Below are 115,343 nucleotides of genomic sequence, written 5' to 3'. Positions count from 1 at the left end.
CCGTCGCCGGCCTTGGAGCCGCACTGCAGCACGCCGAACGTCTCGCCGGTGGTGAGCCGGTGGCAGTTGAGCCCGTCGTAGAACTTCTGGTCCGCGAGGGACTTGAAGACCGCCGCGGCCTGGGGCGCCGCCGTGCCGTCGAGCTCGACGCCGAGCGTGCCGCTGTTGAGCTTGAGCTCGCCGGTGAAAGTCTTGCCGGCCGCCGTTGCAGGCTTCGGGATGTTCGCGGCGTTGCTCGTGGGTGCGGCCGAGGGTGTGGCGGACGGTGAGGTTAGCCCGGCCTGCGCGGCGGCGTATTCATCTTCCGTCGGATTGGACGAGAAAACCGTCAGCTGCAGCACCAGCGCGACGAGGAGCGCGGCCGTACCCGCGCCAATGGCGAGGACGTTGTCGCGCTTGCGGCGCTTGTCCTGCTCCTTGCGCAGCTCACGCTTCGCCTCCATCTGCTGGACGCGCCGCTTGGCTTCGCGGGCGCTCCGTGAACTGGCCGCCAAAAGTCCTCCTGGTGTCAGGCTGAAACCGCGGTGGCGCCAGGGCGCCGTCGAGTGTTCAGCGGTAAAGCTGCCGGCAGTCCGGCGGTTCCCGTCCGCATTAGAAGTTGCGGGCGCGGAAAGCATAAACTGACTGCCGCACACAGTTTATGCATGACCGGCCTGTCTGCCGCCCATCTGATCGCCGTTTCGGACAGCCCGTTTCGGCCGCAGCGCGGGGCAGGAGGCTCCGGCCGGTTTTACCTGAGGAGAAAATCCACCATGGCACGCACCGCCTCCCTGTCCGGATTCCCCGAGTGGCTTCCCGAGGAGCGGCTGGTGGAGCTGCATGTGCTGGATACGTTGCGCCGGGTCTTCGAACTCCATGGGTTCTCCTCGATTGAGACCCGCGCCGTGGAAACGGTCGGACAGCTGCTCCGCAAGGGTGAGATCGACAAAGAGGTGTACGGGCTCAGCCGGTTGCAGGAAGACGACGGCAACGCCTCAGCGGACACGGGCAACGCCGCATCAACCGGCAAGAGCGATCCGCACGCCCTCGCCCTGCACTTCGACCTCACCGTGCCGTTCGCCCGGTACGTCGTGGAGAACGCCGGCTACCTGGCGTTCCCGTTCCGCCGCTACCAGATCCAGAAAGTCTGGCGCGGCGAGCGTCCGCAGGAGGGCCGTGCCCGCGAGTTCACCCAGGCGGACATCGACATTGTGGGCGACGGCGACCTGCCGTTCCGGTACGACGTCGAGATTGCGCTGGTCATCGCCGAGGCCCTGAGCGCACTGCCGATCCCCGCGTTCCTGCTCCGGATCAACAACCGTAAGCTGGCCGAGGGCTTCTACAACGGCATCGGACTCACGGACACCGCCGGGGTGCTGCGCAGCATCGACAAGCTCGAAAAGATCGGCCCGGCCAAGGTGGCCGAACTGCTCAAGTCCGAGCTCGGCGCCACGGACGAGCAGGCCCAGTCCGCCCTCAAACTGGCCTCCATCCGCACCGAGGACACCTCGTTCGTGGAGCAGGTCCGCGCACTCGGCGTCAGCAACGAACTCTCGGAGGAGGGCCTGACCGAACTGGAGCAGGTCATCGCCGCGGCCGTCCAGCGGGCGCCCGGCAAGGTGGTCGCGGACCTCAGCATTGCCCGCGGCCTGGACTACTACACCGGCACCGTGGTGGAAACGGTCCTGGTGGGCCACGAACAGCTCGGTTCCATCTGCTCCGGCGGACGCTACGACGCCCTCGCGAGCAAGGGCAACCGCAAGTTCCCCGGCGTCGGACTCTCCATTGGCGTGACCCGTCTGGTCTCCCGGATCCTCAGCCAGGACCTCGCCAAGGCAACACGCTCCGTACCCACTGCCGTACTGGTCGCGCTTACTAACGATGACAGTTGGGGCGCCGCGCAGGACGTCGCCGCGGCGCTGCGCGGCCGCGGGATCGCCACCGAGGTGGCGGCAAAGGCCGAAAAGTTCGGCAAGCAGATCAAATTCGCGGACCGCCGCGGCATCCCCTTCGTCTGGTTCACCGACGACGACGGCAAGCACCAGGTCAAGGACATCCGCACCGGGGAACAGGTCGACGCCGATCCCGCCACGTGGGCTCCGGCCACGGAGGACCTGCATGTCCGGGTCCTCAAAGCCTAGGCGGCCCGAACGCCGGCAAAGCGTACGCGCCGGCTAAGCGGCGGCTTTCCGGAGCCGCAGCACGAGGAAGCGCCCGGCCACCCCGACGGCCAGCACCGCCGCCATCACCAGGACCGAGGCGGGCGGCAGGGTGACGGCCAGGACCAGGCAGCCGAGGAAGCCCAGCACGTTGAGCCAGCGCGGCGCATGCCAGGGGCGCGCGGACAAGGTGAAGGCGGCGGCATTGGTCACCGAGTAGTAGATCAGCACCCCGAAGCTGGAGAAGCCTACAACCGTCATCACGTTCGTGCTCAGCAGCAGGACAATGACGACGGCGGCGACGGCCAGTTCTGCGACGAAGGGGACGGTGTGGGCGCCGCCCACCCGCGCCAGCGGGGACGGCAGGTCACGTTCCCGCGCCATCGCCAGGGAGGTCCGGCCCACGCCCGTAATGAGGGCCAGGAGCGCGCCGAGGCACGCGGCCGCCGCCCCGGCCTGGACGAAGGGGACCCCGGCGCTGAGCTGCGAGACGGCCACCGCGTCCAGCAGCGGCGCCGTCGAGGTGGCCAGCTGCTGCGGCGGGAGGTGCCACTGCAGCAGCAGGGCCAGCCCGAGGTAGATCACGAAGGCCCCGGCCAGCGCCGCGAGGATGGCGCGGGGGATGGTGCGGGTGGGGTCCTTGACCTCTTCGCCCAGGGTGGCGATCCGGGCATAGCCGGCGAAGGCGAAAAACATCAGCCCGGCCGCCGGAAGGACGCCCCAGCCGCCGCCGGACACCGACAGTGATGCCTGGGCCGCTGATGCCCCCGCAGCGCCGGGGGCGCCGTCCGGGTGCGGTCCCAGCAGCGACGCCACGGCGACGAACACGATCGTGGCGAGCACCGCGGCCAGCAGGATCCGGGTCAGCAGTGCGGTCCGGGTGATGCCGAGCAGGTTGACCCCGGTGAGGACCACAACGGCGGCCACCGCCAGGGGTGTGGCGTAGGCCGGTGCAACGTAGTGCCCGAACGTGAGCGCCATCGCCGCGCACGACGCCGTCTTGCCCGTCACGAAACCCCAGCCGGCAAGGAACCCCGGCCACTCGCCCAGCCGTTGCCGCCCGTAGATGTAGGTGCCACCGCTGGACGGGTATTTGGCGGCCAGCTGGGCGGAGGCCACGGCGTTGCAGTACGCGATCACGCCGGCCACGGCCACCGCGACAGCCAGCAGGGGCCCGGCCAGGGCCGCGGCCGGTGCGAAGACCACAAAGACGCCGGCGCCCAGCATCGAGCCCAGCCCGATCGCGGTGGAATCCAGGACGCCCAGCCGGCGCTGCAACTGCTGATGGTGGTGCTGGTCCGGAGACGGACTGGCGGGACGGCGGCTTGCCATGGAGGGAGGTGCCTTTCCAACGGGTAAACTCGTACGGGATCGTTCCTGTAGCGATCCTATTGAACATGAGTTCTGATTTCCCTCTGTCTTCTTCAGAAAGGCGTGCTGTGCTGCGCACACATGACCTCGGATCCCTTCGTTCCGAGCACATTGGACAAACCGTAACCCTCGCCGGCTGGGTCGGCCGGCGTCGTGACCACGGTGGTGTCGCCTTCGTTGACCTGCGCGATGCCTCGGGCGTGTCCCAGGTGGTCGTCCGTGAAGAGGAAGTGTTCCACGGACTGCGCAACGAGTACGTGCTGCAGATCATCGGCACCGTCTCCCGGCGCCCCGAAGGCAACGAGAACCCCGCGCTGCCCAGCGGCGAGATCGAGGTCATGGCCGAGAAGGTCACCATCCTCAACACCTCCGATCCGCTGCCGTTCCAGATCGACGAACATGTGGAAGTTGGCGAGGAAGCCCGCCTCAAGCACCGGTACCTGGACCTGCGCCGCCCCGGCCCCGCCCGCAACCTGCGCCTGCGCTCCGAGGCCAACCGCGTGGCCCGCGAGCTGCTGCACCAGGACGGCTACGTCGAGATCGAAACCCCGACGCTGACCCGTTCGACGCCGGAAGGCGCCCGCGACTTTGTGGTCCCCGCGCGCCTTGCCCCGGGTTCCTGGTACGCGCTGCCGCAGTCCCCGCAGCTGTTCAAGCAGCTTCTGCAGGTGGGCGGCTTCGAGAAGTACTACCAGATCGCCCGCTGCTACCGCGATGAGGACTTCCGCGCGGACCGCCAGCCGGAATTCACGCAGCTCGATATCGAAGCCAGCTTCGTCGAGCAGGACGACATCATCCGTCTCGGCGAGAACATCGTCAAGGCACTGTGGAAGCTGATCGACGTCGAGATCCCGACGCCGATCCAGCGCATCACGTACCACGACGCCATGGCCCGCTACGGCTCGGACAAGCCGGACCTGCGCTTCGGCCAGGAGCTCACCGAGCTGACCGAATTCTTCAAGGACACCAACTTCGGCGTCTTCAAGGCCCCCTACGTCGGTGCAGTGGTTATGCCCGGCGGCGCCTCCCAGGCCCGCCGCGCCCTCGACGCCTGGCAGGAATGGGCGAAGCAGCGCGGCGCCAAGGGCCTGGCGTACGTCCTGTACAAGGAAGACGGCGAACTCGCCGGTCCGGTCGCCAAGAACCTCACCGACACTGAGCGTGCGGGTCTCGCCGACGCCGTCGGCGCCAAGCCCGGCGACTGCATCTTCTTCGCCGCCGGCGAGAAGACCCCGTCCCGCGCCCTCCTCGGCGCAGCCCGCGTGGAGATCGGCCACCGCACCGGCCTGATCAACCCCGCTGACTGGGCCTTCTGCTGGGTCGTGGACGCACCGATGTTCGAACCCGCCGCAGCCGCCGTGGCGTCCGGTGACGTCGCCGTCGGCGCCGGCAAGTGGACCGCCGTGCACCACGCGTTCACCTCACCCAAGCCCGAGTTCATGGACAGCTTCGACCAGGATCCCGAGTCGGCGCTTTCCTACGCCTACGACATCGTCTGCAACGGCAACGAAATCGGCGGCGGCTCCATCCGTATCCACGAGCGCGACGTGCAGGAACGGGTCTTCGAGCTCATGGGCCTGGACAAGGAAGACGCCCAGACCAAGTTCGGCTTCCTGCTGGAGGGCTTCAAGTTCGGCGCGCCGCCGCACGGCGGCATCGCCTTCGGCTGGGACCGCGTGGTGGCGCTGCTGGCCGGCGTCGAGTCCATCCGCGACGTCATCGCATTCCCCAAGTCCGGCGGCGGCTTCGACCCGCTGACCCAGGCGCCCGCGCCGATCACGGCGCAGCAGCGCAAGGAAGCGGGCGTGGATTTCAAGCCCGAGGCCAAAAAGGCCGCGCCGCCGAAGGCTGACGACGCCAAGTAACCTGGCGTGTTGACCAGCAAAGGCTCTCCGGGACACCGGGGAGCCTTTGCTGTCGGAGCAACTGCTGTCCCGGAAGCACCGGAGCGAGGGGGTCTCATGGAACCGGAACCGATTACCGGGCTTGAAGCGCTGATGGACGCCGCGTGGCCCGCCGCAGAGGCGGAAGTGTCCGGCGGCTGGGTGCTCCGCGCCGCCTCCGGGGTGACCCAGCGGGCCAACTCCGTCTGGCCGCGGGAACCCGGCCTCGATCCCCACGAGTTGCTCGCGCGGCTCCGGGAGGCACGTCTCTGGTACCGGAAGCGCCGGCTGCCGCTGATCTTCCAGGTGTTTGAGGACCCGCGCCATGCGCCGCTGAACGCTGTACTGGACGCGGAAGGGTTCACCCGGCAGTCCGAAACCCTGGTGCTGGCCCGCGGCGGCGGCACGGACTCGGCGCCGGCCGACCCCGGCGTCGAGATTTCGGCCGCGCCCTCCGCGGAGTGGCTGCGGCTGTGGTGGAGCGTGGAAGGCCGCGGTGATGATACCGCCCTCGCCGTCGCCCGCGGGATTCTGGAACGCTGCCCCGCGCTGTACGCACTCGTGCGCGACGACGACGGCCTGCCGGCCGCCGTCGGACGCCTTGCTATTCCTCAGGGCGTTTCCGGCGGCACCAGCGGGGGAGCTGGCGCGGGCGGGGGAGCCGGCGGGCTGTCCGGCGGGCTGTACTGCATGGCGACTCGCCCGGACGCGCGACGGCGAGGGTATGCCTCCCGGATCCTGCAGGCGCTGCTGCGTGCGGGTGATGCCAGGGGCGTCGGCAGGTACTGGCTGCTGGTCATGGCCTCCAATGCCGGAGCCCGGGAACTGTACAACCGCGCCGGGTTCCATGCCGTGGGCCGGTACCTGTACCGGCAGGAACGGCCGAAGCGGCATCTGACCGGCTGCTGACGCCGTGCTCTCATTCTCCCGGCGCGGCTGATTCCCGGGACTCCCGGTAACGCAGGAGCCGGTAACTAATGGCGGACGCCAGCAGGAACGAGACGAACGCATAGGCTGCACCGGCTGCGAGGGTGGCCACCGGGTCCGCTCCGGTCAGGAAAAGCGTGGCACCGGCGAGCAGGACGGAGGCCGATCCGGCACCCCAGGCGGCGGCCCGTGCCTGACTCTTGAGCGACGGAAACGGTGTATTCCACGCCTGCACGAACAATCCCGCAATGGCGCCGGTGGCCGGCGCCAACGCCATCCCGGCTCCGACCGGCAGTCCGATCAGGACCGGCATGATCCCGATTCCGCCGGGTCCCCAGCCCGCGAAGAGCTCGGGCTGGATGGCCCGCTGGATCGCCGAAACCGCGCTGAGGACAGCGCCCGCTCCTGCACCGGCCGCCATCCCGGCAAGGACCGCCAGCAGGTACAGCGGAAGCAGCAACGATCCGAGCTTCTGTCCCGCGGTCTGCCTCATGGAACCACGATATCGGCCGGTCGCAACGGGTGCCCGCCGTTGCCGGCTGGATTGGGCCGCCGGGACTGGCCATAGGGCGCCGTGGCTGGCCTATGGCCCCGGTTGCCGGACTATGCCCCGGTGACTGAACGGCGGGCGAGAAAAACTGCCTGGGGCGTTGTTTCATAAGTCCGCGGCGGGCGGGTCATCCGGGCGACCACGCTGAAACCGGCGCCCGCCAGATATTCGGTGATGATCTCCGGTGTGAAGAGCTGGGCCTCCATCGACACGTCATACCCGTAGGCGCGTGAGAGATGCCGGTGACCCTCGCCGACCTGGAAACTGAGCAGTGCATGGCCCCCGGGTACCAGAACGCGGAAGAACTCGGCAAATATCCGGGGGAGATCCTTGGGCGGCGAATGGATGATCGAGTACCAGGCGAAGACCCCGCCCAGCTGCATATCCGCGAAGGGAAGCTCCGCCAGTTCGCCGACCTCAAAGTTGAGCTCTGGACTGGACCGACGGGCCACGTCGATCATGCCGCCGGACACATCGATTCCTGTCACGTCCACTCCCAGCGTCGCCAGTAACCGGGTCATGCGGCCCGACCCGCAGCCGGCATCGACTACTGAACGGGCGCTCCCCTCAGCCACGTGGGTGACGAACGCTTCGATCATGCCGCGGTCCACCGGCGCTTCGAAGCTGGCGTCGGGCAGCAGGCTTGCGTAGCTCTCTGCCACCAGATCGTACGTGGACCGGACGTTGGCAAGGCGATCATCAGCGTTCATCTGGACAGGCTACCGGGGCGGCTGGGAACGGCGTGCTCTGTATCCGCCGCCGTGCCTCGCGCGGGCAATACCACTGCAGGGGATACCGCCGCCGTTCCCATAAGGGGCGTTGTCAGCGTTTACCGGGTCGTGCATAGTGATACGCACCGAGTGTTCCCGCCCGAAGGGATGGACGACCAATGGAATCCAAGCCAGCCTCCGCGGCGATCCGTGCAGCCCATCGAAAATTGTCGGAGGCGCTCCCGTTCAGTGACCGGGCCGACTTTGGCGATGCCGACAGGGGGTTCATCGCAGCTCTGGACCCGGGAGTGGTGAGTGCATCGGACGGCCGGGTTGTCTGGGACAGCGACAGCTACGCGTTCCTCTCAGGAGAGGCCCCGCCGTCGGTCAACCCCAGTCTCTGGCGCCAGTCCACCCTGGTCGCCAAACAGGGTCTGTATGAGGTGGTTGAGGGCATTTACCAGGTGCGCGGAGTGGATCTTTCGAACGTCACGTTCGTAGAGGGCGACACGGGAGTGATCGTGATCGACCCGCTCATCTCGACGGAGACGGCGGCCGCGGCACTCGCCCTCTACCGTATGCATCGGGGCGAGAGGCAGGTTGTCGCCGTCATTTATACGCACAGCCACGTGGACCATTTCGGCGGTGTTTTCGGTGTTGCGTCGGGGGAGGCGGTGAACGCCGGCCACATTGAAGTGATCGCACCGGTTGGTTTCGTCGAACACGCGGTGTCCGAAAACGTCTATGCCGGGACCGCCATGGCCCGCCGGGCCGGCTATATGTACGGCGCGGCCCTGGATCGGGGACCTCTTGGTCAGGTTGGCGCAGGTCTCGGCCAGACGACGTCGACCGGAGAAGTCGGACTCATCGTACCGACCCTTGACATCAGTGAGACTGGCCAGACACACACGGTGGACGGCGTCGAGATCGAGTTCCAGATGGCGCCGGGGACTGAGGCGCCGGCGGAGATGCACTTCTACTTTCCCCGGTACCGGGCACTGTGCATGGCCGAAAACGCGACCCACACCCTGCACAACCTGCTGACCCTGCGCGGGGCACTCGTCCGCGACCCCCACGTGTGGGCAGGCTACTTGACCGAAGCCATCGAAACTTTCGGCGCTCGAACTGACGTCGCTTTCGCATCCCACCATTGGCCCACCTGGGGATCAGATCGCATCGTGGACTACCTGGCCACGCAACGGGACCTATACGCCTACTTGCATGATCAGACCCTGCGGTACATCAACCAGGGGTACACAGGATCGGAGATCGCCGAGATCATCGAACTGCCGCCGGCGTTGGCGCGTGCCTGGAGCACCCGTGGCTACTACGGCTCCGTCAGCCACAACGTCAAGGCCATTTACCAGCGGTACATGGGCTGGTTCGATGCCAACCCCGGGCGACTCTGGCCGCATCCCCCCGCCGAACTCGCGAACCGGTACGTCGAGGCGATGGGCGGGCTCGATCAAGTCGTCAAAATCGCCCAAACAGCCTTCGAGTCGGGAGACTTCCGTTGGGCGGCGACCCTACTGGATCACGCCGTCTTCGCCGACCCCGACCACATTGCAGCCCGCTCCCTCTATGCCAACACCCTGGAACAGCTTGGGTATGGCAGCGAGAATGGAACCTGGCGGAACTTCTTCCTGTCGAACGCCACCGAACTCCGCGGGGGCAACTTTGGCACCCCGGCAGTGACGGCAGCGCCAGCGATTCTCGCCCAACTCACTGCTGCACAGATCTTCGACTCACTTGCGATCTCGGTCAACGGACCCAAGGCATGGGATCTCGATCTGACACTGAACGTGACGTTTACAGATCTCGAGACGAACTACCGGGTCACCCTGCGCAACGGGGTGCTCATGAGCACCCCACGGGCCGCCGATGCGACGGCCCCGGTGAAACTCTCGCTCACCAAAAGCCGGATGCTCGCGCTCCTCGGCGGGGACATGGACTCTGCCGGCATCGACATCGACGGTGACGCCACCGTCCTCCAAGCCCTGCTCGGCGTACTCGAGAAGGGCGATCCGTCGTTCAACGTCGTGACCCCGTAGCTGGCCTGTTCCCAGGCATGCCACGTACGAAATTCTCGATCTGATCAAGTGCGGACGATTGGGCGGCGACGGACGCACGCCAGTCGCCGCGGACTTGCAGTCCATGATCGGCACCGGGAATGTCGACGAAAGTCCCGTTCCTCTCATCTCGGCGGCCACCGTCCCACAGCTCGTCCTTCGTGCCGCCCAGCAAAAGGTCGGACTTCGAGGTGGTGGCCAGCGTGTCCCGGATATGTGGGTCGGTGAGTATTGGGGTGAGCCACAGGCCCGGCACGCCCGCCCGCTCGGCCCAGGGGAGGCACAGCGTGCCAAATGACTTGGCTACGATCAGCCGGGATGCTGCTGGGGGAGCGTCGGCAAAAGCCATTTCCGCAGCGATGGCCGTATAGGCGTACGGGTCCCTGCGCGCCGCGTCGTCCAGCGTCCATCGGACCGCCTGGACATGCCAGCCAAGGTCCACGAGCATCTGTGCCGTCCAGAACAGCAGCGGCGCTTCCACCGGATAGTTAGCGCCGGGAAGGATGACCGCCACTTTCGTCTTCTCCGTCGTGGCGCGGAGTCCGGGCCAGGGGAACGATTCCATGGCTGAATGGTATCTACGAGTTCCTCTGTTACGGTCAGCGTCGCTCCGCGGCGTCGTTGGAAAGCACCCGAGTACTGGAGCTACAGTGGCGGCATGCCCGAGCTGATCGAACCAACCCGAGGTCTGCGCGCTGCGTGGCTTGAGGCGCGTGCCGAGTGGGGTCCTGGCGTCCATGAAGACGGTTTCGGGCTGTTGACCGCCGACGACGTCGATTCGCCAGCCGGGTTCGCAGCCTGGCTGGAGCGGCTGGCTGGGGAGTCGGACCGCTGTATGTACCGCTGGATTGTTGAGGACGACCAAGTGCTCGGCGGGATAGCGCTGCGTCACGGAGGAAGCGACATTGTGCCGTGGGCCGGACACATCGGCTACGGCATACGGCCGTCGGCCCGCCGGGGCGGACTGGCAACTTGGGCGCTCGGCCGCATGGTCTGCGAGGCGCGGGGACTCGGCATGGAACGCTTGCTGGTTATCTGCGAGGCTGGAAACCTCGCCTCGGCGAAGACTATCGAACGACTCGGCGGCCTACGCGAGGATGGCGCCAGGCACGGACCCGTACTGCGTTACTGGATCAGAACCGGTGAGCCAGGCACGTGAGCCAGCTGCGGTGGCGCACGACAGATCTCGGCGTCGCATTTCGGCGACTGCGGCCGGATTGGTCTGAGCAGGGTGTTCATCGAGAGGCCTGAAAGCGTTCCCATGCTGATTGCCTGGTCATTCCCAGCGACGCGCCGATGCGCGCCCAGCTGATCCTTCGTTCACGCGCGGTTCCTACCCAGACACCCAAACGCTCCTCGACCTGCGAGGCGACGGCGGCGATCTCCGGCAGGTGCGCCAGCAGCTCGTCGTCGGTCATTCCTGACCAGGGAGCCCTTACAGGTTATCCTTCCTTGCGGCTGAACGGTTCCATGGCCGCCGCGGCACAGTCCCTGCAGATGGCAGCTCCGGGCTTGCCAGAGCCCTTCGAGAACCCGTACCCGCAATACCTCCTGCTCCAGTCCGCCTGAACCACTTGTCGCGTGCCCTTTCAGCGAGTTCGTTCGAACAGGAAGTGCACCGTCTTGGGCCGGGAAGTCAGCCCGCATCCACGATCGGGGAAGCGGTTCGTTGATCTTTGTCGTCGCCAAGGGACGTGGCAGCACCCGTGGTGATTCCGCTCAGGATCTCAATGTAATCCAGAGTTTTAGGAGTGACATGCCGCACGGCCGCCAGCTCTTCCCGGAGAACGCCTCTCGTGGCGTCCTCACCGAGCGTCGCCCGGAGGTCCATTACCGTTTCGATGCCCTGCCGCTCGAACACGTACGTGATGTCCTCGACCTGGGCCAAGCGGCCAGGCGACGGCCAATCGATGACATCCGAGAGCGTTCCCGTATCGAGGCGACTGCGGAACCCGCTGGTCGTGGCGGCATCCGGCCATGCCTCAATCAGGGCGACAACGCGAGGCATTACGGTCGCGTGATAGTTCTGCCGTCGCTGCAAGGTTGCATCGACGATTATGGCCCCGATATGGTCCCAGCCACGGCGGCTTCCGGTCGAGGCGTCCGTGCCCTGTGGGCCCACTACCGCCGGAAGGTTGGAATCATCACTATCGATAGTCATAAGTGAATACTTCCATGTCCCGCCGCTGAGGACGGGCCGACGGGCGTAAGTCCGTGCCGGCGCTAATGACGCCAACGTGATACGACCCCAGGGATCCGTCTGCTTCCCGGTGATGGAACGTGGCCTCGGAGACGTGTCGCCGGGGACTATCGACAAGGCTGGCCTGACGGGACAGGGCCTTTCAGCACTTAGGGCCCCGGTCGCGGACGGAGAATAATCGGGGCGGGGGAATATGCCGTTCCCGCGCCCAGGATGCCCGACCAGGCATCCGTGGCCACACTCATGGAGGCATCTCATGAAAGTTGTTATCGCGGAATCCGTAGCAATGATGGCCATCGGTGACGGTGTCCTCGGAGTGTTGTTTCCGGTGCAGCACTCGACCCGGTGGGAATTCGGCCCCGTGCCGTGGCGTAAGTGCATGCGCATGTGGGCTGACCACCCTGAACTGACGCGGGCTGTGAGTCTTCTACAGATCGCCGCGGGCATCGCCTTGGCGTCGCGCCTTCCGTCTACTTCGGCGGGTAAGCCCTAAAGGACATCAGGCGGATACGACGGATCCGTCACCAGGACCCGCACCGCGCACAGGTCCGCGGCCGCCTTCTTCAGCACGGCGGCGCGCGGGTCCGGGACGTCCAGGAACGCCAGCCTGGGGCGGGCCGCGTACTGCTTCAGCACCGGCTCGGCGAGGACCTGCCCGGCCAGCGTCCGGTCGCCGCCGGGCGCCACGTACTCGATCCGGTGATCCGCGAAAATCCGGGCGGCATGCTCAGCAACGGCCTCCACCAGTGCGTCGGCCTGGTTGGCCCGGCGCCGGGCAAAACGCTGCTGGGACCAGCCGCCGGCAGCCGTCCGGGACTGGACATGCCGCGTGCCCGTCTTGGACGCCAGCACAGCGCCGCCGCTGACCACGGCCACCGAGTAGCCGCCGCGGCGCACCAGCACCGCCCCGATGCCCCGCTGCTGGGAGGCCAGCGAGGCCAGGCGCGTGACGGCGTCGCTGCCGCGCCCGGGACGCCCGTCCGCCGGCCACGGCGCCTGCAGCAGGGCCACAGCTCCGTCCGCGGCACTGAGCTGCAGCCCGCCGTCGAGCTCCTCCTCGGTGAGCCCGCCGTGGCTCGCCGCGAAGCGCTCCACCCACCCCAACAGCCGTGCGCCGGAGACGAACGCCACACGGGTGCTGGAGGTTGTCATGGCGCGGGTCTCCGATATGAGGGTGTCTGGGCGGGCGGGAACTAGAAGTAGCCTATCTATGTGGATGATCTCTTTGGCGCAGGGCGGGACAGCGGCGCCGCAATCGAGGATGACGGCGACGTCGAGGAATCCGGCGAAAGCCGCAGAGTCTCCCCGCGCAGCCCGCTCGCCGTCAGGATGCGGCCGCGGACGCTCGATGACGTAGTGGGCCAGCAGCACCTCCTTGGCCAGGGCTCGCCGCTGCGCCAGCTCGCCGCCGGCACCGACGCCACCGGCCCCGCGGGCCCCAGTTCACTGATTCTCTGGGGGCCTCCCGGAACCGGCAAAACCACGCTCGCGCACGTCATCGCCAAGGGCCCGGGGCGCAAATTCGTTGAGCTCTCCGCCATCACCGCCGGCGTCAAAGACGTCCGTCGCGTTATGGACGAGGCCCTCACCGCCCGGGACCTCTTCAAGACCACCACTGTGCTGTTCCTGGACGAGATCCACCGCTTCAACAAGGCCCAGCAGGACGCGCTGCTGCCCGGCGTCGAAAACCGCTGGGTGGTCCTGGTCGCCGCGACCACCGAAAACCCGTCCTTCTCCGTCGTCTCCCCGCTGCTCTCGCGGTCTCTCCTGCTGACCCTCAAACCGCTCACGGACGCCGACGTCGAGGGCCTGCTCCTGCGGGCCGCGACGGATGCCCGCGGACTCGGCGGCAAGGTAGAACTCACCGACGACGCCCTGGCCCACCTCGTCCGGCTCTCCGGCGGGGACGCCCGCCGTGCGCTGACCGCGCTCGAGGCGGCCGCCGGCGTCGCGTTCGGGGACGCGGACGACGCCGACGGGATCGAAGGGACCGGCGGGGCGTCCGTCGCCGCCCCGGTGAAGATCGACCTCAAGCACACGGAACGCGCCCTCGACGTCGCGTCCGTGCGCTACGACCGCGCCGGCGACCAGCACTACGACGTCGCCAGTGCCTTCATCAAATCCATCCGCGGCTCCGACGTCGACGCCGCCCTGCACTACCTCGCCCGGATGCTCGAGGCGGGGGAGGACCCCCGGTTCGTGGCCCGCCGCATCGTCATCTCCGCGGCCGAGGACGTCGGCATGGCCGATCCCACGGCGCTGCAGACCGCCGTCGCCGCTGCCCAGGCCGTCCAGCTGATCGGTATGCCCGAAGGCCGCATCATCCTGGCCGAGGCCGTGGTCCACCTCGCCACCGCACCCAAATCCAACGCCGCCTATATGGGAATCAACCAGGCGATCGCCGACGTCCGCGCCGGCCTCGGCAACGGCATCCCCGCCCACCTGCGGGATGCCCACTACCCGGGGTCCAAGCAGCTGGGCAACGGGCAGGGCTACAAATACGCCCACGACGCTCCGCACTCCGTGGCCACCCAGCAGTACCCGCCGGACGACCTCGTGGGCCGCAACTACTACGAGCCCACCGCCAACGGCGCCGAACGGGACATCGCCACCCGGCTGGACCGGCTGCGCAGGATCATCCGGGGAAAGTGACCGCCTGCCCTTTCGAAATCGTGGCCCGCATGATCCTCGGTCCCGGCTGGCGGTGGTCCGAGTCCATCAGACCCTTGGAAGAGACCGAACTCTGCGAGCACCACCACCTCGGGTTCTGCATTGCGGGGGTCATGGAAGTGGAATCGTCCGGCGGGGTGCGCTCCACGATCCGTGCCAACGATACGTACGCGATTCCGCCCGGCCATGACGAATGGGTTGCAGGAAGTGAGCCGTTCGTGGCGGTGGAGTTCCTGGGTGCAGCATCCTTCGGACGGCGCAGCGGCCGGGGCGTGCACGCCAGGATCTGACGGCCGACCCTGCCGGCCGGCCGTCGCTGTCAGTGGATCCTGACGGGCGCTGACAGACGGCCCCGCCGGGCCGCCGGCGCCGACAGCGGGCTCCAACATGGTAAGGTTGTTCGTTGTCTGGCAAGGCACAGACGCACAATCCACCCGATTCCAGCATTGCACGCTGGTGCGATGTCCAGCGGATGGGTTTGCCCTGTGCCCAGTAGCAAAAGGCAGCGGTTGGCCGATGCTCTCCATCGTGGAGGCCAGTAACACTGACACACCGCAGATATTGGAAGGACACAAGTGGCTAACAACACTCGTGCTCGCCGTACCGCACGCCTTTCGCGTGCACTCGGCATTGCTCTGACCCCCAAGGCCGCCAAGTACATGGAGCGCCGCCCGTACGGCCCCGGTGAGCATGGCCGTGCCCGCAAGAAGCAGGACTCCGACTACGCCGTACGTCTGCGCGAAAAGCAGCGTCTGCGCGCCCAGTACGGCATCCGCGAAGCCCAGATGACCCGTGCCTTCGAAGAAGCACGCCGCACCAAGGGCCTGACCGGTGAAAACCTGATCGAACTGCTCGAAATGCGTCTCGACGCCCTCGTGCTGCGTGCCGGCTTCGCCCGCACCATCGCCCAGGCCCGCCAGCTGGTTGTCCACCGCCACATCCTGGTCGACGGCATCCGCGTTGACCGCCCGTCTTTCCGCGTCTCTGAGGGCCAGCTGGTCCACGTTCACAGCCGCAGCGAGTCCATGCCTCCGTTCCAGGTTGCAGCAGCCGGCGCTCACCGCGACGTCCTGCCGATGGTTCCGGCATACCTGGACGTCAAGCTTGACGCCCTGCAGGCACGCCTGGTCCGTCGCCCCAAGCGCTCCGAGGTCCCCGTGACCTGCGAAGAGCAGCTCGTCGTGGAATTCTACGCACGCTAGATCCAGCGCGACACCTTACAAAGAAGCCCGTGGCACGCGCCACGGGCTTCTTTGTATGTAAGGTACTTGGGGGAGTTCTGCGGTTGCCGGCTGACTCAGCCGGAGATGCCCGCAGCTACACAACGCAACAAGGAGATGAACGACTATGACTGGTGGCGATATTGCCGGCCTGATCGCGGCCGGAGTGTTTGCACTGCTGGTCCTGCTGCTTGCCGTACCGATTCTGAAGCTCGGGGGAGTGTTCGACGAAGTGCGGACGTCCATCCGGTCCATCAGCGACGGCGCCACCCCGCTCATGGACGAAGTCACCGCCACCGTCACCACCACCAACGAGCAACTGAAGAAAGTCGACGGGATCGCGAACAACGTCTCCGACGCGTCCGCCAACATCTCGGCGCTGTCCTCGCTCATGGCCGCCACCATTGGTTCACCGCTGATCAAGGTCGCGTCCTTCAGCTACGGCGTGCGCTCGGCCTTTTCCGCCCGCAAAAAGCCCGCCACCGGCCGCCGCAGCCGCTAATCCCAGCTGGAGAACCTGACATGAACAGAATCATCTGGATGGGAATCGGTGTCGCCATCGGCGTCATCGCCTTCCGCAAAATCAACGAAGCCCAGTCCAACCTGGGCCCCGAGGGCCTCAACCGGGCCGTGGGCCGGCTGGCCGACGGCCTGTACGATTTCGCCGACGCCGTCCGCGACGGCATGAACGAGCGCGAGACCGAACTCCGGAGTGCGCTCGGCATCGACGCGGGCCTGGAGAAGGCCGTCAGCAAGAGCTCCGCCGGCAAGGATGCAGTCCGGCGCTAGCCGGGAGAGAATGGGAAAAACGGCGTGACCCCCTCTAAGGGCCGCCTGCACGGCCACTGGCCGGAACCACACCGTTCCGCGGACCACGCCCGTGAGCAGGAACGCAGTGGACAGAAAACACAGTGAACGAAAAACACAGTGAACATAAACGCTGTGAACGAAAAACACAGTGAACATAAACGCTGTGAACGAAAAACACAGTGAACATCAACGCAGTGAATATTGAAGGGTAAGTAATCAGCTCATGAAGTCGCAGGAGATCACTAAGCGCTGGATCGACTTTTTTGTCAGTAAGGGCCACACGGCGGTTCCCTCCGCCTCCCTGGTCTCCAGCGACCCCTCCCTGCTGTTCACAGTGGCCGGCATGGTCCCGTTCATCCCTTACCTGACCGCCAGGGAGGAAGCACCCTACAAGCGCGCCACGAGCGTGCAGAAGTGCATCCGGACCGGCGACATCGAGGAAGTCGGCAAGACGGCCCGCCACGGCACCTTCTTCCAGATGTGCGGCAACTTTTCCTTCGGCGACTACTTCAAGGAAGACGCCATCAAGTTCGCCTGGGAACTGCTCACCACAAGCGTTGACGACGGCGGCTACGGACTGCCGCCGGAGCGCCTCTGGGTGACGGTCTACGAAGAGGACGACGAGGCCGAGCAGCTCTGGCTCAAGAACACCGGCATGCCCGCCGAGCGGATCCAGCGGATGGGCAAGGCGGACAACTACTGGTCCACCGGCCAGCCCGGCCCTGCCGGCCCCTGCTCCGAGATCTACTACGACCGAGGCCCGGCGTACGGCGTCGAGGGTGGTCCCATCGCGGACGAGAACCGCTACGTGGAAATCTGGAACCTCGTGTTCATGCAGTACCAGATCGACAACGTGCGCTCCAAGGTGGACTTCGACATCACCGGCGAACTGCCCAAGAAGAACATCGACACCGGCCTGGGCATGGAACGCCTCGCGATGATCCTCCAGGACGTCGAGAACATGTACGAAACGGACCAGGTCCGCCCCGTCATCGACAAGGCAGCGGAACTTTCCGGCCGGGAATACACCTCCGCCGAGTCCGCCGAGGACCCGCACCACACCGACGACGTCCGGATGCGCGTCGTGGCCGACCACATCCGTTCCTCGCTGATGCTGATCGCCGACGGCGTCACCCCCTCCAACGAAGGCCGCGGCTACGTGCTGCGCCGCCTGATCCGCCGGGCCGTGCGCTCCATGCGCCTGCTCGGCGTCGAAAAGGCCTGCCTCCCGGAACTCCTGCCCGCCTCCCGCGACGCCATGAAGGGCGTCTACCCGATCGTGGAGACGGACTTCGACCGGATCAGCAGGATCGCCTACGCCGAGGAGAAGGCGTTCCTGCGCACCATCGCTTCGGGCACCGCCCGTCTCGAGGACGCCGTCAAGGACTCCAAGGCCGCCGGCCAGCCGCTCTCCGGAGCCGACGCCTTCGCCCTGCACGACACCTACGGCTTCCCGATCGACCTCACGCTCGAAATGGCGGAAGAAGCCGGACTCAAGGTGGACGAGCCCGAGTTCCGCAAGCTCATGCTGGAACAGCGCCAGCGCGCCCAGGCCGACGCCAAGGGCAAGAAGGGCTCCCACGCCGACCTCAGCGCCTTCCAGGAACTGCTGTCCGCCGGCGAGACCGTCTTCACCGGCTACACCGAACTCACCGGCGAGTCCAAGGTTCGCGGCATCCTGACCGGCGGCCGCAAGGTCTCCCAGGCCTCCACGGGCGAGGAAATCGAGCTGGTCCTGGCCGAGACGCCGTTCTACGCCGAAGCCGGCGGCCAGGCCGCCGACACCGGCCTGATCACCGGCGACGGCTTCGTCGTCGAGGTCCTGGACGTCCAGCGCCCCATCAAGGGCCTGAGCGTGCACAAGGCAATCGTCCGTGAAGGCGAAATCGGTGCCGACTCCCTCGTGCAGGCCGCCGTGGACCGGGAACGCCGGCACGCGGCCGAGCAGGCCCACACCGGCACGCACATCGTGCACGCAGCCCTGCACCAGATCCTCGGCCCGGAAGCGCTGCAGCGCGGTTCCTTCAACAAGGCCGGCTACCTGCGGTTCGACTTCGCCTGGGGTGAGGGCCTGAGCCCGGCCACACGCTCGGAGATCGAGGAAGTCTCCAACATCGCCATCCGCAACAACTACCGGGTGGAGACCAAGGTCATGGGCCTCGCCGAGGCCAAGGCCCTCGGCGCCATGGCACTGTTCGGCGAGAACTACGGCAACGAGGTCCGCGTTGTGGAGATCGACGGCGCCTGGTCCCGTGAGCTCTGCGGCGGCACACACGTCGAGAACACCTCGCTGATCGGCAGCCTGTCCCTGCTCGGGGAACAGTCCGTCGGATCGGGAAACCGCCGCGTCGAGGCCTTCGTCGGTATGGACGCCTTCCGGCACCTCGCCGCCGAACGCGCCCTCGTCACCGAACTCACCGAGATGCTCAAGGTTCCCTCCGGGCTGCTCGCGGACCGGATCGCCACCACGCTGACCAAACTCAAGACGGCAGAAAAGGAACTGGAGCGCCTGCGCAAGGAACAGCTCACGGCAGCAGCAGCACAGCTTGTGGGCACCGCCAAAGACGCGGCCGGAGTCAAGGTCATCGCGCACGACGCCGGGCAGGTCAGCGGCGCCGACGACCTGCGCGGCCTGGCCCTGGACCTGCGGACCCGCCTCGGCTCCGAGCCTGCCGCCGTCGCGGTCGCCGGGGTCAGCAACGACCGCCCGGTCATCCTGATCGCCACCAACGAGGCCGCCCGCGCGGCCGGCGTCAAAGCAGGTGCCCTGGTGCGCCTCGCCGCCGGAATCCTCGGCGGCGGCGGCGGCGGCAAGGACGACGTTGCCCAGGGCGGCGGCACCGACGCCACGAAGGTCGGCGCGGCCCTTACCGCCGTCGTGGACGCCATTACCCGGCGATAACGGACGAGCCGTGAACGAAGCTGCTGTGCCCGGCGACTATCCCCGGGGCGTGAAACTCGGGGTAGACGTCGGCACCGTCAGGGTGGGCGTGGCGGTCTGCGACCGCGACGGCATCCTGGCCACCCCGCTGCGCACCCTGGAACGGAACGCGAAGAAGAACACCGACGTGCGGATCCTTGCTTCCCTTGCCGTCGAGCTGGGTGTGGTGGAGATCTTCGTGGGCCTTCCGCGGACGATGAAGGGCGAGGAGCATGCCTCGGCTCGGATGGCCTCGGACTACGCGGTGCTACTGGCGGGTAAACTGGTAGAGCTAGGTTCCGAGGTGCCGGTACGGCTGGTCGATGAGCGGCTGAGCACGGTGACGGCCCACCGGAACCTGCATGAGGCTGGCATGAGCAGTCGAAATCACCGTAAGGTAGTTGATCAGGTTGCGGCCGCAGGTATCCTGCAGCATGCAATCGATATGCAAAAGGCCAGGGGGACGGAGGTCGGAAGCCGCGTATACGCGGACTCCGCGCCGGGGCCAACCGGGGATGGCGCTCAGGCCGCTCCGGCATTAGACACGCATTCTGCACAACGCATTCTGCCCAAAATGGAAGGCTACAGTGAGCCCGGTCAATAGTGACGACCCCTCCGGTGATGCTTTCGGCGGCGCCGGCCGACCGCTGACGCGCAAAGAAATCAGGGCCCAGGAGAAGTCCCAGGTGACGCAGGGTCACGATGTCATCCCGCCGCAGGCTTTCGAGACGGGCGAGGACACCCCGCCCGACGCCGACGCCGGGCGCGGCAGTGCCCCCGACGCCGACGCCGTGTCCCGGCCGGAGCCGATCGCGCCCGCCGACGCGCCCGTCCTGCCTCCCGCAGCGCCCACCGTGCATGAAGAGCCGCTCCCCGCAGAGCCCGTGTACGAAAAGCCCATGCATGAACAGCCGGTCCATGAAGAGGCTGACCGCTCGCCCGTGCATGAAGAGCCGGCCCCTGAGCAGCCCGTCCATGAAGATCCCGTCCGCGAAGAACCCCGGTACGAACAACCCGCCCACGAGTACGCCGGCGCAGCTGCCCGTGAGGACACCGCACCCCACTACGGCGACATCCCGGCCGGTTACGACGCCCGGCGCGACGCCGATTTCCACGCCGTCGACCCTGCCGACGAGGCAGAGTACGGCTACAACGACGCGGACGCTGCTGACTACCCCCACGAGGAAAACGGCCATGCTGCGATGGCCGGAGGTGCCCCCATCCGCACGTCCAAAGGCCCGTCCAAAAAGGTCCGCCGCCGGCGTCGCTTCCTTGCCCTGCTGCTGACCCTCTCGGTCTTCGTGATCGCGGTGGCCGTCGGCGCCCAGTTCCTGAAACCCCTCCTCGGCGCAGACAAGCTGGAGGACTACCCGGGCCCCGGAACGGGCGAGGTGGTCATCACCGTGCCGGAGGGTGCCGGACCGAGGTCCGTGGCCGTCCAGCTCCAGGAAAAGAACGTTGTGGCGAACGCCGACACGTTCCTCCGGGATTTTCTGGCGTCCGGCGGCGCGCTGGCCCCCGGCGAGTTCAGCATGCGTAACGAAATGAAGAATTCAGACGCCGTGGACGTGCTGCTGAACAAGGGCCAGGACAAGGTCATGTACGTGGCGCTGAGCGCCGGGCTCAGGATCGGCGAATCGCTCCAGGCCATCTCCGAGGGCACCGGCGTCCCGGTGGCCGAACTCCAGTCGCTCAATGAATCGCCCGCGCAGTTCGGGGTACCGGCCAAGGCCAAGAACCTCGAAGGTTTCCTCGCCCCCGGCGAATACCGGTTCCCGCTCGGCACACCGGCCAAGGAGGTGCTGCAGAAGCTGGTGACCACCACGCTGGACGAACTCAAGGCCCAGGGCGTCACGGACCCCGCGAAGCAGTACGACGTGGTCACGGTCGCCAGCATCGTCCAGGCCGAGGGCGGCCAGGCCGAGTACGGCGACGTGGCGGGCGCGATCTACAACCGCCTCAAGCCGACGAACACCGAGACGAACGGGCTCATCCAGTCCGACGCCACGGTGACGTACGGGCTCGGCATCAAGAGCTTCCACATTGACGAGGAACAGAAGGCGGACAAGTCCAACCCTTACAACACCTACGCCAATCAGGGACTCCCGGTGGGACCGATCGGCTCGCCGGGCAAGACGGCCATCGACGCGGCGGCCAAGCCGAAGAAGAACGAATACCTCTACTGGGTGACCATCAACCTGGACACCAAGGAGACCTTGTTCTCCAAGACCCTGGCGGAGCACAACGTCTACGTGGCCAAGTACAACGCGTGGTGTGAGGCCAACCCCGGACGCTGCGTATGACGCACCGGGCCGCCGTGCTCGGGCACCCGATCAGCCATTCGAAGTCCCCGGCGCTGCACCGCGCGGCCTACGCCCACCTGGGGGTGGAACTGGACTACGAGGCCATCGACGTGACCGAGGAAGCGCTGCCGGCGTTTATGGCACGGGTCCGGGAGGACCTGCGGCAGGGGCGCGGCTGGCGCGGGCTGTCGGTGACCATGCCGCTGAAGTCCGGCATGGTCCGTGAGGTGGACGAGGTCCGCGGCGTTGCCCGCAGCCTCGGAGTGGTGAACACCGTCGCTTTCGAGGCCCCGCCGCCGGGGGAGGACCCCGGCACCACCCGCCTGGTCGGCTACAACACCGACGTGGCAGGAATCGTCAACGCGCTGCGCCACGCCGGCGCGGCATCGGCGCCCTCCGCCGTCGTCCTGGGCGGCGGCGGCACCGCGGCGGCCGCCGTCGCGGCCCTCAAGGAACTGGGCGCGCCCGACGCCGAAATCTACGTCCGCGACGTCAGCCGCGCGACGGAGGCGAAGACGGCCGCCGCCGCCGTCGGACTGGCCATCCGGGTCCTCCCGCTCAGCGGGGCAGCCGCCGCGCTGGCCAGGGCCGACGTCGTGATTTCCACACTGCCACCCCGCGCCGCGGACCCGCTGGCGGAAGAGCTGGCGGGAGTGCTCGCGCAGCGCGCCGGCGGGTCGTCCGCTCGCCCTGCCCCGGCCCGGCCCGGTGTGCTGCTGGACGTCGCCTACGATCCCTGGCCCAGCCGGATTGCCGCCGCCTGGCAGGACGCCGGCGGCACCGTGGTCCCCGGGCTGGAGATGCTGATTTACCAGGCCGTGGAACAGGTCCGCCACTTCAGCGGCCTGGGCGAGGCCATGCCGGCCGACGTCATAGATGTGATGTGTGACGCAGCCGGGGCGCCCCGGCGGGTGTTCTAACCGCCTTACATGGCAGGATGGATTTTATGTTGCGTTGGTTGACTGCCGGAGAATCCCATGGCCCGGCCCTGGTCGGAATTATTGAAGGCGTGCCCGCCGGTGTTGAACTCACCAGCGCGCAGATCGCCGATTCGCTGGCCCGCCGCCGGCTCGGCTACGGCCGCGGCGCCCGGATGAAGTTCGAGCAGGACGTGGTCACCATCCTCGGCGGCGTCCGCCACGGCATCACCCAGGGCGGCCCCGTCGCCATCCAGGTCGGCAACACCGAGTGGCCCAAGTGGGAGCAGATCATGTCTGCCGATCCCGTGGCCCCGGAAACCCTCGCGGACCAGGCCCGAAACGCCCCGCTGACCCGCCCCCGGCCCGGCCACGCGGACTTCACCGGGATGCAGAAGTACGGCTTTGACGAGGCCCGCCCCGTGCTGGAGCGAGCCAGCGCCCGCGAAACGGCCACGCGCGTGGCCCTCGGAACCGTCGCTTCCGCCTTCCTCAAGCAGCTCGGCATCGAGCTCGTCTCCCACACGGTCTCGATCGCCAGCACCGCGGTCCCGGAAGGCCGCCCGCTGCCGGTGCCGGCCAATGTCCTGGCCCTCGACGCCGATCCGTTGCGCTGTTTCGACCGGGAAACCTCCGACGCCATGGTCGCCGAGGTGGATGTCGCGCACAAGGAAGGCGAAACCCTGGGCGGTGTGGTCGAGGTTCTTGCCTACGGCCTTCCGCCGGGACTCGGCAGCTACGTCCACTGGGACCGCCGCCTCGATTCACGGCTGGCGGCCGCCCTGATGGGTATCCAGGCCATCAAGGGCGTCGAGGTGGGCGACGGCTTCCTCACCGCGTCCCGCCGCGGCTCGGCAGCTCATGACGAGATCGTCAAGGACGCCGACGGCAGGATCATCCGCACATCCAACCGCGCCGGCGGCATCGAAGGCGGCATGAGCATCGGCGACGTGCTCCGCGTCCGCGCCGCGATGAAGCCGATCGCCACCGTGCCCCGCGCTCTCAAGACGGTCGATGTCAGCACCGGAGAGGCCGCCAAGGCCCACCACCAGCGCTCCGACGTCTGTGCGGTTCCTGCCGCCGGAGTGGTCGCCGAGGCCATGGTGGCACTGGTCCTGGCCGAGGCTGTTACGGAAAAGTTCGGCGGCGATTCCGTGCAGGAAACCGTCCGCAACATCAAGGGTTATCTGGACAACATTCCGGCGTCCCTGGACTCGATCGGCCAGTAGTGCCGGCCGAAACTCCTGCGGTGCCGGCCACGGACGCTGCCCGGTCCGCCGCGTTAGCCCGTCCCATTGCGTTGATCGGGCCGATGGCGGTGGGAAAATCGGCCATCGGCCAGCAGCTCGCGCACCAGCTGGGGGCTACGTTCGTGGACACCGACGTGGTGGTTGTTGCGAACCACGGATCCATCGCGGAGATCTTCGCCAGCCGGGGGGAGCGCGCCTTCCGCGAGCTTGAGGCCAGGGCTGTCGCGCGGGCTGTTGAAGACGCGCAGGGCACAAATACGGTAATCTCGCTGGGCGGCGGCGCTGTGCTGGACTCCGGCACGCAGCAACTGCTGGAGCGCTGCACCGTGGTCTACCTGGAATGTGATGCGGACACGGTGGCGGAACGCATCGCCAGGAATTCGGGCCGGCCGTTGCTGGCCGGAGACGCCATGGAACGATGGAAGACACTGTTCGCCACCCGGCGGCCGGTCTACGAGCGGCTCGCCGACCTCGTGCTGGACGTGCGGGCCGGATCCGTTCCGGACCTCGCCCACCGGCTTGTAGATGCGCTGCACGGGTACACCCCGGGGACAACCCCGGACGTATCCGAACCAGCGGGGACAAAGGAAGTTAATAAGTGATCACCGAATCAACCGTCATCAAAGTCACCGGGCAGACGCCCGGTGAGAATTACGACGTCGTTGTGGGCCGCGGCCTGCTGGCCAGCCTCCCCGGGCTGTTGGGGGAGCGGGTCAAGCGTGTCCTGGTCATTCACCCCCGGGCGCTGCGCCTGACCGGCGATACCGTCAGGGAGGAGCTTGCCGCGGCGGGCTTCACCGCGCTCACGGCCGAGATTCCCGACGCCGAAGAGGGCAAGCACATTGAGGTGGCCTCCTTCTGCTGGCAGGTACTGGGGCAGAACGACTTCACCCGTTCGGACGCCGTGGTCGCCGTCGGCGGCGGTGCCGTGACCGACCTCGCCGGATTCGTTGCCGCCACCTGGCTGCGCGGCGTCAAGGTCATCCACATGCCCACCAGCCTGCTCGGGATGGTGGACGCCTCCGTCGGTGGCAAGACCGGCATCAACACCGCCGAGGGCAAGAACCTCGTTGGGTCCTTCCACCCGCCGGCCGGTGTCCTCGTGGACCTCGACACCCTGGACACCCTGCCCAAGAACGAGATGATCTCCGGCATGGCAGAGGTCATCAAGTGCGGCTTCATCGCTGACCCGGCCATCCTCGATCTGATCGAGAAGGATCCGGCAGCCGTCTCCGATCCCCGATCGGACACTGTCCGCGAACTCATCGAACGCGCCATCACGGTCAAGGCCCGCGTGGTGTCCGAGGACCTGAAGGAAACCGGGCAGCGGGAGATCCTCAACTACGGCCACACCCTGGGCCACGCGATCGAACTCGCCGAACGCTACTCCTGGCGCCACGGCGCCGCCGTCGCCGTCGGCATGATGTTCGCCGCTGAACTGGCGCGCAGCGTCGGCCGCCTAAGCGACGCCGACGCCGACCGGCACCGCAGCATCCTGGAAAGCCTCGGGCTCCCCATCACCTACCGGCGCGACCGCTGGCAGTCCCTCCTCGACGGCATGCGCCGGGACAAGAAGTCCCGCGGGGACCTGCTGCGCTTCGTTGTACTCGACGGCGTGGGCCGCCCCGGCATCCTCGACGTCCCGGACACCTCGCTGCTGTTCGCCGCGTACCAGGAGATCGCCTCCTGATGCCTTTCGTCACAGGTACCAGCGATTGGCCGGATGCGGGCTTTCCAGGGATCAAGATCAACCCGGACAGCCTGGTACCCCAGATCGTCAACGAGGAGACCTGCGCCGCGGCGCTGGCTGCCTCGACCGACCCCGGTGACCTGATCTTCGTCCGGCTCGTTGAGGGGCATGCCGCCGAGGCCGCCGAGCTGCTCGCCGAGGCCCGGTACAGCGACCCCTCCTCGCTGCGCCTGCGCATCTTTGAAGCGGACATCCTGCGGGTCTCCAACCGGCTGGACCGGGCGGTTGAACTGTTCCGCCAACTGCTCGCGGAAACGCATGGCACGTTGGACGAAGCCGCCGTCCGCCAGCACCTCGGCCGGTCCTACTTCGCCAGCGGCAACCTTGCCGCCGCCGTCGAATCCTTCGCGAAAGCCCTTGACCTCAGGGTCGCCGGCTCCGCAGACGCGGCACTGATCTACGCCTCCACCGTGGCGCTGCAGCGCGCCCGGGACGTGCTGGATCTCGCCTCCTGAATCCGGGCCGCCCGGGCGGCGGCGGCGGTTCCGGACCGGTGCGTCCGGCAGGTGGGGCGCAAACCCGGTAGAATGGTTTTTGGATTTTTGATAAATACGCGCTGGCAGCCATTCGGCCTGCTTGCCTGGCATAACCGGCTGGCAGACCTAGGCAGCTAAAAACGAAACCAAGAGGATACAGTGGCAACCACTAACGACATCAAGAACGGAACCGTCCTTAAGCTTGAGGGCCAGCTCTGGAACATCATCGAGTTCCAGCACGTCAAGCCCGGCAAGGGAGGCGCGTTCGTGCGCACCAAGATGCGCAACGTGATGTCCGGCAAGGTGGTCGACAAGACCTTCAACGCCGGACTCAAGATCGAGACCGCCACGGTTGACCGCCGCGACTACCAGTACCTGTACCAGGACGGCGCGGACTTCGTGTTCATGGACACCACCGACTTCGACCAGCTGACCGTTCCGGGTGCAACCGTCGGCGACGCCACCAACTTCATGCTCGAAAACCAGATGGTCAACATCGCCATCCACGAGGGCAACCCCCTTTACATCGAGCTCCCGCCGAGCGTTGTGCTCGAGATCACCTACACCGAGCCGGGCCTGCAGGGCGACCGCTCCTCGGCCGGCACCAAGCCCGCCACGCTTGAAACCGGCTATGAGATCCAGGTGCCGCTGTTCGTCGAGAACAACACCAAGGTCAAGGTCGACACCCGCGACGGCAGCTACCTCGGCCGGGTCAACGACTAGTGAGTGCACGCGGTAAGGCCCGTAACCGGGCCCTTGAGGTTCTCTTCGAGGCGGAGCAGCGTTCCGTCTCGGCGTTCGATGTACTGAAGTCCCGCCGCGAGCAGACGGACCAGATCGTCAACCCGTACACCCTCGAGATCGTGGAGGGCGTCGTCTCCCACCAGGTGGCGATTGACGAGTTCCTGGAAACCTACTCGCAGGGCTGGACGCTGGAGCGGATGCCGTCCGTGGACCGCATCATCCTGCGGATCGGCACCTGGGAACTGCTCTACAACGACGACGTCCCCGACGGCGTAGCCGTCAGTGAGGCCGTGGCGCTTGCCAAGACCCTCTCCACGGACGAATCGCCGCAGTTCATCAACGGCCTGCTGGGCCGCCTGCAGCAGCTGAAGCCTTCGCTGCTCGCCTGACCTGCCACGTTTCTGCGAAGAACCCCGCCCGGGTTGTCCCGGGCGGGGTTTTTTGTGTCTCCGGTCAGACCCTCGGCCGGCACCTCGACCGGGCCCTATCACCGGCGCGTCCACCCGGGCTTCCACCGGGGCCGGGCGTTGGCGCCGGCCCTTCCGCCGGCCCTTCCACCGGCGCTGGCGCCGCGGATATTGTAGGCGGGTGGACACCAACCCCGCGCTCGAGGCGACACTCCGTACCCGGCTGGGGCCCAGGCATCCACGGTTCGCCGCGGCCGCCATTGCCGGCGGGGAGACGGCGGTGGCGCTTGGCGGCGTCCCCCCGCACTCCGACTTCGAAATTGGCTCGATCTCCAAGGGAATCACCGGCCTGCTCTATGCGGACGCGTGCGGGCGGCGCGAACTTTCCCCGGCCACGCCGCTCGGAGACCTGCTTCCGCTGGGCGATTGCCCCGCGGCGGGCGTCAGCCTAGGCTCCTTGAGCCTGCATGCTTCCGGGCTGCCCCGGCTGGCGCCGGCACTACCCGGGTCCGCCTCTCAGACCAGGCGCACGGCGTCGTTCCTCTTGCACGGGGAGAACCCGTACGGAGAGAGCCTGGCGGAACTGCTGGCGCAGGCCCGCGCGGCCCGGCTGCGCCGGCCCCGGCCCCGGTACTCCAATCTCGGCTTCGAACTCCTGGGCCACGCGGTCGCGGCCGGTGCGGGGATGAGTTACCGGGACCTCGTTGCCGCACGCCTTTCCGGGCCGCTGGCACTCGACTCCTTCTACATGCCGGCGACCCCCGGCGAATTAGGCCCGGACGCCCTGATCGGTACCAGCCGGCGGGGCCGGCCACGGAAGCCCTGGACCGGCGAGGCCCTGGCCCCGGCGGGCGGGATCCGCGCGGCCATCCAGGACCTTGCCCGGCTCGCCGGGGCGCTCCTGGACGGCTCCGCCCCGGGCCGCTCCGCCCTTGACCCGGTGGCCACCTTCGCCGGGCCGGCCCTGCGCATCGGCGCCGCCTGGCTGACTCTGGAGGCCAACGGGCGCCGGATCACCTGGCACAACGGCGGCACGGGCGGATTCAGCAGCTGGATCGGCCTGGACCGGGAGGCGGGGGCCGGGGTCGTGCTGCTCTCCGCCACGGCAGCATCTGTCGATCGTCAGGGGTTCGGGCTGCTGCGGGAACTGGCAGCGCGTTAATGCGCACGTGGCGGTGAGCTGCTCAGGGCCGCCAGCTCAGTACGGCCGGCGCAGGACGGATAGCGCAGTACGGCCGGCGCAGAACCGCCGGCGCAGGACGGCTAGCGCAGAACAGCCGGCGCAGGACGGCCAGCGCAGAACCACCGGCGCAGGACGGCTAGCGCAGGACGGCGGACCGGAGGGCGGCGATCCCGGCAAGCTGGTGGCGCTCCTCGAGCTGGTGTTCCGGCACGTCGCGGCCGCTGAGGATCCGCTGCCTGGTGAAGGCGAGCTGGGTGGCGGCATGGAGGAAGGCCTTCATCTGCGGGCCCCGGCCGATCGATTGGGCCCAGCGCAGGGCCGAGCGACGGCCGGCGCTGGTGGCCAGCATTTCCACCTCGGCGGCGGTGAACCAGCCCGCCGCCGCGTATTCCTTGAGCCGCTGGCGGGTGAGCCGGCGCTCCGCGACCCGCAGCAGCACGATCACGAGTACCGCCAGCAGGAAGATCGGCACCTGCACCAGAACGTACTGGGCCAGGAAGTCCGCCCCCATGCTGTTCCAGGCGCTGTGCAGCAGCATCGCGGGGACCAGGCCCACGAAGAACGCCAGCACGGACAGCCCGTTGTGCCAGCGGCGTGCGGCGAGGCCCATGATCAGCCCGGTGGTGCCCGTGAAGATGGCGTGCGCGAACGGTGACATCACGCCGCGGAGGAAGAACACCACCGCCAGTTCCGTGCCGGGGTCGCTGGACTCGGCGATCGCGCGGCCGAAATAGAGGATGTTCTCGGTGAACGCGAAGCCGGCCGCGATGGTGAACGCGAACACTACCCCGTCGACCGGCCCGTCGAAGTGTTTCCGGGCGAAGAGCAGGAGCAACAGCAGCCCCAGCGCCTTGGCGAATTCCTCCACCACCGGCGCCTGGACCGTGACGGCAAACGTTGTATAGTCCAGCCCCGAGGCGGGCCCCGCGATGAGCGAGAAATAGGGCTGCAGGAGCATGGTTACGGCAATGGAGACCACGGCTCCCCAGATGAAGGCGAACAGCAGCAGCGACCGCGGCTCGGGTTCCCAGCGGTCGATGAACCGCACCGTCAGCAGCACCGTCCCCAGGGGAATGAGCGAGGCGATGAAACCAATGACGAAGCCGGGGATTCCGGTGCTGCCCAAGAGGAAGGGGAGGACCAGGAAGAGGCTGAGGAACGCAAGGAAACCGCCGACCAGCAGCAGCCCCGATGCGCCCGCCGAACTGCGGCCGCGACGGGCCGCGGGAGGGGCCGGCGGTGCGACCGGCTGGAACCGGCCCGCGTCGTTCGGCGGCGCCTGCCGGTAGTACTCCGGCTGGACATGCCCCAGCCACGTCGGGTTGGCCTGCTGGGGCAGCGGCCGCTGGCCGGGGGAGTAGCCGAGGTGGTCTTGTCCCGGCCGCGGCTCGTTCGTCGTCATGGACTCGAGCCTATGTCCGTGTGAGCTTAAACGCATGCCGGCGCCGCCGGGGCGCCGATGCCGCTGTGGTAATTTGAGAGGGCAAACAATCCTTTTTTAATTCCGTCCCGTGAGGCGGGGAAAGGGGAGACGAGCGTTGACTTCTGTTCCAGAAGCACCGGTTCCGGCCAAGGTTGTACTCACCCGAGTGGTACTCAGCCAGGCGGACATCGACCGTGCACTCACTCGTATCGCCCATGAGATCCTCGAGTCCAACAAGGGCTCCCAGGACCTGGTCCTGTTGGGCATCCCGCGCAGGGGCTACCCCCTCGCCGTCCGGCTCGCCGCGAAAATTGCCGCCGCCGATCCCACCGTGGACCCCGCAGCGATCGTCGGCCAGCTGGATGTGACCATGTTCCGCGACGATCTCTCGCACCAGGCCATGCGCCCGCCGTACCCCACCCAGCTGCCGCGCACCGGCATCGACAACAAAGTCGTGGTGTTGATCGATGATGTCCTGTATTCGGGCCGGACCATCCGGGCCGCCCTGGACGCGATCATCGACCTGGGCCGGCCGCGCATTGTCCGCCTCGCGGTGCTGATCGACCGCGGCCACCGGGAACTGCCCATCCGCGCTGACCACGTCGGCAAGAACCTCCCCACATCCTCCGCCGAGAAAGTCCGGGTCCGGCTTGCCGAAACCGACGCGGTGGACGGCGTGCCCGTCAATGAAGTGGTCATTGAGGCCACCGCATGAGGCACCTGCTCTCCACGGAAGACCTGAGCCTGTCCGATGCCGTCCGCATCCTCGACACCGCCGAGGAAATGGCGGCCGTGGGGGAGCGTGAGGTCAAGAAACTTCCCACGCTGCGCGGCCGCACGGTGGTCAACCTGTTCTTCGAGGACTCCACGCGCACCCGCATCTCCTTCGAGGCGGCCGCCAAACGGCTCTCCGCCGACGTCATCAACTTCGCGGCGAAGGGCTCCTCGGTCTCCAAGGGCGAATCCCTGAAAGACACGGCCCAGACGCTCTCCGCGATGGGCGCCGACGCCGTGGTCATCCGGCACTGGGCCTCCGGCGCCCCGCACCGGCTCGCCGCCACGGACTGGATCGACGCCGCCGTCATCAACGCCGGCGACGGCACGCACGAACACCCCACCCAGGCGCTGCTGGATGCCTTCACGATGCGCCGGCACTGGTCCAAGCTGGCCGGTACCCCGTCCGCGGGCGCGGACCTCACGGGGATGCGGGTCGCGATCGCCGGGGACGTGCTGCACTCCCGGGTGGCCCGCTCCAACGTGTGGCTGCTGCGCACCCTCGGTGCCGAGGTCACCCTGGTGGCCCCGCCGACGCTGCTGCCGATCGGCGTCGAAAAGTGGCCGTGCACCGTCAGCTACGACCTCGACGAGACCCTCGCCAAGGGCGTCGACGCGATGATGATGCTGCGCGTCCAGGGCGAACGGATGAACGCCTCCTTCTTCCCGACCACCCGCGAATACTCACGCCGCTGGGGCTTCGATGACAACAGGCTCCGTGCCCTGGACGGTCTGGGCCTGAAGGACACGATCATCATGCACCCCGGGCCGATGAACCGCGGCCTGGAGATCTCGTCCGCCGCGGCCGATTCGCCGCGCTCCACGGTGCTGGCACAGGTCCGCAACGGCGTGTCCATCCGGATGGCGGCCCTCTATCTGCTGCTCTCCGGCGACACCCGCGAGCCGGCGGCCCACGCCGGCACCACCCGATTCCACTCCGCAGAGAACACCTCCGCCCATGCCCCCAAGGAGAGCCACTAATGGCATCACAGCAACAGGACGCAGGCACCGGCGCCTACCTGATCCGCGGCGCCGCCATCCTCGGCGGAGCCCCCGAGGACCTTCTGATCCGCGACGGGATCATCGCCGCACGCGGACAGAACCTGTCCGCCGACGGCTCCGGGGTGAGGAACGCAACAGTAATTGAGGCCGCCGGACTCGTCGCCCTGCCCGGCATGGTGGACATCCACACCCACCTGCGCGAACCCGGCCGCGAAGACGCCGAAACGGTCGAAACCGGAACGCGTGCCGCGGCCCTGGGCGGCTACACGGCCGTGCACGCGATGGCCAACAGCACACCGGTGGCGGACACCGCCGGCGTCGTCGAACAGGTCCTCACCCTGGGCCGCACCGCCGGCTGGGTGGACGTCCGCCCGGTGGGCGCCGTCACCGTCGGCCTGGCGGGGGAGCAGCTGGCCGAACTCGGTGCGATGGCGGACTCCCGCGCCCACGTGCGGGTGTTCTCCGACGACGGCATCTGCGTCCACGACCCCGTGCTCATGCGCCGCGCGCTGGAATACGTCAAAGCGTTCGACGGCGTGGTGGCCCAGCACGCGCAGGAACCCCGGCTCACCGCCGGCGCGCAGATGAACGAAGGCGAAGTCTCCGCCGTCCTCGGCCTCACGGGCTGGCCCGCCGTTGCCGAGGAAAGCATCATTGCCCGCGACGTGCTGCTCGCCCAGCACGTCGGATCGCGGCTGCACGTCTGCCACGTCTCCACCGCAGGATCTGTCGAGATCATCCGCTGGGCCAAATCCCGCGGCGTCAACGTCACGGCCGAGGTCACGCCGCACCACCTCTGGCTGACCGACGAACTCGCCCGCAGCTACGACCCCGTCTACAAGGTCAACCCGCCGCTGCGCACCGACGCCGATGTCCAGGCCCTGCGCGCCGCGCTGGCCGACGGCACCATCGACGTCGTCGGCACCGACCACGCACCGCACCCCAGCGAGCACAAGGAATGCGAGTGGGCCCAGGCCGCCATGGGCATGACCGGGCTGGAAACCGCCCTGTCCGTGGTGCAGCACACCATGATCGAAACCGGGCTGATGGGGTGGGCCGACTTTGCCCGCGTCACCTCCACCGCCCCGGCCGCGATCGGCCGGCTGGAGGACCAGGGCCGCCCGCTCGACGCCGGCGAACCCGCCAACGTCACACTCGTGGACCCGGCTGCGCGCTGGACCGTGGACCCTTCTAAGATGGCAACCATGGGACGTAACTCTCCGTTTGCCGGCCGGGAACTGCCCGGCAAGGTGGTGGCCACGTTCTTCAAGGGCCACCCCACTGTCCTCGACGGCAAGCTCAACACCCCCTACCGCTGGCTCCCGGAGACATCCGACCCCGCCGGGAACACCGGCACCGCAGCGGCGGGCCGCAGCTGATGGTCAAGGAACTCTCCCTGATCTTCACGCTGGTCCTGATCGGCGTCGCCCTGGCCCTGATCTGGTTCGGCTGGCGGAACCGGCTGCGCCGCCAGTCCGACGTCGACCCTCTGCCCCCGATCCCCGCGGAACTGGGCACCGCGGTGGCCGTCGCGGACGGGCAGTACGTCGCCTCCACCACCGCCGGTGACTGGCTGGACCGCATCGCCGTCCACAACCTAGGCATCCGAACCAACGCCGAGCTCAGCGTGCACCCCGAGGGCGTGCTGTTCGACCGGTCCGGCGCCGGCCCGGTCTTCATCCCGGCCGCCAGCCTCACCGGGGTGCGGCAGGAAAGCGGCATGGCCGGCAAATTCGTCGAAAAAGACGGACTGCTGGTGGTCAGCTGGATGCTGGGCAGCCGTGAACTGGATTCCGGCTTCCGCACCCGCCACGCCGACGACAAAACCACCCTCCTCAACGCCCTGCAAGATTTGATCCCCGCGGCCCCTCAGGCCAATGCCGATAGTGGAAAGTAACAACGTGACGGACCCCAACCAAATGACATCTTCCGCAGCAGCCTCCACCCCGGCGGCCCTCGTCCTCGAGGACGGCCGCATCTTCCGCGGGACCAGCTACGGCGCCACCGGAACCGCGCTCGGCGAAGCCGTGTTCGCGACCGGCATGACCGGCTACCAGGAAACCATCACGGACCCTTCCTACGCCCGGCAGCTGGTGGTACAGACCGCCCCGCACATCGGCAACACCGGTGTCAACAAGGACGACGCCGAGTCCCGGCGGATCTGGGTGGCCGGCTACATCGTCCGCGACGCCGCCCGCCGGCCCTCCAACTGGCGCTCCGAACGTCCCCTGGACGACGAACTGCTGGAACAGGGAATCGTCGGCATCCAGGGTGTGGACACCCGCGCCATCACCCGGCACCTGCGCGAACACAAAACCATGCGCGCCGGCATCTTCTCCGGCGACGCGGTCCGCGCCACGGACAAGGAACTCGTGGACACCGTCCTGGCGAGTGCCCCGATGGAAGGCTCACGCCTGGCCGAGGAAGTCAGCGTGGACGAGGCCTACACCGTGGAACCCAAGGACTGGGGCTGGGACGGCGAGCCGCGCTTCAGCATCGCCGCCATCGATCTGGGCATCAAGCGGATGACCCCCATCCGGTTCGCCGAGCGCGGCGTCCGCGTGCACGTGCTGCCGGCCACCGCCACCCTGGCCGATGTCCAGGCGGTCAACCCCGACGGCTTCTTTATGTCCAACGGCCCCGGCGACCCCGCCACCGCCGACAACCAGGTCAAGCTGCTCCGTTCAGTCCTGGACGAGAAGATCCCGTACTTCGGGATCTGCTTCGGCAACCAGATCCTGGGCCGCGCCCTGGGCTTCGGCACCTACAAACTGCGCTACGGCCACCGCGGCATCAACCAGCCCGTCATGGACCGCCGCACCGGCAAAGTGGAGATCACCTCGCAGAACCACGGCTTCGCCGTCGACGCCCCGCTCGACGGCGCCACGCAGGCCCCCGAGGAGCGCTTCGGCCGCGTCGAGGTCAGCCATGTAAGCCTCAACGACGACGTCGTCGAGGGCCTGTCCTGCCTGGACATCCCGGCCTTCTCGGTCCAGTACCACCCCGAGGCCGCCTCCGGGCCGCACGACGCCGCCTACCTCTTCGACCGTTTCATCCAGCTGATGGCGGACACTGCTTCGTCAAAGACAAAGACTGCCACCGAATCCAAGACTGAGGACAAGAAGTAATGCCCAAGAGAACTGACCTTAAGAGCGTCCTGGTCATCGGGTCCGGTCCGATCGTGATCGGCCAGGCCGCCGAATTCGACTACTCCGGCACGCAGGCACTGCGCGTCCTCAAGGAGGAGGGCCTGCGCGTCATCCTCGTCAACTCCAACCCGGCCACCATCATGACCGACCCGGAGTTCGCCGACGCCACTTACATCGAGCCGATCACCCCCGAGGTGGTCGAGAAGATCATCGCGAAGGAACGCCCGGACGCGGTCCTGCCCACCCTGGGCGGCCAGACTGCGCTCAACACGGCCATCGCGCTGGACAAGAACGGTGTGCTGGAGAAGTACAACGTCGAACTGATCGGCGCCAACATCGCCGCGATCGAGCTTGGCGAGGACCGCGAGAAGTTCAAGGGCGTGGTGGAGCGCTGCGGCGCGGAATCGGCCCGCAGCCACATCATCCACACCATCGATGAGGCCCTCGCCGCCGCCGAGGACCTCGGCTACCCGATGGTGGTCCGGCCCTCCTTCACCATGGGCGGCCTCGGCTCCGGCCTCGCCTACGACGAGAGCGACCTCCGCCGGATCGTCGGCCAGGGGCTGCAGTACAGCCCCACCAGCGAAGTGCTGCTCGAAGAGAGCATCCTCGGCTGGAAGGAATACGAGCTCGAGATGATGCGCGACAAGAACGACAACGTCGTGGTGGTCTGCTCCATCGAGAACTTCGACCCGGTGGGCGTGCACACCGGCGACTCGATCACGGTCGCTCCGGCCCTGACCCTGACGGACCGCGAATACCAGCGCCTGCGCGACATCTCCATCGCCGTCATCCGCGAAGTCGGCGTCGACACCGGCGGCTGCAACATCCAGTTCGCCGTCGAACCCGACACGGGACGCGTCGTCGTGATCGAAATGAACCCGCGCGTTTCCCGCTCCTCCGCGCTGGCGTCCAAGGCCACGGGTTTCGCGATCGCCAAGATCGCCACCAAGCTCTCCCTCGGCTACACCCTGGACGAGATCCCGAACGACATCACCCAGAAGACTCCGGCGTCCTTCGAGCCCACCCTGGACTACGTCGTCGTGAAGGTCCCGCGCTTCGCCTTCGAGAAGTTCCCGGCCGCGGACCCCACGCTCACCACCACCATGAAGTCGGTGGGCGAGGCCATGGCCATGGGCCGCAACTTCACCGAGGCCCTGCAGAAGGCCCTGCGCTCCCTCGAGCAGAAGGGCTCCCAGCTCGACTTCAGCCACGTCCCGGAATGGGAAGTCGCGGAGCTGATCGAGAAATCCAAGCGGCCCACCACGGACCGCCTGCACCAGGTCCAGCGGGCCCTGCTGGGCGGCGCCACCGTGGAGCAGCTCTTCGAGGCGACCAAGATCGACCCCTGGTACCTGGACCAGCTCCAGCTGCTGAATGAAATCTCGGTCGAAATCCGCAAGGCCTCCGCCCTGACCCCGGAGATGCTGACCCGCGCCAAGCGCCACGGCTTCTCCGACGAGCAGATCGGCGCCCTGACGCACAACTCCGAGGACGTCGTCCGCGGCGTCCGGCAGGCCCTCGGCATCCGCCCGGTGTACAAGACTGTGGACACGTGTGCCGCCGAGTTTGCCGCGTACACGCCGTACCACTACTCGTCCTACGACGAGGAGGACGAGGTGGCGCTGCACGCCAAACCGTCCATCATCATCCTCGGTTCCGGCCCCAACCGGATCGGCCAGGGCATCGAGTTCGACTACTCCTGCGTGCACGCCTCCATGGCGCTGCGCAAGGCCGGGTACGAGACCGTGATGGTCAACTGCAACCCCGAGACCGTCTCCACCGACTATGACGTCTCCACCCGGCTGTACTTCGAGCCGCTCACGCTGGAGGACGTGCTCGAGGTCATCGCGGCCGAGGAACGCACCGGCGGCGTGATGGGCGTCTTTGTCCAGCTCGGCGGCCAGACCCCGCTCAAGCTCGCCCAGCAGCTCGCCGACGCCGGCGTGCCGATCCTTGGCACCTCGCCGGAAGCGATCGACCTCGCCGAGCACCGCGGCGCGTTCTCGCGGGTCCTCGACAAGGCCGGGCTCATCTCGCCGAAGAACGGCACCGCCGTGTCCTTCGACGACGCGAAGAAGATCGCCGACGAAATCGGCTATCCGGTCCTGGTCCGCCCGTCCTACGTGCTCGGCGGCCGCGGCATGGAGATCGTCTACGACGAGCCCAACCTCTCGCGCTACATCGCCAACGCCACGGAGATCACCCCGGACCACCCCGTGCTGATCGACCGCTTCCTGGAGGACGCCGTCGAAATCGACGTCGACGCCCTCTACGACGGTACCGAGATGTACCTGGGCGGCATCATGGAGCACATCGAAGAGGCCGGCATCCACTCCGGCGACTCCGCATGTGTGCTGCCGCCCATCACCCTGGGCAACAACGTGCTGGAGCGCGTCCGGACCGCCACGCTGGCGATCGCCGAGGGCGTCGGTGTCCGCGGCCTTATCAACATCCAGTTCGCCCTGGCCTCCGATGTGCTCTACGTCCTGGAAGCCAACCCGCGGGCCTCCCGCACCGTGCCGTTCGTCTCCAAGGCGACCGGTGTGCAGATGGCGAAGGCCGCCGCCCTGATCGGCACCGGCGTCACCATCAACCAGCTCCGCACGGCGTACAAGATGCTTCCGGAAACCGGCGACGGCTCCACCCTGCCGCTGGACGCGCCGGTCTCGGTCAAGGAAGCCGTGCTGCCGTTCAGCCGCTTCCGCACCCTTGAGGGCAAGGTGGTCGACTCCCTGCTCGGCCCGGAAATGCGCTCCACGGGCGAGGTCATGGGCATCGACAAGCACTTCGACACCGCGTTCGCCAAGAGCCAGGCGGCCGCCAACAACGCGCTGCCCACCGAAGGCAAGATCTTCGTCTCCGTAGCCAACCGGGACAAGCGCTCGGTCATCATGGGCGTCAAGCGGCTCTCCGACCTGGGCTTCGAGATCGTTTCCACCGGCGGGACCGCCGATGTGCTGCGCCGCAACGGCATCCAGGCCACCCCGGTCCGGAAGGTGGCGGAAGGTTCCAGCGCCGAAGGGGAGGGCACCATCGCGGACCTCGTCGTCGCCGGGGAGATCGACATGGTCTTCAACACCCCCTCGGGCGGCGAAGCCCGCAGCGACGGCTACGAACTGCGCGCCGCCGCGACTTCCATCGGCATTCCGTGCATCACGACGGTGGCCGAGTTCAACGCCGCCGTCCAGGCCATCGAGGCGCTGCGCACCTACGAGTGGTCCGTGACAAGCCTGCAGGAGCACGCCGCGGCCCTCTTTGCCTCGCAATCGCAGCAGGCCGCAGCCCAGCAGGGCACGGCCCAGCAGACCGCAGCCCAGCAGAACACAGGCACGAACGCAGTAGCGCAGAATGCCTGAGGCCGTCACCGCGGATACGGCCGGCCGGGAGTCTTTCGGCTCCCGGCTGGGCCGGGCCATGGCGGACCGCGGACCGTTGTGCGTCGGAATCGACCCGCACCCGGCGCTGCTCCACAGCTGGGGACTGAATGACGACGTCGCCGGCCTGGAACGCTTTTCCCTCACCGCGCTGGAGGCCGTGGCTTCGCTCGCTGCCGCGGTGAAACCCCAGGTGGCGCTGTATGAGCGCCACGGCTCTGCCGGCATGGCTGTGCTGGAGCGGGTCCTCGCCGCGGCCGCGGAGGCGTCGGTCCTGACCATTGCCGACGCCAAGCGTGGCGACATCGGCTCCACCATGGCCGCTTACGCCGATGCCTGGCTGCGGGACGGCTCCGCCCTGGCCGCCGACTCGGTCACGCTGAGCCCGTACCTGGGCTTCGAATCACTCCGGCCTGCCCTGGACCTCGCGGCGCAGAGCGGGCGCGGTGTGTTCGTCCTGGCGCTGACGTCCAATCCGGAAGGCGCATCCGTGCAGCACGTTGGCGGAGCGGACTCCGTGGCCCGCCGGATCGTCCGGGCTGCAGCCGCGGAGAACCAGCGGTATGCCGTCGGTCAAGACGGCGAGGCTCTGGGCTCCACGGGCCTCGTCGTTGGCGCAACCGTCGGCTCCGCGCTCACGGACCTGGACCTGGACCTCGCAGCCGTGCGCGGCCCGATCCTGGCCCCGGGCCTCGGTGCGCAGGGCGCGACGGCGGCGGACCTGCGCCGCACCTTCGGCAGCGCGTACGGCCAGGTGCTCGGGACCTCCAGCCGGGACATCCTTGGCGCCGGCCCGCGGATCCAGGACCTGAGCGACGCCGCGCAGCGGACCCTCGAGGAGCTCCGCTCGGTCTAAGGGCGCAATCCGGGGGCCCGGCCGCCAGCACCCGACCTTTGGACAAGCTGGGACCGGGCCATTCGTCCATTGATTTCCTTGGTATCCAGACGGTAGGTTCAGGACAAGTCCGCGGTACCGGCCGGGGCGATGTCAGGCCCCGTCCGGCCGGGCCGTTTGTGCGGTCCGTCTGACAATGCAGGGAGGCATTCAGTGAGTTTGCGACCCCTCACTCCGCAGGAGCGTGCCGACGCCTTGAACAAGGCCGCCGCCGCCAGAACCACCCGGGCCGACGCCAAGGACCGGTTGAAGTCGGGGAAGCTGTCCATCGCGGAGTTGCTCAAGGCCGGTGAGAGCGACGACGCGATCGCCCGGATGAGGATTGTGGAACTGCTGGAGGCGCTGCCTGGCATCGGTCGGGTGCGTGCCGCGGCGATCATGGACCAGTTGGGGATTGCCGCATCACGCCGGGTCCGGGGCCTGGGAATTCACCAGCGCCGCGCGCTGGTAGATTTTATAGACGACAAACAGCCCGGTCCGCCGCGCTGACCCCAACCCCGCCCGAAGGAATATGTGAGCAACAAACCGGGACTGACAGTCCTCGCCGGCCCGACGGCTGTTGGTAAAGGCACCGTGTCCACCTACATCCGGGACAACTATCCCGGCGTCTGGCTTTCCGTCTCGGCGACCACCCGCCCGGCGCGCCCGGGCGAGATCGACGGCGTCCACTACTTTTTCAAGTCGGCCGAGGAATTCGACGCCCTGGTCGACAATGGCGAACTCCTGGAGTGGGCCGTGGTCCACGGCCGCAACCGCTACGGCACGCTGCGCAGCACCGTGGACGCCGCGATCGCCGACGGCCGTTCGGTGCTCCTGGAGATTGACCTGCAGGGTGCCCGGCAGGTCAAGCAGGCCGTGCCGGACGCCCAGTTCGTGTTCCTGGCGCCGCCCAGCTGGGATGAAATGGTCCGCCGCCTGGTGGGCCGCGGCACGGAAACAGCGGAAGAACAGCAGCAGAGGCTGGAAACCGCTAAACTAGAACTTGCCGCTGAACCGGAGTTTGACCACACCGTCATCAATGATGACGTTCGTCGGGCAGCGGACGAGCTTGTTTCACTCATGGGGCTGACCCCGAACCCACGCTAGGCGCCGGGACGTATCGGCCCGTTAGAATTTGGAGAATTCGTGTCCACGAACCTTGAAGGCATCATCAACCCGCCGATCGACGAGCTGCTGAAGGCTGCCGACTCGAAGTACGGACTGGTGATTTTCGGCGCCAAGCGCGCACGTCAGATCAACGCCTACTACGCGCAGCTGCACGAGGGCCTGTTCGAGTACGTCGGCCCGCTGGTCGACACCAAGCTGAACGAGAAGTCGCTCTCCATCGCGCTGCGCGAAATCAACGAAGGCAAGCTCGTCTCCACGCCGATCGAACCTGCAGAGTAACTTCGCAGACGCAGACGGAGGTCACGTGCGCATAGTCCTCGGAGTCGGGGGAGGGATAGCCGCCTACAAGGTGGCGTCGCTCCTCCGGCTTTTTACTGAAGCCGGCCATGACGTCACCGTCATCCCCACGGAGGCCGCGACCCGCTTCGTCGGCGTAGCCACCTGGGAAGCGCTGTCCGGGCATCCGGTCAGCAACAGCGTCTTCGACGACGTGCACACTGTCAACCACGTCCGCCTCGGCCACGAAGCCGAGCTGATCGTGGTGGCCCCTGCCACGGCCGACCTTCTGTCGCGCGCCGCCACCGGCCAAGCCAACGACCTCCTGAGCAACACCCTGCTGATGGCCGGCGACTGTCCGGTGCTGATGGCCCCGGCCATGCACAGCGAAATGTGGCAGCACCCGGCAACCCAGGCCAATGTCGAGACTCTCCGCAGCAGGGGAGTCACCGTGCTGGAGCCCGCCTCCGGCCGGTTGACCGGATCCGACTCCGGGCCGGGCCGGCTGCCCGAGCCGGAGGCGATTTTCGAAGCGGCCCTCGCCCTCGCCGGTGCGCCGTCGGTCCCCAACTCACCGGACATTACGGCCCCCGACGCCGCACCCTCCCCGCCCGCTGCCGGCCGTCCGCTGGCCGGGCTCACCGTCACGATCAGCGCCGGAGGCACCCGCGAGCCACTGGACCCCGTCCGGTTCCTCGGAAACCGCTCCTCCGGCAAGCAGGGCGTGGCGCTGGCCGCCGCCGCCCGCGACGCCGGTGCCAGGGTCCGGCTGCTGGCCGGCCACATGGATGTCCCGCCGCCGGCCGGCGTCGACGTGATCAGGGTGGAGACCGCCCTGGAGCTTCGTAAGGCCGCCCTGCACGCCGCCGCCGATTCCGACGTCATCATCATGGCCGCCGCCGTCGCGGACTTCCGCCCGGCGGATGTCGCCGGGACGAAGATCAAGAAGCGCGACGACGTCGCCGATCCCGTCATCACACTCGTTCGGAACCCGGACATCCTGCGGGAGCTCGTCGAGGTCCGGGATGCGGCCTCCCGCACCCAGCTGGTGGTGGGCTTCGCGGCCGAGACCGGCGACGCCGACGGCGACGTTCTGGACTATGCCGCGGCCAAGCTGCGGCGCAAGGCGTGCGACCTGCTGGTGGTCAACCATGTGGGCCAGGACAAGGTCTTCGGCGAGGACACGAATTCCGTAGTCATCCTTTCCCGCACCGGCTCCGAACCCCAAGAGGCGTCGGGTTCCAAATCCGATGTCGCGGCTGCCGTGATAGACCGCATCAGCGCCGAGCTGAGCCGGGTTGTCCCGCCGGCCTGAGCCTGGCGTAAGCAACGTCTCCTTAGCACGGGGACACACGCCGCCGGACGTCCGTTTTCCAACCAGTAAGGTAGTTGAGTGACTTTACCGCTGCACATCCCTGACTTCCACGGGTCCACGCCCGCCTCGCTCCGGCTGTTCACGTCCGAGTCGGTGACCGAAGGGCATCCCGACAAAATCTGTGACCAGATCAGCGATTCCATCCTCGACGCCCTGCTGGCCAAGGACCCCGAGTCCCGCGTCGCGGTGGAGACGCTGGCCACCACCGGGCTGGTCCACGTCGCGGGCGAGGTCACCACTGACGCGTACGTAGAAATCCCGCAGATTGTGCGGGAGACCATCCTGGGCATCGGCTACGACTCCTCGGCAAACGGCTTCGACGGCGCCCGCTGCGGCGTCTCGGTCTCCATCGGCCAGCAGTCCAACGACATCGCCGGGGGCGTCTTCAACTCGCTCGAAGCCCGCGAAGGCCGCCAGGAGGACGATTACGACCTCCAGGGCGCCGGCGACCAAGGCCTGATGTTCGGCTATGCCAGCGATGAAACCCCCTCCTACATGCCGGTCCCGATCTGGCTTGCGCACCGGCTCTCCGAGCGGCTGACTGAAGTCCGCAAGAACGGCGAGCTCGCCTACCTGCGCCCCGACGGCAAAACCCAGGTCACCGTAGGCTACGACGGCGACCGGCCCGTCTCGGTCGAGACGGTCGTGATTTCCAGCCAGCACGCCGAGGGCGCCAGCCTGGACCAGCTCCGTGCCGACCTCGCCGCGCACGTGGTGGACCCGGTCATGGCGCTGTCCAACCTGGACATCTCGCGGACCAGGAACATCCTCAACCCGGCCGGTGCCTTCGTCATTGGCGGCCCGGTGGGCGATGCCGGCCTCACCGGCCGCAAGATCATCGTGGATACCTACGGCGGCATGGCCCGGCACGGCGGCGGCGCCTTCTCGGGCAAGGATCCGTCCAAGGTGGACCGTTCGGCGGCTTACGCGATGCGCTGGGTGGCCAAGAACGTGGTGGCGGCCGGTCTCGCGAAGCGCGCTGAAATCCAGATCGCCTATGCGATCGGCCAGGCCCGCCCGGTGGGAACCTATGTCGAGACCTTCGGCACCGAGACCGTGGATCCGGCCAGGATCAGCGCCGCGATCGCCGAGATCTTCGACCTGCGCCCGCGCGCGATTATCGATGCCCTTGACCTCAAGCGCCCGATTTACGCCAAGACGGCGGCCCACGGCCACTTCGGCCGCGAGGATCCCGACTTCACGTGGGAGCGCCTCGACCGCGTGGACGCGCTGAAGGCCTTCTTCAACGCCTAAGACGTCCCTGTTTTCACATGCAGTCCTGACATGCACTCAATGTCATTGCCCTGTGATGTGCTGTAGCCAGGCCGCCGGTACCGGCGGCCTGGCTACTCTCAATTGGGCCGGAAATTCTTTGGCCGGCATCGACCCGCTGTTGAAGGGAGGACCCGCGCGATGAGCCAGCGCCATGGCGCCGCGGCGTCGGACGAGCCCCTGCAGCTGTCGCTGCTCCAGGGCTTTCCCTCCTCCTCCGCACCAGCAGCCGGCCCCGCCCTGGCTGCCCGGCTCCCGGTGGCCCGGGTGCGCCTGGAGTCCTCGCTCCCGCACCTTGACCGGCCCTTTGACTACAGTGTGCCCGCCGCGCTTGATGCCGCGGCGCAGCCCGGTGTCCGGGTGAAAGTGAAGTTCAACGGTCAGGAACTTGCCGGATACCTTATGGACCGGGTGGCGGAGTCCGACGCCGGCCACCCCCTGGTGCCGCTGCACAAGGTGGTTTCTCCCGTTCCGGTGCTGGTGCCGGCTGTCGCCGACCTCGCCGTACGTGTGGCCGCGCGGTATGCCGGCAGCGTCAGCGACGTGCTGCGCGTCGCCGTGCCGCCGCGGATGGCGAAACTGGAGAAGGACCTTGCCCCTGAGGGTGTCCTCGATCCGTCTCTCTTCGCTGATGCCGGCGCCGAGGCCGGAACGTCCATCCTTGCCGGCCTGGAAGCCTCCGGCTGGACCTCCTACCGCAACGGCCGGGCCTTCCTGCAGCACCTCAATGCAGGTGAGTCGCCGCGGGCGGTGCTTAACGCGCTCCAGGGTTACGGACCCGGAGGCTGGCCCCGGCTGATCGCCGAGGCCGTGGCCGCCGTCCGTCTGTCCGGCCGCGGCGCCGTCGTCGTGGTGCCTGACTACCGGGACCTGGACCGGGTGGAAGAGGCCCTCCTGCAGCTCCTGCCCGCAGGGGACATCGCCCGGCTCACCGCCGACGACGGCCAGACTCCGCGCTACCGCAGCTTCCTGCGGATCCTCAGCGGCGCGGCCGGGGTGGCCGTCGGCACCCGGTCCGCGGCCTACGCACCCGTTCACAACCTCGGCCTCGTGGTCTGCTGGGACGACGGCGACGATCTGCACATCGAGCAGCGCTCACCGTACGCCCACTCCCGCGAAGTCCTGCTGCTGCGCGCCGAACAGGAGGGTGCCGCCTGCCTGCTCGCCGGGCACACCCGGAGCACCGAGACGCAGCGCCTCGTCGAGGCGGGGTGGGCTCGGCCGGTGGAGGCGGACCGCCCGGTGGTCCGCAGGATCGTTCCGCGGGTGCTCAACACCGCTGACAGCTACGAACTTGAACACGACCCGCTGGCCAGGATCGCCCGGCTGCCGGGTGCCGCCTGGCGTGCCGCGAAGGACGGTCTGGAACGCGGCCCGGTCCTGGTCCAGGTGGCCCGGGCGGGCTACGCGCCGTCGCTTGCCTGCGAGAACTGCCGCGAACCGGCGCGTTGCCCCGCCTGCAGCGGTCCCCTCGCCATCGCCGGGGCCACGGGGAGCTCGGCCGTGCCGCAGTGCCGCTGGTGTTCGACGCCGGCCGCCGCCTGGCGCTGCACCACCTGCAACGGGGTCCGGCTCCGCCGCGGCGCCACGGGGGCCCTGCGCACGGCCGAGGAGCTGGGCCGCGCCTTCCCGGGCAAGCCGGTGATCACCTCGTCCGGGGACCGGGTGCTCGCCACGGTTCCTGATTCGAAGGCCTTGGTGGTGGCCACCGTCGGCGCGGAACCGGTCGCCGCCGGCGGTTACGCGGCCGCACTGCTGCTCGACGGCGATTCACTGCTGCGGCGCGAAAACCTGCGGGCGGGGGAGGACGCCGTCCGGCGCTGGTTCAACGCGGCGGCCTTGGTCCGCCCGGCGGGCGACGGCGGCCTGGTGGTCATCACCGCGGACGACGCCGCCGGCGTGGGCGCCCTGCTGCGCTGGGACCCCGCCGGGTACGCCCAGCGTGAACTCTCCCTGCGCCAGGAACTGCAGCTGCCCCCGTCCGTCCGGGTCGCCTCCATTACCGGTGGCCGGACCGCCGTCGGGCATTTCAGCCAGGCCGTTGAGCAGCAGCTGGCTGCGCAGGGCATCGTGTTGCGGACTGCCGGTCCGGCCCCCCTGGTGATGGCCGGTGCCCCCGGCCCGGCAGGAAGCCAGGGGAAAGTAGCGGCTACCGCCGAGGAGGATGTCCGGACGCTGCTGTTCATCCCGTACGGCCAGGCCGCACACGTCACGAAAGTGCTGCGGGCGGTCAAGGTCGCCGCAGCCGCCAAACGTACCGACGATCCGGTGCAGCTGCGGCTCGACGGTGTGGACGTGCTCTAGGCGTTCGGCCGGAGGCGGTGCCGGCGCGGAGGAGGTCCGCGGCGGCTACTTCCGGCCGCGTCCCGTCGGCTTGCCCGGGCGGCGTGCGCGCAGCGCTACGGCCTCTTCTGCGACGGCCAGCAGCCGGCGGGCGGACTCATCCCAGCTGAAGTCCGCGGCGCGCTCCACCGAACGGCGGGAACGGGCTTTCCACAGGTCCGGGTCCTCCAGCGTCCGGACCGCCGCGGCGAACTCTGTTGGCGAATCCGGATGGACGTAGCTGACGGCGTCGCCGCCCACCTCGCGGAAGATCGGGATGTCGCTGGCGATCACGGGGGTGCCGTGGGACATGGCTTCCACGAGGGGCAGGCCATAGCCCTCCGCTTTGGACAGGCTGATCAGGGCTGTCGTGCGTCCCAGCATGGCCTCGTACTCGGCGTCGGTCACGCCGTTGTGGAAGACGATGTCCGCGCCCGCCGGCGCCAGTGCTTCGAGTTCCGCCTGGCGTTCCGGGGTGATCCGGCTGAGCAGGTGGAGGGTCATGTCGGGGAGTTCCGCCATGCCCCGGATCATGGTCTCAACGTTTTTGTACGGCATAAACGAACCCATGTAGAGCAGCGTATTGTCCGCACCCGCCCCGGGGTCCCGGGGCGTGTGGCCGTGCTGCGGCGCGTTGCCCACGATCCGGACGGGACGCCGGGTGAGCCGGTACTTCGAGATCAGTGAGGCGGTGGTGGAGCTGATGGTGGCGACGACGTCGGCCCGGTTCAGCAGGAGCCGCTGCGGCCAGAACGCCTTGTGGTACAGGCGCCAGAGGACCCGGACCGGGGCCGGCAGGAAGCCGGGAGGGGCCGGGTGCTCGTAATAGATGAGGTCGTGAAGGGTCAGTACCAGGGCGTACTTCCGGCCCCAGCTGCCCATGGTCTGCATGGGGCACACCACCACATCGGCGCCGAGTTTGTTGACCTTCCCGGCGACGAACAGTTCGGCCGGGGAGAGCGGGCTGTTGACCAGGGTGTACGGCACATCCGGCAGCATGGCGAGCTGGCGGATATCGCTGATCAACATGGACACGTCGGCGATTTTGGCCGTGGCAGCGATCAGACTCGCGCCGTAGCGGCTGATGCCGTCATGGTGGTCCAGGCGGGTGAAACGGGCATCGATAAGGATTTTCACGCGGAGTGGTCCTTCAGGAAGCGTCGGATGAAGCCCGCGGCGGGTTCCGGGGTTTCGTAGTGGATCAGGTGGCCCACGCCCGGGATGACGTCCAGGTGCGCATCCGGGAGGAGGGCCAGCAGCGTGTGCTGGTCCGGCAGCGTCGCAATCTCGTCCTTTTCCCCGGCAATCAGCAAAACGGGAAGGCTGAGGCTGCCGGCGACGTCGGCGACGTTCCCGCCGACGGAGGCCTTGAACGCCTCCAGCAGGCTCTCCCGGTCCGCGAACGCGGAGAAATACGCGCTGTGCTGGGCATGCACAAAACGGCGCAGCTCCTTGTCTTTGGTCTTTGCCATCGTCTCGCTCATGACCCGGACGATCAGCTGGCTGCGCAGCAGGCCGTGTCCCAGACGGCGGGGGAGGCGTGCCGCGGCCTGGTAGTACAGGACGGCGAGTTTGGTCATGAGACCCTTGGGCCCCTCGAGGGCGGGAGCGGCGATCGGGTTGATCAGGATCAGCTCCGAAACGGTTCCGGGGTGGGCCGCCACGAAGTGGCTGGCGACGATCGAGCCGAAGGAGTGCCCCAGCAGGACGGTCTCCGGGCCCAGGCCCAGGGCCGCCATGAAGTCCGAAACGAACCGGACGTAGCTCTCGACGCTGTGTTCGGCGTCCGCGAAGGCAGCCGAGCGGCCGAAACCGGGGAGGTCCGGCATGATGAGCCGCATTTCCGGGAGCTGGTCGGCCACCCGGAGCAGGCCATGGTGGTCTCCGCGGAAGCCGTGGATGACCAGGATGGTCCGCGTCTCCGGGGTCACGCGGAGCGGCTCATAGCTCCAATAGGCCACCTTGGCGCCGTCGAGGACCATCTCGGCGGCGCGGGTGCGGGACTCCAGCCCGTCGCTGAACAGGGGAGCGCGGGAGGAGGGCTCGGTAACCACGTTGTCCATTCGATGGGTCCTAGTTGACTGAGTCCGGGTGGGAGCCGGTGCGGAAGCCACGTTCCAGACCGCCCAGGGCCTGCATGGCGACGTCGTCGAGGCTGAAGTCGAAGACATCCAGGTTCTCGCCGATCCGGTCGTGGGAGCTCGCCTTGGGGATGGCGACATTGCCGAGCTGCACATGCCAGCGGAGGATGACCTGCGCCGCGGTCCTGCCGTGCGCGGCCGCGATGTCCAGCACCACCGGATCCTGCAGGACCTGGCCGCGGCCCAGCGGGCTCCACGCCTCGGTGGTGATCCCGAGGCCGCGGTGCAGGGTGCGCAGCTCCTCCTGCTGGAGCCACGGGTGCAGTTCGATCTGGTTGACGGCCGGGACCACCTCCGCGGTCTGGAGCAGTCGGTCCAAGTGGGCGGGCTGGAAGTTGGAGACTCCGATCGCCCGGGCCTTGCCCTCCCGGTACAGGGTCTCCATCGCACGATAGCTCTCGGAATACAGCCCGCGCTGCGCACAGGGCCAGTGGATCAGGTACAGGTCCACGTATTCCAGCCCGAGGTTGGCCATGGAGGTGTCAAAGGCGCGCAGGGTGGCGTCATAGCCCTGGTCGTCGTTCCAGAGCTTGGTGGTGACGAAGAGGTCCTCGCGTGAGAGCGCGGGGGAGGACTCGCCGGAACCGCCGCGGGCGTCGTCGTGGCTTGAGAAGCCGGACAGCGAGCCGATACCGCGGCCAACGCCCGTCTCGTTGCCGTACATGGCGGCAGTGTCGAAATGGCGGTAGCCGGCCTCCAGCGCCATGGACACGAGTCCGGCGGCGTCTCCGGGGGGCACCTTGTAGAGTCCGAACCCCAACTGGTCGATCAGGACACCGTTGTTGAGGCTGAGCCGGGGCGAGGGTTTCATAACCCCGACTTTACCGACTCCGCCGCCGCGGCTCCCCACGGCAGGCCGGATCAGGCCAGGCCGTCGAAGCTGACAAGCCGCCGGGCGCTGGCCTCGTCGAGGATCAGGTCGGTGGCCAGGCCCGCGGCAAGGGCGCCGCGGAGGCCGTTGAACTTGGAGGCACCCGACACCACGCAGATCCTCCGGCGCACCTGGCGCAGCTGGGCGAGGTCCGGGCCGGTGGAGCGTTCGTTGAGGGTGATGCCGTCCGAGGAACCATCGGCGCGGAAGAACACCGTGGCCACATCGCCCACGACGTCGGAGTTGGCCAGGACGTTCAGGTCTTCCTCGTCGAGGTAGCCGCCGGCGTACACGTGGCTGGGGTAGTCGGCGTCGACCGATCCCACACCAAAAATCGCGATGCTCATACGGGCCTGCAGCTCAAGGATCCTTTGCACACTGCGCTCATTCCACATGGCCTTCTTGGTCGCGGCATGGTCGAAGAACGCCGGCACCGGGAACTGTTCCACGCGTGCCCCGTAGGCACTGCCGAAGCGCCGCATGATGTCGGAGGCATAGGTGATGCCAGTGGTTTGCATGTTGCCCGCGCCGTTGAGCTGGACGATCACGCTGTCATGGGTGATCTTCCGGGTCAGGTGCCGGCTGACGGCGCTGAGGGTGGACCCCCACGCGACGCCGATGATGGCATTGGAATCCACCAGCGGGCCGATGGTGCGTGCCGCCTGCATGGCCACGCGGTCCAGTGTTTCCGCTTCATTCAGCGTGTCCACGACCGGAACGACGTGCACATCCACCTTGTATTCGGCGCGGATCATGCTCGCCAGCTCCGGGCCGGTGTCCAGGGGACTCCGGATCTGGATCTGCACCAGGCCGGATTCCCGGGCCGAGGACAGCAGCCGCGAAACGGTGGACCGGGACGTCCGGAGCTCCCGTGCGATGGCGTCCATGGTCAGGTCCTGCAGGTAATACAGCTGGGCCGCGCGGAGCGCGTCAGAGTGGCGTGAGGGCGTCATCCCATTTCCGTTCTGCACGTTTGTGCATAGTGCTTGACTCCATTTTCCATTACTCCAAAGAATAGTGTTGAACGGCGCCGCGCCAAGGGGCGCGCCGCACAGGACGAACCCCAAAGGAGTAGTTCTTGGGACAGAAGGATTCAGCCCGCAACCAGGCATCGGCCGGCGAGCGAGCATCGGTGCAGAAGCTGCGGACGCGGCCCCACGCCCAGGTGCTGATCATCGGCGGCGGCATCAACGGGGTGGGCACCTTCCGGGACCTGGCCCTGCAGGGTGTGGATGTGGCCCTCGTGGAGCGCGGCGACTACTGCCAGGGAGCCAGCGGAGCGTCCTCACACATGATCCACGGCGGGATCCGCTACCTCGAAAACGGTGAGTTCCGCCTCGTCCAGGAGTCGGTCGTCGAACGCAACCGGCTGCTGCGCATCGCCCCCCACTACGTCAAGCCGCTGCAGACCACCATCCCCATCTTCAGCACCTTCTCCGGAATCCTCGCCGCGCCGCTGCGCTTCCTGACCCACAAACAGCAGGGCGCACCCAAGGAGCGCGGGGCGTTCCTGATCAAAGTCGGGCTGAGCCTCTACGACTTCTTCTCCCGCGACGGCGGCACCGTGCCCCGGCACCAGTTCCGCGGCCGCAAGCGTGCCCTGGCCGAACTGCCGCGCCTGCACCCCGGCATCAAATACACCGCCACCTACTTCGACGCCTCCGTCCACAACCCGGAACGGCTGACCCTGGACGTGCTGCAGGACGGCGAGAAGGCCGGCGCTGCGGGCGCCAGTGACGCGCGTGCCAGCAACTACCTGTCCCTCGTCTCCGTCAAGAACGGTGCGGGCGGACGCGGCACCGGGAGCACCGTGGAACTCCGCGACGAGCTCACCGGAGAACTTTTCGACTTCTCCGCGGACGTCGTCGTCAACACCACCGGCGCCTGGGTCGACCTGACCAACGAGGCGATGGGATCGGCGTCGGCCTTTATGGGCGGAACCAAGGGTTCGCACATCGTGCTGGACCATCCGGACCTGCTGGCCGCCTGCAACGGCCGCGAGATCTTCTTCGAACACACCGACGGCAGGATCGTGCTGATCTATCCGATGGGGGACCGGGTCCTGGTAGGCACCACCGACGTCGACGCCGACATGGCCGAGGACGCGGTGTGCACCGAATCGGAAATCGACTACTTCTTCGACCTGATCGGACACGTCTTCCCGGATATCACCGTGGACCGGGAGCAGATCGTCTACACCTTCTCCGGCGTCCGCCCGCTGCCCAAACACGACGCCACCCAGCCGGGCTTCGTCAGCCGCGACTACCGGATCGAGCGCCGTGCCGGTGCCGGGCTGGGCGGCGCCGCCGTGCTCAGCCTGGTTGGCGGGAAGTGGACCACCTTCCGGGCCCTCGCCGAACACCTGACCAATGACGTCCTCGCCGAACTCGGCGTCGAACGGAAAGTCTCGACGGCGAAACTCGCCATCGGCGGGGGCGCCGGCTTCCCGGACAGCGAGGACGGCGTGCAGCGCTGGATCAAGGCGCACATGGGCGCCGGGCGCGACGCGGACCGCACCGCCGGGCTCCTGACCCGCTACGGCACCCGGGCCGGAGAAGTCATCAGCTTCCTCGACGCCGCCCCGGACCGGCGCCTGCACTCGACCCGGGAACTGAGCGTCCGCGAGCTGGAGTTCATGGCACAGAACGAGCAGATCGGGCACCTCGTCGACGTCCTGATCCGCCGCACGTCCCTCGCCTTCAGGGGACTGGTGACCGGCGAGCTCCTGAACGAGGTTGCCGAGATCCTGGCCGGTCCGCTGGGCTGGGACGCGGCAAAGCGGACTTCCGAGATCACCCACGCTCAGGAGGTGCTCAAGCGATTCCACGGCGTCCAGGTCCACAGCCTGGTCTCCTGATAGACCTCGGCGGCCGGACGGGGGACGTCCGGCCGCAAGGACTGCGTGGTTCCTCTGGGGGAACCGGCGCAGTTGCCGGCCGGCGGCGCCAACACGGCGCCGGCCCAACAGCCCCTCAAACTCGCGAGGGGCTGACAACAGAAAATAGAGGAGTCAAAGATGTCTCTTGGAATAGTTTTCCTGTCCGAAGTATTCGGTACCGCAATGCTGACCCTGCTGGGTTGCGGCGTTGTGGCAAACGTTGCGCTCAAAGGCACCAAGGGCAACAACGGCGGGTTCCTGATGGTCACCTGGGGATGGGGCATCGCCGTCTTCTCCGGCGTCTACGTCGCCGCGATGTCCGGGGCCCACCTGAATCCCGCCGTCACCTTCGGCCTGCTGCTCAACGGCAAGACCGAATACGCCCCCGGCGTCCCCGTCGACGCCGTCTCCACCCTCACCTACTTCGGCGGTGAACTGCTGGGTGCCTTCCTCGGTGCCGTGGTGATGTACCTGGCCTACAAGCAGCACTTCGACGCCGAACCGGAACCCGCCAGCCAGCTGGCGGTCTTCTCCACCGGTCCGGCCATCCGCTCCACCCCGTGGAACCTGATTACGGAGATCATCGGCACCTTTGTCCTCGTCTTCGTCATCCTGACCTTCGGCGGGACACCTTCTGGGCTTGGCCCGCTCGCCGTCGCACTGCTCGTTGTTGGTATCGGCGTCTCCCTCGGTGGTCCCACCGGCTACGCCATCAACCCGGCCCGTGACCTCGGCCCGCGCATTGCCCACGCCCTGCTGCCCATGAAGGGCAAGGGTTCCTCGGACTGGGGCTACTCCTGGATTCCCGTCGTCGGACCGTTGGTCGGCGGCGGCCTTGCCGGTCTAGTGGCGGCAGTTGTGCCGATCATCGCCACCGCAGCGGCCTAGCCCACTCTCTACGCACTCATTCAACAGCCAGCCCAAGACAAGGACGTCAACATGAACCAGTACGTAATCGCTATCGACCAGGGCACCACCAGCACGCGAGCCATCGTGTTCGACCACAGCGGCAGCATCGTTTCCACGGGCCAGATGGAGCACGAGCAGATCTTCCCGCAGGCCGGCTGGGTGGAACACGATCCCGCTGAGATCTGGAACAACACCCGCGAGGTCATCGCCGCCGCCCTGTCGAAGGCGAACCTGACCCGGCACGACATCGCGGCGGTCGGCATCACCAACCAGCGCGAAACCGCGGTGGTCTGGGACAAGACCACCGGTAAGCCCATCTACAACGCGATCGTCTGGCAGGACACCCGCACCCAGCCGATCGTGGACGAGCTGGCCAAGGACGGGGGACCGGAGCGCTTCAAGCAGAAGGTCGGCCTGCCGCTGGCCACCTACTTCTCCGGAACCAAGATCAAGTGGATCCTGGACAACGTCGAAGGCGCCCGCGCCAAGGCCGAGGCCGGGGACCTGGTGTTCGGCAACACCGACTGCTGGGTGCTGTGGAACCTGACCGGCGGGACAGACGGCGGCGTCCACGTCACGGATGTCACCAACGCCTCGAGGACCATGTTCATGGACCTCGAAACGCTCTCCTGGGACCAGGAGATCATGGACGCCTTTGGTGTTCCGGCCTCCATGATGCCGGCCATCAAGTCCTCCTCCGAGGTCTACGGCACGGTCCACACGTCCCAGCTGCTGCGTGAGGTTCCGGTCGCAGGCATCCTGGGCGACCAGCAGGCGGCGACGTTCGGCCAGGCCGCGTTCGAGCCGGGCGAAGCCAAGAACACCTACGGCACGGGCTGCTTCCTCATCTTCAACACCGGCGAGGAAATCGTCCACTCCAAGAACGGGCTGCTGACGACTGTCGGCTACAAGCTCGGCGACGCCGCTCCGCACTATGCCTTGGAAGGCGCCATCGCCGTCACGGGTTCGCTCGTGCAGTGGCTGCGTGACAACCTCGGCATGATCAGCAGCGCCCCCGAAGTGGAGACGCTGGCGGCCTCGGTCGAGGACAACGGCGGCGTGTACATTGTTCCCGCGTTCTCCGGCCTGTTCGCTCCCTACTGGCGTTCCGACGCCCGCGGCGCGATCGTCGGCCTGACCCGCTTCGTGAACAAGAACCACATCGCCCGCGCGGCGCTGGAGGCCACCGCCTTCCAGACCCGCGAGGTGCTCGACGCCGTCAACGCGGACTCAGGGGTGCCCCTGACCGAGCTGAAGGTCGACGGCGGTATGGTGGCCAACGACGCGCTGATGCAGTTCCAGGCGGACATCCTCGGTGTTCCGGTGATCCGGCCCAAGGTGGTGGAGACCACCGCACTGGGTGCCGCCTACGCCGCCGGCCTGGCCGTCGGCTTCTGGAAGGACCTGGGCGAATGTTCGGCCAACTGGGCCGAGGACAAGCGCTGGGAACCGACCATGGACCAGGCCGAGCGCGAACGCCAGATGCGCCTGTGGAAGAAGGCCGTCACCAAGTCCATGGACTGGGTCGACGAGGACGTGAAGTAGGTCCCAGCCTCTGTCGAGGGAGGCCGCACCCGCCCTGCCCGCTTCGCGGTGCCCACCACACCCTGGCGGGGTGCGGCCTCCCTCTCAGTTGCGGCCCCGATTCAGCCGCTCGTGCCGACTTACCTGTCGTCAGTGGTCGGTGCGCTAAAGTAGTCCTATGCGTGCGATCCTCCTGCTTAGCTAGCCGCCCGGCATCCCGACTAGAACTCGGATTGTCGTGCGGCAGCCCCTCCGTGTCGAGGGGCTTTTGTGTGTCTGGACCCGTTGGGCGGACGGCAGGGGAGCGGGCAAGGCCGGACACTAGCCTTGGCCCGGGAGATTTATCGGCACAAGACTTGACGGTACATAAGGCTTGACAGAACAGAAGAGGCCAGCAGTGAGCGTTCAGCCGGAGACAGAGACCGGAACAGCAGGAGCCGCAGCGGAAGCACCCGAGGAAGGTGCCTACAGCTTTGCGGCGATGGAAGCCAAGTGGCCGCAGGTCTGGGAAGACCTCAAGGTTTTCACGCCCGTCGATGACGGGTCGAAGGAACGGCGGTACGTGCTGGACATGTTCCCGTACCCCTCCGGTGATCTCCACATGGGCCACGCCGAAGCGTTCGCGATGGGCGACGTCGTCGCACGCTACCTGCGCCAGCAGGGCTACGACGTGCTGCACCCGATCGGCTGGGATTCCTTCGGGCTGCCCGCTGAGAACGCGGCCATCAAGCGCAACGCGCACCCCAGCGAGTGGACCTACGCCAACATCGACACCCAGGCGGCCTCGTTCAAGCGCTACGCCATCTCTGCTGACTGGTCCCGCCGGATCCACACCTCCGATCCGGAGTACTACCGCTGGACGCAGTGGCTCTTCAAGCGCTTCTACGAGCGCGGACTGGCCTACCGCAAGAACTCCCCGGTCAACTGGTGCCCGAAAGACCAGACCGTACTGGCCAACGAACAGGTGGTCAACGGTGCCTGTGAGCGCTGCGGCACCGCCGTCACCAAGAAGTCGCTGAACCAGTGGTACTTCAAGATCACCGACTACGCCGACCGGCTGCTCGATGACATGGACGAACTGCGCGGCCACTGGCCCGAGCGCGTCCTGGCGATGCAGAAGAACTGGATCGGACGCTCCGAAGGCGCGCACGTCAACTTCGTGATCGAGGCCGACGGCGGCCAGCCCGCCAAGGACGTCACGGTGTTCACCACCCGCCCGGACACCCTGTACGGCGCCACGTTCTTCGTCGTCGCCGCGGATGCACCGCTCGCCGTCGAACTGGTCACCGAAGAACACTCCGCCGCCCTCGACGCGTACCGCGAACAGGTCAAGGCGCTCAGCGAAATCGAACGCCAGTCCACCGAGCGGGAAAAAACCGGCGTCTTCACGGGCCGCTACGCCATCAACCCGCTCAACGGCGAGAAGCTGCCCGTCTGGGCCGCCGACTACGTCCTGGCCGACTACGGCACCGGCGCCATCATGGCCGTCCCGGCACACGACCAGCGCGACCTCGACTTCGCCCGCACCTTCGACCTGCCGGTCCGCGCCGTGCTGGACACCGGCGAGGAAGACCCCGCGGTCAGCGGCACCGCGACCTCGGGCGAGGGCACCCTGATCAACTCCGGCGCCCTGGACGGACTGCCCAAGGCCGACGCCATCCCGGCTGCCATCGAGATCCTGCGGCAGCAGGGCACGGGCGAGAAATTCGTGAACTTCCGCCTGCGCGACTGGCTGCTCAGCCGGCAGCGCTTCTGGGGCACCCCGATCCCGATCATCCACTGCCCCGCCTGCGGCGAAGTCCCGGTCCCGGACGAGCAGCTGCCCGTCACCCTGCCGGCGGATCTCCGCGGCGAGGACCTGTCCCCGAAGGGCACGTCGCCGCTGGCCGCCGTCGAAAGCTGGGTCAACGTCAAGTGCCCCGAATGCCACGGCCCGGCCAAGCGGGACACGGACACCATGGACACGTTCGTGGATTCCTCCTGGTACTTCCTGCGCTTCGTCTCGCCGGAGTTCACCGACGGCCCGTTTGATCCGGAGAAGATCAACGACTGGATGCCGGTGGGCCAGTACGTCGGCGGCGTGGAGCACGCGATCCTGCACCTGCTCTACGCACGGTTCTTCACCAAGGTCATCCACGACCTCGGCATGATCGACGCCGACGAGCCCTTCAGTGCGCTGCTGAACCAGGGCCAGGTGCTCAACGGCGGCAAGGCCATGAGCAAGTCCCTGGGCAACGGCGTCGACCTCGGCGAGCAGCTGGACAAGTTCGGCGTCGACGCCGTGCGCCTCACCATGATCTTCGCCTCCCCGCCGGAGGACGACGTCGACTGGGCCGACGTATCGCCGTCGGGCTCCGCGAAGTTCCTGGCCCGCGCCTGGCGCCTGGGCCGGGACGTCACGAGCGCGCCCGGCGTCGACTTCGCTACCGGCGACCGTGCCCTGCGCACAGTCACCCACCGCACCATCGCCGACGCGGAAGCGCTGCTGGACCACAACAAGTTCAACGTGGTGGTGGCCAAGCTCATGGAACTGGTCAACTCGACGCGTAAGACGATTGACGCAGCCAGCGGCGGCGCGGACCCGGCCGTCCGCGAAGCCGTCGAAACCGTTGCGGTCATCCTGAGCCTCTTCGCGCCGTACACGGCTGAGGACCTCTGGAACGTGCTGGGACACCCCGCCTCCGTGGCCAACGCAGGCTGGCCGACGCACGACGAGGCCCTCCTGGTGCAGGACACGGTCACCGCCGTCGTCCAGGTCCAGGGCAAGGTGCGGGACCGCCTGGAAGTCTCGCCGGAGATCGGCGAGGACGAACTGCGCGAACTGGCCCTGGCCTCTGACAACGTCCAGCGCGCCCTCGACGGCCGGGGGATCCGCACGGTGATCGTCCGGGCACCTAAACTGGTCAACATCGTTCCGGCCTAGCCGGGCAGGCAAAACACTGGCCGGCCGCCGGTTCCAACCGGCGGCCGGCCACCAGCGCGTGCCCTGACAGCAAACGCAGACAGCAGGAGGTGCTTCGTGCCCCATCGCGACCCCGCAGGGTGGCCGTGGCTGAAGGAGCGCCTCAGCGGGTTCCGCCAGGCCACACGGCCGGCAGTGGGCCGCGGAGCGGCCCCTGAAGCAGTGCCCGCCACCATCATACGGACGGCCGTGGTCACGGACTCGGCCGCAGCACTCCCAGCTGACTGGGTGCGCGGGCTGGCCGTCGACGGGCGCCTGACAGTTGTCCCGATGCCCGTCATGGTGGGAACTGACATCTACGGCGAGGGCGAAGATGACATCGCCGACACCATCGCCGTGGCCCTGGCGAGCGGAGAACCCGTCAAAACATCGCGCCCGTCGCCCGGACAATTCGAACAGGCCTACCGCGCGGCCCGGCGGCAAGGGTATGAGTCCGTCGTGTCGGTCCATATATCCGGGGAACTGTCCGGAACCGCGGATTCGGCCCGCCTCGCGGCCGCGCGGGTGGATTTCCCGGTGGAAGTCCTGGACTCGCGCACTGTCGGCATGGCGCAGGGGATGGGCGTGCAGGCTGCCGTGTCGGCCGCGGCGGAGGGCAGGACCGCGGCGGAAGTGCGGGATCTCACTGAGCAACGGCTGGCCCGGACCAAGGTCTACTTCTATGTGCCGAGCCTCGAGCAGCTGCGGCGGGGTGGACGGATCGGCGCCGCCGCTTCGCTCTGGGGGACCATGCTCTCCATCAAACCCATCCTCGCGGTGGAAGACGGCAAAGTGGTCCCGCTCGAGAAGGTGAGGTCGGCGGCGAAGGCGGTCGCCCGGCTCAAGGAGATCGTGGTGGCCGACGCCGCCGCCCGGCCCGAGGGGCGGGCCAGACTCGCCGTCCACCATTTCGGCAACCCGGCCGAGGCCGAACAGCTCGCGGCACAGCTGGCCGACGCCGTCCCCGGCTGCGCTCACGTCCAGATCAGCGCGCTCCCGGCCGTGCTGGCGGCCCACGCCGGCCTCGGCGTCCTGGCGGTGATTGTGGGGGAGGACAGCGCCCCCGCCGGCCCGCCAGATCCCGTCACACGTGGCATTTCCTGATCCTGCCGCCGGATTCTGAAGACCGGACCGGCGTCAGCGTGGCGGCGGCCCGGCCTCCTGCGGCTTCCCGTCCAGCCTTCGGGCGAGAGCCAGCAGGCGCTGGCGATCCGCCGGCGGGTAGGTTCCGGCGCTGACCGCCTCGCGCATCCGGTTCACCTGATCCAGGATCTCTTTCCGGTACCGGCCATCGCTGTCGCACCAGGACAGGTCCTGAAGTAGTTCGAGTAGCCGCTCTGCCACGGCCGGGTCCGCCTTTCCGTACAGCCGTGGCTGGGCCATGACCAGCTCCAGCAGATCCCCGAACGAAGGCATGGCCAGGATGACACGGACTACGCCCTCGTCATCGGTGAGCTGAATCGGGCCCGGACGGCGGTGAGCCAGTTGGCACAACAGGGCGGACAGGTGCCCCAGGACATGCACAGCGGTTGTCGGATCGTTGATTCCCGGCGACAGGGCACGGGCCGCGACGTCCACGAGTTGGCGGAACCCGAAGCCGACGTCCTGGACATTGGTTCGTTCAGTCCCTGTGAGGACGGCAGCGTTGGCGGCCGCTTCCAGCTTGTCCCACGCTTCGCCGGTGATAGGGGATTGAATACCAACCGGCCACGCGGTGGCGAAGGGGACACCGTGGACAAGTGAGCTGCCGGGTTCGCGGTCAACACGGATCACTGCCCCGCTGTCCACGGCGGCCTGCACGAGAGCCCCGGCATCGATGGACGTGAGGAATCCAGATTTTGAACGCACGATGCGGGTTCCTGCGTCCTGGCCGGGGAACTCCCCGGTGGCAACGTCGGGGCGATCCTCAGGAAAGACCCTGTCGATGGTTGCCTGGGTTTCGGCACTGACCCTGCGCATCATTGTTTCAACACGGATTTCCCGGGTGAGATGGGCCAGGAAGAGCACCAAACCCATGACGCTGGCGATCGCGAGCACGTAGGCGATGGTGACGGAGATTTCGGGGACAAATGATGTTTGCCCGCTGCTTTCGGACCGCACACTGCGAAGGACAGTCAAGGCGAAGGCGAAGGCTGCCAGGAACAGTGCCAGGGTTGCATGGACGAAACGGTCTGCTGTGAACGTGCGCAGCAGCCTGGGCGAGAACTGGCTGCTGGCCAGTTGCAGCGTTACCACCGTGAGCGAAAACGTCAGGGATGTGACGGTGATCAAAGATCCAGAAATCGCCTGCAGCACGGACCGGGCCGCCTCCGGACCCCCGCTGAAGAGCAGAATCGCGACGCTGTCGGGAACCTCATCATCCACGGCGGCGTCCAGTGCCGGCAGCATGAAGCCCAACGCCACGGAGACGGCCACAGCGAGGGCGGGCACTGGCCAGAGTTGTGTCCTGAAAGTGTCCATCAGGCGTGCTGCGCGCCCGCTTCCCGCCCGTTTCCCCGAATTCGTTAACTGCCTTTCGGCCACTAGGTCCTGCCCTCCTGAGAGACGTGGTTTCTGGGTCTTGTCTAGCACCCGCGCAAGGTGGCGCCTACCCCGGCGGCTTCTACGGCGCGGCGGACGCCCGAGGGGTTACAGCGGAGTAACGCGCCGGCCACTCCAGCTTTCGATTCAATTACGGGCGTTGACCGGCCCGGGGGAAGCTTCCTAGCGTGGGTAAGCAGCGGCACCGATCCGGCAGGTTCACGAAGCCGCCCCAACCGGCACGGAACGATCCTTGCACCTGTGGAGGTTCGCTCGTCTTGCCGAACGCCAACGAAGGAACAGTGATGAATCTCCATCCAGCTCGTATCATCGACGGCGCCAACGCCACTCAGGCGTGCCAGGTCCCCGACTGGCGCTCTGGGTCCAGCCGCGGTTCTGGCAAGGCCTGTGATCCGGAGATCGAACGGATGCTCACTGCGCACATCCACTGCGGGGAAGAAATGACCCTGATTGTCCCGGAGGACCCGCGGCACGCCACTACGGATGACCGTGCCGTCGCCGGGCCGGCGCGGCGCAATGGCGCCGGAACTTACAGATGTTTTTGCGGGTTTTCTTTCGATCAGGGAAGGGAATATCAGGGAAGGGAATAACCACCGACGGGTCTGCCGGCCACGGCGGAGATGACCACGCGGGTCACACCCGGGAACTTCGTCAGACGGATGACATTCCGGCGAATGAAGGCGGAACGCCGGGTTGCCGGAACGAACCACCGGGCCGCCGACTCCCCGGCCCGCTGGTGTTCTTCGACCAGCGGCCTGAGTCGTGTTTCGAAGGCGGAGAGGGCCGTGCTGATTCGCGGGTGTTTGTCGAGTTCGCCTGCCAGGGCAGCGGCGGCGGCCATTCCGAGGGAGGCCCCCTGTCCGGCAAGCAAGGACACTGCCGCGGCTGCATCGCCGATCAGGATGACCCGTCCTGTGTGCCAGCGGGGCATCCGGATCTGGGCGACTTGGTCGTAGTACAGGTCGTCGGGGCAATGCTGCAAGGCAGCGGGGCAGATCCAGCCGAGTTTTCGGTATCTGGACCGCAGCATGGTCTGCGGATCGGGCGGGATTTCGGGATTTTTGGAGCGCTGCACCGCCATTGCAGTGATCGTGCCGTCACGCAGCCGGTAGAAGAACATGGCCGCGTTGCGTGTATCGGTGACGGCGAATCTTTCCCCAATCAGCCCGGCGAGTTCGGCGTCGCGGAAGGAATATGCTGCCACGTGGAACCCCAGGTAGTGGAGGAAATCTTCCTCCGGGCCGAACGCCAGAGACCGGATGACAGAGTGGACACCGTCCGCGCCGATCAGCAGGTCGGCCTCCAGCACCTGGCCGTCGTCGAGCGTGACTGCAACAGACTCAAGGGATTCCGACACGGTGGTCACGGAACGGCCGTAGCGGACATCCGTTCCCGGCGGTAAAACTTCACGGATGGCCAGTTCGAGGTCCGGGCGCAGGATGCTGATCAGTTGGCCGTCGGCAACCCGCGCGAACCTTGCAAAGGGCAGGCTGGCTCGGCTCACGCCGCGCCGGTCAACATATTCGACACTTTGAACGCCGTAGCCAAGTCCGCGGAGCCGGGGGATGATGCCCATTCCGTCGGCCGCTTGCCAGCCCGGTCCGAAGAAATCGATCATATAGCCTTGCGGGCGCGGGCCCGTCGACTGCTCCACCACCACGACCTGCCATCCGCGCCTGGTCAGAAACGCAGCCGCGGACAGCCCGCTGATCCCGGCGCCGCAAATGACCGCTTTCATCGGAAGACCTGACACCCGGCTGGCCGGCGCGGCCGGCGTACAGGCGCTACCGGGAATCCGCCGTTTTCCATCCAGGCCTCCTCACGACCCTCCTCACTGCGACCCTCCTCGCTGCGACCCTCCTCACGGCGCGGTGGCCGCTGGGCTGCACGACGCATGGTCTTGGCGGCCGTCCCTCGATTCTCCCTCCCGGACCCCGCCTTTTTGAAGCCTCGCCGCGTGCAGCAGGACGCTGAAGGGCCGACGCAGTGTGAATCCCGTCAACGCCGGCGGGCCCCCTCGCGCCACGTCAGCTTCGGAGAAGTCCCACCAGCCGGGGCGCTCAGCCTGCCGGGACGCCGGGGACTGTCGACATTGCGGGCTCCCTTTACCGGATGCCGCCCGCCCCCCGGCGCGTCCCGGAGTATCCACATAGGTCCCGGTAGGCCTGATCTGTGCGTCTCACGCTTCGTACGATGGGCACATGCCGCGCCACCATCCGGGAGTTCCGCCGAGCATCGATCCGGCCAGTATCGATCCGGGCAGTATCGACTCGGGCAGTATCGATTCGGGCAGTGCCGAACCGCCGGGCATCGATCCGGGCGGCGCTGCTGTGGGCAGCGCCGGCAGCAGACTGTCTGCTGCCGTTGGCTCCGGGTCCGGACTGCTCGGCGTGCCGCCGCTTGTTTCCCCTACCGCGGAGCGCGGCGACCCCTGTCCGCGCGATAAGCAGGCACCGAGCAGGATCAGGTGGCGTACCGGCCGGCGCGCTGCCGCATTGCTCTGCCTGTTGGCTTTGGCGCTCCTGGCCTGGTTCTGGTGGCAGGCGGCCGACGGCTCAGCGGACGTCAGCCCGCTGAGCTCCATTAGCGCCGAAGCCGGCGACGTGCCGGCGGTGGAACCTGGAAACGGACCAGTATCCGCCATGGGCGAATCTCCCGGCGACGCCGAGGGGGAAACTCCCGGAAACGTCATCGTGCACGTGGCCGGCGCGGTCCGACGTGCCGGAATTGTGGAGTTGCCGCGGGGGAGCCGTCTGCACCAGGCCATCGACGCGGCAGGCGGCAGTGCCCCGGACGCGGACTCCGACCAGCTCAATCTCGCATCTGTCCTTGAGGACGGGCAGAAGGTCCTGGTGCCGCGGAAAGGTGAAACCCTGCCTTCCGGAGATGTTCCTGCGGGCGGCGGGGGAGCTAGGGGCGGCGGGGACGGTCAGGTGAGTGCTGACGGACCCTCTGCCGCTGCCGGAAAGGTGAACATCAACACTGCCGGTGTGGAGCAGCTGGCAACCCTGCCACGGGTCGGTCCGGTGCTCGCACAGCGGATTGTGGAATGGCGGGCTGAACATGGGAACTTCCGGCGCGTCGAGGAGCTGGACGCCGTGGACGGGGTCGGACCCAAGATGCTAGCGGCCCTGCTGCCACTGGTCCGGGTCTGAGGTAGCGACCCATGGAACGGCACAGCCGCTGGCAGCGGTACATCGACTCCGCCGTCAGCCGGACCCCCGGAAGCGTCGGAACAGCGGGCGGCGGGCAGCCCCGGCGGAGGCCGCGGCACGACGCCGGCCCGCAGCGCCGTTGGCCATGGCTTCGTCACCGGTTTGCGTCATTCGCACTCCTGCAGCGGGCAGCCCCGGCCCGAGAGGAAAAGCTCCGCAGGATGGATGTGCGCCTGGTCCCCTCGGCGTTGCTGGTGTGGGGTGCGGCCGCGGCGGGGCATTACCTGCATCCCGCACCGCTGGCGGCGCTGTTACTGGCTCTGGTGGCCGCCGCCTCGGGACTGTTGCTGCTCCGGGCGCCGCCCGGCGTCGAGCCCGGCGGCACAGCCCGCGGATGGCCGGGCGGCCGGGGTGGCAGGTCGGGCGGCAGGGCCAGCGGCAGGGGCGGCATGGCCAGCGGCAGGCCGGACGGCAGAGCCGGCGGGGATGGCAGGACAGGCGGTCCGTCCAGGCGGTCCACTGGCCGTGCCCGGCGTAGCTTCCCGGCGACCCTGGCTGTGGCTCTGATCTTCGGCGCGACGGCGGGCGGCCACGCGGCGGTGGACACCTCCCGCCGGCACGACGGTGCCGTGGCCGGATACGTGGCTGCGCGGGCCGACGTCGCCGTGGAAGTGGAGATAGCAGGTGCGCCCCGGCGGCTCAGGACGGTGGGCCGTTCCGGGCTCGCGGACCGCTGGGCGGTACCGGCGAACCTGATCGAAATGCACGTTGAGGGGCGCCGCGTCCGCGCGCAGGCCACCCTGCTCGTGATGGGCGGCGCCGGCTGGGACCAGGCCGCTCCCGGACAGCGGCTCCGCACCACCGGCAAGCTCTCGGCTCCCGAGCCAGGCCAGGCCGAGGCCGCTGTCCTGTCGGCAAGCTCCGCCCCGCTGATGCTCTCGGCGGCGGGGTCCGCGCAGACAGGTCCGGCGGGGCTCCGGCAGGATTTCACGGCAGCCGCCGGGCGCTTCGACGGGGACGCCCGGGGACTTCTGCCGGGCATGGTCACCGGCGACACCAGTTCCCTCGACGCCGAGTTGGACGCCGCCATGAAGACGGTCGGAATGACCCACCTGACGGCCGTCAGCGGCGCCAACTGCAGCCTCATCCTGGGTGTCCTCCTTGTGGCCTTGCGCAGCCTGCGGTTCAGCCGGGTGTTTGCGGCGGTTCTCTGCCTGGCGGGGTTGGGCCTGTTCGTTCTGATGGTCGGCCCGGACGCCAGCGTGCTCCGGGCCGCCGTGATGGGCGGGATCGGGCTCGTGGCACTGGCCGGCGGCCGTCCAGGACGGGCTTTGAGCTTCCTGTGTCTTGCCGTGATCGGGCTGCTGCTGGTACAGCCGGCGCTGTCCACCAGCTTCGGATTCCTGCTGTCCGTCCTCGCCACCCTTGGCATAGTGGTGGCGGGCAGGCCGATCATGACCTGGTTCCCGGCAGCCGTGCCGCGCTGGCTCGCCGCGGGGATGGCGGTGCCGCTGTCCGCACAGGCTTTCTGCGGGCCTGCGATTGTCCTGCTGCAGCCCCAGTTCTCCGCCTACGCGCTTCCCGCCAATATGGCCGCCGCGGTCCTCGTGGCCCCGGTCACAGTGCTGGGGACCGCCGCCGTGCCGTTGGTGCCGCTGGTCCCCGCCCTGGCCGCCGCACCGCTGGGTATCGCGGCGGCCTTCGCCACCGGTGTGGGAGCAATCGCGCGCTTCTTCGCCGGACTGCCCGGCGCCGGCCTGCCGTGGCCGGAGGGCGCATTCGGCGCCGCCACGATGGCCCTCTTCTCCGCCTGCACACTCGCCGCCTGGTGGCTGCTCTTCCATCCGGCCCGCACGGCCGCGCTGGCCTTGGCGGCGCATGGACGGATGGTGGTGTGGCTCAACGGCAGACTGCCCCGCCACCACGGCCCGTCGGCGCCGCCGGACGGGGCCGCGTCCGGCTTGGTGCACCGCCCGGGCCGTGGCAGGCTTAGAGTCTGCAAACAATCTTCCGGGAGGAAACCTCAGTGGCTGCTGCCCAGACCCCACGCGCCCGGTCCGCCGCGTCGAACACCGCCACCTGGCGCGACGTGACCCCGGCCGCTGTTGTGCTGGTCGGCGGGCCGGAAGACTATCTGGGTTCCCGGGCCATGGACCGCGTCCGTTCGCAGGTCCGCGCCGCAGCTCCCGACGTCGAAGTCACGCGGCTCAATGCCGGCAACTATGAGCCGGGCTCCCTGGCCATGAACGTCAGCCCCTCCCTCTTCGGCGAACAGAAGCTGATCGAGGTCGAAGGGCTGGAGGGCATGAACGACGCCTTCCTTGCCGACGGGCTCAAGTACCTCAAGCAACCCGAACCCGACGCCGTGCTGGTGCTCCGCCACAGCGGCGGCGTGCGCGGCAAAAAACTCCTCGACGCTGTTAAGGCCGGCGGCTGGCCGGTGGTGGACTGCCAGCCTCTGAAGAAGGACGCGGACAAGATCTCCTTCGTAACGGCCGAGTTCAAGGCCGCGTCCCGGCGTATCGAACCTGACGCCGTGCACGCCTTGGTCAACGCCGTCGGCGCCCACCTGGCCGAGCTGGCCGCCGCCTGCAGCCAGCTGATCGCCGACGCCTCCACCGGGGTGGATTCCGCCATGGTGGACAGATATTACGGCGGCCGGGTGGAAGCCACCGCTTTCAAGGTCGCCGATGCCGCGATGGCTGGCAACGCCCCGTTGGCGCTCTCCACCCTCCGCCACGCCCTCGATACCGGGGCTGACCCGGTGCCGCTGGTGGCCGCGCTGGCCTCGAAGCTGCGCACCCTTGCCAAAGTCGCCGGCGCCCAGGGTTCCTCGGGCCAGATCGCCAAGCAGCTGGGCATGCAGCCCTGGCTTGTCGAGCAGGCCCAGCGTGAAGCGCGGCGCTGGACCCCGGAGGGACTGGTCCGCTCCATCCAGGTCACGGCCGAGGCTGATGCCCAGGTCAAGGGCCTGTCACGGGACCCGGTCTACGCCGTCGAACACGCCGTGACGGTGATTGCGACCTCCGTGCGCCGCTGACCCCGGGGCAGGCCTGACGGGTTCCGTTGATCCCGGGGCAGGCCGGACGGGTTCCGCGACTTTCGGGCGTGGACGGGTTCCCGCAGGTGGCATCTGGAACCCTTCCGCACGTGGCGGGTGCCGCGTGCGCACCATAGATTGCACGTTAACTGGAAGTGGCCGGCACCCCAGGGGTGCCGGCCACAATCATCAGTTCGAGTGAACTGGAAACCTTAGAGCGCGTTGACCTTCTTGGAGATGGCCGACTTGCGGTTTGCAGCGTTGTTCTTGTGGAGAACGCCCTTGCTGACAGCTTTGTCCAGCTTGCGGCTGGCGGAAAGCAGTGCGGCAGCCGCAGCATCCTTGTCGGTGGACTCAACGGCGGTGTTGACGGCGCGGATGGCCGTCTTCAGCTCGGACTTGACTGCGTTGTTGCGCAGGCGTGCCTTCTCGTTGGTGAGGATGCGCTTCTTCTGGGACTTGATATTAGCCACGTGTGAACTCTCTTTTTCAATGCGGAAAATGGTCTAGAGGGCTTTCAGATTGGCCATTGACTGAGCGGCGTGGGGATACCTATGGCGACCAACCATCTGTGGCCGTCGACCTGCACGGACACACAGCTGTCAATAGTAGCAGAAACGACGCCACAGGTACGAACAGAGTGACGATTGTCCGGACCGGTCAGTGCCAGCCGTGGCGGGACTTCAGCACGGCGGCGATGGCGCTGAAGCGGCCGGCGTCGAGGATGGCTCCCTCGCGCCGGACGTCCCGCGGGTCGATCTGCAGGACGCGGTCCAGTTTCGCTTCGCTGGGCCGCCATTGCCGGTCCCACGGGCCGGTCCCGATGTCCACGTAGTCGTCCGACCGGCGGGCGTCGCCGTCGTGATCCTTGCTGGTGAGCATCAGGCCGAGCAGGTAGCGGCCGCTGGTGCCCACTAACAGCACCGGACGGTCCTTGCCGCGCGAGTGGTCCTCCTCATACGGCACCCAGGTCCAGACAACCTCGCCCGGTTCGGGGCGGCCGTTGGGGGAGGGGGCGTAGCTGATCTTCGCCGTGCCGCGGAAGTCGCCGGGGTACGTACCGGTCAGGCCGGCGACGGCGCCGCGCCCGGTGCCAGGGCGCCCGCCGGTCTTCGTGCCCGCCCGTGCGGGCCGGGATTTCGTGCGGGACGGTCCGGCCTTGCCGGAGCCGCCGGGCGCGGAACCGCTGCGCCCTTCCAGGAAGCGCAAGGTGCTGCGGACTGCATTGCCGATCGAGCGTAAGTTCCATGCCATGGGGAAAACCCTACCGCCAGGCGCCGGCCGGCAGCTGGCGGCGAGGCAAGCGCCGCGGCGCGAACACGGCACGCGAACTCAGCGCACGAACACAGCGCACGAACTCAGCGCAGGAATATCGGGGGCGAACACAAGGCGGTATGCACGGAGGGAACCCGGGGCACGGTGAGGGGGCGCAACGGAATCCGGGGATGCACTCCCTCGGGTCCGGACGTGGGAGACTATAGGAACGATAATTGCGGCACGTCGCAGGATGGGAAAGCAGCATCCCCGCGATCCGTGCAACGCCACCAGTAATGCCAACAGTAAGGACCCTGCGTGTCTCCCATGGCCCGCACCGCCCCGGTGCCCGCCGCAACAGATCCGGCCATCATCCGGAACTTCTGCATCATTGCGCACATTGACCACGGCAAATCCACACTGGCCGACCGGATGCTCCAGTACACCGGCGTCGTCCAGTCCCGTGACATGAAGGCCCAGTACCTGGACCGCATGGACATTGAGCGCGAACGCGGCATCACCATTAAGTCCCAGGCAGTCCGTATGCCCTGGGAGCTCGACGGCACCAGCTACGCGCTGAACATGATCGACACTCCCGGCCACGTTGACTTCACGTATGAAGTCTCCCGCTCGCTGGCCGCCTGCGAAGGCGCGGTGCTGCTTGTGGACGCGGCCCAGGGCATCGAGGCCCAGACCCTCGCCAACCTCTACCTGGCGATGGAAAACAACCTCACGATCATCCCGGTCCTGAACAAAATCGACCTCCCGGCAGCCCAGCCCGAGAAGTATGCGGCGGAACTCGCCAGCCTGATCGGCGGTGATCCCGAGGACGTGCTCCGCGTCTCCGGCAAGACCGGCATGGGCGTCGAGGCCCTGCTGGACAAGATCGTCCGCGACCTGCCGGCCCCCGTCGGCGACCCGGACGCGCCCGCCCGCGCCATGATCTTCGACTCCGTGTACGACACGTACCGCGGCGTCGTCACCTACGTCCGCGTGGTGGACGGCATGCTGCACCCCCGCGAACGCATCCAAATGATGTCCACCCGCGCCACGCACGAACTCCTCGAGATCGGTGTCAGCTCCCCGGAGCCCACGCCATCCAAGGGCCTCGGCGTCGGCGAAGTGGGCTACCTGATCACCGGCGTGAAGGACGTCCGGCTGTCCAAGGTAGGCGACACCGTCACCAACCTGGCCAAGCCGGCCACTGCATCCCTTCCCGGCTACGCCGATGCTAAGCCGATGGTCTTCTCCGGCCTCTATCCGCTGGACGGCACGGACTATCCGGTGCTCCGCGACGCGTTGGAGAAGCTGATGCTCAACGACGCCGCGCTTGTCTACGAGCCCGAGACGTCCGCCGCGCTGGGCTTCGGCTTCCGCGTGGGATTCCTGGGCCTCCTGCACCTGGAAATCACCCGTGAGCGGCTGGAACGCGAATACAAGCTGGACCTGATCTCCACCGCCCCCAACGTGGAATACGAGGTGACGCTGGAGGACAAGAAGGTTGTCCACGTCACCAACCCCAGCGAGTACCCCACCGGCAAGATCGCCGAAGTCCGCGAGCCGATGGTGTCCGCCACCATCCTTGCGCCGAACGAATTTGTCGGGGCCATCATGGAGCTGTGCCAGAGCCGGCGCGGCGTGATGGGCGGCATGGACTACCTCTCCGAGGACCGGGTGGAGATCCGGTACCGCCTCCCGCTGGCAGAAATCGTCTTCGACTTCTTCGACATACTCAAGTCCAAAACCCGCGGCTACGGCTCGCTGGACTGGAAGGCCGACGGCGAGCAGGTCGCCGACCTGGTCAAGGTGGACATCATGCTCCAGGGCGAGCAGGTGGATGCGTTCTCCGCCATCACGCACCGCGACAAGGCCTACGCCTACGGCGTGATGATGACGGGCAAGCTGCGCGAACTCATCCCGCGGCAGCAGTTCGAGGTGCCCATCCAGGCTGCCATCGGCTCGAGGATCATCGCCCGGGAAAGCATCCGCGCCATCCGCAAGGACGTTCTGGCCAAGTGCTACGGCGGTGACATCACCCGAAAGCGCAAACTGCTGGAAAAGCAGAAAGAAGGCAAGAAGCGCATGAAGATGGTGGGCCGCGTCGAGGTCCCGCAGGAAGCCTTCATCGCGGCCCTGACCACGGACGAGTCCAAGGACAAGGCCAAGAAGTAGCGGTGCTCGTGATGACTGTCCCCACCCAGACGGGACCGGACCGTGCCTAGCGCCCTCCCGCTGGGCGACCCGGCGCCGTCGGACGGGCTGCTGCCCGGGCAGGCGCTTGAAGGCGCCAATGCCCGGGCCTTCGGGCTGTACGTTCACATCCCCTTCTGCGCCGTGCGCTGCGGCTACTGCGACTTCAACACCTACACCGCCACCGAGCTCGGCGGCGGGGCGTCCCAGGACGCCTACGCCGGCACCGCCGTCGCGGAGGTGGACTTCGCGGCCGCTGTCCTGAAAAACAGCGGCCTGCCGGCGCGCCCGCTCAGCACCGTCTTCTTCGGCGGCGGAACCCCCACCCTGCTCCCGGCAGGGGACCTGGCCCGCATCCTCACCGCGGCCATCGGGGCCTGGGGTCTCGCGCCCGGCGCCGAGGTCACCACGGAGGCGAACCCGGACTCGGTCACTCCCGAATCCCTGCAGCTGCTGGCCGACGCCGGCTTCACCCGGGTGTCCTTTGGTATGCAGTCCGCGGTGCCGCACGTCCTGAAGGTCCTCGACCGCACCCACACCCCCAGCCGGGTGCCCCAGGCGGTCCGGTGGGCCCGGGAGGCTGGCCTCGCCGTCAGCCTGGACCTCATCTACGGCACGCCGGGGGAGTCGCTGGCCGACTGGCGCTACTCCCTGGAGACGGCGCTGTCTTACGCGCCGGACCACATCAGCGCCTACGCGCTGATCGTCGAGGACGGCACCAAACTGGCCGCGCAGATCCGCCGCGGCGAAGTCCCGGAAATCGACGACGACGACCATGCGGCCAAATATGAGCTGGCCGACGAACTGATCTCGGCCTCGGGGCTGTCCTGGTACGAGGTCAGCAACTGGTCCCGCACCCCGGAGCAGGCCTGCCGGCACAATCTCGCCTACTGGCGCGGCGACGACTGGTGGGGGATCGGCCCCGGCGCCCACTCCCACGTGGGCGGCGTGCGCTGGTGGAACGTCAAACACCCCACCGCCTATGCCAACCGCCTGGGATCCGGGCTCTCGCCGGCCGCAGGCCGGGAGACCCTTGATTCGCAGACCCGCAGCGTGGAGCGGGTCATGCTGGAGGCCCGCCTGAACTCCGGCCTGGAGATCACCAGCCTGGGCGGCCTGGGAGACACCGGCCGGCATGCCGTCGCCGGGCTCATCGCCGACGGCCTGATTGACCCCGCTTCGGCGTTCCGCGGCAGCCTCGTGCTGACGCTCAAGGGCCGCCTGCTCGCCGACGCCGTGGTCCGCCGGATCCTGCCTGACTAGTGGTCCGGGGGTGCCTGACCAGTGAACCCGGGGGATCCTGACCATCAAAGCCAAAAAGCCGGCCGCTGCCCTGAGGGGCAGCGGCCGGCTTTTCTGAATCTCGGAGCGGGTGCCTGGGTCCGCGTGTGCGGGACCTCGCAGGCAAGAAAGTGCGGTCCGCTATTTGATCCAGCGGAGGTTGAAGTCGTACCGGTGCGGCTGGCCGCGGTTGACGTGGATGCCGGCGGCCACCGAGAAGCACGTCACGGCGATCCAGATGACCGTGGCCAGGACCGCGAAGATGTTGCCCACCACCGGCACAAACACCAGCAGGTTGCACAGCACAGCCGCGATGGTGGGCGGCAGGGTGAAGTTCAGGGCTTCCTTCGACTCCTGCGCCGTGAACGGGCCGCGGTCCTTGAAGATCAGGTAGATCAGGAGGGAGGGGACGCAGCCCAGGATACCGCCGAAGTGCGCCAGTGTGGCCCACTGCCGGTCCTCGCTCGCCGTCAGCGGCAGTGCATTTGCTGGAACGCCATGGTACGGAGGCTGGCCATGGCCGGCCTGGTTGCCGGTGTGTTCGCGGGCGTCATCTGCCACGGTGTTGTCCTTCGGATTGCGGTGGAGCGTTGGTGCCTGGAGGTGCCAGGGCTGCGCCGGAAGCGTAGCCGCCGTTCCAAGAATACTTGCTCCGGCGCCAAATGAGGATCGCCCGGCGGCGCCGGTGGCCGGTCAGCCCCCTCAGGGAACGGTGAGGAAGTCGATGACCTCCTCCACCCTGCCCAGCAGGGACGGTTCCAGATCGGCGTAGCTGCGGACGGCGCCCAGGAGTTTTTGCCAGCCCAGGCCGATGTCCTCCTTGGTGCTGTGCGGCCAGCCGAAAGCCATGAGGATGCCGGTCTTCCAGTCCACACCCCGGGGAATCACCGGCCACTTCTCGATCCCCAGGACGGCGGGCCGGATGGCCTGCCAGACGTCCACATAGGGGTGTCCGACAATCAGCACGTTTCCGGCCGCACCGGGGGAGGCCATCACGGCGTCGGCGATCCGGGACTCCTTGGAATCGGGAACCAGATGGTCCACGAGGACACCGAGCCGGCGCCCGGGTCCGGGCCGGAATGCCGCCACGGCGCCTGCGAGGTCATCAATGCCGTGCAGCGGTTCAACGACGATGCCTTCCACCCGGAGATCGTCACCCCAGACCTTCTCGACGAGTTCGGCGTCGTGCTTGCCTTCCACCCAGATCCGGCTGGCTTTGGCCACTTGGGCGCGCTGGCCCGCCACCCGGACGGAGCCGGAGGCCGTCCTTGTGCCCACGGCCGCCGGGGAGGCCCGCGGCGCCGGCGGCATCAGCCGGATCGGCTGTCCCTCGAGCAGGAAGCCGAAGCCGAGCCGGAAGGACCGGGACTTGCCGCGGCGGTCCTCGAGGGCGACGACGTGCATCCCGCCGGACTTCTCGACGCGGGTGACGGCGCCCACCCAGCCGGACTGCACGTCCTCGAGCACCATGCCGCGCTCCACCGGCACTTCAGGAAGCTGGATCTTGGCGGGGGCGGACAGGTCCTGGGGGCCCCAGTTCTGGTACGACATCGGTTCCACACTGCTTTGCGCTCGGTTTGCTACGGCGGGCTGTGCCCGAAAACACCAGCCCCAGGATGAACGCCTGGAGCGAATCCAATGCTAACAACGCGGCGACTCATATTAGACTGGTTAGCACTTAGGCATGTCGAGTGCTAACCAACATGTCCTGAACCAGCACAGCATGCGGTGCGGCCGGGAACGGCGGCGCCGGATGCCGGACAGTCGATTGGAGGTGGAGCGTGAGCGAACCGCGCAAACTCGAAGTGCTGCGCGCCATCGTGGAGGACTACGTCCATTCACGGGAACCCGTCGGCTCCAAGGCCCTCGTGGAACGGCACCACTTGGGCGTGTCCAGCGCCACGATCCGCAACGACATGGCGGCCCTGGAGGATGAGGGCCTCATCACGGCGCCGCACACGAGCGCCGGCCGGATCCCCACCGACAAGGGCTACCGGCTGTTCGTGGACCAGATTTCGGCGGTCAAGCCCCTCTCGCCGGCCGAACGGCGCGCCATCCAGGCCCTCCTGGAAGGCTCCGACGATCTCGACGACGTCCTGGACCGGACCGTCCGGCTGCTGGCGCAGCTGACCAACCAGGTGGCCGTCGTCCAGTACCCGCATCTCAGCCGCGCCAAGGTGCGCCATATCGAATTCGTCCTGCTGGCACCCCGCAAGGTGCTAGCGGTGCTGATCGCGGACACCGGCAAGGTGGAACAGCGGGTCATTGACGTGGGGGAGGATCTTCCCGAGGAGGCCCTGGCCGAACTCCGCACACGCTTCCTTGGCGCGCTCTCCGGGACGCCGCTGAACGCCCTGCCGCAGTCGTTGCTGTCCGTGGTTGCCAGCTGCCCACCCGCGCGGCGCAACCCGGCCCAGGCCCTGGCCCGCGGCCTGGAGGCACTGGCCACCAGCAGCCGCGAGGAGCGAATGGTCATGGCCGGAACCGCCAACCTGGCCCGCTCCAACGTGGACTTCCCGCTGAGCATCGGCCCGGTGCTGGAAGCCCTGGAGGAGCAAGTGGTGATGCTCCGGCTCCTGAGCGACATGGCAGCGGACCCGCGCGGGGTGACAGTCAGCATCGGCCGGGAAAACCCGTACGTCGGGCTCGCGGAGGCTTCGGTGGTGGCTACCGGCTACGGTCCGGACGCCACGGCGAAGGTCGGGGTGCTGGGACCCACCCGGATGGACTATCCCACCACCATGGCTGCGGTCCGGGCCGTGGCCCGCTACCTTTCACGAATCCTCGGCCCCTAACCGGCCGCACTCCATGGCCCGTCCCGACGGGCCGGCACCAGACTTCTTGCCCAAACCGGCAGTACAAAAAGGAAGAGATACACACTTTGAGCAGCCATTACGACGTTCTTGGAGTCTCCCGCGAAGCTACGGGCGAAGAGATCAAGAAGGCCTACCGCAAGCTGGCGCGGACCCTCCACCCCGATGTTAATCCCGGGGACGACGCCTCGGACCGGTTCAAGGCCGTTACGCATGCCTATGAGGTCCTTTCCGATCCGCAGAAGCGCCGGGTCTACGACACCACGGGGAATGAGAACGGCACCGACAACGGCTTCGGCGGCGGCAGCTACTCCGGCCAGGGCTTCGCGTTCCAGGACATCTTCGAGACCTTCTTCGGCGCCGGCGGCCAGGCAGGACCCGCCTCACGGGTCCGCCGCGGCCAGGACGCCCTGATCAGTGTGCGGATCGAGCTCCGCGACGCTGTCTTCGGGGTCAACAAGAAACTCGAAGTCGACACCGCCGTCACGTGCCCCACGTGTGAGGGCTCCTGCTGCCGCGAAGGCAGCCACCCCGAGCGCTGCGACATCTGCGGCGGCAGCGGGCAGGTCCAGCGTGCGGTCCGCTCCATCCTCGGCCAGGTCATGACCGCGGCCCCCTGCGGCTCCTGCGAGGGCTTCGGCACCGTCATCAAGGATCCATGCAACGAATGCGCCGGCCAGGGCCGCATCCGCAGCCGGCGTTCCCTGACGGTCAAGGTTCCCGCCGGCGTCGCCACCGGCACCCGCATCCAGCTCTCCGGCCAGGGCGAGGCCGGTCCCGCCGGCGGTCCCGCCGGCGACCTCTACGTGGAGATCCGGGTCAACAACGACGCCACCTATGTCCGCGACGGCGATGACCTGCACGCCAGCCTCAACATCCCCATGACTGCAGCCGCGCTGGGCACCGAGCTCACCCTCGACACCTTCGACGGCCAGCAGGAAATCGACGTCAAGGCCGGCACGCAGTCCGGTGAGATCATCACCCTCCGCGGCCTCGGCGTCACGCACCTGCGCGGCTACGGCCGTGGCGACCTCAAGGTCCATCTGCAGGTGGACACGCCCGCCAAGCTCGACGCCGCCCAGGAGGACCTGCTCCGCCAGCTCGCAAAGCTGCGCGGTGAGCAGTTCACCGAAGGTAAGCTCACCGCCAGCGGCGGGGTCTTCGCGAAGCTTCGGGACAGGCTCGGTAACCTGTAGCCGTGAGTAACCCGGTCTTCTTCACAGCCCCCGGCACCTTGGACGGGATGGCGCCCGGTTCCGTGTTCATTCTGGACGGAGCCGAGGCCCGCCATGCGGTCACGGTGAAGCGTCTCGCCGTGGGGGAGACCGTGGACATCGCCGACGGCGCCGGCAAGCGCCTGAGCGGCGCCGTGGCCGCCGTCGCGCCGAACGAGCTGACGGTGACGTGCTCTGAGCTCTCCGACGAGCCGCGGCCCGGGGTCCGGCTGGTCCTGGTACAGGCCCTCGCCAAGGGAGACCGGGACGAACTCGCGGCCGAGACTGCCACCGAACTGGGAATCGACGCGATCGTGCCGTGGCAGGCGGAACGCTCCATTGTCCGGTGGAAAGCCGAGCGCGCGGCGAAGGCCCACGCCAAGTGGCAGTCCATCGTCACGGCGGCGGCCAAACAGGCCCGCCGGGCGTGGATCCCGGAGGTCCGTTCCGCCGTCGACGGCGCCGGGCTGCAGGCGGCGGTGGCCGCCGCGGACCTCGCCGTCATCCTTCATGAGGACGCCGTACGTCCGCTGCGGCAGGTCCTGGAGACTTGGCAGGCCGGTTTCGCCGGTGAGGACTCAGCCGCTGAGGACTCGGCCGCTGAGGACTCGGCGGGTGAGGGTCGCGGCCGGCCAGGTTCGGAGGATAACGGTTCCGGCGGCCGTGAGGTCCTGCTCATCGTGGGTCCCGAGGGCGGCATCAGCCCGCGGGAAGTGACACGGCTCTGCGACGCCGGCGCCGTGACAGCCCTGCTGGGGCACCATGTCCTGCGCTCATCCACGGCCGGTCCCGCCGCCACGGTCCTCGCCAGCGACATCCTGGGCCGCTGGTAGCCCAGGGGATCAGCAGGCCGGTCGGCCAAAGAAACGATTGTTCCCCACCGGCCCCCTCGACTCGCAAGCTCGGCCAGGGAACCCTGCCGGCGTGGGCCCAACCGCCGTTTTGAGCTGTCAAAAGGGCCGTTGCGGAGCAATCGATGGTCAGTCCGACGGGGATTGCGCTATTGGACCGCGAACCCGCGGGTGTCTACGTTCAGGTCCTCGGCGGGATTGCCTTCCTCGACCTGCGACACCCGGACCTCATAGTTGCCCGGGCCCAGGTTCACCGACAGGCTGAAAGCGCCCGATTTCCCGGCTTCGTCCGAGGCGGTCACGGTCCCGTTCACGTAGCTGGTCGTGACGCTTCCGTCGATCCGGAGCACCTCCCACCGGAGCACGCCGCCCGGAGAGGTGCTGCGGCCGTTGATCTTGACCGCGCCGTCCTCCACCGAGGTCCCTTCCTGGGGATCGATGATCCAGACCGGGGCGACCATCCCGGCACTGCGTGAGGTCGGCGCGCCGAGGCGGACGTGGTTGAAGGCAACGTAGTCGGTATGGCCGTCCACCAGCACCACCACCTGGATCTGCTGGCCGGAGTCAATCAGGCCGGCGCTGGCAGCGGCTGCCGTCGCGGTGTAGACGAGCTGTTGCACCGCGAGCTCGGCCATGGCCGGATCCACATTGCTGTTGAACGCATCGGCGGACATGTCCACCGTGATGACATTTTTGCCCGAGATGGAGCTCGCCAGCATCTTGGGATTCTGCCAGGGGGTGAAGAAGTCCGGGTCGAGCGGCTTCTCCGACATCATGACCCGGAGCGCGCCCGTGACCGGGTTGTCTTCTTCCGGGACGTCGCGGAACTCGCGGTACAGGAACGTGTTGTCGTTGCTCCGGCCGATCCAGTACACGGGCGCCTTGTTCGATGCCTGCGTGGTCTCCAGCGGCGCGCTGGTGGTCGCCGCCGACGCCTCGGCCGACATGACCTGCGGGGGAGTGTTGGAGTTCGTGACACCGGGCTGGGGAGTGGCCACGCATGCGGAGAGCGTTAAGGCCGCGGGCAACACCATGAGCAGCATGCCGCGGCGTATCCGCCAGCCTGCTGCTCTCTGTCCCGTCCCGTGGTCCCTGATTTCCGCTGCCCTTGTCTGCTCTGTGCTTGCTTTAAGTCGCTTGCTTTAAGTCGTTTGCTTTAAGTCGCTTGCTTTAAGTCTCTGTTTGCTTCATGTCCCGGTCTTCCGGCTGCCAGTGTGCCCGGCGTGCCGGTTCGTCCGGTGGTCCGCCCTCAACGCCGTGGCGGTGGCCGATTTCCAGCATCGCATACGGCGATGCCGCCAAACCGGGGATCGCGCCGTCGGGCCGGAACTGCAACGGGAACGATATGAGGCCGATGCGAAGTTGATACCTAAATCCGGGAACGGCGACGGTATTCCGGTGAGGTCGCCGCCCGACAGGCCGCTGGCCCGGAGGCGTCCGCAGCCGGTCACTGGCGTAAGATAAGAGAATCCGCTGACCCCGGAACCAGGAGGCGACCACCGCTCCCTGGCCGGATCAGGAGCCGGATCAGGAGACAGACCAATTCCTACTGGAGGGGACCAGAGGCCCGCGGGCCAGCACCATGACTGAAGCAGCGAACGGCAAGGCCCGGATCAGCGCCGGAGAGCGCGCCGCAGGTGAATTTCCCCACTCCCTACCAGGGCTGCGGACGGAGGTAGTCCTCTTCGACAGCTCCGATCAGATGGTCCAGTCCCTCGGCAGTCATGACGAAGCCCTTCGCTTCATCGAGATCCAGTTCCCGGCTGTCGACTTCCACGTCCGCGGCAACGAGCTCGCCATCAGCGGGCCGGCCGCCGACGTGCCGCGGATCATGCGCCTGTTCAATGAAGTCCGCGGGCTGGTCGCTCGAGGCACGGTCATTACGCCTGCCGTCCTGCAGCAGCTCGTGTCGATGCTCCGGACCCAGTCCCTGCAGAACCCGGTCGAGGTGCTCACCCACAACATCCTCTCGAGCCGCGGAAAGACGATCCGGCCGAAGACGCTGAACCAGAAGAACTACGTCGACGCGATTGATGCCAACACGGTGATCTTCGGCATCGGCCCGGCCGGTACCGGCAAGACGTACCTGGCGATGGCCAAGGCCGTCCAGGCGCTGCAGCAAAAGGAAGTCACGCGCATCATCCTGACCCGTCCCGCCGTCGAAGCGGGGGAGCGTCTCGGGTTCCTGCCGGGCACGCTCAGCGACAAGATCGACCCGTACCTGCGGCCGCTGTACGACGCCCTGCACGAAATGATGGACCCCGAATCCATTCCCCGGCTGATCGCGGCCGGAACCATCGAAGTCGCACCGCTGGCCTACATGCGCGGACGCACGCTCAATGACGCCTTCATCATCCTGGACGAGGCACAGAACACCACGCCGGAGCAGATGAAGATGTTCCTCACCCGGCTGGGCTTCGGCTCCAAAATGGTGGTCACCGGGGACGTCACGCAGGTGGACCTGCCCTTCGGAACCCGGTCCGGCCTGCGGATTGTGGAAGAAATCCTGGAAGGCATCGAGGACGTCAACTTCACCGTCCTGGACGCCTCCGACGTCGTCCGCCACCGTCTGGTGGGAGACATCGTCAACGCCTACGGCGTCTGGGACGAGGTTCAGAGGAACCGGGTCAAGCACTCCGTGGCCCGGGAGAAGCGGGGAGAACACGCATGAGTATCGAGGTCAACAACGAGTCCGGCGTCACGGTCGACGAGGCGGAGCTGGTGCAGCTGTCCCGGTTCATTTTCGAACGCCTCTTCATCCACCCGCAGGCCGAGCTGTCCATCCTCCTCGTGGATGAACCGGCCATGGAGAAGCTGCACATCGAACTGATGGACGAGCCGGGCTCCACCGATGTGCTCTCAGTGCCCATGGATGAGCTGACGCCGGGCACCCCGGACAAGCCCACCCCGCAGGGCATGCTCGGTGACATCGCCATCTGCCCGCAGGTGGCGGAGGCCCAGGCGATGAACGCCGGCCACTCCACCCAGGACGAAATGCTGCTCCTCACGACCCACGGCATCCTGCACCTGCTCGGCTTCGACCACGCAGAGCCTGAGGAAAAAGAGGAGATGTTTGGTCTCCAGCGTGAACTGCTCTCTGCCTTCACCGGCAAGGACGCCCCGTCAGAGACGATTCAGTGACGCCACTGATCCTCGCCGGCATGGCGCTGGTTTTCCTGAGTTTTGCCGCCTTCCTCACCGCGGCTGAATCTGCTTTCAACTACCTTTCCCGGCACGACGCCGAAGCGGTGATCCTGAACGGCCGCGGTACCGCACTGAAGCGCATCATGGCCGAGCCCGTGGCGCACATGCGTGCCCTGCGGTTCTGGCGCATCTGGTTCGACATGGCCTCGGCCGTCGCCGTCACGGTGTTGCTGACCAGCGTCTTCGACAACATCTGGCTCGCCGGGCTGATCGCCACCGGTGTTATGGCGCTGCTGGGCTTCGTGATCGTGGGCGTGTCCCCCCGGCAGCTCGGCCGGGTCCACTCGGCCGGGCTGGTCCGCTTCAGCGCACCCCTGATCCGCTGGCTGTGCTGGGTCTTGGGACCGATCCCCGGCTGGCTTGTCACCCTGGGCAGCGCGGTGGCCCCCGGGGCGCCCGCGGACAACGAGGCGTTCTTCAGTGAAGAGGAGTTCCGCGAATTAGTGGACCGCGCCACGGAGTCCGACGTGATCGAGGACAACGAGGCCGAACTGATCCAGTCCGTGTTCGACTTCGGCGACACCCTGGTCCGGTCCGTGATGGTGCCGCGCACCGACATCCTCAGCATTGATTCCGGCTCCAGCCTGCACCGGGCCATGTCGCTGTTCCTGCGCTCCGGCTATTCCCGGATCCCGGTCATCGGCGAGAACACAGACCAGGTCCTCGGCATCATCTACCTCAAGGACGTGGCCGCGGTCATCCACAACCTCGGCCCCGGCGAGGAGCCCCCCGTCGTCGACGAACTGGCCCGCGAGGTCCGCTACGTGCCGGACTCGAAACCGGTCAGTGAGCTGCTGCGTGAACTGCAGAAGGAATCGACGCACGTCGCGATTGTCATTGACGAGTACGGCGGCACCGCCGGACTGGTCACCCTCGAGGACCTCATCGAGGAAATCGTCGGCGAGATCGTGGATGAGTACGACACCGAAAGCGCGGAAGCGGTGGAGCTCGGCGACGGAAGCTACCGCGTGAGCGCACGGATGAGCATCGATGACCTCGGCGAACTCTTCGACCTGGAGCTCGACGACGACGAGGTGGACACCGTGGGCGGCCTGCTCGCCAAGGCGCTCGGGCGGGTTCCGATCGTCGGCAGCACGGTCGTGGTCCACGGGGTATCCCTCCGCGCCGACCGGCTGGAGGGCCGGCGGAACCGCGTCAGCCACATCATTGCGGCCGCCGTTCCAAAAGAAGACACTGACCTTGAAGACCTTCTCGACGAGGCCGCACCAATCCAACAGGGAGTCTCACGTGAGCAAGCAGAATAAGTCCGACGGCGCCGCGGCCCATGGTGGCTACCGCGCCGGTTTCGCCGTGCTGGTGGGGCGTCCCAATGCGGGCAAGTCGACCCTCACCAACGCGCTGGTGGGCCAGAAGGTCGCCATCACCTCGGCCAAGCCGCAGACCACGCGCCACACCATCCGCGGCATTGTCCACCGGGACGACGCCCAGCTGATCCTGGTGGACACCCCGGGCCTGCACCGCCCGCGCACCCTCCTGGGAAAGCGGCTCAACGAACTCGTCGCCGATACCCTCGCCGAGGTCGACGCGATCGGTTTCTGCCTCCCGGCCAATGAGAAGATCGGCCCGGGCGACAAGTTCATCGCCGCCCAGCTCGCCGCCCTCGGCAACAAACCCGTCATCGCGATCGTGACGAAGACCGACACGGTGGACCGGCAGGCCCTCACCGAACAGCTGCTCGCCGTGGCGGCCCTCGGCCGCGAAGTCCTCGGCGAGGACGGCTGGAAGGACATCGTCCCGGTTTCCGCGACCGACGGCTTCCAGGTGGGCACCCTCGCCGACGTCCTGATCGGCCACATGCCGCCGTCGCCGCCGCTTTACCCGGACGGGCACCTGACGGACGAACCGGAAGCTGTGATGATCGCCGAACTCATCCGCGAGGCCGCCCTCGAGGGTGTCCGCGACGAACTGCCGCATTCCCTGGCCGTCGTCGTCGATGAGATCGTTCCGCGCGAAGGCCGGCCGGAAGACCGGCCGTTCCTGGACGTCCGGGTCAACCTGTACGTCGAGCGCCCTTCGCAGAAGGCCATCATCATCGGCAAGGGCGGCGCCCGGCTCCGTGAGGTCGGCACCAACGCCCGCAAGGGGATCGAGGCGCTGCTGGGCGCCCGGATCTACCTTGACCTCCATGTGAAAGTCGCCAAGGACTGGCAGCGCGACCCGAAGCAGCTCGTGAAACTCGGCTTTTAAGCGCGCCCGTACCCGTCATCTGCGGCGTCCGCGCCGCTCCCATGGAGCCCGCCATCGGGAATTTCCCAGAAACGGACTCTAAAATAGGCGAACCCCGTTCGTGAAGGAAGGCTCAACCGTGTCTCGACCCCGTGATGACAGTGCAGACGGAACCGGAAACCCGGTTCGGTCAGGTTCTGCCGCCCGGCACACGGATGATCCCGCCGTCGGACCGGCACGCCATCTGGGTCCGACCCGCGGCATGCCCCGCTGGCTGAAGATCGGGACGGGTATTATCTCCCTTCTCCTGGTCGGGGTCCTTGCCTTCGGCGCCTATTGGGCGTTCCGGCTGCAGGGCAACATCAGCAAGGCCGCGCTGGGCGCCGGGAGCGACAAGACCGAGGCAGCCGTGAACGATTCGAACGACCGGATGCAGATCCTGATCCTCGGCTCGGACTCCCGCGACGGCAAGAACTCGCAGTACGGCGCCCCCGACGACGCCGCGGGCTACGGGCACTCGGACGTGATGATGCTGATGGACATCTCCGCGGACAACAAGCGCGTCAGCGTCGTGAGCTTCCCCCGCGACCTGCTCGTGGACACTCCCAAATGCACCGACCAGAAGACCAAGAAGCAATTCCCGGCGCAGCAGGACGTGATGATCAACGCGGCCATGACCGAGGCAGGCATCGGTTGCGCCGTCGACACGGTCAACAAACTCACGGGTCTCGAAATCGATCACTTCATGATGGCCGACTTCAACGCCGTCAAGGAACTCTCGAACACGGTCGGCGGTGTGGAGGTCTGCATCAGCGACGCCGTCTATGATCCGGACTCCAGGCTCCGGCTCCCCAAGGGGACCTCCAAGGTCCAGGGCGAGCAGGCGCTGGCGTTCCTGCGGGCGCGGCACGCGTTTGCGGACGGTGGGGACCTCGGCAGGATCAAGGCGCAGCAGGGGTTCCTGTCCTCCCTGACCCGGAAGATGAAGAGTGACGGCACGTTGTCCAACCCCGTCAAGATGCTGGAGATCGCCGACGTCGTCACCAGGAACCTCACGATTGACGAGGGCCTTGCATCCATCCCCACCCTGCTGACGGTCGGGAACCGGCTGAAGAACATCGACGTCGGCAAGGTCGCCTTCGTCGCGGTTCCGACGGTGCCGGCGGTCAGCGACCCGAACCGCCTGCAGGTGGCCGAGCCCGCCGCGTCGCAGCTCTTCGCGGCGATGCGCAAGGACATTGACCTCACGGACCCGACCGCGCCACCCAGCCCCTCCGCGTCCGCGAGCCCGGCGGCGAGTGCCAGTGCCTCGCCGACGCCCAGCGAGAAGGCCCCGGCGTACAACAAGGCGCTGCAGCCCGTCACCGTGGCGAACGGCTCCGGCACCCCGGCGCGGGCCCAGGAGATCACGAAGGTCCTCACCGGCAGCGGCTTCACGCAGATCAACCAGTTCGCCGCCGACCCCGTGGCGTCCACCGCGGTCTACTACGGCGAGGGTTTCGCCGATGTGGCCGCCGACGTCGCCTCCCTCCTGGGGATCCCGGCGAAGCAGGTGCTGCCGGCCGGCATCGTCGGCGTCCAGGTCTACGTGGGCAGCAGCCCGGCGGGCGGCGCCAAGGGCGGCACCCCAAGCGGCGGAGCCGCAGTGGACCTCCCCGATGACATCGTCAACCAGACCGCCGGCGATGTTGTGTGCCAGCAGGCCAACCCGGCGCTCATCACCCGCTGACAGGTATCTTCGGAAAGCAACGGGCCGGCCCCCGGGGAGGATTCCCCGGGGGCCGGCCAGTTTTATTGGATTGCTGGTTGCCTGGCATTTTTGCCTGGCAGGCTCCCTACCAGATGCTGACGCGTTCCGTTTCGGGCATCCACATGCCGTCCTGCTCCGCCGTTCCGAATGCCTCGTGGAAGGCGTCAAGATTTTTGGCGATCTGGTTGGTGCGGAACTCGTTGGGGGAGTGCGGATCGGTGGCCAGCCGGCGGATGGCCTCCTCGGTCCGCATCACCTGCCGCCAGCCCGCGGCCCATGATGCGAAGAACCGCTGCACCCCGGTCAGTCCGTCCAGGACTGGCGGCTCCTGCCCGTCGAGGCTGATCAGGTAGGCCTTGTACGCGATCGTCAGGCCGCCGAGGTCACCGATATTCTCGCCCAGGGTCAGTTTGCCGTTGACGTTGTGCCCCGGCGCTGCGGTGGGGGAGAGCGCCTCGAACTGGGCCACCAGCTTGGAGGTCAGCGCCTCGAAGGCGGTCCGGTCATCCTCCGTCCACCAGTTGCGCAGCAGGCCACTGCCGTCGTACTGCGAGCCCTGGTCGTCGAATCCGTGGCCGATCTCGTGGCCGATGACCGCACCGATGCCGCCGTAGTTGACGGCGTCGTCGGCGTCGGCGGTGAAGAACGGCGGCTGCAGGATGGCTGCGGGGAACACGATCTCGTTGAGCAGCGGGTGGTAGTACGCATTCACCGTCTGCGGGGTCATCAGCCACTTGTCCCGGTCCACCGGCTTGCCCACTTCATCAAGATGCCGGTCGACGTCGGCGCTGTGCGCGCGCTCCACGTTGCCCAGCAGGTCCGAGGGGTCGATCTCCACCGCGGAGTAGTCGATCCACTTGTCGGGGTAGCCGATCTTGGCCCGGAACGAATCGAGCTTCTTGAGTGCCTCGTGCTTGGTTTCCTCGCCCATCCAGCCAAGTCCGGTGATGGATTCACGGTAGGCCTCGATCAGGTTCGCCACCAGCGACTCCATGCGCGCCTTGTGCGTCTCCGGGAAGTGCCGGGCAACATAGATCTGGCCGACCGCCTCGCCGAGCGCAGCCTCGACGACGGCGACCCCGCGCTTCCAGCGGTCCTTGTTGCGCGGCGTGCCGCTGAGTGTGGTGCCGTAAAAAGCGAAGTTGGCATCAACAAACGCAGCGGACAGGTACGGCGCGGCGGCGCTGATGACGCGCATGGCCAGCCATTCCTGCCAGACGGACAGCGGCTCCGACTCCAGCAGCGACGCCGCCCCGGCGAAGAAATCCGGGGTGCTCACGATCAGTTCCGCACGCTTTTCCGGCGCGATGCCGGCGGCGTCGAACCAGGTGGTTAGGAGCGGGAAGAGCTCCGTGGCCTCGTCCGCGGTCCGCAGGTTGTAGGTCTTCTGGGGGTCGCGCAGCGTGACTTTGTCCCAGTGGTGGGATGCCAGCGCGGTCTCCAGCGCCACCACCCGTCCGGCTGCGGCCTCCGGACCGGTGACCCCGGCGAGTCCGAAGACGGTCTTCACATGGTCCTGGTAGGCCCGGACCATCGGCGCGAACTTCTCTTCGCGGTAGTACGACTCATCCGGCAGCCCCAGGCCGCCCTGGCCGGAGTACAGCAGGATCCGGTCCGGATTTCCGGCGTCGGGGGCCGGATAGATGTAAAAGAGGCCGCCCACGTCCGCGCGGAACAGCCGGCCGGACAGGGCCACCAGATCGGCGGCCGACTCCGTAGCGAAGACCTCGGCGAGCCGGGAACGGATCGGGTCCAGGCCCTTGGCCTCCACCCCCGCTTCGTCTAGGAAGCTGTTGTACAGGTCCCCGATCTTCCGCTCGATCCCGGTGGAGTCCGCTCCGTGGGCCGCTGCGTCCTCGATGATCTCTTTCACGGCGAGTTCCGAGCCGTCGCGCAGCGCCGTGAACGTCCCCTCCAAGGGGCGGTCGTCGGGTATCTCGGTGCTCTTGAGCCAGGTGCCGTTGACATGCTGGTACAGGTCATCCTGCGGCCGGACACTGGAGTCGATGTTGGACAGGGCGATCCCCGAAAGTGGCACAGATGCTCCTTTGAGAGGCAGTCCGGCACCGCCTTGGCAGGGGATGCCGGTCTGCATGGTGGACGTTACGGAGGTATGGCTCCTTCATCTTACGCACCCGTGTTACTGTGAAAACGTGCGCGCAGAACTGCTTCTCCTTAGCTGCCGCGGCGAGGCCTCAGACGCGATCTAGCGCAAGGCCCACCCTCGCTGCGGAGTTTGTGTTGCCCGGCCACCCTTTCACCAGGAATCACAGAAAAGGCCCCGATTGTAATGCGAAACGCACAGAAGCCCTCAGGAATGCCCGTCCACCGCTACGTTCCGTTCCAGGACATCATCACGGTTGAACTGCCGGACCGCACCTGGCCGGACAAAGTCATCACCAAGGCCCCGCGCTGGTGCGCCGTGGACCTCCGTGACGGCAACCAGGCACTGATCGACCCGATGAGCCCCGCCCGCAAGCTGAAGATGTTCCAGCTGCTGGTCCGGATGGGCTACAAGGAAATCGAAGTCGGGTTCCCTTCGGCCTCGCAGACTGACTTCGACTTCGTCCGGCAGCTGATCGAGGGCAACCACATCCCCGACGACGTCACCATCCAGGTCCTGACGCAGGCCCGCGAGCATCTGATCGAGCGGACCTACGAGTCCTTGGTCGGTGCCAAGCAGGCCATCGTCCACCTGTACAACTCGACGTCGGTCCTGCAGCGCAGGGTGGTTTTCAACCAGGACGAGGACGGCATCCTGGACATCGCGCTGCAGGGCGCGCGGCTGTGCAAGAAGTATGAGGAGACCCTGCAGGACACCCACATCACCTATGAGTACTCCCCGGAATCCTTCACCGGGACCGAGCTGGAGTACGCCGTCAGGGTCTGCAACGCCATCGCCGACGTGTTCGAGGCCTCCGCCGACAGCCAGGTCATCATCAACCTGCCCGCCACGGTGGAGATGGCCACCCCCAACGTCTACGCCGACTCCATCGAGTGGATGAGCCGGAACCTGCACCCGCGGGAGGGCATTATCCTGTCCCTGCACCCGCACAACGACCGTGGCACCGGCGTCGCCGCCGCCGAACTGGGCTACCTCGCCGGCGCGGACCGGATCGAAGGCTGCCTGTTCGGCAACGGCGAACGGACCGGCAACGTGGACCTGGTGACCCTGGGGCTGAACATGTTCGTCCAGGGCATCGACCCGATGATCGACTTCTCCGACATCGACGAGGTCCGCCGCACCGTGGAGTACTGCAACCAGCTGCCGGTGGCCGAGCGCACCCCCTACGGCGGTGACCTTGTTTTCACCGCCTTCTCCGGCTCGCACCAGGACGCCATCAAGAAAGGCCTGGAAGCCCTGGAAAAGGACGCAGCCGCCGCCGGGAAGGACGTCGCCGACTACCCCTGGCAGGTCCCGTACCTGCCGGTCGACCCGAAGGACCTCGGCCGCAGCTACGAGGCGGTCATCCGGGTCAACTCGCAGTCGGGCAAGGGCGGCGTCGCGTACTTGCTGAAAAACGAGCACAACCTGGACCTGCCGCGCCGCGCCCAGATCGAGTTCTCCGGCGTCATCCAGAAGCAGACCGACACCGTGGGCGGCGAAGTCAGCGGAGCCCAGCTCTGGCAGGTCTTCCAGGATGAATACCTGCCCTCCGGCTCGGCCGACGCGCAGTGGGGACGCTACGCCCTGGGCCCGTTCGGCACCGAAACGGACGAGGACGGGTCCATGACGCTGCACGCCACGCTCAAGATCGACGGCAGCCAGGTCCACCGCACCGGCACGGGCAACGGCCCGATAGCAGCCCTGCTGAGCATCCTGCGCGAGGACGGCGTCGACGTCCGGGTGCTGGACTACAGCGAACATGCCCTGTCCGAAGGCGGCAGCGCCCTCGCCGCGGCCTATGTCGAGTGCGCCGTGGGAGAGCGCGTGCTGTGGGGCGTCGGGATCGACGCCAACACCAGCACGTCTTCGCTCAAGGCCGTCATTTCGGCCGTGAACCGGGCCATCCGGGACGCCCGGGCCTAGGCTGCCAGCCGCTTTTCAGGCGCTCAGCGCCGCCGGTCCGTCCGGCGGCGCGGCGCGCCTGAGCCGCGGCGGTTCCCCGGAATGCAGTGTTTCCCTCAGAGCGATGCGAAGATTAAGCGTGGCCCAACCCTCCTCCTTTGCCTCCCGCGCCTACCGTGATGACGGTGTGGTGCTGCGTACCCACAAACTGGGCGAAGCGGACCGCATCATCACCATCCTGACCAAGCACCACGGCCAGGTCCGCGCGGTAGCCAAGGGCGTACGGCGCACCAGCAGCCGCTTCGGCGCCCGGCTTGAGCCCTTTATGGTGGTGGACCTCCAGTTGATATCCGGCCGCACCCTGGACATTGTCACGCAGGCTGTCGCGAAGGGTGCCTACGGCAGCAATATCGCCGCGGATTACGGCCGCTACACGGTGGCTGCCGCGATGACCGAAACTGCGGAGAAGCTGACCGACGTCGACGGCGAAGCCGGTACCGCCCAATACAACCTCCTCGTCGGCGCCCTGGCCTCACTGAGCCGGGGCGACCACACCCCCGAACTCATCCTCGATTCCTACCTGCTGCGCGCCCTCGCCACCGGCGGCTGGGCCCCGAGTTTCACCGACTGCGCCCGCTGCGGGGCCGGCGGGCCCCACACCGCGTTTTCGGCGCCGCTCGGCGGCATGGTGTGCGCGGACTGCCGCCCGCCCGGATCGCCCGCCCCCGCCGCGGAAACAGTCCTGCTGCTGGGCGCGCTGCTGACGGGGGACTGGACGACGGCGGACGCGTCAGTTCCAGCGCACCGGCGCGAGGCGGCCGGCCTGGTGGCCAGCTACCTGCAGTGGCACCTCGAGCGGGTCCTCAAGTCCCTCAAACATGTGGAGCGAACCTGACTGTGGCACCGGAAACTATGGCACCGGGAAAATGTGGCACCGGGAAAGAACTAGGGAAAAACTGTGGCATTGGTTAAAAAGAAGCGTCCGGTCCGGCAACGGAGCACCCCCGTGGTGAGCCCGTACCCGCACCCCTCCGGAGCCGTCCCCCCGGCCATCCCGGCGGAGTTTATTCCGCGGCACGTCGCGATCGTGATGGACGGCAACGGCCGCTGGGCCAACCAGCGCGGGCTGCCCCGGATCGAGGGCCACAAGGCGGGGGAGCCCGCCCTGCTGGACGTGATGGCCGGTGCGATTGAACTCGGCATCGAGCATGTGAGCGTTTACGCCTTCTCCACGGAAAACTGGCGCCGTTCACCCGAGGAGGTCCGCTTCCTGATGGGATTTAACAAGGACGTGCTGCGTCGTCAGCGCAACCAGCTGGATGAGTGGGGTGTGCGGATCCGCTGGTCCGGCCGGCGGCCCCGGCTGTGGGGCTCCGTGATCCGGGAATTGGAAGAGGCCGAGGACTTCACCCGCGGCAACAGCACCTGCACGTTGAACATGTGTGTTAACTACGGCGGGCGTGCCGAGATCGCCGACGCCGTCTCCGCGATCGCGGAGGAAGTTGCCGCCGGCCGGCTGAAGCCGGGCGCCATCACCGAGAAGACGATCCAGAAGTACCTGGACGAGCCGGACCTGCCGGACGTTGACTTGTTCCTGCGCAGCTCCGGCGAGCAGCGGCTCTCCAACTTCATGCTGTGGCAGTCCGCCTACGCCGAGTTCGTTTTTATGGACACGCTGTGGCCCGACGTGGACCGGCGCACGCTGTGGGACGCGGTGGAGGTGTATGCGCAGCGGGACCGCCGTTACGGCGGGGCAGTGGACGCGGCCCCCGCAGGCCCGGCCTGACACCAGGGTGCTGACACCAGGGTGTTAACTCTGCGCGCCGCCGGGTGAAGGCGCCGCGCGGCTCAAGCGGTGCCGCCGTCGTCGAGGACGTAGGCGCGGAGCCAGCGGGCCAGCCGGGCGTAGGCGTCCGCGCGGACGCGCGGGGCGGACAAAAACACGTCATGCAGTGCCCCGTCGATCCGCTCCAGGGTGACGGTCCGGCCCAGGCTGAGGGCGCGCAGGGCGATCGTGTTGACGTCCAGGACTGCATCGGTGCGCCGCATGGATTCCTTCCAGAACATTCCGTTGGCGCTGGCCCCGGAAATCAGGACCAGGATGGGAACCTGGATGTCCAGGCCGCGCGCCACCCGCGCCTGCCCGGTCAGGACCGCGCTCAGCCAGCCGGCCCGGACGGGGAACGCCCGGGGCGGGCGGTAGTTGTCATCCAAGGTCCATTCGCCCTCCGCGGCGCTGCTGATGCTGCGCCAGTAGAAGCCGCGTTCGGGGAGCCGGATGACGGCTTCGGGGCGGAACCGCGCGAGTGGTTCCACCATGGTCCGCGCCGCCCGGCGCACGGCCGGGCTGCCATGCATCTCCAGCCACGGGCTGTCGAGGATCAGCTGCGAGATAACGTCCGGATGCCGGCTGGCCCACAGCGCGGCAATCAGCCCGCCGGTCGAATGTCCCATCAGCGCCACCGTCGGCGGTGCCTCGGCGTCGGGGTGCAGCGCGGCGATGATGCCGATCGCCGCGGTGATCTCGGCGTCGTAGTCGTCCAGGTCGGCCACATAGCCGCCGTGGGTGCCGGCGTGCAGGCTCCGGCCGTGGTTGTGCATATCCAGGGCGAAGAACGCGAAGCCCTGGCGGGTCCAGAAGTCGGCGAGCTCCTCGTTGAAGAAGTAATCGCTCCAGCCGTGCAGGAACAGCACGGCCCGGGGCCTGCCGGCGTCGCCGCCGGCAGCGGCTGGGCCCTCCTCGGCGCCGGGAACCCGTCGGACCAGCGTGGCGGCCCGTTCGACGCCGTCGGGGCCGGTTGCCGGGAAGGTGCAGGCTTCGAAGTCGTCGCCCAGGATATCGGGAACCCATTCCATTGCTTCATGCTAGCGCCCGGCGGCGGGCGGGTTTGGTCTGGGCCGCCGGAACGGGAAAACTAGAGCCATGCGCGTATATCCGACCTTCTTCCGGCTGGCCTTTTCATGGATGGACGCCGAACGCGCCCACAAAATCGGGTTCAGGGCCATCCGGCTTGTCCACTCCTGCGGGGCCGGGCGGGTGCTGCAGAGGTTCACCGCCCCGGCGGCGTCGCTCCAGACCCGGGCGTTCGGCCTGACGTTCCCGTCGCCGTTCGGTCTGGCGGCCGGGTTCGACAAGGAGGGCCACGGCATCGAGGCGCTGACCGAGCTGGGCTTCGGCCATGTGGAAGTCGGCACGATCACCGGACAGGCCCAGCCCGGAAACCCCGCGCCGCGGCTCTTCCGCCTGGTCCAGGACCGGGCCGTGGTCAACCGGATGGGATTCAACAATGACGGGGCCGCCGCCGTGGCGCCCCGCCTGAAGTCCGCCCGCGCCGCCCTGCAGCGCCGCCACCCCGGTGTCCGCCCGGTGATCGGCATCAACATCGGCAAGAGCAAGGTGGTGGAACTGGACGACGCGGTGGCGGACTACCTCATCAGCGCCCGCAGCCTGGCGCCCGCCGCCGACTACCTCGTGGTCAACGTCAGCTCCCCGAACACCCCCGGCCTGCGGCTGCTCCAGGACGTCGATTCGCTCCGCCCGCTGCTGACGGCAGTGGGGGAGGCGGCGGACAAGGCCTCCGGACGCCACATTCCGCTGCTGGTCAAGATCGCCCCGGACCTCAGCGATGACGACATCGACGACGTCGCGCGCCTGGCACTGGACCTGAAGCTGGACGGAATCATCGCCACCAACACCACCATCGCCCGCACCGGCCTGTCGTCCGCCCCGGACAAGGTGGCGGCCTGCGGCGCCGGCGGACTGTCCGGCGCCCCGCTGAAGCAGCGGTCCCTGGAAGTGCTGGCACGGTTGAAGGCGGCAACCGGCGGCAAGCTGACCCTGGTCTCGGTGGGCGGCGTCGAAACCGCGCAGGACGTCCAGCAACGGCTCGACGCCGGCGCCACCCTCGTGCAGGGGTACACGGCGTTCCTCTACGAAGGTCCGTTCTGGGCTGCCCGCATCAACCGGCAGCTCGCTAAGCACCCGTCGCGGCGCTGAACCCGGCCCGGGGCCCCGCGGGCCAACGGTCGGCACCGCTCGGCCACACCGACAGGCGCCGTCACCACACCGGGACGACAAAGCCCCCGGCAGTCCAGCTGCCGGGGGCTCCTTGGTGATCGGGGAAATCAGGCGGGGTATTCGCCGCGCTTGACGAGGGGCTTGGGAAGGCGCAGGCGCCGGAACTGCAGTGAGCGCATGGAGCCGTACCAGACGGTGCCGCGCTCCACGTCGCCGAACTTTTCCGTCAGGCGCTTCCGGAGCTTGCGGGAGAGGATAAAGACGTCGACGAAGACGGCCAGGAACATGACCCAGAATCCGCCCAGGACGTAGATCATCTGCTCGCTGGACGCCGGGACGAGCAGGGAGACCACCACGAAGATCAGTGCGCCGAACATCAGGTACTCGCCGAGGCTGAAGCGGGCGTCCACATAGTCACGGGCGAAGCGCTTCTGCGGACCCTTGTCCCTCAGCGGCAGGAACTTCTCGTCGCCGGTGTCCAGGGCCGCCCGCATTTTCAGCCGCTGCTCCTGGACCGCTGCACGCTCTGCGGCCTTGGAGGCCTTGCGGTCCTCCGGCACGAGCGGCCGCTTGCGGGCCGCCACCTGCGCGCTGCGCTTGGGCGTGGGCGCGCCCTTGCCGAGGGCGGTATCCCGGGCTGCTGCCCCGGCCGCCTGCTGGTCAACTATGTCCTGCGCCGATGGCGCTTCTTTTTTACGTCCAAACACCCCTACAGAATACCCCGCGGACACGGGCACGAGACCCAGCCCACACAGGGTATGACGCGCCGCGGCAGAGTTTAGGGTTTAGCGTGATCCACGGCACGGGTAGTGTTCTGGCCATGACTTCATCACCCGCGGGGAACCCGCAAACCGCAACCGCCCCGGCCGGAAACGTCGACACCGAGGCGCTCCGGCAGGCCGTCACCGAATCCTTCGACACCACCATCGCCCAGTTGAAAGAGCTCGTCGCCATTCCGGGCATCGCCTGGCCAAGCTTCGACCCGGCCCCGCTCAACGCCAGCGCCGACGCCGTCGCCGGGCTGGTGCGCGCCAGCGGATTCGACGACGTCCGGATCCTGCGCTGCAACAAGGAAGACGGGACTCCCGGCGGCCCCGCCGTCGTCGCCCGCCGTCCCGCCGCCGACGGCAAGCCGACGATCCTGCTCTACGCCCACCACGATGTGCAGCCCACCGGCGACTTGGCGCTGTGGGAGACGGAGCCGTTCACCGCCGTCGAGCGTGACGGGCGGCTTTACGGCCGCGGTGCCGCCGACGACAAGGCCGGGATCCTGGCCCACATTGCTGCCTACGCGGCCGTGACCCGCGTCCTGGGCGACGATCTTGGCCTGGGTGTGACCTTCTTCTTCGAGGGTGAGGAGGAAGCCGGTTCCCCGACCTTCCGAACTTTCCTGGAAACCCACCGGGAGCTGCTGCGCGCCGATGTGATCGTCGTCGCCGACTCCAGCAACTGGAAGGTCGGCATCCCCGCGCTCACCACCAGCCTCCGCGGTCTGGTGGACGGCACCATCGAGGTCAAGGTCCTGGACCACGCGGTCCACTCCGGCATGTTCGGCGGCCCGGTGCTGGATGCGCCCACCCTCCTGTCCCGTCTCATCGCCACCCTGCACGACGACGAGGGCAACGTCGCGATCGCCGGCCTGGTCAGCCGGGACGACGCCACCGTGGACCTCTCGGAGGAGGAATACCGCGCGGACGCCTCCGTGCTCGACGGCGTCCGGCTTGCGGGCACCGGCACGATCGCCTCGCGGATGTGGACCAAGCCGGCGCTGTCGATCATCGGCTTCGACGCCCCCGCCGTCGACGTCGCCTCCAACACCCTCCTGCCCCGGGCAAAGGCCAAGTTCAGCATGCGGCTCGCCCCCGGGCAGGATCCGGCCGAAGCCATGGATGCCGTCCGACGGCACGTGGAAGCCAGCGCGCCGTTCGGCGCCCACGTGGTCTTTACGCCGGGGGAGAGCGGCAACGCCTTCCTCACGGACACGTCCTCACGGGCTGCGGGCATCGCGATGTGGGCGCTCGGCGAGGCGTGGGGCGTCCCGGCAGTGGAAACCGGTATTGGCGGCTCCATCCCGTTCATCGCCGACCTGACCGAGCTGTACCCGGATGTCCAGATCCTGGTCACCGGCGTCGAGGATCCCGATTCCCGGGCGCACAGCGCGAACGAATCCCTCCACCTTGAAGACTTCCGGAACGCCATCGTTGCCGAAGCCCTGATGCTCGCGCGGCTGAATGAGGACGGACTGGCCTGACCGGACGGGCCGGCCGGGTTCCGGGGGAACATCCGGCCGGCACTAACGGTTACGTCAGAAGTTAGAGCTACACGGCTGATCGACGTAGCATGTAGCTATAGCCCGTACCGAATAAGTAGGGGCGGGTGCCGCCCCGGCGGTGCCGCCACCACCGTCGTTAGAAGGTAGGCCATGAGCACTACAACCAATGAAAACAGCGCCGACACCACCGCCACGGCGGGCGAGGAACTGGCCACGCACGAAGTCCAGCTGACCGACGTCGCGGCGGGCAAGGTCCGCAGCCTGCTGGAGCAGGAAGGCCGCACCGACCTGCGCCTCCGCGTGGCTGTGCAGCCCGGCGGCTGCTCCGGCCTGATCTACCAGCTCTACTTCGACGAAAGGCTCCTCGACGGAGACGCCGTCCGGGACTACGACGGCGTTGAAGTTGTAGTCGACAAGATGAGCGTCCCCTACCTCACCGGTGCCAGCATCGACTTCGAGGACACCATCTCCAAGCAGGGCTTTACGATCGATAACCCCAACGCCGGCGGCTCCTGCGCCTGCGGTGATTCCTTCCACTAAGGCCGGGCAATCTGCCCGGCCTTAGTGCCGAGGAACCATAACGAGCGGACCCGGCAAATAGGTCCCGACGCACGGCGCGGACATGTGGGCGAAAACTCGCGGGGAGCGGTAAGCTCTACACCGAGTAGTAAAACTTTTCGTGTGCCCCGACCGCGATTTTGCGGACCGGGGCGACAGCAACAAGTAGGAAGGGCCGTCTGTGAGTTCGCAGAACCGAACCGGCAGCCGACGCAAACAGATCACTACGATCACTGGCTTGGCACTCGCCGGCGCGTTGGCTTTGACTGGATGTTCACCAGAGGTACAGAAAGGGTGGCTGCCCACGGAACGTGGCACCACCAACCACACTGACCGCATCATGGACCTCTGGGTCAACTCATGGATTGCCGCACTGGTTGTCGGTGTCATCACCTGGGGCCTGATGATCTGGTGCATGGTGGCCTACCGGCGCCGCAAGGGCACCGTCGGGTTCCCCCGGCAGAACAGCTTCAACCTGCCCCTCGAAGTTTTCTACCTGACGATCCCGCTGTTCATGGTCCTGGTGTTCTTCTACTTCACCGACCGCGACCAGCAGGCGATCGACAACCGCGCAGAGCCGGCCGACGTCGTCGTTGACGTCCGTGGCAAGCAGTGGGCCTGGGACTTCAACTACAAAAAGGGCGACGTGATCCGCGAGGATGTCCACGAAGCCGGCGTCCAGGCGCACCTCACCGGTGAGGCAGTGGACAAGGAAAAGCTCCCCACCCTGTACCTCCCGGTCAACAAATCCGTGGATGTCGAGCTGAACGCCCGCGACGTCATCCACTCCTTCTGGGTCCCCGCCTTCCTGCAGAAGCGCGACATGATCCCCGGAAAGACCAACTACATCAGGTTCACCCCCACCAAAGAGGGAACCTACGACGGCAAGTGCGCCGAACTCTGTGGCGAATACCACTCCGAAATGCTGTTCCGCGTGAAGGTCGTTTCCGACGCCGAATTCCAGGCGCACCTGGACAAGCTGCGCCAGGACGGCAACACCGGTCTCCTCGGCGAAGAGTACGACCGCAACCCGGCCCCGACCGAATCCAAGTAAGGGGAGCGACGTGGCAACCACCTATTCACAGCCCACGGGGACACTTGAGGCTCCCGTAGTACCGAAATCCAAGGGACGCATCGTCGTCAACTGGATCACCTCCACCGACCACAAGACCATCGGGTACATGTACCTGATCGCGTCCTTCGTGTTCTTCTGCTTCGGCGGCGTCATGGCGCTGCTGATCCGCGCCGAGCTGTTCGAGCCCGGCATGCAGATCCTGCAGACCAAAGAGCAGTACAACCAGCTCTTCACCATGCACGGCACAGTCATGCTGCTGATGTTCGCGACGCCGCTCTTCGCCGGGTTCGCCAACGTCATCATGCCGCTCCAGATCGGTGCACCCGACGTCGCCTTCCCGCGACTGAACGCACTGGCCTTCTGGTTCTTCCTTTTCGGCTCCACCATCGCCGTGTCCGGCTTCGTCACCCCGCAGGGTGCTGCCTCGTTCGGCTGGTTCGCGTACGCGCCGCTGTCCAACACGACGTTCAGCCCGGGAGTGGGCGGTGACCTCTGGGTCTTCGGCCTGGCGCTCTCCGGCTTCGGCACCATCCTTGGTGCGGTCAACTTCATCACCACGATCATCTGCATGCGTGCCCCGGGCATGACCATGTGGCGTATGCCGATCTTCACCTGGAACATCCTGGTGACGGCGATCCTGGTGCTGATGGCGTTCCCGCCGCTGGCCGCGGCCCTCTTCGCGCTCGGCGCGGACCGGCGCTTCGGTGCCCACATCTTCGACCCGGAGAACGGCGGCGCCGTCCTTTGGCAGCACCTGTTCTGGTTCTTCGGACACCCTGAGGTCTACATCATCGCCCTGCCGTTCTTCGGCATAGTCTCGGAGATCTTCCCGGTCTTCAGCCGCAAGCCGATCTTCGGCTACAAGGGCTTGGTCTACGCAACGATCTCCATCGCTGCCCTGTCCGTGACCGTGTGGGCACACCACATGTACGTCACCGGCTCGGTCCTGCTGCCGTTCTTCTCCTTCATGACGATGTTGATCGCCGTTCCGACCGGTGTGAAGTTCTTCAACTGGATCGGCACCATGTGGCGGGGGTCCATTACGTTCGAAACCCCCATGCTGTGGAGCATCGGCTTCCTGGCGACGTTCCTCTTCGGGGGCCTGACCGGCATTATCCTGGCCTCCCCGCCGCTGGACTTCCACGTCTCGGACTCCTACTTCGTGGTGGCGCACTTCCACTACGTCGTCTTCGGCACCGTGGTGTTCGCGATGTTCGCAGGCTTCTACTTCTGGTGGCCGAAGTGGACCGGCAAGATGCTCAACGAGCGTCTGGGCAAGATCCACTTCTGGATGCTCTTCCTCGGCTTCCACGGCACGTTCCTCATCCAGCACTGGCTGGGCGTCGAGGGTATGCCCCGCCGCTACGCGGACTACATGCCCCAGGACAACTTCACCTGGATGAACCAGTTCTCCACCTACGCCTCGTTCCTGCTGGGCGCCTCGCTGATCCCGTTCTTCTGGAACGTCTACATCACCTGGCGCAGCAACGAGAAGGTTGAAGTGGATGACCCGTGGGGCTTCGGCGCCTCGCTCGAGTGGGCGACGTCCTGCCCGCCGCCGCGCCACAACTTCACCTCGCTGCCGCGGATCCGTTCGGAGCGTCCTGCCCTGGACCTGCACCACCCCGAGCTTTCCCAGACATACACCGTCGAGTCTCCTGCCCCGGCCGCAGAAGCCCTCGGTAACGCCGACCAGAAGGACAACCCCTAGTGAAGATCGAATCAAGGATTTTTGGACTCGGAGTCTTCTTCTTCGTGCCGGTCGCCGTGATCTACGGCTTCCTCACGAACTGGTCCGAGTGGGTCGGCATCCTCGGGGTGCTGCTGGTCGGCGGCCTCGCCGGCATGATCGGCGCCTACCTCGCCTTCACCGGCAAGCGCGTCGGGATGCGTCCCGAGGACCGCAGTGACGCCGAGATCCACGAGGGCGCCGGCGAGCAGGGCCACTTCAGCCCCTGGAGCTGGTGGCCGCTGGTGCTGGGCCTGGCCAGCGCCGCCGGATTCCTCGGAATGGCCATTGGCTTCTGGATTGTCTACATCGCCGCTGGCCTCGCGCTGGTTGCTTTGGTCGGCTGGGTGTACGAGTACAGCCGCGGAGACCACGCGCACTAACGTCCGTCAGGACACAAACCGCATCAACTACGACGGCGGGCCCCACCTTTCCGGTGGGGCCCGCCGTCGTTGTTTGTCTGTGCCCTCTGGAGGGGCCTGTGGGCCGCTCAGCGGGTCCGGGCTGACTCCAACAGGGTACGGAGCCCGTCGAGGGCTTTCTCGACGTCGTCCGGGCTGTAGCGGGCCGGGACAGCGTCAGGGGAGACGGCCAACTCCACGGCGCAGCCGCAGTGGAAGTCCTCGGTCATGACTTCCAGCAGGGAGCGGGCGTCCACTCCGGGCCTGCCGCCCCTGCTGATCGTGACGGGCAGGCCGGTCTCGTGGACAGCACGGACAAACAGGGCCGCGGGCCGGGCATGCAGTCCGACGTCGGCCTTGACGATTGCGTTCCGAACGGGCAACGGGACTCCCTGGTCTTTGACGGTGTGATTAGTGCCGGCGGGCTGCCGGCGCATTCAAGCCTAGTCGCGGGCCTGCTTCCGGGCGAACGGCGACGCAGGTGGTCTAGACCTGTCTGCCGCGTGGCTTAACCTTGAAGCATGAAGATTTCCGGAAGGCCGCGCAGTGGCGGCCTCTGACGCAGCTCGCATGGCCGGCGAAATAGACCGGCAAAACGGTACGCCCATTTACATCCAGCTCAGGGAAATTATCAGGGCCCACATTGTGAGCGCCTGCCCGCCGGGTTCGGCGCTGCCTTCGGAGCGGGACCTCGCCGAACGGTTCGGGCTGGCCCGGATGACGGTTCGCCAGGCCATTGACGCCCTGGTGGGGGAGGAGGTCATCGAGCGTGTGGTGGGACTTGGCACGTTCGTGCGGAAGCCCAAACTGGACCTCCAGGTCAAGCTGACCTCCTACAGCGAGGAAATGCAGCGCCGCGGCATGGTTCCCGCCGCGAAGGTCCTCAGTTTCGAGCAGATCGGTGCCAGCGCGTTCCTGGCCCGGGAACTGCAGTTGGAAGAGGGAACGCCCCTGGTGCGGTTCCGCCGCCTCCTGCTCGCGGACAACGAACCCATGAGCGTCGACGAGAACTTCATCCCCGCCCACCGGGTGCCCGGACTGCTCGACGGCGAACCACCAACCTCGCTGTACAACGTGCTGAGCGAACGCTTCGGGCTGGTGATGGAGTGGGGCGAGGACATGATCGAGGCAACGGCTGCTTCCCCGTCGACCGCCCGGCTGCTCAACGTTGAAGTCGGCTCGCCGCTCCTGAAGATCCAGCGCCACGCTTTCGTTGCGCGGGCCATGGTGGACTACTCCGTGTCCTACTACCGGGCCGACCGGTACAAGCTCTGGGTGCCCCTGCAGCGGCCGGGCGTCCGCCCCACGCGGAACTACGCCACGGGGTACCGCTCGTAGGAAGCACGCGGCTGGATACGCAGAAAGGCCCGGTCCTGGTGGACCGGGCCTTTCTGGTGTTCACTGCGGCCTGTTAGTGGCTGAGCGTTTTCTGCGACTCGCCGGACTCGATGGCCTCGTGTTCGCCGTGGTGGCCGTGGGCCGCCGCGAGCTCTGCAGGAGTAGCCGGAGCAACCCGGTCCTCGAAGAACCACTTGGAGAGCAGCGCGCGGCGCTTCTCCTTCTTGTCGACGACGCCGTGGGCGTTCGGCTCCGCGGGAAGCGGAGACGGCGACTCGAAGCCGACAAGCTTGTAGCGCTTGTACTCGTCCAGCGGTGCGTGGACCTCAATGAACTCGCCGTGCGGGAGGCGCACGATGCGGCCGGTTTCGCGGCCGTGCAGGGCAATCTCGCGGTCCTTGCGCTGCAGGGCCAGGGCGACGCGCTTCGTGACAATGAAGGCGATGACCGGGCCAACGAAGAACAGTGCCCGCAGCCAGTACGTCACATCGTTCAGTGACACGTGGAAGTGCGTGGCGATGAGGTCCGAGCCGGCGGCCGCCCACATTACGCAGTACCAGACGAAGCCGGCCATGCCGATGGCGGTACGCGTGGGAGCGTTGCGCGGACGGTCGAGGACGTGGTGTTCGCGGTTGTCCTTGGTGATCCAGCGTTCGATCCACGGGTAGGTGAACAGCACGGTGAAGATGATCCCTGCAGGGACCAGGGCCGGAAGCAGCACGTTGAAGGAGAAGACCTGGCCGAACCAGACCTGCTCGACACTCCAGTCGCCGATCGTGCCCGGCATGAGGCGCAGGGCGCCATCAACGAAGCCGATATACCAGTCAGGCTGGGTGCCCGCCGAGACGGGGGAGGGGTCGTACGGGCCGTAGTTCCAGATCGGGTTGATGGTGAAGAAGCCCGCCATGAGGGCGATGACACCGAACACGATGAAGAAGAAGCCGCCGGCCTTGGCCGCGTATACCGGGCCGAGGGGGTAGCCGACGACGTTACCGTCGTTGCGGCCCGGGCCGGGGTACTGGGTGTGCTTGTGCACCACGACCATAAAGAGGTGCAGCACGATCATCAGGAGAATGAGTGCCGGAACCAGCAGGATGTGGAGCATGTACAGGCGGCCGATGATGACCGTTCCCGGGAATTCTCCGCCGAAGAGGAAGAACGAGATGTACGTTCCGACGACCGGGATGGACTTGATCACGCCGTCGATGATGCGCAGGCCGTTACCGGAGAGCAGGTCATCGGGGAGGGAGTAGCCGGTGAAGCCGGCTGCCATCGAGAGGATGAGCAGCACGCCGCCCACCACCCAGTTCATTTCGCGGGGCTTGCGGAATGCGCCGGTGAAGAACACGCGCAGCATGTGCACGGACACGGACGCCACAAAGAGCAGCGCGGACCAGTGGTGGACCTGCCGCATGAACAGGCCGCCGCGGACGTCGAAGGAGATGTCCAGGGAGGAGCTGTAAGCCACGGACATTTCGACGTTCTTCAGCGGTGTGTAGGACCCCTCGTAGTGGGTCTCCGCCATGGACGGGTCAAAGAAGAAGGTCAGGAACGTGCCCGAGAGCAGCAGGATGACGAACGAGTACAGGGCCACTTCGCCGAACATGAAGGACCAGTGGTCCGGGAAGACCTTGCGGCCAAATTCACGCAGGATGCCTGATCCGCCGACGCGCTCGTCAACGAAGTTGGTGATGCGGCCGCCTTTGGTCTTGGCGACGAAGGTGGGGGCATTAGGCGTTGATGTTGCGCTCATGCTCATCACGCTCCCAATAGCTAGGTCCAACAGGTTCAAGGAAGTCGCTGGTGGCGACCAGGTATCCCTCGGCGTCAACCGCGATTGGCAGTTGGGGGAGAGGACGGCTGGCCGGCCCAAAGATAACCTTGCATTCCTGCGTGAGGTCGAAGGTTGACTGGTGGCACGGGCACAGCAGGTGGTGCGTCTGCTGCTCGTACAGGGCAACAGGGCAACCAACGTGGGTGCAGATCTTGGAGTAGGCGACAATCCCGTTGTAACCCCAGTCCTCGCGTCCCGGCGACGGGTTGAGGGACTCAGGATTCAGGCGCATCAGCAGGACGACGGCCTTGGCCTTCTCGTTCAGCTTGCCTTCGCCCAGCTCGTTGAGGCCTTCGGGGATGACGTGGAACGCCGACCCGATGGTGACGTCCGCCGCCTTGATGGGGGTGCCATCAGGGTCACGGGCCAGGCGCTTGAGCTTGCCCTCCTGGGGTGCCCACATGGTGTGCGCCAGCTTGTCGTCCGGACGCGGACCCAGGTCGCCGAAGATCGCGACGGCCGGCAGGGGAGCCAGCGCCACGGCGCCAAGGAGAGTGTTGCGGATCAGCGGGCGGCGCTTGATGCCGGTTTCCTCGACGATGTCATCGACGATCCGGACCGCTGCCTGGCGGTCATCCTCGGTACGGATGGCATGGCGCTCTTCCGAGACTTCATGGTCCGGCATCAGGGCCTTGGCCCAGTGCACGATTCCGGTGCCGATACCCAGCATGGCAAATGCGGTGCCAAGACCCAGCAGCGCGTTCTGCAGCCGGATCGTTGCGATCGATGTGTCATCTCCCAGATCGATGGCGAAGTACGCCACCAGGAAGATCAGGGTGCCAACGACCGAGGTCCCGAAAAGAAGGGCTACCTGCCGTTCTGCTCGCTTTGCGGCCTTCGGGTCCGTGTCAGCCAGGCGCAAACGATGCGGGGGAATTCCAGGATCCTGGAACTTCTCCACCTCATTCTGACCAGCCGTAGCTACGGTGCCCGAGTGGTTCGGACTGCCGTCACTATGGTTGCCCATAATTCGCCTCATCCCTCTCTCGTCTCGGCGTGTGCCGAGTTAGCTTTCAATTCAAACTGCTGACGGGTCAGCAGAAACTTCTTACAGGTGCAACAGGTGGGCTAGGACGTCCGGGACGTCAGCCAGATGGTGAAGGCGATGATGACACCGAGGCCGGCGATCCAGACAAACAGACCTTCAGACACCGGACCCAGGGAGCCCAGGTCCGCGCCGCCGGGTGAACCGTTGGCCTCAATCTGCTTAAGGAACGTGATGATGTCGCGCTTGCCCTCGGGGGGAAGGTTGGCGTCGCTGAAGACCGGCATGTTCTGCGGGCCGGTGACCATCGCTTCGTAAATGTGCTTGCTGGACACACCGCTCAGAGCCGGAGCGAACTTGCCGCGGGTCAGCGCACCGCCGGCAGCAGCGGCGTTGTGGCACATGGCGCAGTTCACACGGAACAGCTCGCCGCCTTTGGCGGCGTCACCCTGGCCATCGAGGACACTGGCCTCGGGAATGGACGGGCCCGGGCCGAGCGACGCAACATAGGCGGACAGCTGGTGGGTCTGCTCATCGTTGAACTGGACAGGCTTCTTGGGAGCCTGCGGGGCGTTCATCTGCATGGGCATGCGGCCGGTGCCGACCTGGAAGTCGACGGCGGCAGCGCCGACGCCTACCAGGGAAGGGCCGTCCTGCGTACCGCTGGCGCCCATGCCGTGGCAGGTGGCGCAGTTGGCCTCAAAGAGCTTTTCGCCTTCCTCTGCGTCGTTGGCGCTGAAGGTGGTGGTGGCTTTGGCCTGGTTGACGGTGGTGGCAACGGCGTACAGCCCACCAGTGACCAGGAGGCCCATCAGCAGCAGTGCAATCGCTGCCAGTGGGTGACGTCGCTTCTGCGAGAGTGCCTTCACGTGGTGGTTCCTTTATTCGATCCTGCGTGGGCTCCGGGAGCCGCTTCTTGAAATTCTGCCTCTTGTAGAAAAAGAGTCAAGTCTTGCTACTTGAGGACGTAGATGACCAGGAAGAGGCCGATCCAGACGACGTCGACGAAGTGCCAGTAGTACGAGGTGACGATTGCGGAGGTTGCTTCGAAGTGGCCGAACTTCTTCGCTGCGAAGGAGCGGCCCATGATGAGGAGGAAGGCAACCAAGCCGCCGATAACGTGCAGGCCGTGGAAGCCCGTGGTGATGTAGAACGCCGAACCGTAGGCGTTGGAGGAGAGCGAGACGTGCTCGGAAACGAGCATGGCGTACTCAGCCGCCTGGCCGGCCACGAAGAAGGCACCCATGATGAAAGTCAGGGTGAACCATTCGTTCATTCCCCAGCGGGTGAAGCTGAGGGGCCCGCCGCTTCGGCGCGGCTGAAGCCGCTCAGCGGCGAAGACGCCCATCTGGCAAGTAAAGGAACTTGCCACGAGGACGATCGTGTTGATGAGCGCAAAGGGGAAGTTGAGCTTGGCTGTCTCCTCGGCCCACATCAGTCCGGAAGTCGAACGGAGTGTGAAGTACATGGCGAAGAGACCGGCGAAGAACATCAACTCACTGGACAGCCAGACTACGGTTCCAACAGAAACCATGTTCGGGCGATTCAGCGTCGGGTGCGCCGGGGTACTGGGGGCATGGGTCGCAGATGTCACATAGACATTATGTCTATAAAACTCCGTCCTGCCCAACGCAAACCGCCTTTTGGGAGGACTTTTTCTACAAAGACGCGAATTCGCGCGGAAAAGTTCCCGGACCCGTTCACATTGGTCTTTGCCGTCCGCACCTCGATAGCATCAGAACGTGACTTCTCAGGCATCTGCACAGGCGGCAGGCAACACCTGGCCGCGGCTCATCAACGCCCTCATCAACGGCACGGATCTGACTGCCGGCAACACCGAGTGGGCAATGAACTCGATCATGTCCGGAGAGGCCACGCCCGCGCAGGTTGCCGGATTCCTCGTGGCGCTGCGGTCCAAAGGCGAGACCGTGGACGAGCTGGTGGGCTTGGTTGAGGCGATGATCACCAACGCCAGCCCCATTGAGATCGCAGGGCAGAAACTGGACATCGTCGGAACCGGCGGCGACCAGCAGAACACCGTCAACATCTCCACCATGGCAGCGCTGATCGCAGCCGGCGCGGGTGCCAAGGTGGTGAAGCACGGCAACCGGGCAGCATCCTCCACCTCTGGTTCCGCTGATGTCCTTGAGGCCCTCGGTGTCCGGCTGGACCTGCCCATCCCTCGGGTCGCCCTCAACGCGGAGGAAGCGGGCATCACGTTCTGCTTCGCCCAGGTGTTCCACCCCTCGATGCGCCATGCCGCCGTCGCCCGCCGGGAACTCGGCGTGCCCACGGCCTTCAACTTTCTGGGACCCATGATCAACCCGGCCCACGTGCAGGCCTCCGCGGTGGGCGTCGCCAATGAGCGGATGGCCCCGCTGGTGGCGGGCGTGCTGGCCAGGCGCGGCAGCCGCGGACTTGTGTTCCGCGGGGATGACGGGCTGGATGAACTGACCACTACCGGCCCGTCCCGGGTGTGGGAAATCCGGAACGGCGCGGTGAATGAAGAAACGTTCGACCCCGCTGATCTGGGGATTCGACGGGCAACCCTTGAGGAACTCCGCGGCGGCGACGCTGCGGCCAATGCCGCCGTCGTGCGGTCCGTTCTCGCCGGCGGCCGCGGTCCCGCGCGGGATGCGGCCTTGCTGAACGCCGCTGCCGGTCTCGTGGCCTTCGACCTGGACGCCGTCGGGCCGTTCAGCGGGCGGATGGCCGCGGCATTGAAGCGTGCGGACGAGTCCATCGAATCGGGTGCGGCCGCAGCCGTCCTGGACCGCTGGGTCGCGCTCTCGCGCAGCTGACCTGCGCACCGCCCGGGCCGGCGGCGGGGATTAGGCCGAGCAGGACAGTGCTGCCGTCGGCCCCGCCTGTGTGGCCCTACTGTTCGAAGCCGAGGGCGAAAGCCGCGTCCAGGTCGTGCTGGGAGTAGGCGCGGAAGGCGATCTGCGTGGTGGTGTGGACGACGCCGGGGACCTTGGAGAGCTTGTCCGCGATGGCGTCTGCCAGATCCTCGTGCTTCGGGACCCGGGCGATCGCAATGAGATCCCACTCGCCGGTGACGGAGTAAACCTCGCTGATGCCCTGGATGGCGGAGATCTCTTCCGCGGTCTCCGGGATGCGGGAAGCGTCTGTCTTAATCAGGACGAAAGCGGTGACCACGTGTGAACCTTTCCGGATCTGTTGCGCCGTTGCCGGCCGGTGACGGGCCCTGACGGTAGTCCCCGGAGCCCCGGCCATGTCTTTGCAAGCCTAGTCCATCAGGGCTTTCCGCGGCGTGTGTTTCGCCGCCGGATGACCGCGGCCACCAGGCGGTATCCGAGCAGCAGCAGCCCCAGGCTGAGCAGCGCCACGATCACGAACGGCAGGACCACCGTTTGCCCGGTGACGGCCCGCAGGAGCATGCCAACAGTGACCGCGCCGAGCCAGACGCCGACGCCGGCCGGCCAGAGAGCCAGCGGTGATCGCCAGATTCGCAAGGCCAGCCAGGTCACCGCAGCGCCGGCCAGGAACGGCCAGGCGGTGGCGAGCACGCCGGTAACGACGTCCCCGCGCTGATGGGCGTCACGGCCGATGGCCGCGAAAAGGAGAATCAGTGCCGCGTCGGCGCATGCAGCCAGCACGGCTGTCCGCCTGGCTGCCGACGCCGGGGCCGGTCCGGTCGCGGCGGGGCGGGGGAGCGGCGGCGTTGAAGAAGGCATGCTCCAAGCCTATCCGGGTGCGGCACTAGGACCGTTGCGCCCGGCGATCACCGTGCGCTTCGAAATCATGGGGCGGACTTTCACGGCCTTGTACGGGGGACCGGCAACCATTGCGGTCCTGCAGAAGGCTGACGACGGAAGCTACGCCCGGGGCCGCGCACGGAAGGCCGTGACGTTGCGGCGGACTTGGCTTTGCATCTTGCCGTCCCATCGCCGCAGGGTGTCCAATCCATATAGGCGGCTCCGTGCCGCGCCATGGCCTGAGGGGGGCGGGTCGACAGCTGCACACCAGGAGGTTCCCATGCCTGCCAAAGACGCAAAGGCTCCGGCGAAGGCCGCCGCCCGGGGCACTTCTGAACTGCGGCGCGCCGACGCCGCCGATGCCCTGCCGCCCGAAGAGCCGGATCAGATCCGGAATGTGGCGCTGGTGGGCCACTCCGGAGCAGGCAAGACAATGCTGGCCGAGGCGCTGCTTGCCGCAACCGGTGCCATTTCGCGGAAGGGGTCGATCGCCGAAGGCACCACGGTCGGCGACTCGGAGCCGGCCGCTGTCCACCAGCAGCGATCCGTCGCCCTCTCCGTGGTGCCGGTGACGGCCGGCGGCATCAAAGTGAACCTCCTCGATACCCCGGGCTACCCGGATTTTGTCGGGGAATTGCGGGCAGGGCTGCGCGCGGCCGACGCGGCGTTGTTCGTAGTGTCGGCCGTGGACGGCATCGACGCTGCCACAACGGCACTCTGGGGCGAGTGCCAGCGACTCGGGGTGCCGCGGGCAGTGGTGATTAGCCGCCTGGATCATCCGCGGGCGGATTTTGACGCCGCCCTCGATAGGTGCCAACGGGCCTTCGGGGACTCGGTGGTGCCGCTGTATCTTCCGGTCAGTAAGGGGACAGAAGTCACCGGCCTGTTGGGCCTGCTCTCGGGCACCGTTTCGGAGCAGCCGCCGGATAATGCGCCGTCCGTGTTCCGGAACACGGACGACGTCGAGCGTGTCGCCTCGGAAGCGGCCCGGGGAACCCTGATTGAAGGGATCATTGCCGAAAGCGAGGACGAGTCGCTGATGGAGCGGTACCTTGACGGCGAGGAAATCCCGCAGGAGGTCCTGGTCAGCGACTTGGAGACGGCTGTTGCCCGGGGCTCCTTCCATCCGGTGATCGCCACATCCGCCGAGACCGGCGTCGGCCTGGCCGAACTGCTGGAGGTGATGACGCGGGCCTTTCCCGCACCCACCGAACGACCCCGCCCCGCCGTGTCCCATCTTGACGGGGCGCCCGCGGAGACACCGGACTGCGACCCCGCCGCCCCGCTGCTGGGCGAAGTGGTGCGCACCACCACCGATCCTTTCCTGGGCCGTGTGTGCCTCGTCCGGCTCTTTGCCGGCACGCTGCGGGAGGACTCGGCCGTCCACGTGGCCGGCAGGGGCCTGGCGGACCGGGGCCACGTCGATCACGACAGCGATGAGCGGGTCTCCCACCTGTATTCGCCGCTGGGAGCCAGCTTGCGGCCTGTGCCGTTCAGCGTCGCGGGGGACATCTGCGCCCTGACGAAGCTGGGGCCGGCCGAGACCGGGGACACGGTTTCGGCCAAGGAATTTCCGTTGCTGATCCAGCCGTGGGAGATGCCGGAGCCGCTGCTGCCCGTTGCCGTGGAAGCGGCCTCCCACGGTGATGAGGATGCCCTGGCGCGCAGCCTGGGAAAGGTGGCCGCGGGCGATCCGGCGCTCCGGGTGGAACGGAACGCCGAAACGCACCAGCTGGTCCTCTGGTGCATGGGGGAGGCGCACGCGGACGTGGTCCTGGGCCGGTTGCGCGAGCAGGGCGTGAACCTGCGGACCGTCGACATTGTGACCCCGCTGCGGGAAACTTTTGCCGCTCCTGCCGCAGGCCACGGGCGGCACGTGAAGCAGTCGGGCGGCCACGGCCAATATGCCGTCTGTGACATCGAGGTTGAGCCGCTGGAGCGGGGTGCCGGCTTCGAGTTCGTGGACAAGACCGTGGGCGGGGTGATTCCGGGCCCCTTTATCACCTCGGTGGAGAAGGGCGTGCGGGCACAGATGCAGAAGGGTGTCTCCGCGGGTTTCCCGGTAGTGGACATCCGGGTGACTCTGCTCGGCGGCAAGGCGCACAGTGTGGATTCGTCGGACGCGGCCTTTCAGGCCGCCGGTGCGCTGGCCTTGCGGGGAGCCGCCGCAGCCGGCCGGATCCAACTGCTGGAACCCGTCTCGGCGGCGACGATCGCCGTCGCCGATGAGCACGTCGGCGCTGTGATGAGCGATCTGTCGTCGCGCCGGGCGCGGCTGACCGGAACGACGTCCACCGGGGGAGACCTGACCGAAATCAGCGCCGAGGTGCCGGACCAGGAGCTGGTGCGCTACGCCGTCGAGCTGCGCGCCCTGACATCGGGCAGCGGCCGGTTCAGCCGGAGCTACCTGCGCCACGAACCCGTGCCGCCGGCCGCCGCGCGGACGGCGGCGAAGGACTGAGCAGGTCAGCGGCCGCGCAGTGAAGCCGCCGCGGGGACTCCGGCCGGGAAGTCCGGCAGGGCACCGGCGGGAGTGTGGAAGATCCACATCGACAGCACCCGGTAGGCGTCCCAGTCGCCGTCGGCTGCGCGCAGCGACGCCACCTGGGAACCGTCCGTCTCGTCCGTGACCCTGATCACCTCCAGGCGGACCGGCGGTGCGCCCGGCAGGCCGAGCGGGACAAAGCCCGTCGGGGGCAGTGTTCCCTGCGGGAAGCGCACGGCAGCGCCGCCGACGGAAACGTCGAGAAGGTCGCCCCGGACGCCGTCGCTCTCCACGGGGGCGTCCACCTCGAAGCGGTGGGCGTTGCGGCGCGACGTAGCGAATTCCGCGGCGCGGATTCGCCGGGTGCCGAGGACCAGCACAACGCCGGCCAGAACCAGCCACGCACCGGAAGCCACAGTGGACCCCGGAGTAGTGCGCCAGGGAACCAGTCCGGCGAGCCCGGCCGCAGCGTAGAGGATCACGAGGCTGATCAGCACCACCATCACGATCAAGATGCGCGGTGTCCGGCCGCGGAGGCGGTCGTCGGCGGCACCCTTGGGCGTGACTTCAAAGTGGAGAATGTTCCGCGTGATGAGCCACCACAGGCATGCCAAACCCACTGGTACGCGGAAGATGCGCAGCGCGAAGGCGGTGGGCCAGTGAATCTCCTGGCGCATCAGCCGTTTGGAACCCCACAGCCGGATGGTGAACATGGCGATGAAGACGCCGGTAAACAAGAGGGGGCCCGCCGTGGACGTCTGGGCGCCGGAGAGCATCACCAGCACCGGAATGAGGAAGGCGACCAGGGTGGCGATGCCTTCGAGCCACCAGAGTGTTCCGTTGAGGTACTCGTGGTAGTTCCGCCAGGACATCCAGCTCTTCGCCGCCCAGAGCTTTTCGTGGACCAGGATCTGCATGGCCCCCATTCCCCAGCGCCGCCGCTGGAGGAGGTACTGGTCCGGGGTGGCCGGGGCCAGCCCCACAGCCAGGGTCTGGTGGTGGTAGACCGTTTTCCAACCGCGCCGGATGAGTTTGAGGGTGGTGTGCATGTCCTCGGTAATGGTCTCCGTTGCCACCCCGCCGACCTCCCGGAGGGCGCTGACCCGCAACAACGACGTCGATCCGCACCAGAACGGCCCCGCGCCCGGCACGTTGCGCGAGGGCATCATGACGTTGAAGAACATGCCCTGTTCGCCGGTGATGCCGTCGTCGTCGAACGCGCCTCCGTTGTAGAACGACTGCGGCCCCTGAATGAGGGCCACCTCGTCGTCAGCGAACCAGCCTAGCGTGGCGGTCAGGAAGGTGGGCAGCGGTACGTGGTCGCAGTCCAGGACGGCAATGATGTCGATCCCCGGGGCGCCCGCGGCCTCTTCGGCCGCCATCAGGTCGAGGGCATGGTTCATGTTGCCGGCCTTGGCGTGATCATGGACGTGGCGCCGGACGTAACGGGCACCGTAGGCGGCGCACATCTCCTCCACCCACGGCCGGTCGCCGTCGTCCAGAACCCACGTCTCGTGCTCCGGGGCGAGTTCGCAGGCAGCGGCGACCGTGGGTGTCAGGACCTCGATTGGTTCGTTGTACGTCGGGATCAGGACCGCCACGCGCATTCCGTGCGGCGCCTCGTCCACCGGCGCCGGCGGGTGGCTGTCGATGTTCCAGACTGCCCACGCCTTCAGAACCAGGCCTGTCAGCGGCAGCGCTTCGAAGGTCAGCAGGATCCACGCGATGGTGAGGTTCCATTCGCCGGAGGGCAGGGTGAAGAGCACGCGCCAGACCAGGTAGAGAATCAGGGCCGCGATCGCGGCGAGGGCGCCCGCGTGTGCCAAGTGACGGGAGCGCGGAGCCTCGAGTCCGGGACTTCCCAGCCGGGCGGCCCAGCCGGCAATGCCCGCTTTGGCCAGGGCTTTGGCTTTCGGCGGGGCGGCTGGCGGAACGGCGGACAGTTCTTGTGTGCGTAGCCGTACGTCGTCGCGGGACACGGCATCTCCTGAGCTAGATTGTTGCCCCCAACGGCCTCAGCGTATCAACGCGTGGGGCGGAAGTAATCTCGTGGGGCAGAAGCTGCGTTAAAGCTTCGGGTTCTGCGGCGATTAAGGGGTCGGGGCCGATTGCGGGCGACGGCTCCGGCGTCGGCAATTCCGGTACCGGTCCCGGCCGAGGGTGGCGCACCGCCGGCTTACCGGTGATGATGATTCCAGTGTCCCGAAGTTCAGCGCTTGCCCCGTGGCACTGTTCACCGGTGAGCCGACACCCGCGGACAGGCTAGTTCAGATGCGCGGGCGGCCGGAGGAAGGAATAGCCAGTGTGGAGCGACGTTCAGGAAGGCGAGCCCTCAGCATCCTGGGCGGAGCTGCCTGAAAACGGCTGGGGGGCGCTTATGGGGTGGGCCGCCGGCCGGGACAACCTGCGCCGCTGCCCGTCCTCGGACGCGGGCAGGACGGTCACCGGCTACATCGAGGACGCTAGTGGGCGGACACCGTTCGAGGAGCCGTTTACCGCTGCCGACCGGGAAGGCGTCGATGATGATATCGACATGTACCTGGGGGACGCGGGCGTCCCTCCGCGGCCGAGGGGGTTTGTCTGGATGATCCGCGTTCCGGACGGATCCATCTCACCCGGGGCCTTTTTGTCCGACGTTGACGGCGCAGTTCTTCGGGCGGCAAACTCCGTCACGCATCCAAAGCAGTGGTTGCCGGTGTTCACCGACGTTCTCCGCGACTTTTACGCGCGGGGGTAGCTGCTCACTGCACGATCAGCTTCGGAGGTAATGGCGCAGGCCTGGAATGGCGAAGTCAACCTTTCCGTAGCCGGCTGATTCGATGAGGCCCGCGGCGATGAGCCTGTTTCGGTACTTCGAGACCACGTTGGGTTTGGAACCAATGGCGTGCCCGATCTGGGCGGCGGTCGATGCGCCGTCCTGCTCGGCCATGGCGTCCAGGAATGCGCGGTCCTTCTCAGAGATGTCAGACAGCGCGGACTCCACGACCACGAGTGTGTTGCGTCGGTGAGAGGCTGTGATGGCCATCTGAACATTGTCCGCGTTGAGGGTCCACCCCGCCTTGTCCGCTTCCATCCAGAGGTAGTAGCCGACGAGCTGGATGAGGAAGGGGTAGCCTTCAGTGGCCTCCGCCGCCTCGGTGATGTGGGCGGGGGAGACGTTGATGCCGCTCCGACGGAAAAGCTCCCGGTATGACGCAGTGACTTCGGTGATGGCCGCCTCGTGAAGGTTTATCCTGTCGGCCCGGCGGAGGAAGGTCGCGACTCCTTCGTTGAGCAGATCCGACACGGCGGAGGGGAGCCCGGCGAAGATCAGGCCGATGGGCAGCCCTTGACGGATGAAGTGCTGAACGTCCGCGGCCAGCTGGGAGATTTCCGCGCGGTCGACGGCGTGAATCTCGTCAATGGTGATGACCAGGCCCGTGCCTTTTGCTTGCAGCAGCCCCAGCAGCTCCTCTCCGGTCCGACGCCAGTCCGGAGCGCGCTCCTGGGGGAGCTGGGTGGTCAGCCCAAACCCTGCGGCAGAGAAGGCGGTGATCTTCCGGGTGGGCGGGCCGTCGCCGAGCTCGTCGAGCAGGCGGAGCATGTCGTCGCCGATCCTGGCAAGGAATCCGGGGTTGGCCGTCCGGGAGATGACGGCCCAGCCATGATCCCTTGCGATTTCTTCCGCGGCGCTCAACATGACGGTCTTCCCGATGCCTCTGGCTCCGGTGATGATGGTGAGAAGTCCCGGAGCGCCCGAGCCCTGGCGGAGGCCGTACTCAAATTCGTCCAACAACCCGGCGCGCCCGACCAGGTCCGGCGGCGTGGCACCGGCCGTCGGTTTGAAGGGGTTCTGCACAGGACCTCCTGGGTGAATCGGGGTGAATCCGGGTGAAACCGGTGAAACTGGTGAAACTCCCGTCAGCCTACATCAAACCGTGGTGGGCCCTGGCACCCAGCGGAGTGCCGAGGGGCGGGGTGAGCTCAGGTAGTTGGCCTTCCTGTAGGTGGCTACGACGTGGACGAACCGGTCCCGGTCGTAGCGGGTGAGCAGGTAGCTCGGGCCCGTGGCTCCGGCGATCGGCTTCCCGTTCCGGTACCACTGCCAGGTCACGGAGGTCGCTGCGGGGGTCGACAGGGTCACCGAGGCCCGAAGGAGCTGGCCGGCGGTGTGGGTGCCGCGGACAACGGGGGCGGGAAGCTTGGTGAACACCGCCAGGGGCTTGATGGCCCGCGAGACCACGCTGAGGTCGACCGTGTTTGCCCGCTTGAACGTGACCTTGAAGGTGATCTGGCGCCACTGGTCGGCCGCCGTCAGCCGGTACGAGGTGCCCCTGGCCCCGATGATCGGTCTCCCGTCCCGATACCACTGGTAGAGCGCGGTCGACGGCGACGGCGAGGTGTAGCTCGTCCGCGCGCTCAACACGTACCCGACGACCGTGGAGCCCACGATCCAGGCGGGGCCGCTGGTGAAGTAACCGGGCGGGAGGACCGCGGCCGAGGCAGGGCTGGAAGCCTGGACGTACCCGTTCCTGCCGTAGAAGACCCGGACTGTGATTTTGTGGCCGCCGTCGTCCCGAGTGAGCCGGTAGGTCGGGTCCGTCGAATGGTCGGTGAGGCGCTGTCCGTCGCGGTACCAGACGTACTGCACGCTTTCCGGTGCGGGGGTCGGGGCGGTGCCGGGAACCGCGGTCAGCAGTTGGCCCGCCACCGCCGTGCCCTTGATGGTGGGTGTCGACGGGGTAGTGAACCGTCCGTAGACCCGCACGGCTTGGTTGAAGGAGCTTGCTTTGGATTGTCCGACGTAGCCGGCGGCCACAGGGGTCACAGCGACTCTGATGTCCCGGCCGATGTCCTCGGGGCGCACGGTATAGGTGGGGGCTGTTGCCCCTGCGATGTGCTGAACCCAGGTGGAGGACCCGCCGTAAGTGGGGTAACCCCATTGGTAGGCGTACGTCATGCCGGCCGGGGCCGGCTCCTGTGTGGCCGGGGCGGAGGCCTTCAGTATGGTCCCGGGAAACGCGGGGGCCGAGCCGGTGGCGTAGGTAATGACGGGCTCGGCAGCGAGGTTCAGGTAGCCGCGGAATGCCGGCGCGAAGGCGACTGTGTCACTGACTGGCCGGTAACCCGGTGCGGTGAACTCTGCGGCGGCGGTGAGTCTCCTGCCGAAGTCATCGTCTGTGACCGTGTACTCCCCGGCTGTGGCGCCGGGGATCGGCTCTCCGTCCCGATACCAGGCATAGGTCCTTGCGACCGGAACCTGCAGGGTAGGCAATCCGCTCAGATAGACGGAGTATCTGATGGATTTGCCCACGATCGGCTCGCCACTTGCCGCTGCGCTGATCTCGAGGCGGCCAATGACAGGGGCGGTTTCGGCTGAGGTTATGACGACCGGGTCCTGGCCATCGACTGTGGCGGTGACGCGGACAGAGATTCTGGCGCCGAAGTCTTCCGGCTGGGGGCGGAAGCTGGAGTACGGCCCCAGATAGGGATAGGGGATGGCGTCGCCGTCGCGCAGGTACTCGTACCGCAGCGCACCAGCCGGTGCCGTCGGGGAAATCCGTGCGGTCAAGGACCCGTAAACCACGGGGTCGCCTTCGAGCGTCACGGTCGTGGCTGCGGCAGTTGTCTCGGACCGGGTGACCGGTTCGTTGGCCACGGCGGCGGGTGCCGGGGCAACAAAGACGGAGAGGACTGCGACGGCGCACAGCGCGGCCAGGGCACGGCGCGCGCGTCCGGGCAGGACAGAAGATGGACTCACGAAAGATTCCCCCAGGTCAGCGTCGGCTGAGGAGCAGCCACACGAATTACCGCTGACAGTATCCGAGAGAAACGTGCGGCACCAGCATTTTCCCGTCCGGCCATCCGCACACTGACCTAAGCCCGCTTCAGGGCGCATCACGGGCGGGCTGACAGCGGCGCCTCGGGACTGATTCCGGGGGTCGCTTACTCGGCGTCCGCGGCTCCGCGGTGGTACCCCGTGCAGTCTTTCACCATGAGGATGAGGGTCGTGGCCATGCCGAGCACGGCTATGGTGATCGGGACGTAATCCTTGTTGTGGAGGATGGCGAACGCTCCCTCCGGAATGGCGGGCGCGATCGTCATAACGGCCAGCAGCCAGCGCAGCGTGAACCCGCGGCGTCGTCTCTCTCCTGGACGGAGGGCCTCGGCGACGGACAATCGGAGAGCCGTGTCTGCCGGCGCGCCACCGCCGATGATGATGGCTGCCCCGGTAACGGCGAAGACGGAGCCCAGGAGGTACTGGCCGAGCGGGAGCGATGCCACCATCCCGATGAGACCGACGAACGCCCCGGAGACCACGAGTAGTTGGGCGCGTTTGACGGCGACGGGCGTGCGCGTGGCGGCGGCGGTCATGTGGTCCTGTTCTGTTGGGGGAGATGACGTATGGTTCACGCCCCGGGGCCTGGTGTGGCGGGGCGGGGAAATAGAGTGACAGTACGCGTGCAGTGAGGCTATGTTACTGCGTCGCCACGGCCCACCTCCGAGTCACCCGCGATGTCGAATTCGGTGGTGATCCGGGCGGAGGAGCGGACGAACCCGTGGGCGCAAATCCTGTGCCACGCCCAGGACCCGGAGGACGGGATATCAAGCATCAGATGCCTCAGGAACATTTCTACTTTACATAATGTTGATTATCGGCGTTCTGATACAAGTCGAGAGGGGCCCCTGAGTGGCGCCTGCTAACGATGCTTTCCGGGCATTCGAACCGGCCGATCCATTGTCTTCTGCGCCGACCTCGCTGAGAATGAACCATGACGGTCTACCTGAGGTCCCTGGAAACTGCTGTCCCGCCAACTGTCTTGGTCCAAACCGAAGCCCGGGATGTCTTTGCGGCCCAGCCGGGCCTCACCAGGCTGGGCACCCGATTAGTCGGCACGTGCTTTGACTCCGCCGCCATCGACACCCGCTACACGGCCGTTGCCGAACTGACCAAAAATCACCGCGCGGACAATCCGCTGTTTTTCGACGCCGGCACGGGTCTAGTGCTCAGTCCCAGCACCAAGGTGCGCAATGACATCTTTGCCACCGAGGCCACCAAGCTCTTTATTGAGGCGGCCCAGAAGGCCTTGGATGCCAGCCCTGGAACCAATCTACTTGACATAACTCATCTCGTCACAGTCTCCTGTACCGGGTTTTTCAACCCCGGCCCGGACTACAAAATCGTCCGGGCCCTCGGCCTGAATCCCGCGGTGCAGCGCTACCACCTGGGTTTTATGGGCTGCTATGCGGCATTCCCGGCGCTGCGGGCGGCCAAATCATTCTGCGAGGCCGATCCGGACGCCGTTGTGCTGGTGGTCTGTGCCGAACTCTGCTCCCTGCACGTGAGGACCTCGAACGATCCGGACACCATCATGGGGTCGGCGCTCTTTGCCGACGGCGCGGCAGCGGCCATCGTGACCGCGCGTGAGGACCCGGAGCAGCCTGCCCTGATGCAACTGGACCACTTCGAAACGGTCCTGACGCCAGTCGGTGAGGAATCCATGGCCTGGAACATCGGAGACGAAGGCTTCGAGATGGTCCTGGGCAACTACGTCCCGCACATCATCGATGACCACATCATCGGCGCCCTGGAACCGCTCCTCTCCCGGGAAGGCAGCCTGCTGGGACTCCCCTACCGCGACATCCGGCACTGGGCCATCCACCCCGGCGGCCGCAGCATCCTGGACAAGGTGCAGTCCAGGCTGGACCTGACCGACGAGCAGCTGGTCCCGGCCCGGGAAACCCTGCGCAACTTCGGGAACATGAGCAGCGCCACCGTGCTGTTCGTGCTCCGCCACATCCTCGACCAGGCGCCGGCAGAGGCCGACGACGGCGGCGGGGAACGGATCTGCTCCATGGCGTTCGGGCCGGGACTGACCGTGGAAACCGCGCTGTTCACCAAACTCACCAGCCCGGCACGCGATGAGTCGACACAAGCGGCCCGGGACGCGGCCTCCCCCTCCGCCCAGCCGGAATCGGCCCTGGCCTGAGAACCGGTGGAACTGCTGCGGGAACGGGCGGCCCACGCCGTCGAGGAAATGGACCTGCCCGGCTGCGACCCGGACAAGCTGGACCGCACCTACGCCCAGTTTGCCCTGGTCAATCGGGCCGTCTCCGGCTGGCGCGGCATCTACCTCCGCCAGCTCAGGCCCCGCCTCCGCCAGGGCGCGCCGGCCACCCTGCTGGACATCGGCTGCGGGGGCGGGGACGTGCCGGTGATGCTCTCGCGCTGGGCGGCCCGGGACCGGCTCCGCCTGGAAATCACGGCGATCGATCCCGACCCGCGCGCCAGCCGCTTCGCCGCGGAACGGCACCGGGGCTCGGGCGTGACGTTCCGGCAGGCCACGGCGGCGGACCTCGCCGGTGAGGGGCAGACCTTTGACCTGGTGGTGTCCAACCATGTGCTCCACCACCTGGCGGAGGACGAGCTTCCGCTGTTCCTGGCCGAGTCTGCGGGGCTGTGCCACGGCAAGGTCATCCACAACGACCTTCGGCGCAGCCCTGCCGCCTACGCCCTGTTCCTCGTCGGCGCGCTGCCCTTAACAGGCTCCTACATCAGGCAGGACGGCCTCACCTCCATCCGTCGCAGCTACACCGATGCGGAGCTTCAGGCCGCCGCTCCCCCGGGCTGGAAGGTCCTCCGGCGCGCCCCGTTCCGTAACCTGCTGATTCTCGACCAGGCCGCCCGTGGTTGATGTCCTGGTGATCGGCGGCGGGCCGGTGGGA

Annotated in this window: 104 protein-coding genes (2 of these 104 only partly in view); 69 read left to right on the top strand and 35 right to left on the bottom strand. The window is 67.3% G+C overall.

The features are described 5' to 3' along the window. Positions 1-494: the 5' portion of a peptidylprolyl isomerase gene (locus FS787_RS01820; protein ID WP_144670537.1), read on the bottom strand. It extends 310 nt beyond the left edge of the window; only the first 494 of its 804 coding nucleotides appear in the window; the start codon lies at positions 492-494; the stop codon falls past the left edge of the window. A gap of 258 nt (positions 495-752) precedes the next feature. Between FS787_RS01820 and hisS the strand changes: the two genes are divergently transcribed. Next, on the top strand, positions 753-2,120 hold the full coding sequence (hisS, locus tag FS787_RS01815; protein ID WP_144670535.1) for a histidine--tRNA ligase: 1,368 nt from the start codon (positions 753-755) through the stop codon (positions 2,118-2,120). 33 nt (positions 2,121-2,153) lie between these two features. On the opposite strand, the gene FS787_RS01810 is transcribed toward hisS, so the two are convergent. After that, on the bottom strand, positions 2,154-3,470 hold the full coding sequence (locus FS787_RS01810) for an APC family permease (protein WP_144670533.1): 1,317 nt from the start codon (positions 3,468-3,470) through the stop codon (positions 2,154-2,156). A gap of 107 nt (positions 3,471-3,577) precedes the next feature. Between FS787_RS01810 and aspS the strand changes: the two genes are divergently transcribed. Both aspS and FS787_RS01800 read left to right on the top strand, forming a co-directional pair. Beyond that, the gene (aspS, locus tag FS787_RS01805) at positions 3,578-5,374 is read left to right on the top strand and encodes an aspartate--tRNA ligase (protein ID WP_144670531.1); all 1,797 of its coding nucleotides are present in this window, start codon (positions 3,578-3,580) and stop codon (positions 5,372-5,374) included. Positions 5,375-5,470: 96 nt separating this feature from the next. Then, the gene (locus FS787_RS01800) at positions 5,471-6,301 is read left to right on the top strand and encodes an N-acetyltransferase (protein WP_144670529.1); all 831 of its coding nucleotides are present in this window, start codon (positions 5,471-5,473) and stop codon (positions 6,299-6,301) included. Between the two features lie 10 nt (positions 6,302-6,311). Here FS787_RS01800 and FS787_RS01795 read toward each other — a convergent pair whose 3' ends face one another. Together FS787_RS01795 and FS787_RS01790 are read right to left on the bottom strand one after the other, a co-directional pair. Next, positions 6,312-6,812: a hypothetical protein gene (locus FS787_RS01795; RefSeq protein WP_144670527.1), complete on the bottom strand. Its 501-nt coding sequence runs from the start codon at positions 6,810-6,812 to the stop codon at positions 6,312-6,314. A 110-nt stretch (positions 6,813-6,922) separates the two neighbouring features. Continuing rightward, a complete protein-coding gene (locus FS787_RS01790) occupies positions 6,923-7,579 on the bottom strand; it encodes a class I SAM-dependent methyltransferase (RefSeq protein WP_144670525.1) in 657 nt (218 codons plus the stop codon). Between the two features lie 179 nt (positions 7,580-7,758). On the opposite strand from FS787_RS01790, the gene FS787_RS01785 reads away from it, so the two are divergent. Next, positions 7,759-9,630, top strand: coding sequence for an alkyl/aryl-sulfatase (locus FS787_RS01785; protein ID WP_144670523.1), 1,872 nt, complete (start codon positions 7,759-7,761; stop codon positions 9,628-9,630). Here the strand turns inward: FS787_RS01785 and FS787_RS01780 are convergent. Further along, entirely contained in the window at positions 9,611-10,213 is a 603-nt protein-coding gene (locus tag FS787_RS01780; protein WP_144670521.1) for a hypothetical protein, read from the bottom strand. The two genes, FS787_RS01785 and FS787_RS01780, sit on opposite strands and share 20 nt — an antisense overlap. A gap of 93 nt (positions 10,214-10,306) precedes the next feature. On the opposite strand from FS787_RS01780, the gene FS787_RS01775 reads away from it, so the two are divergent. Beyond that, the gene (locus FS787_RS01775) at positions 10,307-10,807 is read left to right on the top strand and encodes a GNAT family N-acetyltransferase (RefSeq protein WP_144670519.1); all 501 of its coding nucleotides are present in this window, start codon (positions 10,307-10,309) and stop codon (positions 10,805-10,807) included. A 76-nt stretch (positions 10,808-10,883) separates the two neighbouring features. Here FS787_RS01775 and FS787_RS01770 read toward each other — a convergent pair whose 3' ends face one another. The 3 genes from FS787_RS01770 to FS787_RS01760 all read right to left on the bottom strand — a co-directional run bounded on the left by FS787_RS01770 (position 10,884) and on the right by FS787_RS01760 (position 13,000). Continuing rightward, positions 10,884-11,066, bottom strand: coding sequence for a hypothetical protein (locus FS787_RS01770; protein ID WP_144670517.1), 183 nt, complete (start codon positions 11,064-11,066; stop codon positions 10,884-10,886). A gap of 218 nt (positions 11,067-11,284) precedes the next feature. Then, positions 11,285-11,809 (bottom strand): hypothetical protein, encoded by a 525-nt coding sequence (locus FS787_RS01765; protein ID WP_144670515.1) that lies wholly within the window; start codon positions 11,807-11,809, stop codon positions 11,285-11,287. Positions 11,810-12,337: 528 nt separating this feature from the next. After that, positions 12,338-13,000, bottom strand: a complete 663-nt coding sequence (locus FS787_RS01760; protein ID WP_144670513.1) for an acVLRF1 family peptidyl-tRNA hydrolase — start codon at positions 12,998-13,000, stop codon at positions 12,338-12,340. A gap of 60 nt (positions 13,001-13,060) precedes the next feature. On the opposite strand from FS787_RS01760, the gene FS787_RS01755 reads away from it, so the two are divergent. The 16 genes from FS787_RS01755 to FS787_RS01680 all read left to right on the top strand — a co-directional run bounded on the left by FS787_RS01755 (position 13,061) and on the right by FS787_RS01680 (position 28,477). Beyond that, entirely contained in the window at positions 13,061-14,500 is a 1,440-nt protein-coding gene (locus FS787_RS01755; protein WP_144670511.1) for a replication-associated recombination protein A, read from the top strand. Further along, on the top strand, positions 14,497-14,808 hold the full coding sequence (locus tag FS787_RS01750; RefSeq protein WP_260982346.1) for a cupin: 312 nt from the start codon (positions 14,497-14,499) through the stop codon (positions 14,806-14,808). The genes FS787_RS01755 and FS787_RS01750 overlap by 4 nt, the downstream gene beginning before the upstream one ends. Before the next feature lie 285 nt (positions 14,809-15,093). Beyond that, positions 15,094-15,720 (top strand): 30S ribosomal protein S4, encoded by a 627-nt coding sequence (rpsD, locus tag FS787_RS01745; RefSeq protein ID WP_024364981.1) that lies wholly within the window; start codon positions 15,094-15,096, stop codon positions 15,718-15,720. Between the two features lie 145 nt (positions 15,721-15,865). Next, the gene (locus FS787_RS01740; protein WP_144670509.1) at positions 15,866-16,240 is read left to right on the top strand and encodes a DUF948 domain-containing protein; all 375 of its coding nucleotides are present in this window, start codon (positions 15,866-15,868) and stop codon (positions 16,238-16,240) included. Positions 16,241-16,260: 20 nt separating this feature from the next. Continuing rightward, complete coding sequence (locus FS787_RS01735) at positions 16,261-16,527, top strand: DUF6167 family protein (protein WP_222124035.1); 267 nt, start codon at positions 16,261-16,263, stop codon at positions 16,525-16,527. Positions 16,528-16,771: 244 nt separating this feature from the next. Further along, complete coding sequence (gene alaS, locus FS787_RS01730; protein WP_144670507.1) at positions 16,772-19,450, top strand: alanine--tRNA ligase; 2,679 nt, start codon at positions 16,772-16,774, stop codon at positions 19,448-19,450. A gap of 10 nt (positions 19,451-19,460) precedes the next feature. After that, positions 19,461-20,072, top strand: coding sequence for a Holliday junction resolvase RuvX (gene ruvX, locus FS787_RS01725; protein WP_260982345.1), 612 nt, complete (start codon positions 19,461-19,463; stop codon positions 20,070-20,072). Beyond that, positions 20,056-21,771, top strand: coding sequence for an endolytic transglycosylase MltG (gene mltG / locus FS787_RS01720; RefSeq protein WP_144670505.1), 1,716 nt, complete (start codon positions 20,056-20,058; stop codon positions 21,769-21,771). Before ruvX ends, mltG begins: the two co-directional genes overlap by 17 nt. Beyond that, positions 21,768-22,691: a shikimate dehydrogenase gene (locus FS787_RS01715; RefSeq protein WP_144670503.1), complete on the top strand. Its 924-nt coding sequence runs from the start codon at positions 21,768-21,770 to the stop codon at positions 22,689-22,691. Before mltG ends, FS787_RS01715 begins: the two co-directional genes overlap by 4 nt. A gap of 26 nt (positions 22,692-22,717) precedes the next feature. Beyond that, positions 22,718-23,917 carry a chorismate synthase gene (gene aroC / locus FS787_RS01710; protein WP_144670501.1) on the top strand — a complete coding sequence of 400 codons (1,200 nt, stop codon included), beginning with the start codon at positions 22,718-22,720 and terminating at the stop codon, positions 23,915-23,917. A gap of 20 nt (positions 23,918-23,937) precedes the next feature. Continuing rightward, positions 23,938-24,540, top strand: a complete 603-nt coding sequence (locus FS787_RS01705) for a shikimate kinase (protein WP_186329067.1) — start codon at positions 23,938-23,940, stop codon at positions 24,538-24,540. Beyond that, positions 24,537-25,628 carry a 3-dehydroquinate synthase gene (gene aroB / locus FS787_RS01700; RefSeq protein ID WP_144670499.1) on the top strand — a complete coding sequence of 364 codons (1,092 nt, stop codon included), beginning with the start codon at positions 24,537-24,539 and terminating at the stop codon, positions 25,626-25,628. The genes FS787_RS01705 and aroB overlap by 4 nt, the downstream gene beginning before the upstream one ends. Then, complete coding sequence (locus FS787_RS01695) at positions 25,628-26,143, top strand: lipopolysaccharide assembly protein LapB (protein ID WP_186329066.1); 516 nt, start codon at positions 25,628-25,630, stop codon at positions 26,141-26,143. The genes aroB and FS787_RS01695 overlap by 1 nt, the downstream gene beginning before the upstream one ends. A 180-nt stretch (positions 26,144-26,323) precedes the next feature. Then, on the top strand, positions 26,324-26,887 hold the full coding sequence (gene efp / locus FS787_RS01690; RefSeq protein ID WP_056429593.1) for an elongation factor P: 564 nt from the start codon (positions 26,324-26,326) through the stop codon (positions 26,885-26,887). Continuing rightward, positions 26,887-27,297, top strand: coding sequence for a transcription antitermination factor NusB (gene nusB / locus FS787_RS01685; RefSeq protein WP_144670495.1), 411 nt, complete (start codon positions 26,887-26,889; stop codon positions 27,295-27,297). Before efp ends, nusB begins: the two co-directional genes overlap by 1 nt. Positions 27,298-27,496: 199 nt before the next feature. Next, positions 27,497-28,477 carry a serine hydrolase gene (locus tag FS787_RS01680; protein ID WP_144670493.1) on the top strand — a complete coding sequence of 327 codons (981 nt, stop codon included), beginning with the start codon at positions 27,497-27,499 and terminating at the stop codon, positions 28,475-28,477. 157 nt (positions 28,478-28,634) lie between these two features. On the opposite strand, the gene FS787_RS01675 is transcribed toward FS787_RS01680, so the two are convergent. Further along, positions 28,635-29,900: a PrsW family intramembrane metalloprotease gene (locus FS787_RS01675; protein ID WP_144670491.1), complete on the bottom strand. Its 1,266-nt coding sequence runs from the start codon at positions 29,898-29,900 to the stop codon at positions 28,635-28,637. Positions 29,901-30,036: 136 nt separating this feature from the next. On the opposite strand from FS787_RS01675, the gene pyrR reads away from it, so the two are divergent. The 13 genes from pyrR (at position 30,037) to FS787_RS01610 (ending at position 45,452) form a co-directional block, all read left to right on the top strand. Then, entirely contained in the window at positions 30,037-30,636 is a 600-nt protein-coding gene (gene pyrR, locus FS787_RS01670; protein WP_056429587.1) for a bifunctional pyr operon transcriptional regulator/uracil phosphoribosyltransferase PyrR, read from the top strand. After that, a complete protein-coding gene (locus FS787_RS01665; protein ID WP_144670489.1) occupies positions 30,633-31,676 on the top strand; it encodes an aspartate carbamoyltransferase catalytic subunit in 1,044 nt (347 codons plus the stop codon). Before pyrR ends, FS787_RS01665 begins: the two co-directional genes overlap by 4 nt. Further along, entirely contained in the window at positions 31,676-33,076 is a 1,401-nt protein-coding gene (locus FS787_RS01660) for a dihydroorotase (protein ID WP_144670488.1), read from the top strand. Before FS787_RS01665 ends, FS787_RS01660 begins: the two co-directional genes overlap by 1 nt. After that, positions 33,076-33,594: a hypothetical protein gene (locus FS787_RS01655; RefSeq protein ID WP_144670486.1), complete on the top strand. Its 519-nt coding sequence runs from the start codon at positions 33,076-33,078 to the stop codon at positions 33,592-33,594. The genes FS787_RS01660 and FS787_RS01655 overlap by 1 nt, the downstream gene beginning before the upstream one ends. After that, entirely contained in the window at positions 33,575-34,825 is a 1,251-nt protein-coding gene (gene carA / locus FS787_RS01650) for a glutamine-hydrolyzing carbamoyl-phosphate synthase small subunit (protein WP_144670484.1), read from the top strand. Before FS787_RS01655 ends, carA begins: the two co-directional genes overlap by 20 nt. Further along, positions 34,825-38,205, top strand: coding sequence for a carbamoyl-phosphate synthase large subunit (carB, locus tag FS787_RS01645; RefSeq protein WP_144670482.1), 3,381 nt, complete (start codon positions 34,825-34,827; stop codon positions 38,203-38,205). The genes carA and carB overlap by 1 nt, the downstream gene beginning before the upstream one ends. Then, positions 38,198-39,079 carry an orotidine-5'-phosphate decarboxylase gene (gene pyrF / locus FS787_RS01640; protein WP_144670480.1) on the top strand — a complete coding sequence of 294 codons (882 nt, stop codon included), beginning with the start codon at positions 38,198-38,200 and terminating at the stop codon, positions 39,077-39,079. Before carB ends, pyrF begins: the two co-directional genes overlap by 8 nt. A 192-nt stretch (positions 39,080-39,271) precedes the next feature. Continuing rightward, positions 39,272-39,607: an integration host factor, actinobacterial type gene (gene mihF / locus FS787_RS01635; protein WP_056429575.1), complete on the top strand. Its 336-nt coding sequence runs from the start codon at positions 39,272-39,274 to the stop codon at positions 39,605-39,607. Positions 39,608-39,631: 24 nt separating this feature from the next. Then, positions 39,632-40,204 carry a guanylate kinase gene (gene gmk, locus FS787_RS01630; RefSeq protein WP_144670478.1) on the top strand — a complete coding sequence of 191 codons (573 nt, stop codon included), beginning with the start codon at positions 39,632-39,634 and terminating at the stop codon, positions 40,202-40,204. A gap of 39 nt (positions 40,205-40,243) precedes the next feature. After that, positions 40,244-40,504, top strand: coding sequence for a DNA-directed RNA polymerase subunit omega (gene rpoZ / locus FS787_RS01625; RefSeq protein ID WP_011692102.1), 261 nt, complete (start codon positions 40,244-40,246; stop codon positions 40,502-40,504). A gap of 25 nt (positions 40,505-40,529) precedes the next feature. Then, the gene (locus tag FS787_RS01620) at positions 40,530-41,816 is read left to right on the top strand and encodes a phosphopantothenate--cysteine ligase family flavoprotein (RefSeq protein WP_144670476.1); all 1,287 of its coding nucleotides are present in this window, start codon (positions 40,530-40,532) and stop codon (positions 41,814-41,816) included. A gap of 78 nt (positions 41,817-41,894) precedes the next feature. After that, on the top strand, positions 41,895-43,130 hold the full coding sequence (gene metK, locus FS787_RS01615) for a methionine adenosyltransferase (RefSeq protein WP_144670474.1): 1,236 nt from the start codon (positions 41,895-41,897) through the stop codon (positions 43,128-43,130). Between the two features lie 159 nt (positions 43,131-43,289). Next, positions 43,290-45,452 (top strand): primosomal protein N', encoded by a 2,163-nt coding sequence (locus FS787_RS01610; protein WP_144670472.1) that lies wholly within the window; start codon positions 43,290-43,292, stop codon positions 45,450-45,452. Between the two features lie 45 nt (positions 45,453-45,497). Here FS787_RS01610 and FS787_RS01605 read toward each other — a convergent pair whose 3' ends face one another. Genes FS787_RS01605 through FS787_RS01590 form a run of 4 tightly spaced genes read right to left on the bottom strand, consistent with a single transcriptional unit; the run spans position 45,498 to position 49,435 of the window. Beyond that, positions 45,498-46,607 carry a glycosyltransferase family 1 protein gene (locus FS787_RS01605; RefSeq protein WP_144670470.1) on the bottom strand — a complete coding sequence of 370 codons (1,110 nt, stop codon included), beginning with the start codon at positions 46,605-46,607 and terminating at the stop codon, positions 45,498-45,500. Further along, complete coding sequence (locus FS787_RS01600) at positions 46,604-47,533, bottom strand: alpha/beta fold hydrolase (protein WP_144670468.1); 930 nt, start codon at positions 47,531-47,533, stop codon at positions 46,604-46,606. The genes FS787_RS01605 and FS787_RS01600 overlap by 4 nt, the downstream gene beginning before the upstream one ends. Positions 47,534-47,543: 10 nt before the next feature. Continuing rightward, on the bottom strand, positions 47,544-48,422 hold the full coding sequence (locus FS787_RS01595) for an aldo/keto reductase (protein WP_144670466.1): 879 nt from the start codon (positions 48,420-48,422) through the stop codon (positions 47,544-47,546). A gap of 50 nt (positions 48,423-48,472) precedes the next feature. Then, on the bottom strand, positions 48,473-49,435 hold the full coding sequence (locus tag FS787_RS01590) for a sugar-binding transcriptional regulator (RefSeq protein WP_144670464.1): 963 nt from the start codon (positions 49,433-49,435) through the stop codon (positions 48,473-48,475). A 125-nt stretch (positions 49,436-49,560) separates the two neighbouring features. On the opposite strand from FS787_RS01590, the gene FS787_RS01585 reads away from it, so the two are divergent. The 5 genes from FS787_RS01585 to FS787_RS01565 all read left to right on the top strand — a co-directional run bounded on the left by FS787_RS01585 (position 49,561) and on the right by FS787_RS01565 (position 57,838). Continuing rightward, a complete protein-coding gene (locus FS787_RS01585; RefSeq protein WP_144670462.1) occupies positions 49,561-51,339 on the top strand; it encodes a glycerol-3-phosphate dehydrogenase/oxidase in 1,779 nt (592 codons plus the stop codon). A gap of 159 nt (positions 51,340-51,498) precedes the next feature. Further along, a complete protein-coding gene (locus FS787_RS01580; protein WP_056429557.1) occupies positions 51,499-52,248 on the top strand; it encodes an MIP/aquaporin family protein in 750 nt (249 codons plus the stop codon). A 51-nt stretch (positions 52,249-52,299) separates the two neighbouring features. Continuing rightward, a complete protein-coding gene (gene glpK / locus FS787_RS01575) occupies positions 52,300-53,814 on the top strand; it encodes a glycerol kinase GlpK (RefSeq protein WP_144670460.1) in 1,515 nt (504 codons plus the stop codon). Positions 53,815-54,190: 376 nt separating this feature from the next. After that, on the top strand, positions 54,191-56,716 hold the full coding sequence (gene leuS / locus FS787_RS01570) for a leucine--tRNA ligase (protein ID WP_144670458.1): 2,526 nt from the start codon (positions 54,191-54,193) through the stop codon (positions 56,714-56,716). A 96-nt stretch (positions 56,717-56,812) separates the two neighbouring features. Further along, complete coding sequence (locus FS787_RS01565; protein ID WP_144670456.1) at positions 56,813-57,838, top strand: DegV family protein; 1,026 nt, start codon at positions 56,813-56,815, stop codon at positions 57,836-57,838. A gap of 33 nt (positions 57,839-57,871) precedes the next feature. Here FS787_RS01565 and FS787_RS01560 read toward each other — a convergent pair whose 3' ends face one another. Continuing rightward, a complete protein-coding gene (locus FS787_RS01560) occupies positions 57,872-59,194 on the bottom strand; it encodes a DUF2254 domain-containing protein (protein ID WP_144670454.1) in 1,323 nt (440 codons plus the stop codon). Between the two features lie 365 nt (positions 59,195-59,559). Between FS787_RS01560 and FS787_RS01555 the strand changes: the two genes are divergently transcribed. Continuing rightward, entirely contained in the window at positions 59,560-59,865 is a 306-nt protein-coding gene (locus tag FS787_RS01555) for a hypothetical protein (protein ID WP_144670452.1), read from the top strand. Here the strand turns inward: FS787_RS01555 and FS787_RS01550 are convergent. Further along, positions 59,850-61,013 carry an FAD-dependent oxidoreductase gene (locus FS787_RS01550; protein WP_144670450.1) on the bottom strand — a complete coding sequence of 388 codons (1,164 nt, stop codon included), beginning with the start codon at positions 61,011-61,013 and terminating at the stop codon, positions 59,850-59,852. The genes FS787_RS01555 and FS787_RS01550 overlap by 16 nt on opposite strands. Before the next feature lie 463 nt (positions 61,014-61,476). Here FS787_RS01550 and FS787_RS01545 point away from each other — a divergent pair, with 463 nt between their 5' ends. The 3 genes from FS787_RS01545 to holA all read left to right on the top strand — a co-directional run bounded on the left by FS787_RS01545 (position 61,477) and on the right by holA (position 65,470). Beyond that, a complete protein-coding gene (locus tag FS787_RS01545; RefSeq protein WP_144670448.1) occupies positions 61,477-62,430 on the top strand; it encodes a helix-hairpin-helix domain-containing protein in 954 nt (317 codons plus the stop codon). Between the two features lie 557 nt (positions 62,431-62,987). Further along, positions 62,988-64,523: a ComEC/Rec2 family competence protein gene (locus tag FS787_RS01540; protein WP_260982344.1), complete on the top strand. Its 1,536-nt coding sequence runs from the start codon at positions 62,988-62,990 to the stop codon at positions 64,521-64,523. Further along, a complete protein-coding gene (gene holA / locus FS787_RS01535) occupies positions 64,457-65,470 on the top strand; it encodes a DNA polymerase III subunit delta (protein WP_144670444.1) in 1,014 nt (337 codons plus the stop codon). The genes FS787_RS01540 and holA overlap by 67 nt, the downstream gene beginning before the upstream one ends. Before the next feature lie 212 nt (positions 65,471-65,682). Here the strand turns inward: holA and rpsT are convergent, their stop codons facing one another. Both rpsT and FS787_RS01525 read right to left on the bottom strand, forming a co-directional pair. Beyond that, entirely contained in the window at positions 65,683-65,943 is a 261-nt protein-coding gene (gene rpsT / locus FS787_RS01530; RefSeq protein ID WP_024365662.1) for a 30S ribosomal protein S20, read from the bottom strand. A 187-nt stretch (positions 65,944-66,130) separates the two neighbouring features. Continuing rightward, positions 66,131-66,724: a type II toxin-antitoxin system PemK/MazF family toxin gene (locus FS787_RS01525; protein ID WP_144670442.1), complete on the bottom strand. Its 594-nt coding sequence runs from the start codon at positions 66,722-66,724 to the stop codon at positions 66,131-66,133. A gap of 318 nt (positions 66,725-67,042) precedes the next feature. Between FS787_RS01525 and lepA the strand changes: the two genes are divergently transcribed. Next, positions 67,043-68,896 (top strand): translation elongation factor 4, encoded by a 1,854-nt coding sequence (gene lepA, locus FS787_RS01520; RefSeq protein ID WP_144670440.1) that lies wholly within the window; start codon positions 67,043-67,045, stop codon positions 68,894-68,896. Between the two features lie 42 nt (positions 68,897-68,938). Then, entirely contained in the window at positions 68,939-70,177 is a 1,239-nt protein-coding gene (gene hemW / locus FS787_RS01515; RefSeq protein WP_144670438.1) for a radical SAM family heme chaperone HemW, read from the top strand. Positions 70,178-70,336: 159 nt separating this feature from the next. Here hemW and FS787_RS01510 read toward each other — a convergent pair whose 3' ends face one another. Continuing rightward, on the bottom strand, positions 70,337-70,756 hold the full coding sequence (locus tag FS787_RS01510; protein ID WP_144670436.1) for a DUF4870 domain-containing protein: 420 nt from the start codon (positions 70,754-70,756) through the stop codon (positions 70,337-70,339). A 141-nt stretch (positions 70,757-70,897) separates the two neighbouring features. Beyond that, on the bottom strand, positions 70,898-71,746 hold the full coding sequence (locus tag FS787_RS01505; protein ID WP_144670434.1) for a DUF3097 domain-containing protein: 849 nt from the start codon (positions 71,744-71,746) through the stop codon (positions 70,898-70,900). Positions 71,747-71,976: 230 nt separating this feature from the next. On the opposite strand from FS787_RS01505, the gene hrcA reads away from it, so the two are divergent. The 3 genes from hrcA to FS787_RS01490 all read left to right on the top strand — a co-directional run bounded on the left by hrcA (position 71,977) and on the right by FS787_RS01490 (position 75,055). Next, complete coding sequence (gene hrcA / locus FS787_RS01500; RefSeq protein ID WP_144670432.1) at positions 71,977-72,990, top strand: heat-inducible transcriptional repressor HrcA; 1,014 nt, start codon at positions 71,977-71,979, stop codon at positions 72,988-72,990. 86 nt (positions 72,991-73,076) lie between these two features. Then, positions 73,077-74,204: a molecular chaperone DnaJ gene (dnaJ, locus tag FS787_RS01495; protein WP_144670430.1), complete on the top strand. Its 1,128-nt coding sequence runs from the start codon at positions 73,077-73,079 to the stop codon at positions 74,202-74,204. A gap of 2 nt (positions 74,205-74,206) precedes the next feature. Beyond that, positions 74,207-75,055, top strand: coding sequence for a 16S rRNA (uracil(1498)-N(3))-methyltransferase (locus FS787_RS01490; protein ID WP_144670428.1), 849 nt, complete (start codon positions 74,207-74,209; stop codon positions 75,053-75,055). Between the two features lie 167 nt (positions 75,056-75,222). On the opposite strand, the gene FS787_RS01485 is transcribed toward FS787_RS01490, so the two are convergent. Beyond that, on the bottom strand, positions 75,223-76,116 hold the full coding sequence (locus FS787_RS01485) for a GerMN domain-containing protein (protein WP_144670426.1): 894 nt from the start codon (positions 76,114-76,116) through the stop codon (positions 75,223-75,225). A gap of 539 nt (positions 76,117-76,655) precedes the next feature. Here FS787_RS01485 and FS787_RS01480 point away from each other — a divergent pair. From FS787_RS01480 to FS787_RS01460, 5 genes are all read left to right on the top strand, one after another. After that, a complete protein-coding gene (locus tag FS787_RS01480; protein WP_144670424.1) occupies positions 76,656-77,744 on the top strand; it encodes a PhoH family protein in 1,089 nt (362 codons plus the stop codon). Continuing rightward, on the top strand, positions 77,741-78,214 hold the full coding sequence (gene ybeY / locus FS787_RS01475) for an rRNA maturation RNase YbeY (protein WP_144670422.1): 474 nt from the start codon (positions 77,741-77,743) through the stop codon (positions 78,212-78,214). The genes FS787_RS01480 and ybeY overlap by 4 nt, the downstream gene beginning before the upstream one ends. After that, complete coding sequence (locus tag FS787_RS01470) at positions 78,211-79,542, top strand: hemolysin family protein (protein WP_144670420.1); 1,332 nt, start codon at positions 78,211-78,213, stop codon at positions 79,540-79,542. Before ybeY ends, FS787_RS01470 begins: the two co-directional genes overlap by 4 nt. Next, positions 79,526-80,485 (top strand): GTPase Era, encoded by a 960-nt coding sequence (era, locus tag FS787_RS01465; RefSeq protein WP_144670418.1) that lies wholly within the window; start codon positions 79,526-79,528, stop codon positions 80,483-80,485. Before FS787_RS01470 ends, era begins: the two co-directional genes overlap by 17 nt. Before the next feature lie 241 nt (positions 80,486-80,726). Beyond that, the gene (locus FS787_RS01460; RefSeq protein ID WP_144671821.1) at positions 80,727-82,193 is read left to right on the top strand and encodes an LCP family protein; all 1,467 of its coding nucleotides are present in this window, start codon (positions 80,727-80,729) and stop codon (positions 82,191-82,193) included. 106 nt (positions 82,194-82,299) lie between these two features. Here FS787_RS01460 and FS787_RS01455 read toward each other — a convergent pair whose 3' ends face one another. Next, positions 82,300-84,252 (bottom strand): M13-type metalloendopeptidase, encoded by a 1,953-nt coding sequence (locus tag FS787_RS01455; protein WP_144670416.1) that lies wholly within the window; start codon positions 84,250-84,252, stop codon positions 82,300-82,302. Positions 84,253-84,504: 252 nt separating this feature from the next. Here FS787_RS01455 and leuA point away from each other — a divergent pair, with 252 nt between their 5' ends. The 3 genes from leuA (at position 84,505) to FS787_RS01440 (ending at position 88,009) form a co-directional block, all read left to right on the top strand. Then, positions 84,505-86,244: a 2-isopropylmalate synthase gene (gene leuA, locus FS787_RS01450; RefSeq protein WP_144670414.1), complete on the top strand. Its 1,740-nt coding sequence runs from the start codon at positions 84,505-84,507 to the stop codon at positions 86,242-86,244. Positions 86,245-86,347: 103 nt separating this feature from the next. Continuing rightward, the gene (gene recO / locus FS787_RS01445; RefSeq protein ID WP_186329064.1) at positions 86,348-87,118 is read left to right on the top strand and encodes a DNA repair protein RecO; all 771 of its coding nucleotides are present in this window, start codon (positions 86,348-86,350) and stop codon (positions 87,116-87,118) included. A gap of 63 nt (positions 87,119-87,181) precedes the next feature. Further along, on the top strand, positions 87,182-88,009 hold the full coding sequence (locus tag FS787_RS01440) for an isoprenyl transferase (RefSeq protein ID WP_144670410.1): 828 nt from the start codon (positions 87,182-87,184) through the stop codon (positions 88,007-88,009). Positions 88,010-88,071: 62 nt separating this feature from the next. On the opposite strand, the gene FS787_RS01435 is transcribed toward FS787_RS01440, so the two are convergent. Continuing rightward, the gene (locus FS787_RS01435) at positions 88,072-89,079 is read right to left on the bottom strand and encodes an alpha/beta fold hydrolase (RefSeq protein WP_144670408.1); all 1,008 of its coding nucleotides are present in this window, start codon (positions 89,077-89,079) and stop codon (positions 88,072-88,074) included. A gap of 67 nt (positions 89,080-89,146) precedes the next feature. Here FS787_RS01435 and FS787_RS01430 point away from each other — a divergent pair, with 67 nt between their 5' ends. Then, positions 89,147-90,220: a quinone-dependent dihydroorotate dehydrogenase gene (locus FS787_RS01430; protein WP_144670406.1), complete on the top strand. Its 1,074-nt coding sequence runs from the start codon at positions 89,147-89,149 to the stop codon at positions 90,218-90,220. Positions 90,221-90,348: 128 nt separating this feature from the next. On the opposite strand, the gene FS787_RS01425 is transcribed toward FS787_RS01430, so the two are convergent. Beyond that, positions 90,349-90,948: a DUF3043 domain-containing protein gene (locus FS787_RS01425; protein WP_144670404.1), complete on the bottom strand. Its 600-nt coding sequence runs from the start codon at positions 90,946-90,948 to the stop codon at positions 90,349-90,351. Between the two features lie 113 nt (positions 90,949-91,061). Here FS787_RS01425 and FS787_RS01420 point away from each other — a divergent pair, with 113 nt between their 5' ends. From FS787_RS01420 to FS787_RS01400, 5 genes are all read left to right on the top strand, one after another. Next, positions 91,062-92,492, top strand: coding sequence for a dipeptidase (locus FS787_RS01420; protein WP_144670402.1), 1,431 nt, complete (start codon positions 91,062-91,064; stop codon positions 92,490-92,492). 171 nt (positions 92,493-92,663) lie between these two features. Continuing rightward, positions 92,664-93,053, top strand: coding sequence for an iron-sulfur cluster assembly accessory protein (locus FS787_RS01415; RefSeq protein ID WP_144670399.1), 390 nt, complete (start codon positions 92,664-92,666; stop codon positions 93,051-93,053). Positions 93,054-93,252: 199 nt separating this feature from the next. Then, complete coding sequence (gene coxB / locus FS787_RS01410) at positions 93,253-94,125, top strand: cytochrome c oxidase subunit II (RefSeq protein WP_144670397.1); 873 nt, start codon at positions 93,253-93,255, stop codon at positions 94,123-94,125. Between the two features lie 10 nt (positions 94,126-94,135). Further along, positions 94,136-95,857 carry a cytochrome c oxidase subunit I gene (gene ctaD, locus FS787_RS01405; protein WP_144670395.1) on the top strand — a complete coding sequence of 574 codons (1,722 nt, stop codon included), beginning with the start codon at positions 94,136-94,138 and terminating at the stop codon, positions 95,855-95,857. After that, a complete protein-coding gene (locus FS787_RS01400; RefSeq protein ID WP_144670393.1) occupies positions 95,857-96,258 on the top strand; it encodes a cytochrome c oxidase subunit 4 in 402 nt (133 codons plus the stop codon). The genes ctaD and FS787_RS01400 overlap by 1 nt, the downstream gene beginning before the upstream one ends. A 107-nt stretch (positions 96,259-96,365) precedes the next feature. Here FS787_RS01400 and FS787_RS01395 read toward each other — a convergent pair whose 3' ends face one another. Next, positions 96,366-96,659, bottom strand: a complete 294-nt coding sequence (locus FS787_RS01395; RefSeq protein WP_144670391.1) for an HPr family phosphocarrier protein — start codon at positions 96,657-96,659, stop codon at positions 96,366-96,368. A 187-nt stretch (positions 96,660-96,846) separates the two neighbouring features. Between FS787_RS01395 and FS787_RS01390 the strand changes: the two genes are divergently transcribed. Continuing rightward, positions 96,847-97,614, top strand: a complete 768-nt coding sequence (locus tag FS787_RS01390; RefSeq protein ID WP_144671819.1) for a GntR family transcriptional regulator — start codon at positions 96,847-96,849, stop codon at positions 97,612-97,614. A 73-nt stretch (positions 97,615-97,687) separates the two neighbouring features. Here the strand turns inward: FS787_RS01390 and FS787_RS01385 are convergent, their stop codons facing one another. From FS787_RS01385 to FS787_RS01370, 4 genes are all read right to left on the bottom strand, one after another. Further along, positions 97,688-99,367 (bottom strand): cytochrome bc complex cytochrome b subunit, encoded by a 1,680-nt coding sequence (locus FS787_RS01385; RefSeq protein ID WP_144670389.1) that lies wholly within the window; start codon positions 99,365-99,367, stop codon positions 97,688-97,690. Beyond that, the gene (locus tag FS787_RS01380; RefSeq protein WP_144670387.1) at positions 99,345-100,415 is read right to left on the bottom strand and encodes a ubiquinol-cytochrome c reductase iron-sulfur subunit; all 1,071 of its coding nucleotides are present in this window, start codon (positions 100,413-100,415) and stop codon (positions 99,345-99,347) included. Before FS787_RS01380 ends, FS787_RS01385 begins: the two co-directional genes overlap by 23 nt. 101 nt (positions 100,416-100,516) lie before the next feature. Beyond that, entirely contained in the window at positions 100,517-101,302 is a 786-nt protein-coding gene (locus FS787_RS01375; protein WP_144670385.1) for a cytochrome c, read from the bottom strand. A gap of 86 nt (positions 101,303-101,388) precedes the next feature. Continuing rightward, entirely contained in the window at positions 101,389-101,967 is a 579-nt protein-coding gene (locus tag FS787_RS01370; protein WP_144670383.1) for a heme-copper oxidase subunit III, read from the bottom strand. Positions 101,968-102,175: 208 nt separating this feature from the next. Between FS787_RS01370 and trpD the strand changes: the two genes are divergently transcribed. Next, on the top strand, positions 102,176-103,234 hold the full coding sequence (gene trpD / locus FS787_RS01365; protein ID WP_144670381.1) for an anthranilate phosphoribosyltransferase: 1,059 nt from the start codon (positions 102,176-102,178) through the stop codon (positions 103,232-103,234). A gap of 76 nt (positions 103,235-103,310) precedes the next feature. Here trpD and FS787_RS01360 read toward each other — a convergent pair whose 3' ends face one another. Continuing rightward, complete coding sequence (locus tag FS787_RS01360) at positions 103,311-103,592, bottom strand: Lrp/AsnC family transcriptional regulator (protein ID WP_144670379.1); 282 nt, start codon at positions 103,590-103,592, stop codon at positions 103,311-103,313. A 98-nt stretch (positions 103,593-103,690) separates the two neighbouring features. After that, positions 103,691-104,131, bottom strand: a complete 441-nt coding sequence (locus FS787_RS01355) for a DUF3054 domain-containing protein (protein WP_144670377.1) — start codon at positions 104,129-104,131, stop codon at positions 103,691-103,693. 301 nt (positions 104,132-104,432) lie between these two features. Between FS787_RS01355 and FS787_RS01350 the strand changes: the two genes are divergently transcribed. Then, positions 104,433-106,613 (top strand): elongation factor G-like protein EF-G2, encoded by a 2,181-nt coding sequence (locus FS787_RS01350; protein ID WP_144670375.1) that lies wholly within the window; start codon positions 104,433-104,435, stop codon positions 106,611-106,613. Between the two features lie 5 nt (positions 106,614-106,618). Here FS787_RS01350 and FS787_RS01345 read toward each other — a convergent pair whose 3' ends face one another. Then, positions 106,619-108,616, bottom strand: a complete 1,998-nt coding sequence (locus FS787_RS01345; protein ID WP_144670373.1) for a glycosyltransferase family 2 protein — start codon at positions 108,614-108,616, stop codon at positions 106,619-106,621. 323 nt (positions 108,617-108,939) lie between these two features. Between FS787_RS01345 and FS787_RS01340 the strand changes: the two genes are divergently transcribed. Next, complete coding sequence (locus FS787_RS01340; RefSeq protein ID WP_144670371.1) at positions 108,940-109,374, top strand: DUF5956 family protein; 435 nt, start codon at positions 108,940-108,942, stop codon at positions 109,372-109,374. 15 nt (positions 109,375-109,389) lie between these two features. Here FS787_RS01340 and FS787_RS01335 read toward each other — a convergent pair whose 3' ends face one another. The 4 genes from FS787_RS01335 to FS787_RS17930 all read right to left on the bottom strand — a co-directional run bounded on the left by FS787_RS01335 (position 109,390) and on the right by FS787_RS17930 (position 113,230). Beyond that, positions 109,390-110,475: an AAA family ATPase gene (locus FS787_RS01335; RefSeq protein WP_144670369.1), complete on the bottom strand. Its 1,086-nt coding sequence runs from the start codon at positions 110,473-110,475 to the stop codon at positions 109,390-109,392. Positions 110,476-110,547: 72 nt separating this feature from the next. Then, positions 110,548-112,377 (bottom strand): hypothetical protein, encoded by a 1,830-nt coding sequence (locus FS787_RS01330; RefSeq protein ID WP_144670367.1) that lies wholly within the window; start codon positions 112,375-112,377, stop codon positions 110,548-110,550. A 185-nt stretch (positions 112,378-112,562) separates the two neighbouring features. Further along, on the bottom strand, positions 112,563-112,991 hold the full coding sequence (locus FS787_RS01325) for a hypothetical protein (protein ID WP_144670365.1): 429 nt from the start codon (positions 112,989-112,991) through the stop codon (positions 112,563-112,565). Between the two features lie 98 nt (positions 112,992-113,089). Next, positions 113,090-113,230 (bottom strand): hypothetical protein, encoded by a 141-nt coding sequence (locus FS787_RS17930; RefSeq protein ID WP_186329062.1) that lies wholly within the window; start codon positions 113,228-113,230, stop codon positions 113,090-113,092. A gap of 159 nt (positions 113,231-113,389) precedes the next feature. Here FS787_RS17930 and FS787_RS01320 point away from each other — a divergent pair, with 159 nt between their 5' ends. The 3 genes in view from FS787_RS01320 to FS787_RS01310 are tightly spaced (at most 6 nt apart) and all read left to right on the top strand, a layout consistent with a single transcriptional unit that may run on beyond the window. After that, positions 113,390-114,607, top strand: a complete 1,218-nt coding sequence (locus tag FS787_RS01320) for a type III polyketide synthase (protein ID WP_144670363.1) — start codon at positions 113,390-113,392, stop codon at positions 114,605-114,607. A 6-nt stretch (positions 114,608-114,613) separates the two neighbouring features. After that, positions 114,614-115,312, top strand: a complete 699-nt coding sequence (locus FS787_RS01315) for a class I SAM-dependent methyltransferase (protein ID WP_144670361.1) — start codon at positions 114,614-114,616, stop codon at positions 115,310-115,312. Beyond that, a protein-coding gene (locus FS787_RS01310) for an NAD(P)/FAD-dependent oxidoreductase (protein ID WP_144670359.1) crosses the window boundary here: on the top strand, positions 115,305-115,343 show its start. 1,095 nt of this gene lie beyond the right edge of the window; 39 of the gene's 1,134 nt are visible here — the first part of the coding sequence; it begins with the start codon at positions 115,305-115,307; its stop codon lies off the right edge, out of view. Before FS787_RS01315 ends, FS787_RS01310 begins: the two co-directional genes overlap by 8 nt.

The sequence above is a fragment of the Arthrobacter sp. U41 genome (assembly GCF_007679325.1).
Lineage (GTDB): Bacteria > Actinomycetota > Actinomycetes > Actinomycetales > Micrococcaceae > Arthrobacter.
Note: the sequence above shows the minus strand (reverse complement) of the source record. Positions and strands in the feature narration are given on the sequence as shown.

Coding starts and splice junctions, on each gene's coding strand:
- FS787_RS01785 (WP_144670523.1), top strand. CDS start 7,759: ATGGAATCCAAGCCAGCCTCCGCGGCGATCCGTGCAGCCCATCGAAAA.
- FS787_RS01760 (WP_144670513.1), bottom strand. CDS start 13,000: ATGACAACCTCCAGCACCCGTGTGGCGTTCGTCTCCGGCGCACGGCTG.
- carA (WP_144670484.1), top strand. CDS start 33,575: ATGCCGATAGTGGAAAGTAACAACGTGACGGACCCCAACCAAATGACA.
- FS787_RS01590 (WP_144670464.1), bottom strand. CDS start 49,435: ATGACGCCCTCACGCCACTCTGACGCGCTCCGCGCGGCCCAGCTGTAT.
- FS787_RS01665 (WP_144670489.1), top strand. CDS start 30,633: ATGAGGCACCTGCTCTCCACGGAAGACCTGAGCCTGTCCGATGCCGTC.
- FS787_RS01660 (WP_144670488.1), top strand. CDS start 31,676: ATGGCATCACAGCAACAGGACGCAGGCACCGGCGCCTACCTGATCCGC.
- aroC (WP_144670501.1), top strand. CDS start 22,718: ATGTTGCGTTGGTTGACTGCCGGAGAATCCCATGGCCCGGCCCTGGTC.
- leuA (WP_144670414.1), top strand. CDS start 84,505: ATGCGAAACGCACAGAAGCCCTCAGGAATGCCCGTCCACCGCTACGTT.
- recO (WP_186329064.1), top strand. CDS start 86,348: ATGCGAAGATTAAGCGTGGCCCAACCCTCCTCCTTTGCCTCCCGCGCC.
- glpK (WP_144670460.1), top strand. CDS start 52,300: ATGAACCAGTACGTAATCGCTATCGACCAGGGCACCACCAGCACGCGA.
- FS787_RS01350 (WP_144670375.1), top strand. CDS start 104,433: ATGCCTGCCAAAGACGCAAAGGCTCCGGCGAAGGCCGCCGCCCGGGGC.
- FS787_RS01380 (WP_144670387.1), bottom strand. CDS start 100,415: ATGGGCAACCATAGTGACGGCAGTCCGAACCACTCGGGCACCGTAGCT.
- FS787_RS01600 (WP_144670468.1), bottom strand. CDS start 47,533: ATGGACAACGTGGTTACCGAGCCCTCCTCCCGCGCTCCCCTGTTCAGC.
- FS787_RS01715 (WP_144670503.1), top strand. CDS start 21,768: ATGACGCACCGGGCCGCCGTGCTCGGGCACCCGATCAGCCATTCGAAG.
- alaS (WP_144670507.1), top strand. CDS start 16,772: ATGAAGTCGCAGGAGATCACTAAGCGCTGGATCGACTTTTTTGTCAGT.
- FS787_RS01505 (WP_144670434.1), bottom strand. CDS start 71,746: ATGTCGTACCAGAACTGGGGCCCCCAGGACCTGTCCGCCCCCGCCAAG.
- FS787_RS01675 (WP_144670491.1), bottom strand. CDS start 29,900: ATGACGACGAACGAGCCGCGGCCGGGACAAGACCACCTCGGCTACTCC.
- FS787_RS01325 (WP_144670365.1), bottom strand. CDS start 112,991: ATGACCGCCGCCGCCACGCGCACGCCCGTCGCCGTCAAACGCGCCCAA.
- FS787_RS01655 (WP_144670486.1), top strand. CDS start 33,076: ATGGTCAAGGAACTCTCCCTGATCTTCACGCTGGTCCTGATCGGCGTC.
- carB (WP_144670482.1), top strand. CDS start 34,825: ATGCCCAAGAGAACTGACCTTAAGAGCGTCCTGGTCATCGGGTCCGGT.
- FS787_RS01370 (WP_144670383.1), bottom strand. CDS start 101,967: ATGGTTTCTGTTGGAACCGTAGTCTGGCTGTCCAGTGAGTTGATGTTC.
- FS787_RS01555 (WP_144670452.1), top strand. CDS start 59,560: ATGAATCTCCATCCAGCTCGTATCATCGACGGCGCCAACGCCACTCAG.
- FS787_RS01390 (WP_144671819.1), top strand. CDS start 96,847: ATGGCCGGCGAAATAGACCGGCAAAACGGTACGCCCATTTACATCCAG.
- FS787_RS17930 (WP_186329062.1), bottom strand. CDS start 113,230: ATGCTTGATATCCCGTCCTCCGGGTCCTGGGCGTGGCACAGGATTTGC.
- FS787_RS01775 (WP_144670519.1), top strand. CDS start 10,307: ATGCCCGAGCTGATCGAACCAACCCGAGGTCTGCGCGCTGCGTGGCTT.
- FS787_RS01595 (WP_144670466.1), bottom strand. CDS start 48,422: ATGAAACCCTCGCCCCGGCTCAGCCTCAACAACGGTGTCCTGATCGAC.
- FS787_RS01435 (WP_144670408.1), bottom strand. CDS start 89,079: ATGGAATGGGTTCCCGATATCCTGGGCGACGACTTCGAAGCCTGCACC.
- FS787_RS01420 (WP_144670402.1), top strand. CDS start 91,062: ATGACTTCATCACCCGCGGGGAACCCGCAAACCGCAACCGCCCCGGCC.
- FS787_RS01790 (WP_144670525.1), bottom strand. CDS start 7,579: ATGAACGCTGATGATCGCCTTGCCAACGTCCGGTCCACGTACGATCTG.
- FS787_RS01460 (WP_144671821.1), top strand. CDS start 80,727: ATGCCCCGCTGGCTGAAGATCGGGACGGGTATTATCTCCCTTCTCCTG.
- FS787_RS01320 (WP_144670363.1), top strand. CDS start 113,390: ATGACGGTCTACCTGAGGTCCCTGGAAACTGCTGTCCCGCCAACTGTC.
- FS787_RS01560 (WP_144670454.1), bottom strand. CDS start 59,194: ATGGACACTTTCAGGACACAACTCTGGCCAGTGCCCGCCCTCGCTGTG.
- FS787_RS01430 (WP_144670406.1), top strand. CDS start 89,147: ATGCGCGTATATCCGACCTTCTTCCGGCTGGCCTTTTCATGGATGGAC.
- FS787_RS01355 (WP_144670377.1), bottom strand. CDS start 104,131: ATGCCTTCTTCAACGCCGCCGCTCCCCCGCCCCGCCGCGACCGGACCG.
- FS787_RS01770 (WP_144670517.1), bottom strand. CDS start 11,066: ATGACCGACGACGAGCTGCTGGCGCACCTGCCGGAGATCGCCGCCGTC.
- FS787_RS01580 (WP_056429557.1), top strand. CDS start 51,499: ATGTCTCTTGGAATAGTTTTCCTGTCCGAAGTATTCGGTACCGCAATG.
- FS787_RS01485 (WP_144670426.1), bottom strand. CDS start 76,116: ATGCTGCTCATGGTGTTGCCCGCGGCCTTAACGCTCTCCGCATGCGTG.
- ybeY (WP_144670422.1), top strand. CDS start 77,741: ATGAGTATCGAGGTCAACAACGAGTCCGGCGTCACGGTCGACGAGGCG.
- hisS (WP_144670535.1), top strand. CDS start 753: ATGGCACGCACCGCCTCCCTGTCCGGATTCCCCGAGTGGCTTCCCGAG.
- FS787_RS01550 (WP_144670450.1), bottom strand. CDS start 61,013: ATGAAAGCGGTCATTTGCGGCGCCGGGATCAGCGGGCTGTCCGCGGCT.
- FS787_RS01810 (WP_144670533.1), bottom strand. CDS start 3,470: ATGGCAAGCCGCCGTCCCGCCAGTCCGTCTCCGGACCAGCACCACCAT.
- FS787_RS01795 (WP_144670527.1), bottom strand. CDS start 6,812: ATGAGGCAGACCGCGGGACAGAAGCTCGGATCGTTGCTGCTTCCGCTG.
- FS787_RS01735 (WP_222124035.1), top strand. CDS start 16,261: ATGAACAGAATCATCTGGATGGGAATCGGTGTCGCCATCGGCGTCATC.
- FS787_RS01780 (WP_144670521.1), bottom strand. CDS start 10,213: ATGGAATCGTTCCCCTGGCCCGGACTCCGCGCCACGACGGAGAAGACG.
- FS787_RS01695 (WP_186329066.1), top strand. CDS start 25,628: ATGCCTTTCGTCACAGGTACCAGCGATTGGCCGGATGCGGGCTTTCCA.
- pyrF (WP_144670480.1), top strand. CDS start 38,198: ATGCCTGAGGCCGTCACCGCGGATACGGCCGGCCGGGAGTCTTTCGGC.
- FS787_RS01385 (WP_144670389.1), bottom strand. CDS start 99,367: ATGAGCGCAACATCAACGCCTAATGCCCCCACCTTCGTCGCCAAGACC.
- FS787_RS01545 (WP_144670448.1), top strand. CDS start 61,477: ATGCCGCGCCACCATCCGGGAGTTCCGCCGAGCATCGATCCGGCCAGT.
- FS787_RS01740 (WP_144670509.1), top strand. CDS start 15,866: ATGACTGGTGGCGATATTGCCGGCCTGATCGCGGCCGGAGTGTTTGCA.
- FS787_RS01525 (WP_144670442.1), bottom strand. CDS start 66,724: ATGGCATGGAACTTACGCTCGATCGGCAATGCAGTCCGCAGCACCTTG.
- FS787_RS01610 (WP_144670472.1), top strand. CDS start 43,290: ATGAGCCAGCGCCATGGCGCCGCGGCGTCGGACGAGCCCCTGCAGCTG.
- FS787_RS01480 (WP_144670424.1), top strand. CDS start 76,656: ATGACTGAAGCAGCGAACGGCAAGGCCCGGATCAGCGCCGGAGAGCGC.
- FS787_RS01800 (WP_144670529.1), top strand. CDS start 5,471: ATGGAACCGGAACCGATTACCGGGCTTGAAGCGCTGATGGACGCCGCG.
- FS787_RS01415 (WP_144670399.1), top strand. CDS start 92,664: ATGAGCACTACAACCAATGAAAACAGCGCCGACACCACCGCCACGGCG.
- FS787_RS01765 (WP_144670515.1), bottom strand. CDS start 11,809: ATGACTATCGATAGTGATGATTCCAACCTTCCGGCGGTAGTGGGCCCA.